This is a genomic window from Campylobacter sp. P091 (assembly GCF_002138935.1).
In the GTDB taxonomy this organism is placed as follows: Bacteria; Campylobacterota; Campylobacteria; order Campylobacterales; family Campylobacteraceae; genus Campylobacter; species Campylobacter devanensis.
On sequence record NZ_MJKZ01000005.1, the window covers coordinates 1 to 115,343 of the forward strand.

At 34.5% G+C, this 115,343-nt stretch carries 117 protein-coding genes, 2 tRNA genes, 1 other RNA gene and 1 pseudogene (1 of these 121 running past the window's edge); 49 read left to right on the forward strand and 72 right to left on the reverse strand.

The window, feature by feature from the left end; translation table 11 throughout:
* Positions 1 to 235: 235 nt before the first annotated feature.
* From CIGNP91_RS05745 to panB, 7 genes are read right to left on the reverse strand one after another with little or no spacing between them, the layout of a single operon-like run.
* The gene (locus CIGNP91_RS05745; RefSeq protein ID WP_086232481.1) at positions 236 to 832 is read right to left on the reverse strand and encodes a hypothetical protein; all 597 of its coding nucleotides are present in this window, start codon (positions 830 to 832) and stop codon (positions 236 to 238) included.
* Positions 804 to 1,673, reverse strand: a complete 870-nt coding sequence (locus CIGNP91_RS05750) for an MlaD family protein (RefSeq protein WP_086234257.1) — start codon at positions 1,671 to 1,673, stop codon at positions 804 to 806. The genes CIGNP91_RS05745 and CIGNP91_RS05750 overlap by 29 nt, the downstream gene beginning before the upstream one ends.
* Positions 1,674 to 1,676: 3 nt before the next feature.
* On the reverse strand, positions 1,677 to 2,402 hold the full coding sequence (locus tag CIGNP91_RS05755; protein WP_086226642.1) for an ABC transporter ATP-binding protein: 726 nt from the start codon (positions 2,400 to 2,402) through the stop codon (positions 1,677 to 1,679).
* The gene (locus tag CIGNP91_RS05760) at positions 2,399 to 3,466 is read right to left on the reverse strand and encodes an MlaE family ABC transporter permease (protein ID WP_086253638.1); all 1,068 of its coding nucleotides are present in this window, start codon (positions 3,464 to 3,466) and stop codon (positions 2,399 to 2,401) included. The genes CIGNP91_RS05755 and CIGNP91_RS05760 overlap by 4 nt, the downstream gene beginning before the upstream one ends.
* A gap of 28 nt (positions 3,467 to 3,494) precedes the next feature.
* Positions 3,495 to 4,523, reverse strand: coding sequence for a Holliday junction branch migration DNA helicase RuvB (gene ruvB / locus CIGNP91_RS05765; protein ID WP_086253639.1), 1,029 nt, complete (start codon positions 4,521 to 4,523; stop codon positions 3,495 to 3,497).
* Positions 4,524 to 4,532: 9 nt separating this feature from the next.
* Positions 4,533 to 4,844 carry a rhodanese-like domain-containing protein gene (locus CIGNP91_RS05770; RefSeq protein ID WP_086253640.1) on the reverse strand — a complete coding sequence of 104 codons (312 nt, stop codon included), beginning with the start codon at positions 4,842 to 4,844 and terminating at the stop codon, positions 4,533 to 4,535.
* Positions 4,828 to 5,622: a 3-methyl-2-oxobutanoate hydroxymethyltransferase gene (panB, locus tag CIGNP91_RS05775; RefSeq protein WP_086225162.1), complete on the reverse strand. Its 795-nt coding sequence runs from the start codon at positions 5,620 to 5,622 to the stop codon at positions 4,828 to 4,830. Before panB ends, CIGNP91_RS05770 begins: the two co-directional genes overlap by 17 nt.
* An 83-nt stretch (positions 5,623 to 5,705) precedes the next feature.
* On the opposite strand from panB, the gene CIGNP91_RS05780 reads away from it, so the two are divergent.
* The 5 genes from CIGNP91_RS05780 to CIGNP91_RS05800 all read left to right on the forward strand — a co-directional run bounded on the left by CIGNP91_RS05780 (position 5,706) and on the right by CIGNP91_RS05800 (position 8,906).
* Positions 5,706 to 6,122, forward strand: a complete 417-nt coding sequence (locus CIGNP91_RS05780) for a phosphorelay protein (protein ID WP_086229779.1) — start codon at positions 5,706 to 5,708, stop codon at positions 6,120 to 6,122.
* A gap of 39 nt (positions 6,123 to 6,161) precedes the next feature.
* Positions 6,162 to 6,521, forward strand: a transfer-messenger RNA (tmRNA) gene (gene ssrA / locus CIGNP91_RS05785).
* Positions 6,522 to 6,725: 204 nt separating this feature from the next.
* On the forward strand, positions 6,726 to 7,886 hold the full coding sequence (locus tag CIGNP91_RS05790; RefSeq protein ID WP_086253641.1) for a tyrosine-type recombinase/integrase: 1,161 nt from the start codon (positions 6,726 to 6,728) through the stop codon (positions 7,884 to 7,886).
* Between the two features lie 121 nt (positions 7,887 to 8,007).
* On the forward strand, positions 8,008 to 8,478 hold the full coding sequence (locus CIGNP91_RS05795; RefSeq protein WP_086253642.1) for a Panacea domain-containing protein: 471 nt from the start codon (positions 8,008 to 8,010) through the stop codon (positions 8,476 to 8,478).
* On the forward strand, positions 8,475 to 8,906 hold the full coding sequence (locus CIGNP91_RS05800; protein WP_086226673.1) for a hypothetical protein: 432 nt from the start codon (positions 8,475 to 8,477) through the stop codon (positions 8,904 to 8,906). Before CIGNP91_RS05795 ends, CIGNP91_RS05800 begins: the two co-directional genes overlap by 4 nt.
* A gap of 13 nt (positions 8,907 to 8,919) precedes the next feature.
* Here CIGNP91_RS05800 and CIGNP91_RS05805 read toward each other — a convergent pair whose 3' ends face one another.
* From CIGNP91_RS05805 to CIGNP91_RS05900, 21 genes are all read right to left on the reverse strand, one after another.
* Positions 8,920 to 9,390: a glycoside hydrolase family protein gene (locus tag CIGNP91_RS05805; protein ID WP_086253643.1), complete on the reverse strand. Its 471-nt coding sequence runs from the start codon at positions 9,388 to 9,390 to the stop codon at positions 8,920 to 8,922.
* A 10-nt stretch (positions 9,391 to 9,400) separates the two neighbouring features.
* A complete protein-coding gene (locus CIGNP91_RS05810; protein ID WP_086239249.1) occupies positions 9,401 to 9,841 on the reverse strand; it encodes a hypothetical protein in 441 nt (146 codons plus the stop codon).
* On the reverse strand, positions 9,828 to 9,968 hold the full coding sequence (locus CIGNP91_RS08535) for a hypothetical protein (protein WP_180382843.1): 141 nt from the start codon (positions 9,966 to 9,968) through the stop codon (positions 9,828 to 9,830). Before CIGNP91_RS08535 ends, CIGNP91_RS05810 begins: the two co-directional genes overlap by 14 nt.
* Positions 9,946 to 10,308 carry a hypothetical protein gene (locus tag CIGNP91_RS05815; RefSeq protein WP_086253644.1) on the reverse strand — a complete coding sequence of 121 codons (363 nt, stop codon included), beginning with the start codon at positions 10,306 to 10,308 and terminating at the stop codon, positions 9,946 to 9,948. Before CIGNP91_RS05815 ends, CIGNP91_RS08535 begins: the two co-directional genes overlap by 23 nt.
* Positions 10,305 to 12,656 carry a hypothetical protein gene (locus tag CIGNP91_RS05820; RefSeq protein WP_086253645.1) on the reverse strand — a complete coding sequence of 784 codons (2,352 nt, stop codon included), beginning with the start codon at positions 12,654 to 12,656 and terminating at the stop codon, positions 10,305 to 10,307. The genes CIGNP91_RS05815 and CIGNP91_RS05820 overlap by 4 nt, the downstream gene beginning before the upstream one ends.
* A 133-nt stretch (positions 12,657 to 12,789) precedes the next feature.
* Entirely contained in the window at positions 12,790 to 13,128 is a 339-nt protein-coding gene (locus CIGNP91_RS05825) for a DUF1353 domain-containing protein (RefSeq protein ID WP_086253646.1), read from the reverse strand.
* A gap of 432 nt (positions 13,129 to 13,560) precedes the next feature.
* Entirely contained in the window at positions 13,561 to 14,052 is a 492-nt protein-coding gene (locus CIGNP91_RS05830; protein ID WP_086253647.1) for a DUF4376 domain-containing protein, read from the reverse strand.
* Between the two features lie 11 nt (positions 14,053 to 14,063).
* Positions 14,064 to 15,632 carry a hypothetical protein gene (locus CIGNP91_RS05835; RefSeq protein WP_086253648.1) on the reverse strand — a complete coding sequence of 523 codons (1,569 nt, stop codon included), beginning with the start codon at positions 15,630 to 15,632 and terminating at the stop codon, positions 14,064 to 14,066.
* Positions 15,633 to 15,634: 2 nt separating this feature from the next.
* A complete protein-coding gene (locus tag CIGNP91_RS05840; protein ID WP_086226681.1) occupies positions 15,635 to 16,063 on the reverse strand; it encodes a hypothetical protein in 429 nt (142 codons plus the stop codon).
* The gene (locus CIGNP91_RS05845) at positions 16,063 to 16,338 is read right to left on the reverse strand and encodes a hypothetical protein (protein WP_086253649.1); all 276 of its coding nucleotides are present in this window, start codon (positions 16,336 to 16,338) and stop codon (positions 16,063 to 16,065) included. Before CIGNP91_RS05845 ends, CIGNP91_RS05840 begins: the two co-directional genes overlap by 1 nt.
* 2 nt (positions 16,339 to 16,340) lie before the next feature.
* Complete coding sequence (locus tag CIGNP91_RS05850) at positions 16,341 to 16,862, reverse strand: hypothetical protein (RefSeq protein ID WP_086253650.1); 522 nt, start codon at positions 16,860 to 16,862, stop codon at positions 16,341 to 16,343.
* The gene (locus tag CIGNP91_RS05855) at positions 16,859 to 18,010 is read right to left on the reverse strand and encodes a hypothetical protein (RefSeq protein WP_086253651.1); all 1,152 of its coding nucleotides are present in this window, start codon (positions 18,008 to 18,010) and stop codon (positions 16,859 to 16,861) included. The genes CIGNP91_RS05850 and CIGNP91_RS05855 overlap by 4 nt, the downstream gene beginning before the upstream one ends.
* Positions 18,010 to 18,648, reverse strand: a complete 639-nt coding sequence (locus CIGNP91_RS05860; RefSeq protein WP_086253652.1) for a hypothetical protein — start codon at positions 18,646 to 18,648, stop codon at positions 18,010 to 18,012. Before CIGNP91_RS05860 ends, CIGNP91_RS05855 begins: the two co-directional genes overlap by 1 nt.
* 4 nt (positions 18,649 to 18,652) lie before the next feature.
* Entirely contained in the window at positions 18,653 to 19,591 is a 939-nt protein-coding gene (locus CIGNP91_RS05865; RefSeq protein ID WP_086253653.1) for an SU10 major capsid protein, read from the reverse strand.
* A 179-nt stretch (positions 19,592 to 19,770) separates the two neighbouring features.
* On the reverse strand, positions 19,771 to 20,292 hold the full coding sequence (locus CIGNP91_RS05870) for a hypothetical protein (RefSeq protein WP_086253654.1): 522 nt from the start codon (positions 20,290 to 20,292) through the stop codon (positions 19,771 to 19,773).
* Complete coding sequence (locus CIGNP91_RS05875; protein ID WP_086253655.1) at positions 20,267 to 20,575, reverse strand: hypothetical protein; 309 nt, start codon at positions 20,573 to 20,575, stop codon at positions 20,267 to 20,269. The genes CIGNP91_RS05870 and CIGNP91_RS05875 overlap by 26 nt, the downstream gene beginning before the upstream one ends.
* Positions 20,576 to 20,794: 219 nt before the next feature.
* Complete coding sequence (locus CIGNP91_RS05880) at positions 20,795 to 24,193, reverse strand: PBECR2 nuclease fold domain-containing protein (RefSeq protein WP_086253656.1); 3,399 nt, start codon at positions 24,191 to 24,193, stop codon at positions 20,795 to 20,797.
* 53 nt (positions 24,194 to 24,246) lie between these two features.
* The gene (locus tag CIGNP91_RS05885; RefSeq protein ID WP_086253657.1) at positions 24,247 to 24,771 is read right to left on the reverse strand and encodes a hypothetical protein; all 525 of its coding nucleotides are present in this window, start codon (positions 24,769 to 24,771) and stop codon (positions 24,247 to 24,249) included.
* 332 nt (positions 24,772 to 25,103) lie between these two features.
* Positions 25,104 to 25,367 carry a hypothetical protein gene (locus tag CIGNP91_RS05890; protein WP_086253658.1) on the reverse strand — a complete coding sequence of 88 codons (264 nt, stop codon included), beginning with the start codon at positions 25,365 to 25,367 and terminating at the stop codon, positions 25,104 to 25,106.
* 14 nt (positions 25,368 to 25,381) lie between these two features.
* Complete coding sequence (locus CIGNP91_RS05895) at positions 25,382 to 27,049, reverse strand: portal protein (protein ID WP_086253659.1); 1,668 nt, start codon at positions 27,047 to 27,049, stop codon at positions 25,382 to 25,384.
* Positions 27,050 to 27,118: 69 nt separating this feature from the next.
* Positions 27,119 to 27,502, reverse strand: coding sequence for a hypothetical protein (locus CIGNP91_RS05900; RefSeq protein ID WP_086253660.1), 384 nt, complete (start codon positions 27,500 to 27,502; stop codon positions 27,119 to 27,121).
* 348 nt (positions 27,503 to 27,850) lie between these two features.
* Between CIGNP91_RS05900 and CIGNP91_RS05905 the strand changes: the two genes are divergently transcribed.
* From CIGNP91_RS05905 to CIGNP91_RS05950, 12 genes are all read left to right on the forward strand, one after another.
* Positions 27,851 to 28,225 (forward strand): hypothetical protein, encoded by a 375-nt coding sequence (locus CIGNP91_RS05905; RefSeq protein ID WP_086253661.1) that lies wholly within the window; start codon positions 27,851 to 27,853, stop codon positions 28,223 to 28,225.
* Positions 28,225 to 31,104, forward strand: coding sequence for a phage/plasmid primase, P4 family (locus CIGNP91_RS05910; RefSeq protein ID WP_086253662.1), 2,880 nt, complete (start codon positions 28,225 to 28,227; stop codon positions 31,102 to 31,104). The genes CIGNP91_RS05905 and CIGNP91_RS05910 overlap by 1 nt, the downstream gene beginning before the upstream one ends.
* A gap of 627 nt (positions 31,105 to 31,731) precedes the next feature.
* Positions 31,732 to 32,400: a hypothetical protein gene (locus CIGNP91_RS05915; RefSeq protein WP_086253663.1), complete on the forward strand. Its 669-nt coding sequence runs from the start codon at positions 31,732 to 31,734 to the stop codon at positions 32,398 to 32,400.
* A 55-nt stretch (positions 32,401 to 32,455) separates the two neighbouring features.
* On the forward strand, positions 32,456 to 32,914 hold the full coding sequence (locus CIGNP91_RS05920; RefSeq protein WP_086253712.1) for a class I SAM-dependent methyltransferase: 459 nt from the start codon (positions 32,456 to 32,458) through the stop codon (positions 32,912 to 32,914).
* A 12-nt stretch (positions 32,915 to 32,926) separates the two neighbouring features.
* Positions 32,927 to 33,406: a DUF736 family protein gene (locus CIGNP91_RS05925; protein ID WP_086253664.1), complete on the forward strand. Its 480-nt coding sequence runs from the start codon at positions 32,927 to 32,929 to the stop codon at positions 33,404 to 33,406.
* Positions 33,407 to 33,414: 8 nt separating this feature from the next.
* Entirely contained in the window at positions 33,415 to 33,588 is a 174-nt protein-coding gene (locus CIGNP91_RS08625) for a hypothetical protein (protein WP_180383224.1), read from the forward strand.
* Entirely contained in the window at positions 33,585 to 34,019 is a 435-nt protein-coding gene (locus tag CIGNP91_RS05930) for a hypothetical protein (RefSeq protein ID WP_086253665.1), read from the forward strand. Before CIGNP91_RS08625 ends, CIGNP91_RS05930 begins: the two co-directional genes overlap by 4 nt.
* A complete protein-coding gene (locus tag CIGNP91_RS05935) occupies positions 34,016 to 34,252 on the forward strand; it encodes a DUF3310 domain-containing protein (RefSeq protein ID WP_086236224.1) in 237 nt (78 codons plus the stop codon). The genes CIGNP91_RS05930 and CIGNP91_RS05935 overlap by 4 nt, the downstream gene beginning before the upstream one ends.
* Complete coding sequence (locus CIGNP91_RS05940) at positions 34,253 to 34,459, forward strand: helix-turn-helix transcriptional regulator (RefSeq protein ID WP_086236223.1); 207 nt, start codon at positions 34,253 to 34,255, stop codon at positions 34,457 to 34,459.
* Positions 34,453 to 34,581 (forward strand): hypothetical protein, encoded by a 129-nt coding sequence (locus CIGNP91_RS08835; protein ID WP_272889782.1) that lies wholly within the window; start codon positions 34,453 to 34,455, stop codon positions 34,579 to 34,581. Before CIGNP91_RS05940 ends, CIGNP91_RS08835 begins: the two co-directional genes overlap by 7 nt.
* A gap of 49 nt (positions 34,582 to 34,630) precedes the next feature.
* Complete coding sequence (locus CIGNP91_RS05945) at positions 34,631 to 35,581, forward strand: RelA/SpoT domain-containing protein (RefSeq protein ID WP_086239225.1); 951 nt, start codon at positions 34,631 to 34,633, stop codon at positions 35,579 to 35,581.
* A gap of 113 nt (positions 35,582 to 35,694) precedes the next feature.
* On the forward strand, positions 35,695 to 37,257 hold the full coding sequence (locus CIGNP91_RS05950; protein ID WP_086253666.1) for a hypothetical protein: 1,563 nt from the start codon (positions 35,695 to 35,697) through the stop codon (positions 37,255 to 37,257).
* 1,092 nt (positions 37,258 to 38,349) lie between these two features.
* On the opposite strand, the gene CIGNP91_RS05955 is transcribed toward CIGNP91_RS05950, so the two are convergent.
* From CIGNP91_RS05955 to CIGNP91_RS05975, 5 genes are all read right to left on the reverse strand, one after another.
* Positions 38,350 to 38,586, reverse strand: a complete 237-nt coding sequence (locus CIGNP91_RS05955; protein ID WP_086253667.1) for a hypothetical protein — start codon at positions 38,584 to 38,586, stop codon at positions 38,350 to 38,352.
* 108 nt (positions 38,587 to 38,694) lie between these two features.
* A complete protein-coding gene (locus CIGNP91_RS05960) occupies positions 38,695 to 38,898 on the reverse strand; it encodes a hypothetical protein (RefSeq protein ID WP_086237800.1) in 204 nt (67 codons plus the stop codon).
* A 60-nt stretch (positions 38,899 to 38,958) separates the two neighbouring features.
* Entirely contained in the window at positions 38,959 to 43,995 is a 5,037-nt protein-coding gene (locus CIGNP91_RS08630) for an LPD23 domain-containing protein (RefSeq protein WP_180383225.1), read from the reverse strand.
* Between the two features lie 62 nt (positions 43,996 to 44,057).
* Positions 44,058 to 46,352, reverse strand: coding sequence for a hypothetical protein (locus CIGNP91_RS08905; RefSeq protein ID WP_086253668.1), 2,295 nt, complete (start codon positions 46,350 to 46,352; stop codon positions 44,058 to 44,060).
* Complete coding sequence (locus tag CIGNP91_RS05975; protein WP_086253669.1) at positions 46,352 to 46,831, reverse strand: hypothetical protein; 480 nt, start codon at positions 46,829 to 46,831, stop codon at positions 46,352 to 46,354. Before CIGNP91_RS05975 ends, CIGNP91_RS08905 begins: the two co-directional genes overlap by 1 nt.
* A gap of 453 nt (positions 46,832 to 47,284) precedes the next feature.
* On the opposite strand from CIGNP91_RS05975, the gene CIGNP91_RS05980 reads away from it, so the two are divergent.
* A complete protein-coding gene (locus CIGNP91_RS05980) occupies positions 47,285 to 47,566 on the forward strand; it encodes a type I restriction-modification system subunit M N-terminal domain-containing protein (RefSeq protein WP_201790881.1) in 282 nt (93 codons plus the stop codon).
* 545 nt (positions 47,567 to 48,111) lie between these two features.
* Here CIGNP91_RS05980 and CIGNP91_RS05985 read toward each other — a convergent pair.
* From CIGNP91_RS05985 to CIGNP91_RS06060, 16 genes are all read right to left on the reverse strand, one after another.
* Positions 48,112 to 48,202 (reverse strand) — tRNA-Ser (locus CIGNP91_RS05985).
* 43 nt (positions 48,203 to 48,245) lie between these two features.
* Positions 48,246 to 48,926 (reverse strand): orotidine-5'-phosphate decarboxylase, encoded by a 681-nt coding sequence (gene pyrF / locus CIGNP91_RS05990; RefSeq protein ID WP_086235977.1) that lies wholly within the window; start codon positions 48,924 to 48,926, stop codon positions 48,246 to 48,248.
* Entirely contained in the window at positions 48,923 to 49,321 is a 399-nt protein-coding gene (nusB, locus tag CIGNP91_RS05995) for a transcription antitermination factor NusB (RefSeq protein WP_086225159.1), read from the reverse strand. The genes pyrF and nusB overlap by 4 nt, the downstream gene beginning before the upstream one ends.
* Before the next feature lies 1 nt (position 49,322).
* Positions 49,323 to 49,793: a 6,7-dimethyl-8-ribityllumazine synthase gene (gene ribH / locus CIGNP91_RS06000; RefSeq protein WP_086238977.1), complete on the reverse strand. Its 471-nt coding sequence runs from the start codon at positions 49,791 to 49,793 to the stop codon at positions 49,323 to 49,325.
* A gap of 9 nt (positions 49,794 to 49,802) precedes the next feature.
* A complete protein-coding gene (locus CIGNP91_RS06005) occupies positions 49,803 to 50,126 on the reverse strand; it encodes a DMT family transporter (RefSeq protein ID WP_179186960.1) in 324 nt (107 codons plus the stop codon).
* Positions 50,123 to 50,449, reverse strand: a complete 327-nt coding sequence (locus CIGNP91_RS06010; protein WP_086234251.1) for an SMR family transporter — start codon at positions 50,447 to 50,449, stop codon at positions 50,123 to 50,125. The genes CIGNP91_RS06005 and CIGNP91_RS06010 overlap by 4 nt, the downstream gene beginning before the upstream one ends.
* Positions 50,442 to 51,242, reverse strand: coding sequence for a 3-deoxy-8-phosphooctulonate synthase (kdsA, locus tag CIGNP91_RS06015; protein ID WP_086253670.1), 801 nt, complete (start codon positions 51,240 to 51,242; stop codon positions 50,442 to 50,444). The genes CIGNP91_RS06010 and kdsA overlap by 8 nt, the downstream gene beginning before the upstream one ends.
* Before the next feature lie 52 nt (positions 51,243 to 51,294).
* Positions 51,295 to 52,188 carry a DMT family transporter gene (locus tag CIGNP91_RS06020; protein WP_086253671.1) on the reverse strand — a complete coding sequence of 298 codons (894 nt, stop codon included), beginning with the start codon at positions 52,186 to 52,188 and terminating at the stop codon, positions 51,295 to 51,297.
* 101 nt (positions 52,189 to 52,289) lie between these two features.
* Positions 52,290 to 52,871, reverse strand: coding sequence for a UDP-N-acetylbacillosamine N-acetyltransferase (pglD, locus tag CIGNP91_RS06025; RefSeq protein WP_101244929.1), 582 nt, complete (start codon positions 52,869 to 52,871; stop codon positions 52,290 to 52,292).
* Complete coding sequence (gene pglC / locus CIGNP91_RS06030; protein WP_086226716.1) at positions 52,858 to 53,463, reverse strand: undecaprenyl phosphate N,N'-diacetylbacillosamine 1-phosphate transferase; 606 nt, start codon at positions 53,461 to 53,463, stop codon at positions 52,858 to 52,860. The genes pglD and pglC overlap by 14 nt, the downstream gene beginning before the upstream one ends.
* Positions 53,456 to 54,571 (reverse strand): N,N'-diacetylbacillosaminyl-diphospho-undecaprenol alpha-1,3-N-acetylgalactosaminyltransferase, encoded by a 1,116-nt coding sequence (gene pglA, locus CIGNP91_RS06035; protein ID WP_141081102.1) that lies wholly within the window; start codon positions 54,569 to 54,571, stop codon positions 53,456 to 53,458. Before pglA ends, pglC begins: the two co-directional genes overlap by 8 nt.
* A 3-nt stretch (positions 54,572 to 54,574) precedes the next feature.
* The gene (locus tag CIGNP91_RS06040; protein WP_086253672.1) at positions 54,575 to 56,665 is read right to left on the reverse strand and encodes an STT3 domain-containing protein; all 2,091 of its coding nucleotides are present in this window, start codon (positions 56,663 to 56,665) and stop codon (positions 54,575 to 54,577) included.
* Entirely contained in the window at positions 56,649 to 57,770 is a 1,122-nt protein-coding gene (pglJ, locus tag CIGNP91_RS06045; RefSeq protein WP_086253673.1) for an N-acetylgalactosamine-N,N'-diacetylbacillosaminyl-diphospho-undecaprenol 4-alpha-N-acetylgalactosaminyltransferase, read from the reverse strand. The genes CIGNP91_RS06040 and pglJ overlap by 17 nt, the downstream gene beginning before the upstream one ends.
* Positions 57,770 to 58,834: a glycosyltransferase gene (locus CIGNP91_RS06050; RefSeq protein ID WP_086253674.1), complete on the reverse strand. Its 1,065-nt coding sequence runs from the start codon at positions 58,832 to 58,834 to the stop codon at positions 57,770 to 57,772. The genes pglJ and CIGNP91_RS06050 overlap by 1 nt, the downstream gene beginning before the upstream one ends.
* Positions 58,831 to 59,874 carry a glycosyltransferase gene (locus CIGNP91_RS06055; protein WP_086253675.1) on the reverse strand — a complete coding sequence of 348 codons (1,044 nt, stop codon included), beginning with the start codon at positions 59,872 to 59,874 and terminating at the stop codon, positions 58,831 to 58,833. The genes CIGNP91_RS06050 and CIGNP91_RS06055 overlap by 4 nt, the downstream gene beginning before the upstream one ends.
* Positions 59,871 to 61,373: an MATE family efflux transporter gene (locus CIGNP91_RS06060; protein WP_086253676.1), complete on the reverse strand. Its 1,503-nt coding sequence runs from the start codon at positions 61,371 to 61,373 to the stop codon at positions 59,871 to 59,873. The genes CIGNP91_RS06055 and CIGNP91_RS06060 overlap by 4 nt, the downstream gene beginning before the upstream one ends.
* Before the next feature lie 271 nt (positions 61,374 to 61,644).
* Here CIGNP91_RS06060 and lysA point away from each other — a divergent pair, with 271 nt between their 5' ends.
* The 13 genes from lysA to serC all read left to right on the forward strand — a co-directional run bounded on the left by lysA (position 61,645) and on the right by serC (position 75,471).
* Complete coding sequence (gene lysA, locus CIGNP91_RS06065; protein ID WP_086253677.1) at positions 61,645 to 62,841, forward strand: diaminopimelate decarboxylase; 1,197 nt, start codon at positions 61,645 to 61,647, stop codon at positions 62,839 to 62,841.
* Positions 62,841 to 63,611 carry an HAD-IIA family hydrolase gene (locus tag CIGNP91_RS06070; RefSeq protein WP_086240326.1) on the forward strand — a complete coding sequence of 257 codons (771 nt, stop codon included), beginning with the start codon at positions 62,841 to 62,843 and terminating at the stop codon, positions 63,609 to 63,611. Before lysA ends, CIGNP91_RS06070 begins: the two co-directional genes overlap by 1 nt.
* On the forward strand, positions 63,608 to 64,687 hold the full coding sequence (gene pheA / locus CIGNP91_RS06075; RefSeq protein ID WP_086228512.1) for a prephenate dehydratase: 1,080 nt from the start codon (positions 63,608 to 63,610) through the stop codon (positions 64,685 to 64,687). The genes CIGNP91_RS06070 and pheA overlap by 4 nt, the downstream gene beginning before the upstream one ends.
* Positions 64,684 to 65,781, forward strand: coding sequence for a histidinol-phosphate transaminase (hisC, locus tag CIGNP91_RS06080; RefSeq protein WP_086253678.1), 1,098 nt, complete (start codon positions 64,684 to 64,686; stop codon positions 65,779 to 65,781). Before pheA ends, hisC begins: the two co-directional genes overlap by 4 nt.
* 6 nt (positions 65,782 to 65,787) lie before the next feature.
* On the forward strand, positions 65,788 to 67,497 hold the full coding sequence (fliF, locus tag CIGNP91_RS06085; RefSeq protein WP_086225144.1) for a flagellar basal-body MS-ring/collar protein FliF: 1,710 nt from the start codon (positions 65,788 to 65,790) through the stop codon (positions 67,495 to 67,497).
* Entirely contained in the window at positions 67,497 to 68,522 is a 1,026-nt protein-coding gene (fliG, locus tag CIGNP91_RS06090) for a flagellar motor switch protein FliG (RefSeq protein WP_086225143.1), read from the forward strand. Before fliF ends, fliG begins: the two co-directional genes overlap by 1 nt.
* Positions 68,519 to 69,334, forward strand: coding sequence for a flagellar assembly protein FliH (fliH, locus tag CIGNP91_RS06095; RefSeq protein ID WP_086235991.1), 816 nt, complete (start codon positions 68,519 to 68,521; stop codon positions 69,332 to 69,334). The genes fliG and fliH overlap by 4 nt, the downstream gene beginning before the upstream one ends.
* Before the next feature lies 1 nt (position 69,335).
* Positions 69,336 to 71,144, forward strand: coding sequence for a 1-deoxy-D-xylulose-5-phosphate synthase (gene dxs / locus CIGNP91_RS06100; protein WP_086253679.1), 1,809 nt, complete (start codon positions 69,336 to 69,338; stop codon positions 71,142 to 71,144).
* Between the two features lie 96 nt (positions 71,145 to 71,240).
* A complete protein-coding gene (locus tag CIGNP91_RS06105) occupies positions 71,241 to 71,651 on the forward strand; it encodes a Fur family transcriptional regulator (protein ID WP_086226728.1) in 411 nt (136 codons plus the stop codon).
* 84 nt (positions 71,652 to 71,735) lie between these two features.
* Positions 71,736 to 72,515: a hypothetical protein gene (locus tag CIGNP91_RS06110; protein ID WP_086235993.1), complete on the forward strand. Its 780-nt coding sequence runs from the start codon at positions 71,736 to 71,738 to the stop codon at positions 72,513 to 72,515.
* Entirely contained in the window at positions 72,515 to 73,228 is a 714-nt protein-coding gene (gene ubiE / locus CIGNP91_RS06115; protein WP_086253680.1) for a bifunctional demethylmenaquinone methyltransferase/2-methoxy-6-polyprenyl-1,4-benzoquinol methylase UbiE, read from the forward strand. The genes CIGNP91_RS06110 and ubiE overlap by 1 nt, the downstream gene beginning before the upstream one ends.
* On the forward strand, positions 73,225 to 74,385 hold the full coding sequence (gene xseA / locus CIGNP91_RS06120; protein ID WP_086225137.1) for an exodeoxyribonuclease VII large subunit: 1,161 nt from the start codon (positions 73,225 to 73,227) through the stop codon (positions 74,383 to 74,385). The genes ubiE and xseA overlap by 4 nt, the downstream gene beginning before the upstream one ends.
* A gap of 9 nt (positions 74,386 to 74,394) precedes the next feature.
* Complete coding sequence (gene serC, locus CIGNP91_RS06125; protein ID WP_086226732.1) at positions 74,395 to 75,471, forward strand: 3-phosphoserine/phosphohydroxythreonine transaminase; 1,077 nt, start codon at positions 74,395 to 74,397, stop codon at positions 75,469 to 75,471.
* A gap of 143 nt (positions 75,472 to 75,614) precedes the next feature.
* Here the strand turns inward: serC and CIGNP91_RS06130 are convergent, their stop codons facing one another.
* Entirely contained in the window at positions 75,615 to 76,211 is a 597-nt protein-coding gene (locus CIGNP91_RS06130) for a peroxiredoxin (protein WP_086225135.1), read from the reverse strand.
* A gap of 167 nt (positions 76,212 to 76,378) precedes the next feature.
* Here CIGNP91_RS06130 and accD point away from each other — a divergent pair, with 167 nt between their 5' ends.
* The 13 genes and pseudogenes from accD to CIGNP91_RS08920 all read left to right on the forward strand — a co-directional run bounded on the left by accD (position 76,379) and on the right by CIGNP91_RS08920 (position 88,521).
* Positions 76,379 to 77,251, forward strand: a complete 873-nt coding sequence (accD, locus tag CIGNP91_RS06135) for an acetyl-CoA carboxylase, carboxyltransferase subunit beta (protein WP_086225134.1) — start codon at positions 76,379 to 76,381, stop codon at positions 77,249 to 77,251.
* A complete protein-coding gene (locus CIGNP91_RS06140) occupies positions 77,251 to 77,697 on the forward strand; it encodes a 23S rRNA (pseudouridine(1915)-N(3))-methyltransferase RlmH (protein WP_086228502.1) in 447 nt (148 codons plus the stop codon). The genes accD and CIGNP91_RS06140 overlap by 1 nt, the downstream gene beginning before the upstream one ends.
* Positions 77,698 to 77,708: 11 nt before the next feature.
* A complete protein-coding gene (gene dksA / locus CIGNP91_RS06145) occupies positions 77,709 to 78,065 on the forward strand; it encodes an RNA polymerase-binding protein DksA (RefSeq protein ID WP_086232507.1) in 357 nt (118 codons plus the stop codon).
* Positions 78,066 to 78,074: 9 nt separating this feature from the next.
* Complete coding sequence (locus CIGNP91_RS06150) at positions 78,075 to 79,067, forward strand: hypothetical protein (RefSeq protein WP_086225131.1); 993 nt, start codon at positions 78,075 to 78,077, stop codon at positions 79,065 to 79,067.
* Complete coding sequence (locus CIGNP91_RS06155) at positions 79,067 to 80,005, forward strand: tRNA dihydrouridine synthase (RefSeq protein ID WP_086253681.1); 939 nt, start codon at positions 79,067 to 79,069, stop codon at positions 80,003 to 80,005. The genes CIGNP91_RS06150 and CIGNP91_RS06155 overlap by 1 nt, the downstream gene beginning before the upstream one ends.
* Positions 79,987 to 80,601, forward strand: a complete 615-nt coding sequence (gene recO / locus CIGNP91_RS06160; protein WP_086240337.1) for a recombination protein RecO — start codon at positions 79,987 to 79,989, stop codon at positions 80,599 to 80,601. Before CIGNP91_RS06155 ends, recO begins: the two co-directional genes overlap by 19 nt.
* A gap of 229 nt (positions 80,602 to 80,830) precedes the next feature.
* Entirely contained in the window at positions 80,831 to 81,349 is a 519-nt protein-coding gene (locus tag CIGNP91_RS06165) for a PAS domain-containing protein (protein ID WP_086253682.1), read from the forward strand.
* 573 nt (positions 81,350 to 81,922) lie between these two features.
* Positions 81,923 to 82,591 (forward strand): annotated as a pseudogene (locus CIGNP91_RS08910) (methyl-accepting chemotaxis protein); the annotation flags it as partial.
* 14 nt (positions 82,592 to 82,605) lie between these two features.
* The gene (gene dnaE / locus CIGNP91_RS06175; protein WP_086253683.1) at positions 82,606 to 86,586 is read left to right on the forward strand and encodes a DNA polymerase III subunit alpha; all 3,981 of its coding nucleotides are present in this window, start codon (positions 82,606 to 82,608) and stop codon (positions 86,584 to 86,586) included.
* Positions 86,587 to 86,628: 42 nt separating this feature from the next.
* Positions 86,629 to 87,531 carry a DNA adenine methylase gene (locus CIGNP91_RS06180; protein WP_086253684.1) on the forward strand — a complete coding sequence of 301 codons (903 nt, stop codon included), beginning with the start codon at positions 86,629 to 86,631 and terminating at the stop codon, positions 87,529 to 87,531.
* Position 87,532: 1 nt separating this feature from the next.
* A complete protein-coding gene (locus tag CIGNP91_RS06185) occupies positions 87,533 to 88,015 on the forward strand; it encodes a DUF7004 family protein (protein ID WP_086225124.1) in 483 nt (160 codons plus the stop codon).
* A gap of 103 nt (positions 88,016 to 88,118) precedes the next feature.
* A complete protein-coding gene (locus tag CIGNP91_RS08915; protein WP_442861881.1) occupies positions 88,119 to 88,283 on the forward strand; it encodes a DpnII family type II restriction endonuclease in 165 nt (54 codons plus the stop codon).
* A gap of 61 nt (positions 88,284 to 88,344) precedes the next feature.
* Complete coding sequence (locus CIGNP91_RS08920) at positions 88,345 to 88,521, forward strand: DpnII family type II restriction endonuclease (protein WP_369126167.1); 177 nt, start codon at positions 88,345 to 88,347, stop codon at positions 88,519 to 88,521.
* Positions 88,522 to 88,603: 82 nt separating this feature from the next.
* On the opposite strand, the gene mshL is transcribed toward CIGNP91_RS08920, so the two are convergent.
* The 22 genes from mshL to mraY all read right to left on the reverse strand — a co-directional run bounded on the left by mshL (position 88,604) and on the right by mraY (position 110,898).
* Positions 88,604 to 90,082, reverse strand: coding sequence for a pilus (MSHA type) biogenesis protein MshL (mshL, locus tag CIGNP91_RS06200; RefSeq protein ID WP_086238958.1), 1,479 nt, complete (start codon positions 90,080 to 90,082; stop codon positions 88,604 to 88,606).
* Positions 90,063 to 90,434 (reverse strand): hypothetical protein, encoded by a 372-nt coding sequence (locus CIGNP91_RS06205; protein WP_086253686.1) that lies wholly within the window; start codon positions 90,432 to 90,434, stop codon positions 90,063 to 90,065. The genes mshL and CIGNP91_RS06205 overlap by 20 nt, the downstream gene beginning before the upstream one ends.
* Entirely contained in the window at positions 90,431 to 91,003 is a 573-nt protein-coding gene (locus tag CIGNP91_RS06210) for a hypothetical protein (RefSeq protein WP_086225120.1), read from the reverse strand. The genes CIGNP91_RS06205 and CIGNP91_RS06210 overlap by 4 nt, the downstream gene beginning before the upstream one ends.
* Positions 90,993 to 92,378 (reverse strand): hypothetical protein, encoded by a 1,386-nt coding sequence (locus CIGNP91_RS06215; protein WP_086253687.1) that lies wholly within the window; start codon positions 92,376 to 92,378, stop codon positions 90,993 to 90,995. The genes CIGNP91_RS06210 and CIGNP91_RS06215 overlap by 11 nt, the downstream gene beginning before the upstream one ends.
* A 166-nt stretch (positions 92,379 to 92,544) precedes the next feature.
* Positions 92,545 to 92,934 (reverse strand): hypothetical protein, encoded by a 390-nt coding sequence (locus CIGNP91_RS06220; protein ID WP_141081104.1) that lies wholly within the window; start codon positions 92,932 to 92,934, stop codon positions 92,545 to 92,547.
* Positions 92,921 to 93,514 carry a hypothetical protein gene (locus CIGNP91_RS06225; RefSeq protein ID WP_086253688.1) on the reverse strand — a complete coding sequence of 198 codons (594 nt, stop codon included), beginning with the start codon at positions 93,512 to 93,514 and terminating at the stop codon, positions 92,921 to 92,923. The genes CIGNP91_RS06220 and CIGNP91_RS06225 overlap by 14 nt, the downstream gene beginning before the upstream one ends.
* 111 nt (positions 93,515 to 93,625) lie before the next feature.
* Entirely contained in the window at positions 93,626 to 95,143 is a 1,518-nt protein-coding gene (locus CIGNP91_RS06230; RefSeq protein WP_086253689.1) for a 2-isopropylmalate synthase, read from the reverse strand.
* 125 nt (positions 95,144 to 95,268) lie between these two features.
* Positions 95,269 to 96,000, reverse strand: coding sequence for a CDP-diacylglycerol--serine O-phosphatidyltransferase (gene pssA, locus CIGNP91_RS06235; protein ID WP_086225115.1), 732 nt, complete (start codon positions 95,998 to 96,000; stop codon positions 95,269 to 95,271).
* Positions 95,993 to 96,604: a phosphatidylserine decarboxylase gene (locus CIGNP91_RS06240; protein ID WP_086234224.1), complete on the reverse strand. Its 612-nt coding sequence runs from the start codon at positions 96,602 to 96,604 to the stop codon at positions 95,993 to 95,995. Before CIGNP91_RS06240 ends, pssA begins: the two co-directional genes overlap by 8 nt.
* A complete protein-coding gene (ftsH, locus tag CIGNP91_RS06245) occupies positions 96,597 to 98,519 on the reverse strand; it encodes an ATP-dependent zinc metalloprotease FtsH (RefSeq protein ID WP_086253690.1) in 1,923 nt (640 codons plus the stop codon). The genes CIGNP91_RS06240 and ftsH overlap by 8 nt, the downstream gene beginning before the upstream one ends.
* On the reverse strand, positions 98,519 to 99,331 hold the full coding sequence (locus tag CIGNP91_RS06250; protein ID WP_086225112.1) for a 50S ribosomal protein L11 methyltransferase: 813 nt from the start codon (positions 99,329 to 99,331) through the stop codon (positions 98,519 to 98,521). The genes ftsH and CIGNP91_RS06250 overlap by 1 nt, the downstream gene beginning before the upstream one ends.
* Positions 99,331 to 99,696: a chemotaxis response regulator CheY gene (locus CIGNP91_RS06255; RefSeq protein WP_086225111.1), complete on the reverse strand. Its 366-nt coding sequence runs from the start codon at positions 99,694 to 99,696 to the stop codon at positions 99,331 to 99,333. Before CIGNP91_RS06255 ends, CIGNP91_RS06250 begins: the two co-directional genes overlap by 1 nt.
* A 64-nt stretch (positions 99,697 to 99,760) precedes the next feature.
* Positions 99,761 to 100,471 (reverse strand): 1-(5-phosphoribosyl)-5-[(5-phosphoribosylamino)methylideneamino]imidazole-4-carboxamide isomerase, encoded by a 711-nt coding sequence (hisA, locus tag CIGNP91_RS06260; protein WP_086226750.1) that lies wholly within the window; start codon positions 100,469 to 100,471, stop codon positions 99,761 to 99,763.
* On the reverse strand, positions 100,472 to 101,083 hold the full coding sequence (hisH, locus tag CIGNP91_RS06265) for an imidazole glycerol phosphate synthase subunit HisH (protein WP_086225109.1): 612 nt from the start codon (positions 101,081 to 101,083) through the stop codon (positions 100,472 to 100,474).
* On the reverse strand, positions 101,067 to 101,972 hold the full coding sequence (locus CIGNP91_RS06270; RefSeq protein WP_086238950.1) for a PDC sensor domain-containing protein: 906 nt from the start codon (positions 101,970 to 101,972) through the stop codon (positions 101,067 to 101,069). Before CIGNP91_RS06270 ends, hisH begins: the two co-directional genes overlap by 17 nt.
* A 1-nt stretch (position 101,973) precedes the next feature.
* Positions 101,974 to 103,755 (reverse strand): UDP-N-acetylglucosamine 4,6-dehydratase (configuration-retaining), encoded by a 1,782-nt coding sequence (gene pglF, locus CIGNP91_RS06275; protein ID WP_086253691.1) that lies wholly within the window; start codon positions 103,753 to 103,755, stop codon positions 101,974 to 101,976.
* Positions 103,752 to 104,846, reverse strand: a complete 1,095-nt coding sequence (pglE, locus tag CIGNP91_RS06280; protein WP_086234221.1) for a UDP-N-acetylbacillosamine transaminase — start codon at positions 104,844 to 104,846, stop codon at positions 103,752 to 103,754. Before pglE ends, pglF begins: the two co-directional genes overlap by 4 nt.
* 83 nt (positions 104,847 to 104,929) lie before the next feature.
* Positions 104,930 to 106,009, reverse strand: a complete 1,080-nt coding sequence (locus CIGNP91_RS06285; protein ID WP_236848378.1) for a restriction endonuclease subunit S — start codon at positions 106,007 to 106,009, stop codon at positions 104,930 to 104,932.
* A gap of 59 nt (positions 106,010 to 106,068) precedes the next feature.
* Complete coding sequence (locus CIGNP91_RS06290; RefSeq protein WP_086253693.1) at positions 106,069 to 108,123, reverse strand: HsdM family class I SAM-dependent methyltransferase; 2,055 nt, start codon at positions 108,121 to 108,123, stop codon at positions 106,069 to 106,071.
* Positions 108,124 to 108,480: 357 nt separating this feature from the next.
* A tRNA-Phe gene (locus tag CIGNP91_RS06295) sits at positions 108,481 to 108,556 on the reverse strand.
* Positions 108,557 to 108,629: 73 nt separating this feature from the next.
* Complete coding sequence (murD, locus tag CIGNP91_RS06300; protein ID WP_086253694.1) at positions 108,630 to 109,829, reverse strand: UDP-N-acetylmuramoyl-L-alanine--D-glutamate ligase; 1,200 nt, start codon at positions 109,827 to 109,829, stop codon at positions 108,630 to 108,632.
* A 4-nt stretch (positions 109,830 to 109,833) separates the two neighbouring features.
* Complete coding sequence (gene mraY, locus CIGNP91_RS06305; protein WP_086253695.1) at positions 109,834 to 110,898, reverse strand: phospho-N-acetylmuramoyl-pentapeptide-transferase; 1,065 nt, start codon at positions 110,896 to 110,898, stop codon at positions 109,834 to 109,836.
* 160 nt (positions 110,899 to 111,058) lie between these two features.
* Here mraY and gpmI point away from each other — a divergent pair, with 160 nt between their 5' ends.
* The 5 genes in view from gpmI to accA are tightly spaced (at most 57 nt apart) and all read left to right on the forward strand, a layout consistent with a single transcriptional unit that may run on beyond the window.
* Positions 111,059 to 112,522, forward strand: coding sequence for a 2,3-bisphosphoglycerate-independent phosphoglycerate mutase (gpmI, locus tag CIGNP91_RS06310; RefSeq protein WP_086253696.1), 1,464 nt, complete (start codon positions 111,059 to 111,061; stop codon positions 112,520 to 112,522).
* 10 nt (positions 112,523 to 112,532) lie between these two features.
* Positions 112,533 to 113,276, forward strand: coding sequence for a 3-oxoacyl-ACP reductase FabG (gene fabG / locus CIGNP91_RS06315; RefSeq protein ID WP_086228477.1), 744 nt, complete (start codon positions 112,533 to 112,535; stop codon positions 113,274 to 113,276).
* A 57-nt stretch (positions 113,277 to 113,333) separates the two neighbouring features.
* Entirely contained in the window at positions 113,334 to 113,567 is a 234-nt protein-coding gene (acpP, locus tag CIGNP91_RS06320; protein ID WP_086225098.1) for an acyl carrier protein, read from the forward strand.
* A gap of 44 nt (positions 113,568 to 113,611) precedes the next feature.
* Positions 113,612 to 114,823 (forward strand): beta-ketoacyl-ACP synthase II, encoded by a 1,212-nt coding sequence (locus tag CIGNP91_RS06325; protein WP_086253697.1) that lies wholly within the window; start codon positions 113,612 to 113,614, stop codon positions 114,821 to 114,823.
* Positions 114,823 to 115,343, forward strand: partial view of an acetyl-CoA carboxylase carboxyl transferase subunit alpha gene (gene accA, locus CIGNP91_RS06330; protein WP_086225096.1) — the 5' portion only. The gene runs 412 nt beyond the window's last position; only the first 521 of its 933 coding nucleotides appear in the window; its start codon is at positions 114,823 to 114,825; its stop codon lies beyond the right edge, outside the window. Before CIGNP91_RS06325 ends, accA begins: the two co-directional genes overlap by 1 nt.

Here is a 115,343-nt window from a genome sequence, read left to right on the forward strand (position 1 = left end):
ATATTATAGATTTAGGCTAAGTGATTTTATAATTTTTAGAGTGGAATTTAGATTGGATTGGATGAGATATTAAAATATTATGGGGGTGTGATTAAATTTGTGGGTTTTGGGGGAGGTTAATGGGTTGACTATGGGATAAGAGTGAATTTGAGAGTTTTTGGTTTATAGATAATGTTAGGTTTTAGCATTGGATTCACCCTAGCAAGATTGGGTTGTGCTAGGGTGATCACAGCATTTATCTATACCTTAATGCTGCTTGATGAATTTGCCATAAAGCATTTTCTAGTGCCAAATTCATAGCATTCATTGCAATATTTTCACTACTCGTAGCATCATTTAAACCATCAAAACTTTTTTTAGCACTAATTATCTCATTTGATATTACTTTTCCATTTTGGCTTAGTTCTAGTGCAATCTGAATAAATGCATATCTTGGTTGAATACTCATTTCAGTAATATTTAATCCCATTTGCAAACTTGCATCACTGCTCAATTTTAAATGGCAATTGCTATTTAAATATAATACCAGTGCTTTTTTTAACATATCTTTGGGGCTAGCGATATATTTTGCATTATTCATTTTTGATACATTTATACCATCTTTTGTAATAATATCACGACTATTGTAACCATCTTGTACTTTGATATAGGCTAAATTTAGCATCAAATCAGCTCTTCTATCGCAAATTTGAGTTGCATTGCTATCGTTATTATATCCCAACTCATAATAGCTTAATTTTGGAGCATCCTTGGCTAAACATCCAGACATCAATACGCCAAAAATCACTGCTAAAATAGTGCTTTTAATCTCTACTTTTAAAGAAAAATTCATAAGGGTTATCCTCCAAATTATTTAAATTATTTTTTATTTGTTCTGCTAAATCATTTAGTTCATCTATGCTTTGCTGAACGGACTTAATAGTTGGCGCTAGCATAGTTTTAAAATCGATCTGGCCACTACTTATACGCTCATCGATATTGTTCCATGCAGTATTTATATCGCTAATACTCTTATCTAAATTAGCTGCGAGTCTATCTAGATTAGCACTCTTTAAATCTTGAGAAACAATATATAAATTATCGATAATTACATCGATTTTATCCAAATTCTTATCGCTTGCGATAACATTCATTAGCGAATTTATTTTATTGATTGAATTTAGCAATTTATCTAAATTTTCTTGCCTTAAGGCTTCATCGATTTTGCTAGCAATTTTATCTAAACTTACAGTTAAATTTGCCGTTCTTGAGCCTATTTTATCCAATAAACCCTCACCTAAGCTAATTTGAGCTCTTTCATTTTTATTAAAAATTCTAGCCGTATCGCTACCTTTAGTAATATTTATATAAGCAATTCCACTAATACCTGAGCGTTCTACAATAGCTTGACTATCAGTTTTAATAGGCAAATTATCATCTATACTAAGCCAAATCTCAATCGTTGCTGAGTGTGGATCGCTAAAATATATATCTCTTATATGCCCTACTGGCACACCTATAAATCGTACCTCGCCATCTTTTTTAATCCCATTTGGCAGCTCTTTTGTAACTATATAATAATCCCTTGTTTCCTTGCTATTATATCCTTGCATAAATAATAAAAATATTCCAATAAACCCTACAACTAAGCAAAAAAATAGTCCAGCTATAAAATATGAATTTTTATTTTCCATCTCCTACCTCATCAAAAATAGATCTTTTAGGGGATTATCTTTAAATGCTAAAGCCTGTTTTAAATCCCCTTCAAAAGCGATTTTTTTATTATCAACTATCAAAAACCTATCCAAAATATTAAATATACTATCCACATCGTGAGTCACCATTACTACAGTAATACCTAAGCTATCACGCAGCTCACATACTAGTCTATCCATTGCTCTAGCACTGATAGGATCTAGACCGGAATTTGGCTCATCTAAAAATAAAACTTTAGGACTAAGTGCTAAAGCACGAGCTAAAGCTACTCTTTTTTTCATTCCACCGCTTAACTCGCTAGGATATAGACTCATTGCGTTTGGCTTAAGACCAACTTTTATTAACCACATTTTAGCAATCTCATCAATGTCGCTTGAGTCAAATTTGCTATACTCTTTTAACATAATTGCAATATTATCTAATACGCTCATATTGCTAAAAAGTGCACCAAACTGGAACATAACACCCATTTGCAGCTTAATATTTTGTTGTTCTTCTTGTGTGGCTCTCCAGATATCAACGCCGCCAATTTTTACACTACCACTAGCTGGTTTTTTTAAAAATATCATAGTTTTAAGTAGTGTAGTTTTACCACTTCCAGATCCACCTAAAAGGCCGTAAATTTCACCGCTTTTTATATGAAAATTTGCTCCTTCATGTATTACTTTGCCACCATATGTAGTTACTATATCTTTACAAACTATCATATTTTAAGCTCTGTATAAATCACTGAAAATAACGCATCTAAAGCAATAATCCAAAATATCGCATTTACCACGCTTTTAGTAGTTAGCTCACCTACGCTACTAGTACTCCCACTAACTTCAAATCCTCTCATACACCCAATCAGCCCTATCATTGCACCAAAAAATGGCGTCTTAAGCATTCCAACAAAAAAATGCCGTAATTCTACACTCTCTTTAAATCTTTGTAAATACTCATAAAAGCTAAAATCTAAATAAATTTTACATACAATCATCTGAGCAAAAATACTAATAGCATTAGCCAAAAATACTACTAGTGGTACTGCAATTATCAGTGCCATAATCCTAGGCATAACAATAAATTTAAATGGATCAAAGCCCATTGTATTCATCGCTTCAATCTCCTCAGTTATTTTCATAACTCCAATTTGCGCTGTATAGCTAGATGCAGAGCGTCCAGCAATCACAATCGCAGCAATAAGCGGCCCAACCTCACGCAGCGTCATAATACCCATAATATCAACTACATAAATACTAGCTCCAAACTGGCTAAGCATACTTGCCCCTTGATAGGCCAACACTACTCCAATTAAAAAACTTGTAAGCCCTACAATTCCTATAGCCCCAAAACCAGCGCTAACTATATGATTAGATAATTCAGCAAACCGAATTTTAGTAGGTTTTTTAATCCCATCTAAAAGTGAAAATAAAAACTTACCCAAAAATATACAAAAATTAATAATATTTAGCCGTATATCAATAAATATTTTGCCAATTTTCTCAAGTGAATTTATACTGCTTGGTTTATAAATTTTTAGCCCTAAAATATCATTATCACGTACTAAAGCAAAGATTTTATCAAATTTATCATTTGAATTAATCAGCTTAAAATCTCCAAAATTTTTTGAGATAAAAATTGCCATCGCATAATCAATATGCTCTAAATTTTCTAAATCTAGCTTATCTATTTTTAGTTTTTTTAACTCTTTTAGTTGGGATTTTGGTGCTTTATAATCCCAAATTCCAACAAGCTTAAGAGTGGTTTTATCTAATTTAAATTTCCCCATTTTAATTGCTTTAAACTCTTAAATCAACCTACTGATCAAAAAGCCCTTTTTCAGACTCACTCATTATATGTACTGGTGGTTTTTTACCAAACATTTTATAAGTTTGATCGCTTAGAATTCTGCCTTTAGCTGTCCTTTGGATATATCCATTACTTAGTAGATACGGCTCTATAACATCCTCTATAGTCCCCTCATCTTCGCTTAATGCTGCAGCTATAGTAGAAAGCCCAAGCGCACGAGTAGAATAAGCTAAAATATTTAGATATTTTAGATCCATCTCATCAAATCCAAGCTCATTTACCCCTAAGCTATCAAGCGCTATTTTAGCTCTTTCGTGGCTAATTTTGCTCTCATCAGCAACTTCAGCAAAATCACGAATTCGCCTAAGCAACCTAAGAGCGATTCTAGGCGTCCCACGACTACGCCTTGCTATCTCTAAACTAGCCTCTTTGCTAGCCAATTTACCTAGTTTATTAGCCGCTAAAGAGATGATTTGAGCTAACTCATCAGCGTTATAAAATTGTAATCTAAATTGCATCCCAAAGCGATCACGAAGTGGAGCTGAGATCATCCCTGCTCTAGTCGTAGCGCCTATTAGCGTAAATTTAGGTATATCGATCTTAATAGTTTGAGCCGCTGGCCCACTACCTATGATAATATCCAAGCGAAAATCCTCCATAGCCGAGTAAAGCACCTCTTCAATAGCTGGGCTTAGGCGGTGAATTTCATCTATAAATAGCACATCACCTTCTTCTAAATTTGTCAAAATAGCTGCTAAATCTCCACTTTTTTCTATCATTGGCGCTGATGTTATCTTGATATTTGCGTTCATCTTAGAAGCAATTATATGAGCTAAAGTTGTCTTGCCAAGTCCTGGTGGCCCATAAAACAAGGCGTGATCTAGGCACTCACCACGCTTTTTAGCCGCTGCGATAAAAACCTCTAAATTCGCCTTAATCTTATCTTGACCAATATACTCATCAAAATTTAAAGGCCTTAAGCTCACTTCATATTCAGCATCAAAGCTAACTCTCTCAATCTCTACAATCCTATCCAAATCCTAGTCCTACAAATCAAATTTATCAAATTTCGCACCCATTTTTTCATAATAATACGCCCCGCCCCTAATCTCCTTAACTGCCTTAAATCCATGCTTTTGCAAGAGCTTTAAAGCCTCTTTAGAGCGAGTTGCCGTAGCGCACATTAGATAGAATTCATCATCTTTTTTAAAAATATTCTCTACAGAGCTTACAAATAGCGGATTTACCTTGCCACTTAAATTCGCATAAGTTATCAAATGCGACCCCTCTAAAATCCCAAATTCCAGCCACTCGCTAGGCAACCTGATATCTACTATTTTGTTATTTGGTATATTCATATTGACTACTTGGGAATTTAATATTTCTTACTTCATCAGCGTAATTTTTCATCGCTTCACGAATCAAATTCGCCCCATCCATATATCTTTTAACAAATTTAGGCCTAAACTCATCATAAAACCCAAACGCATCACTCCACACAAGCACCTGCCCATCACAGCTAGCACCAGCCCCAATCCCGATAGTAGGCACTTTAAGAGCTTTTGTTATCTCTTTGGCTAGATCACTTGGGACGCCTTCTATTAAGACCATTTTCGCCCCAGCAGACTCTAAGGCCAAAGCATCTTCAAGGATGGATTTTGCCTCTTTATCATCCTTGCCAGCGACTCTATATCCCCCTTCTTGGCGTGAGAGTTGAGGCTTTAAACCTATGTGAGCGATCACAGCGATTCCATTTTGATCTAGTAATTTTATTGTAGGCGCTATCTCTTTTGAGCCTTCTATTTTCACAGCATCACAAAGAGTATTTTTGTAAATTTTCACAGCATTTTTCAAACTAATTTCTGGCGTTATAGTAGAGCCAAAAGGCATATCCACCACCAAAAAAGCCCTTTTAGCACCCCTTTGAACGGCTCTTGCGTGATATATCATCTCATCAACACTTATCCCTAAGGTCTCATTAGCACCGCCAAAACTCATATTTAAGCTATCGCCTACTAAAATCATATCAGCATAATCATCAAAAAGCCGAGCAAACAAAGCATCATAGGCTGTTATCATAACGATTTTTTCTCTATTTTTCTTAGCGATTAAATCAGTGATTTTTATTTTTTTCACGCTTTTCCTTTAATTTTTTGAAATATTTTACTAAATTTAACCTAAATTTTGTTACAATTTGGCAAAAAATCAAAGAGTAAATGATGGGTTTATTAAAAGAGCTAGAAGCAGATTACGATCTAGACATTATCGAGGACTATTTAACACACTTTGGCGTGATGAATGGATTACTCGATAAGCTCATTGTAAATTTGGGTAGGAATGATAAATTTGATGCTAGTAGCTATGAGCTTAATAGAATTTTTCACAATATCAAAACTGCAAGCCAATACTTAGAACTAACCCCAGTAGTCAAACTAACTACGCTGGCTGAAGATATCACAGCAAAACTAAAATCTAAGCGTGGAACAGGCGCGACTGCTTCAAATGAGCTTATTGACTGGCTACTTTTAGTAGCTGATCAGATGCAAGGCTATTTAGATGATATAGAAAATGACGAGATATATTTAAGAATTCTAAATCCCAAAATCATCGCTATCCCTAATGAGATATTTAATTAAATTTTAAGACAAATTTGAGTATTATAATTGCCTTTTTATGGGGGTGACTTGGCTTCGACAGGAGTAGTGAGGTCACGGTGGCATGCAGCTTTGGGCATAGCTTAAAAAGCCTAAATAAAATTAAACGCAAACAACGTTAAATTCGCTCCTGCTTACGCTAAAGCTGCGTAAGTTCAGTTGAGCCTTGCTATTTGGCGATACTATCTAGCTAAATCAGCGAGTAATCTTAGATAGTGTAGCTTTGCTATTTGACGAGTAGTAAGGTGAAATTTAGTCTTAGCTTGGCTAGTTGTTTTGGGAAGTGAGCACGGCTGGGTGAAATTTTCACTTCTGCTAAGCATGTAGAGGCTGTGGGTTTGTTATTTTTGGACTGCGGTTCGATCCCGCACACCTCCACCATTTTTATTTTTTTATCCCTTTTTATTTATTTTCGTTTATTTTTACAAAACCCCTATTTATCGGGATTTAACACATTTTTTTATACTCTTTTTAATTAGTTTTATTTTATTTTGTTTAACTATTTTTAATAAACTTTACTTACAACTTTACTTACAATTGCTCAAAATCTACAAAATTGTAAGTAAATTTATTTTGGAGTAAAAAATGCATAAAAAGCCAATGACAGATAAAGAGCTAAAATCACTAAAGCCAACAGATAAGATATATCGCAAAAGCTGTAGCTACTGCGGATTGATGGTTAGAGTTATGCCAAGTGGAAATAAATATTTTGAATTTGAAAATAAAGCTAATAAAATACGCCTAGCTATAGGCGAGTATGGGGATATTAGCCTAAATAGGGCAAAAGAGATAGCATTTGATATGCTAAGTCGCTTAAAATCTGGCGAGAGCTTAAAAAATAGTGGCGTTACATTTGGGGATTTGGCTGATAGATTACTAGAGATTAAGAGTGCCACGCTAGCGCCAAGTAGTATAAAGCGTGATAGAATTTTGCTACAAAAGCCTAAAAAACTGCTAAATATGGATATAAGTAAGATAACAACGCTTGATATAATAGAGGCTATAAAAGAGTTTGAAAATGGCTCTGATACGCCAAAAAGGCTCTTTAACCTAATCTCTCAAGTCTATAAATCCGCTAATCACATCACAAGAAATATCACAACTGATATAAACTATAAATATACATTTAAATCAGTTAGTAAGCAAAACTACCCTACTCTAACAAAAGATAGAGATATAAAAGCTTTGATGATAGCTATAGATGAGTATAATGGATATATAGCGACTAAATACGCTCTAAAATTAGCAATTTATAGCGCAGTGCGGCCATTTAACGCTAGGTCTGCTCACTGGGATGAGATAGATTTAAAGAATAAAATTTGGACAATACCAGCTAATAAAATGAAGATGAAGCGTGAATTTGAGCTGCCATTAAGCACAAGTTTGGTAAGAATTTTAAACGAATATAAAGAGCTTCAAGGCTGGGGCGGATATCTATTTAAGAGTTTAAAAAGCGATCTAAGACCATTAAGCGAAAATACGCTAAATACCGCTTTAAGGCGTATGGGATACACTAAAGATGAGCTTGTCTCTCACGGATTTAGAGCTATGTTTAGCACATTAGCTCACGAAAATTTAGAAGCACATAAACAAAGTAGCGAAATAATAGAGCGTTGCCTAGCCCATCAAGATAAAAATAGCGTAAGAGCAGTATATAACCGCTCAAAGCAGATAGAGTATATGCGTAAAGTTATGCAGTGGTGGGGAGAGTATTTAGATAGGCTTTTATTAGATAAAAATAACTAATAAAGCCTAGGTTCAAATTTACCTAAAATTAAGCCATTTTATATTTTTTGTGCGGTTTAAGCTAATAAAAGCAAATTTAAAGCTTATTTTTGATAAATTTTAAGTATTAAGGAGAATAGAGATGACAACTATATCAGCCATAGATACCGCTAAATTAGCTTTAGCTTTATTAAAAAACAGTGATGATGAGTTTATAGAATATACAAGTAGATTAAAGCTTTTAAAGTTGCTTTATTATATTCAAGGCTACCATTTGGCTATGTTTAACGCACCTTTATTTAAGGATAAAATAGAAGCGTGGCTACACGGACCGGTTGTGCCATCGGTTTATAGATGGGCGAAAAATCTAACTGATGAAAAACTACAAGATGAAGCGATGAATGATGAGCAAATAGGTGCCCTTAATCTTCATCCACAGCAAACTGAGCTAATAAGCGAAGTATTAAAGATTTACAATAAATATTCAGCCTATGGATTAAGAGATAAAACGCACACGGAAATGCCGTGGCTTAGTGTATATGAAAAAGGTCAAAATAATGAAATCACGACTGAGAGCTTAAAAAGCTTTTTTACACCACTGGTTGAAAAATGAGAATAAAAGAGACCACTAACAAAAATTATAATACAAATTTAAAAGAGAATAACCCTAAAAACCTTGATATTAGCTTTACAAGGATTATAGATGATTGTAAATTTGGCTTACCTACTAGCTCATCATATATTTTCAAAGAGAACTTAAAGGTTCAAAAAATAGTAAGAACTCTTATGTATATAAGAGAGAACAAACCACACGAGCTTATCCACACCAAAAAAGAACAATCTATCGGTGGTTGCGAAAAGTGCGACATTGATAAATGGAGATGGAGTAATGACAAAATTAAGCATTTTTTTACCAAACAAGACTCACAAATTTTTATAATTAGAGCTGGAGATAGCAGGATATTTGGCACTATTGATAATAATTGCTTTTATATCCACGCTATAGAATACAACTTAGGCGATATATATCAGCACTCATAAAAAGCTTTTATAGTCATCCCCTAGCCCTTTCTAATCTCTTAATAAGATTATTAGCTCTCCTTGGGGTTTGCTTAGCCCATTTAGAGTTTTTGATATTCTCTATAGCCTTAGGATAATCTAAAAGCTTTAGATACTTTTGCGTATTTACAAAGCTACCAAAGCCTTTGATACCAAGCTGATAAATCATATCGTAAATTCCTATTTTTACCACTTCAGGAAGATTATCTATCCAGCTATAAACTTCATCTACACTTTTTATAAGCTTTTTAACTTTACGATTTAAAATTTGAGTAGCTACTTCTTCGCTCATTGGCTCTATAACACCATCATTTAGAGCTATTTCATCTTTAGTTAGATAGGCCACATTAAACCCATAGCCTATAGTATCCACTCCCTCTGAGCATTGATATATACTCGCTCTAAAACCTTCTTCTCTTTTAAGCTCATTTATAAGCTCATTTAATCCATCTTTACTTAAACTCATCTTACCCTCCTTAATCTCTTAGTTTTATGTTATTCTCTTGTCTTCTAGCTGCACTAGCTGCCCTGATATTTTGTAAAATAGATTGAGTATCTCTAGTGCTGTTTTTCACTTCGATTAAATCATTTTCTATCTTATCAAGCTTAGTATTTGCTAATTGCTCTAGCATTCTAATCATAGCTAATTGGTTGGTAGAGTTGCTCTCGCTTACTAAATGTTGCTTTTGCAATTCTGTTACAATAGCTTCTTTGCTAGATTTTATCTCACTTATAGCTGCATCTATCTTATCGCCTACTAGGTCTAATTGCTGTCTATTTAGTTTGCTCTCTCTTAAATCTTGAATTCTACCTTCATAGAGCGTTTTAGATGTCTTAAAAAGAAGAAACACACCAGCTGTCAAAAGAGCGATGATACCACCGCTCTCAACCATTTTTAAAACTTCATTTTCCATCATTTAACGCTTCCATTCCATAGTTTAACTCCATAATATATAGATATAGCTCCCATACCATATCACTAGCCTCTTTTTGGCTCTTAGCCCTTTTGCTAAAGTCAGGCTTACTTGGCTGATATAGGCTCATTGGTATATGAGCTTTTGGCGTTGCTTGTGGTTCTGTTATTCTCACGCTCCCACAACCGCTCATAAACAGCATTAATAGCATCAATACAGCTATTTGTATTACTTGAACGCTCCTTGACATACACTCTTTCTACCTCCTTTTTGCTTTTTAATTCACTTAGGGTCTCTAGCCCCTTAGCAAATTCGCTATTTAGCTTAGATATTTCAGCTTCCCACCTTTCATTAGCATTAATAGCCATCTTATTTATAGTGTGTTGCTCTTTTAGCTCATCTTGTAAGCTACCATTTTGCCACCATAGTAGGGCTAAGATTAGCCCCATAATACCATAGCCCCAAATCACTGCGTGGCCTCTTTTGGTACTCTAAACTTAACATTAGCTAGGTCGTGCGTCTCATAGTCATAGCTCCCACCAGCATACATTACAGTTGATACCACAGCATCATCTATTAAGATATCATACCCAGTAGCCTTTCCGTGTCCATATGGGCTTTGGATATACTGCACCTTAGCTGGGACAAAGCTACACTCAAATTCTAAATGGACAACCCCACTACCTGTGAGATACTCATTATTATACCCACCAGCAGCTGTATAGAACATCATCTTTTCAAATAGATAATTTCCACCATATTGAGGCGATATTCTCTTAGCTATTACCTTATACTCATTAGCAGCTTTATAGTCATAATCAGCTGGGATAGTATTAGCTACTTCAGTTTTTTCACTCTCATTTTTAGTTAGGATAAATGTAGCTACATTATCGCCACTAGTTACTTGAACATATTTAGGATATAGCCTAGCACCCTCAGGGTTGAAAAACTCAACATTAGTTATACCAGTACCATAGCTATCAGTATGTATTGCTATACCTTTTAGAGTGAATTTAAATGGCTTATCACCACTTACTTCTCCTATTAAGTCTAATAATTTACCTATAGTATAGTTAGGCTCATACTGTGATGGTACTATATTCCAAGCCTTAGCTAACTCTACATACTTATCACCATTTAGATTTAAGTTCATCTTATTAAAGTCTAATGATATAACCCTACTCTTATCGCCTTCATTAGCTGCTAGCTCCTCAGAGTAAAGCTCCCCAGCACTAACTACAAAGCTAGATTTAGTAATCAAATGCGTATTATTAGCATATCCTGTTCTTATCTCTAGCTTAGCTGGGGTAAAATCTTTAATAGTTATAGTTACTTCATCTTTATTTGCAGCACTACCAGCACTACACCAGCCACTACTACTGCTAAATCTAGCACCTATTCTATACGCATTAAAGGCACTAAATGCTGATGTTGCCTTTATATCCACTTCTATCTCATCTTCGCCCTTGCTCCACTCACTACTTGTAGCACTCACACCACTTAGCTCAGGGATTACTCCATCATCTTTGGCTTTATAGACTAGCTTAGCACTAGTTAGTGAGCTATCGGTATAGCTATGCATTACATATTGCTTACCATCGCTACCATAAAGCTTTAGCTCACTTAGTGTTGCATAGCTATCATTTATACACTCTTTAATCTTTATCTTAACTACTGTATCACCACTGCGTTCTTTTAGGCTATAGTCTGAGTATATAGCAAGGCTTTTTGGCAAGCTAGCCCCACTAGAGCTATAGTTTAGCATCGCAGCTACTTGAGCGTATGTAGCTCCTTGCATATTTGAGGCTAGATTTGCTACTACGCTACTTAGATTAGTGATGGTTTCATTGGAGGTTATAGCTGTTTGTAGCTCATTGGCATCTAGTGAGCCACCACCTGTAGGAATGCTAGTAATAGCCTCTTGCAATTCCTCTTTAGTAGCTAGATTAGCTAATTCTGCTTTAGTAGCTAAGCTCTCTAGCTCTGAGATATTAGCTTTAGTATTTAATTCTTCTTTGGTTGCTAGATTATTTAGCTCATCTTTTGTAGCTAGATTTGCTAATTCTGAGTTATTAGCTTTAGCCCCTAGCTCATCTTTAGTAGCAAATGTAGCCTTATCAGTAGTATATGTAGAGCTATCTAGCTTAGAATTTACTTCATCTTTAGTAGCTAGATTAGCTAAAGCCTCCTCTCTTACATATCCATCTAAATTAACACTGCTACTAGAGATTGTAGCTACCTTCTCATCTACTTCACTTTTAGTATATACTAAGGTACTTAGCTCATCTTTAGTAGTATATTGGGCTAACTCTGAGCTATTAGCCTTAGTCCCTAGCTCATCTTTAGTAGCAAATGTAGCCTTATCAGTAGTATATGTAGAACTATCTAGCTTAGCATTTACTTCATCTTTAGTAGCTAGATTAGTTAAAGCCTCATCTACTTCATCTTTGCTATATACTTCGGCTCTATCTACTTTATTAATGAGTGCTTGAGAGATTAGGGTTTGGATTTGCTGCTGGCTCATACCACTACCATTTAACTCTACTGACCCACCAGCTACAACGCCTTTTAGCATATCCTTTGTAGCGTAGTTATTCTCTAGTACATTTGTATCTAATCTTAGCATAGCCTTTAGAGCATCATCAACTACCCAAAAGGTCTCCTTAGTTTTAGTATTAAATACTTCAGCGATATATGTTTTTTCTATATCTGCGTTATGTTTATCATTTAATACCTTAATTACAGAGTTTATTAGATTTTCTTTGCTCATTTGTAAATCACGGTCATTTATGACTACTAATACTCTTTGTGTTATCATTATTACCTCCTAATTATTTTTATGTTCTTTTAACGGGGCAACAAGTCGCCCCTAAAGAACCAAACAAAATTTTCGCAATATGAAAACAACCTTAAATGGTTGTTTTGTGGCGAAAATTTGGAATGTGACCATTCTACCTATTTTTAAACACTTTAAATCTATGATACCACTTCACCCAAAAGTAAAATAGCTTAGCTTTCCATTTAGCCACACCTATATCAATCATAGCGTCATAGAAGTATCTATCAGCCATCTCATACCCATACTCACTCACATTAGCACACATATAGTCGTGTATCACCACAGCACTAAGGTATTCAGGCGAATTTGGTGGGAAAAGGCTCCAAAAAAGCCTAGGGATATTAGCCCCATTAGTTACAAAGCCTTTAGGAATATAAACCCCTTGATATGAAAAAGTATTATATACTCTGAATTTATCTTTATCTATTGGCTGGACTACTGCTCTATTCATTTAACCTCCTTTATAATTATTTAAACTGATTTTTTATACAATTAGCAAAAGGTAAAAATATGGCTGAATTAGATAAACTACTTTTGACTTCGCAGCTGAGCAAAGCCCAGCTTTGCGATGAAGGGCTACGCCCTTTCAAAACCCCTAAAGCCCCATAAATGGGGTACCCCGCTTGCGGGGCTTTAGTGCGGGGTCAAGCCGATGGGGCTTGTCGCAAAGACGGACTTCGTTCGTCTGCGAAGTCAAAATAGAAGCTAATCCTAATTAGCTGCTTAATACCTTTATTGCTAATCTTATTTATCATAGTTTGCCTAAAGATAAAACAAAAGCAAAAAGATATAAAGGATACCAAATGATACCCATCATAACTGCTTCTATCTTAATCATCAGCACCATAATATTCCTATACTTTTTAGTAACACTCACTAAGGCTTAATCCACCCACTCTATAGCTTTTATCTCATCAATGTTAGTAGCGTTATTTACAGCAGTTCTTAGCTGGTCGTGCTTAAATAATATCATCTCAGTATGAGTTGCCACAGCTACACCAAAAGCCATAAATTCTTCCTTGCTAAAGCTTACTACCTTATTATCTTTAGTAATCCAGTTTATAGCCCCAGTATCTTGCCCACTAGAGGCAGCTAGTAGAATTTGGCTTATTTTACCACTTATATTTATCTTGCTATCGCTATCTATTTGATACTCATTGCCACCATAATTTAGCGTTAAAAGCTTTGTAGCCTTAATACTTGAGAGTTCATCTAATTTATTACTTTTAGCTATTTCTAAATCATTACGACCTAAAGCTTGTAACTCGGTATCAGTTTCATTTATTTGCCAACCATTTGAGTGGTTATTATTTACAATAAACTCTATTCTTTCTTCATCAGTGTAAGGTTTTTTTAAAACTGCTTTAATTTCCATTTTTATCTCCTTTATGCAATATACCCGCAAGTTTTCCAGTTTCGGCAAGTTGCAGTATTATTTTTTTGAGTATTCATTTTAAAAGAATTAGTTGTAACATCTGTAATTGTCTCATCAGATGCCCACCATGCCTCCCATTTACCACCCATATGTGATGTGTATATACAATATTTAGTATCTTTATAAGGCTTTAACAAAGTAACAGTGTCATGGCGAATAGTTGTATTAGGTGCAAAACCACCTTGCTCACACCATTTATCACTCCAAACTCTATACCACGACCCAGTAGAAGTATTATTATATGTTTCTATAATATATGCTTTAGCTTTTTTATCTACATAATCTTTAGTGACTAAATGATTAGCTGCTGTAGGTGCTACAGTTGATATAGGAGCTTTATTATTAAAGGTTACTTGACCAGTGTTAAAGGTTACATTCCCACTGCTAGTTATAGCCCCTGTAGCAGTTACTGCACCTTTTAGCTGCGTAGCTCCATTTATGACTGTAGCTGCTAGTGTCGTAGTTCCACTTAGGGTTTTATTACCAGCAATTGTCTGATTACCAGTTAAATTAACCGTAGCATTAGCATTGGCTTTGGTGTTAAGTTGGGCTAAATTAACTGCGTGAGTATTATCTGTAGCATTTGGTACTATTATAGGACTGCTAAAAGTTTTAATTCCAGCTATAGTTTGATTGCCAGTTAGAGCCACTATAGCACCCCAATTTGCTTTGGTATTTAGTTGAGCCAAATTAACTGCGTGAGTATTTGCTGTAGCGTTTGGCACTACTACAGGGCTAGAAAAAGTTTTAACCCCAGCAACTGTTTGATTACCAGTTAAAGTTACTACGGCATTAGCATTAGCCTTAGTATTTATACTCCTAGTTAGCGTAGTATTTATCCCATCTACATAAGCCTTAGTAGCTAGCTCAGGGCTTTTTATAGCCTCTTGCTGAGTTTGCTTGTTTTTGGCTTGTTCTTTTAGCAAAGGTATCTGTCTTTTAATCTCATTTATCTGCCCCTCTAGTGTAGATATCTGCCTATTTTTAGCAGCTAGGTCTGCTTCTCTTTGAGCCTTTGAAGCTTCTAGTACTGTAGTGCTTCTACCCTCAGCCCTAGCCTGTGCTATTAAAGAATTTAGGTCTGCTATCTCTTGTTCTATAGTAGCCTTTTGTTGTTTTAGGTTTCTTAGCTCTTTTTCTTTTGGTGGTAGCTGTGCTTCCTTAGCTCTTATATCAGCTTCTATAGCTTCTACCTCTTTTAGCAAAGCCTCTTTAGCTGGGTCTAGAGGTATCTTAGCATCTACTGCATCTATCATAGCCTTTATATCAGCACTGCTATAGTGTGAGCTAGCTACTGCATTACTCTTTAGCCCATACTCTACTCTTAGCTTTTCATTGATTACAATGTATTGGTCTCCAGCGTTATCCCCATTATCATATGCGTGTATTACGCTACATATATAGTCATTTGCTGGGTCTTTAGCTTCGTACTTTCTTATTTGGGCCAGTGCCTCAGCTACTATATCATCTTTACTCTTAGCACTGCTAAGAATTAGTTTTTCAAATTTTCTAGTTCCCATATCTACTCCACTATCTCAATATTATCAAACACAGTTGCTTTACTTACTTCATCTAATATAAACTGCTTAGTCTCTTCTACTTTATCTAAAGTATTAGAGACAACCTCTTGAAGTCTCTCATTTAGCTTAGCAAAGTTATCATACTCCACACCACCTATTAAAAATCTAGATGGATTAGCACTTAATGAGCTTATTAGTGCGTTATGCACCTCTTTACCTATCCTACTAGCCTCTTGCCAGTGAGCTGCTACTGCATCTATCCTTAGTGTTAGCTCTTCAAGCTTTGCTGGTACTGATATGCTTAGATATCTTATTAGCTCATCTAGTTTATCATCACAGCAATTAGTAGTAGTTGGTTGATTTTGCGTAGGGGTTAGCCCTATACCACCACCAGCTAAGGCTGGGTCTATTATCATTACACTATTTGGCATTATTCATCCTTTCCTATAAAGCTACTTAGATACATTATCTTATTATTAGCTTTTAGATTTTCTATAGTATTAGCATCATTCTTGGCTATATCTTCTAAGACTAAGCATATCACGCCACTATTTTTTAGCACTACTAGCTCACCCTCATATCCCCAAAATATGCTACTTTTATCCTCTAAAATCGGAGGCAAGCTCACAACCCCACGACGCAGCTTCCCACCGATAATCTCGCCATTTATCTCGCCACGGCTTATATCATAACTCTTTGGTCTCATTCTCACTCCTGCTTAGTTACTATCATTACAAACTCTAGCTCATTAGCTACTGCTTTATTAAACCTTACTACACTACCATCATCGCTTAGGGTATAATCCTTACCAAAAACAGCAGTATAAACCCCATCAAAGATAATGCAAAGCTCTTTAAAGCTATTTACACTCATACCATTTAAGCTAAACTCGCTCTTAACCCCATCACCTACGCAGGCTATATACTCAGTAGTTAAGACACCTTTAGCTACATAGCTTTCATTTATTACTCCTACATTCACACCTATACCAGCATCAGCTGATACTCTTAGCTTTTGACCATTTCTTACAAATATCTTAGTGTTATACCCTTTAAACCCTTCAAGCGTTGCGTGATACAAAGTCGCCTTTAATGTGCCTAGCTCATCTAGTACTTCTATCGTAACTGCTTTTGGACTGGCTAAGGCGTTATATAGCCCTATGCTTACTACTGCATTGCTATTAAAGCTAACGGTCTTATCTCCACTAAAACTATATCCATCTAATTTCACAATACAACTCCTAATAAGTTAGCAAATTCACTATTTTTAATCATCTTATGAGCTTCTAGAGTTAATTCATCTAGCTCTTTTAGTTTAGTTGCAGCTGCTGCGTTACTAGCCTCTAGTAGTATGTTTAGCTCATCTAATCTATTTTGAGTTTGTTCTTTAATCTCTTTAGTCTCATCTTGCAAGGCTACTAGCTTTGGAATTTGGCGTTCATATCTAAGCCCTATAGCCTTAGCTGCCCCTGTAGCTATACTAAGCCCTAGTAACTCACTAGCTACCTTAGCCCTACCTAAGGCACTCTCACCACGCACAAGGTATAGCTCATCACATAGCTCATCACCTTTTAGCTCATTTATCAAATCTCTAGCTATAGTGCTACGCTCATCTAGCTCCATTTTATGGATATTAGCACTCTTAAACTCTCTAGCAAAGTAATCACTAGCCCTACCTAGCTCACTCTCCACTAGATTTAATACTTCTTCTTTTTTACTAGCTATCTCGTGTCTAGCTCTAGTAGCCTCTAGCTTTAGCTCATCAGATTTTTTAATCAAATGCTCACCAGCACTACTTAGCCTATCCTCTACTATATCAGCAAAATCTAAAATACCATACTTTAGCTCCTCAAGCTTTGCTGATATCGCCCCACTAAGCTGCCTTATCTCTTCAACCTTATGGTTATACTCAGCCCTTTTTAGTAGCTCGTCCATAGCCCTAACTAAAAACTCTTTATCAGATAATATTAGGCTTTGGATTATCTCATCAACTCTAACCCCATTACTTTGCTTTATCTGCTCTAAAGCATCAATGAGCTCAGATAGGTTCCTAGCTTTAGCTACTAGCTCTAGCTTTATCTGCTGAGCCTCTGTTTTTATCTGCTCAGTTTGAGATTTGATTTGCTGGGTTTGAGTTTTTATCTGCTCAGTCTGAGTTTTAATTTGCTCAGTTTGAGTTTTGATAGTATTAGTCTCTGTTTTTATCTGCTGGGTTTGAGTTTTGATTTGCTGGGCTGCGTCTTTATTAGCTTGTACTTCACTTTTAGCGCTTTGTATCTCACGCTTTATATTTTGGCTAAGATTATGAGTATCTAGCACGCTATCATATCTATCTAAAATCTCTTGACAAATTTGTGTAAATGCTTTTTGAATTGCCATTATCTTAACCTTTCACTCATCACTCTATCTAAATCTTTGATATCTGCTCTTTGGCTAGAAGTTACGCCATTTTGATAGTCTATAAAGTGCTGTATAAACTTCTCTACACTAAGCCCTCTAATCTTGCTATTATCACTTAGATAAAAATCCAGCTCACTCAAAAACGCTTCATCCCACGCATAATAAGCGTTTAAAGCCTTTGTTACTACATATGGCTTAGCATATCCCCACCTGCTTAAAGCTTTTTGTAAATCATTAACCTCATACCCATCATAAATGGTGGCTTGATAAGCCATCATCGCTTTTCTAGCTAAAGATATAAAATAGCTTTGATTTTGTGCTACTGCACTAACGCTAAAGCAAAATAGATATAATAAAGCTGAGTTTAAATTCTCATCATCATAGCCAAAGCTATCATCATAAATCTTAAATTTGCGTATAAAATAATACTCATCAATATGACGATACACCTCAAAAAATCTCTTATCGCACTCCACTAACTCCAGTGGCTCTATCTCATCACTGATTGTAGCAGCCGCCCTATATATCAGACTATCTATTAAATCACTACTTGCAGGCGGCGGATGATCACCCTTTAAGGCAAATTCCGCCCTTTTGATAAACTCCGCCTTTGTCATTTTTTCAAACCTTTAGATTATGTAACCACGCAAAAGCATATGGAGTACAAACCCTTAGAGTAAATTCATTGATAATCTCATATAGCTCTGCATCATCAGTTGTCTCTCTCTTTTTTTCTGCCATTGGACGCCAATTGACCTTGACTATATCATCAGGCTTAAGTGCTATAATCTCATCATCTTTTAGATATGGACTTAGCATTACTTGGATATTTGTGCCATAAGCTGTATTTCCAATGTGAGTTACATTGTTATCAATGCGTGAAGTATTTAAGCCACTTACATGAGCTTTAGAAAAGATAATATCATCTAGCCTATCTTTTTGCTTATCATTCATCATTAAAATTCTATATGGCGACCCATTTAGATAGCCTATTTTTAAAAGCTCTCTAATAGTATCCCAAGTCAGTTCCTTAAGACCAGCATTAATTTTATTAGCCGCTGTAGCAAAGCTCTTTAGCCCACCACACTTCCCAGCAACTTTAGCCCCAGGTGTATTTACTCTAGCTACTGCTGTTTGCTCACTTAATAAAATTTTCTCTAAAGTCTTTTTAAACTGGATTAAGGCTTGCTCCCTTTGAGCAGCTATTACCTTTTGACCATTAACCCTCATCGCCTCAGCTTCAGACCCAGTTACCCCAAAGGCTTGTTTTAGAATTTGGTAGTGATTTTCTAGCCTTTTACCAGTGTAATGACTTACACTACTCATAGCACCACCCTCAGCACTAGCTGTACTAGCATCACGGTAGTCTAGGCCATCAGGCAACTGATCATAAAACCACATATGCCCAGCAGCTACGCTTCCATCTCTATTGCTTGGCGCCATAGAGCTAATCGAGCTTAGAAATGGTGTCTCATTTCTACCAACTTTTAAAATCCTAGATTCATAATCAGCGATTTTACCAAACGCCTCACTACTATCTATCAAACCTGCTTTAATCATAAATAATCTCCTTAATGTATTTTTTCCCAAACAAATTGCTTGAAGGTTTATACTCCAAGCAAAACCTAAACACTCTACCGCCTTTTTGTAATTAAGATTTTAAAATAATAAATTCGTAAAAATGGGTATTAAAATTATTAGAATAAAAAAGCGCCACAAAAGTTGTAGCGCTATCAAATTTAACGGCAAATCTCACCAAGATGAGAGTAAAAATCCACCATATCAGCAGAGCTTGCCTCACCTTTATTTATCTTTTCTATAGCTTCATTAGGGTTGAAATTTTCCATTCTAGCTCTATGGCTATCCATCACATTATCGCTATTTGCTTGATGAGCAAAATATTTATACCATATAAGCTCTAGCCCTTGAGCGCTAAATAGATTAGCAGCCATAGCTGGGTCTTTTTTGTTTATCTCTTCTAGCTTATGAAGGACTTTGCCACGATCAAACCCAGGCACACTCTTTTCAGCCATAGCTATCTCATTTGAAAATCTCTCCCTAGCCGCTGCTTCATCTAGTAATCTGCGGTCTTCACTGCTAAGCTCAAGCTTTTGAGTATCGCTCTGTTTTAGTCTATCTTGATCAGGCTCTTTTGCCACCTCTTTTTGTGGCTCGCTCTGCTCTATATTTGGTGATTTCTCATCATCTAAATTTGGCTCATTATCTAAAGGCTCATCATACCAAGCTGTTTGCTGACTCATCGTTTTCTCCTTTTAAATCACTGTTTTGCTCCCCAAATTCGTTTAATACTGGCTCTTTTTTGTTTGCTGTTTTAGTAGCCTCTTTAGCGCTTTTTGGCATTGCTAGCCACTGCTCTTTAGAAAATACCTTATACTCTCTTTTGTTTTTAAGTTTTACTACAGCATCGCCTATCTCACCCATATCGATTTGACCTTTATCGCCATCAACGCTACTATATATCATCAAACCATTAGTTGCTTTACTAATGATAAACCCTAAAAGCTCATAACTATCTTTTGTCATGTTAATTTCCTTTTTATTTTAATTTCGCAGCTGAGCGAAGCCCAGCTTTGCGACCAAAGTTTGGCACTTTGGAAACGCACTAAAGCCCCATAAATGGGGTACCCCGCTTGCGGGGCTTTAGGTGGGTCAAGGGAGTGTAACTCCCTGTCGCAAAGACTAGCTTTGCTAGTCTGCGAAGTTAAAATTAATAATATAAAAATATTTTCATAAAAATAGGCACTAACTCCCACAATCAAATTTACTCTTATCACACTTATCCATCACAGCCTTAGCCTCTTTAGCACTCTTAAATCCTAGCCCCACTTGATGAGCCAACCTTCCAAACTCCCTTACATCGCTCTTAACCGCCTTTTCATCTATTACTAGTGTTTTACCCTTTGGCTCTTGTATCCCCATCGCCCTTCGCTCAGCTCTGCTTAGATTTAACCCTTGACTTTTTATCTCTTTTGGGGTAGAATTTGAACTATCGTATCTGTTGCTTAGAGTTCGGTCTAAGTCGTTTTTGGGCGTAGAAACAGGGGCGACATCAATCTTGTTGGCTGAATATTGCGAAGTCTGTAAAAGCGTTTGCGAGATAGAATTGGCGTTTGGAGATTGATATAATATCCTTCCACCTTGCTTAATTTTATTATTTAAGTTATTAATCTCTTTTATACCATTTGATATACTTATGAGATACTCTCCATTATCAAAGCTTACATTAACAAAATAATCTTTGTCTTTTAAATGTTTAGCTAAAATAATCTCGCCATTTTTATCTGTAATAATTATCTCAGGATCATCTAATACTCTTTTTATCTCTGGGATAAATTTTTGCCTACCTTGAGATACTAATTTTAATAAGCTTCCCTTTTGTAATTTTAATTCTTTATTACCTAAAGCTTTTTTAATCTCATTATTAAATTTAGGGATATATGTATCATCTAAATTTTTTAATCCAAAAGTATCTATCCACTCTTTTTGTATCTCTTTTGTGATTATATGATCTTTACCTTTTTTATCTTGAAAAGTGAGTTCAGCAAACTCAGTACTTTTTAAGTCTTGGTTTGGTATAGTCTTGTCATCGGTTTTAGCAATACTGGCGTTTGGGCGTACCCCATCACGGGTGTCCTGAGCTTTAACTGCCAATCCCGCATCAGAGTACGGGGTGCTTAAGGGGTTGGATTTAAAATTACCTTTAGTTGAATTTATCCCAATTTCATCGCTTACATTAACCACATCAGTGCTTTTTAAGTCTTTGTTTGATATAGTTTTATCGTTAGCGCTATCGGCGGTGGTGATAAAAGACGCTTCAGAGCCCACGCTGGAATCAAAATCTTTTACATCAGAATTTAAGGCACTATGTTTATTCTCGGGGGCCTTAGTGCTTAACTTAGATTCTACCGCATCAACTTCTAAAGTATATATTCTATTTTGATTTTTATCTATACTCTCTTTAAGTGTTATTAGCACTTTAGCATTATCTTTGAAATCAGCTTCATATCTATGTATTTTTAATGCTTTATCTCCATTTTTTATATCATCAGAGCTACTTTTATATATAGCATTTTTATACAATTCTTCGACACTCTCCACCGCCTCAAAATGCTCTTTAGCACTAAATCCATTATTTAAGCTCTTTTGTATTGCTTTATCACTTATCATTTTTGATATATTTGTTTTAGATACTTGGGCGATTCTGCCATCATTTTTATTGGTTATATCAATGCCAATAAGCTTATTTAATATATTTTTAACATTGTTTCTAAATTTACCATATAACTCTTTTGGCTTAGCCAAGGTCTCTTTTATCTCTTGGTTTGGCATAGCCTTGCTAATCTCCCATACTCCACTTTCAGGCTCACGCTCTAGGGTATATCCATCATTTTCTAATCTACTTTTTAATTCAGCTGTCATATCGCTATCATCGATTAATTTAAATTGCGTTTGATTGCTACTTATCTCTTTTAAAATTTCATCTTGATTTTTTGGAGTTTTAGCTTTATCGCTCTTTGTAGTGTTCTTAAGCCACTCATTACGCCCATCTTCTACGCTCTTTTGCCTATTACTAGCTACCTTGCTATCTAGATATCTCCTAGCCACGCTTATATCATCAGCTATGTAAGCATCAGCAAAGATATTGGCTAACTCATCGCTAAAGCCGTGATTTTTAAATCTCTTAACAATAGTATCACGATCAAAGCGTGTTTTATACTCCATACTCTTTTGTAGCACTCCTAGCACTCTATACCCAGCCATTCGTGGAGTTACAGGCTTATCATCATTTATTATGCGTGTTAGCTCTTTTTCACTCTCGCTTGGTGCGTAAGTTTTATTTATATATATCTCTATATCACTAGCACTAGCTTTTGGATTATCATTAGCAAATTTAGCCACGCTACTATCTATCGCAGTTGATACCTCTTGGCTCTCTTTTATCGCCTTATTTATATTATCATCATACTCTTGCCCTAAAAGCCTAGCTATATTTTCTGCGTTCTCATCAGCGCTAAAAGCCTCTTCTATATCATCACTTATCTTTTGTAGTCTCTTATCTATATCTTGGGGAGTGCCTTTTTCTAGCTCTTTAGTTGTTTCATCTTTGGCTATCTGTGCGTTTTGCTCTAGTGTGGATTTTTGACCAAATCTACTAGCTATCTTATTAAGCACAGCCCCCAGCGCCATAAATCCAGCCCCAAGAGCCACCCCAGCCCCAGCTCCCATCATCGCTGCACCTGCTACATTTTGTTCATCTTTATCTTTATAGCTTCCATACTCGCTTATAGCTCCAGCCATACCACCGATGGCTCCTAGCTGAGCTAAATCAAATGCTACATTTGCCCCCTTTTTAAAAGCAGTATTAGCTACCTTAAATCCCTTAGCTAGTCCCACAGCATTTAGTGGGTCAGTTACCATCTCTCCAGCGAAGTTAGCCACATTCCACTTATCAGGATTATTAGCCTCATACGCATCACGACTAGCCTGCAGTATCTTTTGAGCGTCCTTTATATCGTTAGCTTCCTTGCTATCTTCGCCGTATAAAAATGATTTTACCACATATTTAGTAGCGTTTGCAGTTGTAGCCATACCGATATTAAATCTATCCATAGCCGTATAACCACTATTTTCAGCCTGTTCTATTAGATTTCTAGCGTAAGTTTTTGAGTCTTTAGTATATGATCCTATCGCATTACCTAGCAAGTTATTGCTATCTATTTGATACTCTCTTTGAGTGCGTGGGGTAGTTGCTATCTTATCTAAATTCTTAGCTTCATTAATTGATTGTGTTAGCTTCATATCAGCTAAAATTTGAGCCTCTTTATCACTATCTCCCATCAGACCTGCTATAGGCGCAGCTGCCTTACTAGCTAATATATCTATACCACGAGCGATACTCCCCATGGTCTCATATCCATTAGCGTCCATTTTATCACCCAGCCTAGTGAAAAAGTCCGCCCTTCCTTGCTTCTGACTGACCAAATTCATTCTATTTAGAGCATCTTTATCCCCACTTTTTATAGCTTCATCTTTATAAGCTTTAGCTATGCTTATTATCTCATCTTGACTCTTGCCTTGATTAATTAAATTTTGTAAGCTCTCATCGCCTAAGATACTTCTAACCGTGTAAATCTCTGCCATAAATACTCCTTTAAAGCAGATAATTTACCACTATTTTTTCTAAATTTTAGCCATCAATCAATCTTTATATTTGCTATATCATCTTTACTTACTGGCTTAACTGGTATGTTGTTTATACTACCAAAAATTGGCACCCCAAACTTATAATGAGCAAATAACCCACTATTTACATTACCATTTTGTATAAAGTCTTGTAGCAGTCTAGTCAATGTATAGTTATCTAGCCTTGCTAGATTATGCGCATCTCTTGCTATTGCTGCCTTAGTATTTATACTATCTATTTCCGCCTTTGTCTTTTTCTCATCCAAATTTAGCTTTTTTACCGCCATATCATTATCAAATTTTCGCTGAGCGCTATTTTGTATATTTTGCTCTATCGCCATAGCCATCTCATTATCTTTATAAGCTCTCTCCCAGTTAGCCCTATCTTCTTGCGCTATCGCCTTAGCCCTATCATCGCTAATCTTGCTTATATTGCTTAGTGCTTGACCAATTGCCGCTAGCCCTAGCCCAGTGCCTACCCCACCATTTGTGCTAGGTGCTTGAAGAGTTCTAAGCATTCTATCATAGTATCCCATTTTTACTCCTATTTATTTTTACCTACTTTTAACGCACGAACAAGTCCGTGCTAAAGTAGCAAACACTAAAGCCCCACTTCGTGGGGTACCCCATTTTAACTTCGCACGGCAACAAGTCGCCGTTTGCGACAGGGAGTTACACTCCCTTGACCCACCTAAAGCCCCACTTTTATTTTTACCTACTTTTAGCGGCGTAGCAAAGCCACGCCTAAAGTAGCAAACACTAAAGTCCCCATAAATAGGGGTACCCCACGAAGTGGGGCTTTAGTATTTGGTTCTTTAGGGGCGACTTGTTGCCCCGCTAAAAGAACATAAAATAGGGTACCCCTATATCAAATCTCCTTAGCATAATCACTAGCCCTAAATCCAGCTGCTAGAGCATCATCAGCTTTTTTACGTCTTGCCCGCTCCTCTTCCATTAAGGCTTTATTATAGTTAAAGACGTCCCTAGCCATCTTCCCTTGAGATTTTGCCGCCTTATACTGCCCTATCCCGCCTAAGATTTCACCCCCAGCGTTTAGAAAATCCGTGGCCTTAAAATCCTTAAAGATATTTTTACCAAAATCAATCAACCCACCTAAAATATTTCCTGCCATTTTCTCTCCTTTTATTAGATTATTCCAGCGATTAACGCCTCTTTATCCGCATCACTTTGCGACCCCATATTATTAGCCATAGCCTCTCCTTTCATAGCCTGTGTAGCCATAGCTAGTTCTTGCTGCGCTTGTAGCTCTTTAAACGCTTCATCTATTAGATATACTGGCGCATTCTCTCCAAGTAACGCCACGCTCATCTCTTTTATCAGTGGCATTATCAAATTTGGATTATTTAGCCCAAGTTGCGCTAGAGTGCCTAGCAGTGTATTTATCTTACTTACTACTACATCGCTGCTTATAGTAGTGCCGAAATTCACATTTATATCAAAGTCTATATCACTACTCATTCTCTCTTCTTTACTACCAATGATATTTATAATATCCGGATTTTCAGTTATCTTGATTAGATACTCATCATCTAGATTTTTATATAGCAATTTTACATACTTTTTAGCATACTCATGTAGCATAGTAGCGGCTAAGGATTGAAACATACTTTCTACTCTTACCCCACTTGCAGCATTTATAGTCTGAAGACTTGTATTACTCCTTCTATCACTCGCACTTGTTACCCCAGTCATTATGCTATTTACTCCACTTGCTATCTCATACTCACTCTTTATCATCTCTATCTCTGTAGTTACATCATATACTGACCCAGTAGGCAGCAGCGGCGCTACTACCTTGCTTATATCCCCATCGCCACTTAGATTACACCGTATCACCTTTTTACGGGCTAACAAGTCATTAGCATTTACTATCCCGCCCTCGCTGTTTATAGCAAACTGTGGGTCTATAGCATTTTCTATCAAATCTATCTTTTGATTACGCTTTATATTATACTCTTGTTGTAGCTCCTTTACCCGCTCAGGCAGACACGAGCCATACACCCCTATATAATCATCATTTAGTAAATCATCTCTGCTCACACTTGGCATATTTTCAAAGCAATATCCATAGCAAAACGGCAACTGATTAAACCACGCCGTTCTAACCTCTATATCATTAGCATAGCTAGTTAAGTCCCAGCCACCTCTCTCCCAGTTTTTCTCATATATCTCTTTTATCAGTATTCGCCTACCAGCCTTTAGCACAGCATACTCATCATCACTTTTGTAAAATCCGCTTTTAAACTTCGCCTTGACATCATTTCTACTCTTAGCAAATTTATAGCATATATACTCCACATCATTTATATCACTAGCATATGGGTCAAATGCGATTGTATTTATAGGGATAAACTTAGTCTGTATATCCCCATCACCCCAGTACACACTCACCACCCCAAGCGGTAGATACAGAGCCGATAGCACCGCCCTACTAATGCCGATAAAGTGTTTATTCTCTCTCCATTTAGCCTTGACCGCCGCTGTTAGTGCGTCCCTTAATGCTCTATCGTGATCATCATTATAGCCAATTCTTGTTATCTCTATAGGACACCCCGAGCCTAAAAAGCTAGATTTAAATATACTATGTAGTATATCTATACTTGTCTTAGCCAGTGGGACATAGATTCTAGAGCGCTCTACTATATTTGACCTCTGAGGTGCTAAGCGTCTGCGATGCGCATCATCATATGTAGCGTTATAAACTCTTTCACAAGCTAAAAATCTATCTTTTTGATTTTCAAGTTTAGAGAATGCATCATCGATTAAAAATAGTCTATTTTTTGTCTTTTTCATAATTTAGCCTTTAAATATAAAGCTATATTATAAAAGTGTGAATTCGTGATTTTAAATGCGTGGATTTTATTATTTGATTAGGTTTTCTATCTGTTTTAAATCTTGAGTGAATTTTTCTAGTAAGGCTTTATTGCCATAATCTATATAAAGAAGTATGAAATCTACTAGCTCAGGGCTTAGAGTGTAGTTATGCTGGGTATTATCCTCTCTATCGTATCTTACTAATATCCCCCCTATCCCCCCACCAAAAAACAGCTCATCAAAGGCCTCATCATCCTTCTTTTTATCAGCTTTGGCTTTTTCAAATTTGGCTATAACTCTACTATTTAATCCATTATTACGCCAGTTATTAGCAGAATTTCTACTATATCCTAATCTCTCCGCAATATCTTCAAGACTATTTACTTTAAAAAAAGCTTTCATCTCTTTAATTAATTCTTTGTCATCTTGCATTTTTAATTCCTAATTTGATTTTATATTATAACACTAATATTTTAAAATGTAAATATATTATTTTTATTCAAAAATATATTTTTTTTTATCATTATTATATTAAATACTATTGACAATCTATTATAAATAATATATAATTATATTAATTTTCTATTTTTTGATATATTAATCACTTTAAAAAGTCGCCAATCCTTCAAATCTTGCAGGCGGCTTCTTAAAGTGATTTGCTGGTATCACTTAAGTTATTTAACATCGCAATCAAGCAGTTTTTAAATCCAGCTTTGGCACACACATCCTGTAATTTCTATTGATTTTTCTAGCTTGATTGCCCCGTTTGGAGGTTTTAGTTTGAGTGCCTTTGTTACTTTAGATGAGGCCGCCGCATTTCACGGCATCTCAAAGCTAAGCCTCCAAAAGCTTAAAAGCTCAGACAAAAGACTTGGCAGAAGTGATAGATTTAGCTGTGATGGCTTAGTGCTTTTAGATTTTAGTAATCCTCTTTATGAAAAGACCACTTACTACTACTACAAAGCCCTAGCCGTCGCAGGTAATGAGAGAGCCTTAGCTAGAGCCATCGCTCTTAATCTAGGCAAAAGCGAACATACCATCTATTCGCTTTTTCGTAGATTTAAGTTTAAAAATCAATACACGGCAACAAAGCTAATAGTTGCGCTGCAAACCTACATAGATAGCGCTAGTTTATTTGATGTGAAGGATTTATAATGCAAGATAATATCTTTGAACTACTAAGGAGCTACTCCAAAGAGCAGCTAAGAGAGCTTATGTCATCTCGTGGCATAATCTTTAAAGATTTTAAATACCACTGCCCATTTCACGGCGAAGATAAAACCCCAAGCGGTAGCATAAGCTTTAAAAATGGCTCTGCATTCTTCAACTGCTTTGCCTGTGGCACTGGTGGGGACGCTGGTAAATTTATAGAGTTATATGAGAAGCTCTCTCCAGCCAAAGCCGCTAAAGTCGCTCTAAATTTCATAGGATTTAATTACGATGAGAGCCTAAGCGATGAAGAGTTAGAAGCTAAAAAAGAAGCATTCATAAAACTCCAAAAAGAGCAAGAAGCCGCTAGAGCCAAACTAGAGCAAGAAGCCGAGCAAAAAGCCCAAATTGTGAGAGCCAAACTAAGCAAAATAGCTCCAAATTTCTTACAACAAGCCAAAAGCCTTACCGCCTTAGCTGAGCCTTTTGATATCTTTATAGCCAAGACTGATTATTTTGATTATCTCTTTGATAGATATATAGGCTTTGACCCACAAAATGATAGCGTAGCGATAATAATATCCAATGAGCAAGGCGAAGTTATAAACATCAAACACAGAACCAAATTCAAATGGGATAGTGAGGCACGGTGTTACTCAAATGAGCTAATGCCAGGCAAATGGATAGGAGCTAGTGGGGCTAGTGCCTATCCATTCCCTATCGGTTTTTACCATGAGTTTGATAGCGATATAGTAGTTATCTGCGAGGGCGAAAAGGACGCTATAAACCTATGTAGCTTAGGGGTATGCGCTTTGACTCTCGGTGGAGTAAATAACTCATGGCAAAAACACAAAGAGCTATTAAGAGACAAAATCGTCTATATCTGGTTTGACAATGATAAGGCTGGATATACAAGCGCCATAGCTAGATATAAAGAGATTGAAGCCGTAGCAAAATCTGTATATATCACCCTATTTTATAAGCTCTGCCCTGCTGCACCAGCTAAATATGATATAAGCGATTATCTAGGAGCCAATCAAGCCAAATTCACAAGCTCTGAAAGAATAATAGATAAACTCATATATAGCTCATTTAAGCTCACAAATGACCTAATAGATGAGATAAGCGAGCTATATGAGTGCGACCTAAAAGAGTTTAAAGAGCCGTTTAAGAAGGTAACCTTTAGTGATATATGTAAAGAGATAATGCAAACGGACAAAGATGGCAACTATCTAAACATTATTCCCGTTAAGGGCGAACTAGATGATAATCAAATAGATTATTTCATCAAGCTATTTAAAAGCAAAGAGCTAAAAGATATCACCGCTGAAGTTAAATCCGCAATGCTAGAAAATAGGCTTTTTGTCTCGCCACAAGCTGACAAAGACTTAGAGCAGTGGGCTAAGGTAGTTGATAAAATTTGCGATTTTCAAAAGATTTTGCGAACCAACTACCATCAAACTCATCTAGCTGATATGTGTGATAGCTTTGTAAGAACTATTCGCAAGCTAGGCTATGATATAGCCGAGTATAAGGGTCAGATATACTTTTGGAATGGCAACTTCTACTCATTTGTAGATGATAGAGAGATTTATAAGTTTTTGCTTCATCACTGGATGGGCGCTAGTGGCGTAGATAAAAAGAAGATTACAGATCGCACCGCCACAGAGCTAATAGACAATATCCGTGGCCAAGGTGTGCTAATCGATGCCAAAAGGCGTGAGCCTAGCCTTATCAACAAAAGGGTTATAAACCTTAGAAACGGCTCTATAATCATCAGCAAAAGTGGCAAGATAGTCTTTAGCCAGCATCACAACAAAAAGCTATACGCTACAAATATGCTTGACTTTGACTATAACCCACAGGCGGGGTGTCCAAAATGGGAAAAATTCTTAAGCCAAGTCATGAATGATGAAGATAGGCTTACTCTCATGGAGTTTATAGGCTACTGCTTTTTACCTAGCCATGATTATGAATCCTTTTTATTCTTATATGGCAAGAGTGGTAGCAATGGCAAGAGCGTGATTTTGGACGTTTTAAGAAACTTTTTTGGCGAGGATAATGTATCAAATCTCCAGCTTCAGCAACTTGAAGGCCACGAACTTCACGGCCTAGCTAATAAGATGCTAAATATCGGTAGTGAGATTGATAAACTAGGCGTTGATAAAGGGCAGTTTAGCAACCTAAAAGCCCTAGTATCCCCAAGAGATCAGATACAAATCAACCCTAAAAACCAGCAGCCCTACAGCCTAAAGCCGGAGGACAAACCCAAATTTGCCTTTGCTGGTAATGACAAACCAAAGAGCAATATAGATAACGCCGTATTTCGCCGTATGCTACTAATTGGCTTTGATAAAGAGATTAAAGATGATGAGAAGATTAGGGGGCTTAGTGAGCGCTTTAGCGATGAGCTAGATGGTATCTTCGCTCTAGCACTTGAGGGCCTAGAGCGCCTAGTAACTAATGGCAAATTCACCAAAGGGCAAAAGATGCTTCAATCACTAGATGAGTATAAAGATGAAGTTAATCCTACTAGAGTCTTTATCCGTGATGCTATAAAGCCAAATAAAGAGAGATTCACGCCAAATAAATATCTATATCTATTATATTGTGAATTTGCTAAAGAGCGTGGCAACAAGCCAATGAGCCAGACCAAATTCACTCAAACGCTAAAAGATGAACTCACAATGTCAAATATAGAGTTTCAAGTTATATTAAGAAAGAGTTCAGTACCTAGAATCGGTCTAGCCTCTGTTGAGCGTGGCTTTGCTGGTATTGAAATCAATATTGATTTTGATATCACTAGCGTTACTATAAATAATATGAATTTAGATATAGAGAATATGTCTGAGCCTTGCAGCTTTTTAGATGGTGATGAGCTTTAATGCTCACCATCTCTAAGCCTTTTGTTTTTCTCCATTCCAAAAGGCTTAGAGATGGTTATAAGTTTTTCTTATTCATCGTGTTATTTAAATTAATATTGTTAAATTACTTTTTAAGCTTTATAGTGATATTTTAGTAAGATTATCTGATTTTGATAATCCTACCCCCATAAAATCGAGCGGTAACACTTTGTAACACTTTGTAACACTTTAAGAAAAAAAGTGTTACCACTTCTAAGCCCCTATTTAAGGGCATTTCGTGAGCTAGGTAACAGAATAACACTTTTTTTCTATATAGCTATAGAAATATTTTTTCTCTTACTTAAAATTTTTTCTATAGCAATTATAGGAAAAAAGTGTAACTAGTAGTTTTCTTAAGCCTTTAAATGCTTATTTTACCTATATTTGCTTAAGGTAACACTTTTTGAAAATAAGTGTTACCTACCACAGAAACCTTAAGCCACCAAATACCCATAAAAAGGCACTTAGCCCAAGGTAACACTTTTTGAAAATAAGTGTTACCAAAGTGTTACCGCTAATTTTTAGCTATTTGCTTAGCCTTGCTAGTTGTTTTTTTATGTTTTTTCCTTGCAGCTAGCAAAGCTAAGCAAATAGCAGCAAAGGAGAATAATGAAACAAGCAAACGATATCGTAAATTTCTACGATGAATATGGCAATCTAGTAGGCGTTAGCAAGATTAACAAAAGAGATGAGATATTAAATGAGCCTGAAGAGCTACAGGCACTACAGGCCTCACCCCCACAAAGAATGAATGAAGAAGCTAGCATAGCTTATGAAATTTGGATTAACTCAGCTACGCTTGAAAATGACTTCACCCCTATAACAGAGCGTAAATTAGCCGAGCTACTCACTACAAAGGGTATAAGCTCTAGCTCTTCAAGGATAAATCGCTGGAAGCAAAAGTACGGCTGGAATAAGCTTTTAGAGCATAAGGTAAATTTAGCCCTTATAGAAAATAAAGAGTTAAACCGCACTATCAAGCACACAGCGCTAGGCGCGGCAGTAGAAAATACCAAAGTAGATATAGAGCGAAATACTAAGCTTTTAGGTGTAGCTTATAGCATAGCTGAGATTGAATTAACAGAGCTATATCACAAACGCCAAAATGGCTCATTAAGCAAAGATGAGTTTAAACGCTTTGAAGCTTTGTTTAAAATCGTAGCTGATAGAGATGATAGGATGAATGACCGCCTAGCTCATATCGCTACTGAGGCAGTCTCAAGTGTAGAAGTTTTTGAGAGATTAAACCAAATTTCACTAGATATAGAGACAGAGTAAAAATAAAAAAATGGAGCCAAAAAATGGTATCAAAAATTATGGGAGAGTATTAAAAATGAGTAAAGCTATTTTAGATGTTTGCTGTGGTGGTCGTATGTTTTACAAAGACAAGCAAGATGAGCGAGTGCTGTTTTGTGATAAAAGAAAGTTAGAAACTACGCTTTGCGATGGCAAAAAATTTGTAGTTAATCCTGATATGGTAGTAGATTTCAAAAATCTACCTTTTGATGATGAAAGCTTTGCGCTAGTGATTTTTGACCCACCGCATTGTTCAAGAATAAATGATAAGAGCTTTATAGTGATTAAATATGGCAAACTACCGCAAGAGTGGAGAGACGAGCTTGGTCGTGGCTTTGATGAGTGCTGGCGAGTGCTAAAAAGCGGTGGCACGCTTATATTTAAGTGGGCTGAAATTGACATAAAGCTTAATGAGATATTAAAGTGCTTTTCACAAAAGCCACTAATCACGCAAAATACAGCTAATAAGTCGCATTGGTGCGTGTTTTTTAAATAAAAAGGAGAAAATATGAAAATAGGCTACATAACACAAAAAAGCTTTACTCAAGCAGATGAGATAGTTAAATATTTATGTGGTTCAATGCAAATTCTAGGCGTGGCAAATATGTTAGAATTCACTATAAGCCCAGCAAATAGCGATAACCCAAATTCGCCAACATACTATTTAAAGCTCCCACGCCTTAAATCAAATTTGGCGAGTAACATCATTATAGGCTCACTTTGGCTACGAACTAGCCAAAGTGGCAATGAGTATATGAGTGGCTATATAGATAGCCCAATCTTTAGTGGTGGTAGGATAGAGATTATCTGCTTTAAGCCATATGCTGATGATAATCCAGCGATTTTATGGAATATAATTTGGGAGCCAGCTAAAAAACAAAAAGAGCAAACCACCCAAACGCACACGCAAGAGCCAGAGCCAGCAGAGCCAAAAACTACACTAAAAGATTTGCATAGCGGCGTAGTAGATGACTCTATCCCATTTTAGGAGAGATTATGGCCTTTATAGACGATGAATTAAGACTGATCCACGCTATAGCCTTAAATAAACAGGCTATAGAGTATATAAAAACAAATTTCCCTAAAAGCAATAAAAGGGACAAAAGGATAAAAGCACATAAAATTCTAATCAAAAGGTATAAACTAGCGCTTAAGGATTTACAGCTATGATGCCACATCAAGTACGAACCAATACTAAATTAGCCATAATCCTTAATCGATATAGAGGCGATGAATTTACTGCCCAGTGGAAAGCAAAAGCAAAAGTAGTATCTAAACACACACAAAGGATGAGAATAATGTGGGAGAGACTAAGCGAAGGTGATGCGACACTGCCACTATTTGATAACGATTATGAGCCAAAAAGCATAGCCGAGCTTTTTACCCCAGAGTTGCCACAAAGCATAGAGATAGAGCAGCCAAATTTAACTTCGCAGACGAACGAAGTCCGTCTTTGCGACCAAAGTTTGGCACTTTGGAAACGCACTAAAGCCCCACTTCGTGGGGTACCCCATAAAAATGGGCGCCCTAGCATAGAAGAGTTAAAAGTTGCCTTTTGGGCTGAAGAATTACAAGAAAGAAGTTATAGGAGAAGACAATGAATAAGATAAACCACCCACCACACTACGGCGGAGATAACCCATATGAGACCATAAAGGTCTTAGGCGCATGGCTAAGCTATGAAGAATTCAAAGGCTTTTGTAAAGGCAATGCTATCAAATACCTTAGCCGTGCTGGTAAAAAGGATGATGAGCTAGAAGACCTACAAAAAGCCAGATGGTATTGCAATAAGCTCATAGAACTACACAAATTTAGAACTTTAAAAGGCTTATAAATGAAAGAAAAATATATAACAATCAAAGAAGCCATAAAACTTCTAAATGTCAGCCGCTCAACCCTGTGGCACTGGGATAAGACTAATTATCTCAAGGCCTATCATATAGGCAAATCAGTTGTCTATAAAACTAACGATATAGATAGCCTTGCCACCAAAGCCAAACCCAAAACCCTAAACGCATATAAAAGGAGCAAAATATGGTAGCACAAAATCTAATTTTAATAGTGATGGCAGTTGCCATCTTGCTACCTTGGCTAGAAATTCTAAGAGTTGTAGCACTATTTATTTTAAGCTTTTTCTTGATAATATTATTATATGGAATTTAAAAGCTATTTTTGGTAAAATAATATCCAAAAATTTAACTAAGGTAAAAATATGAGAGTGTCAAACACTGCTGTTAGAAAAGCTGGGCTAAGCTTAAAAAACAATAGCACTACAAAAGAGGATTTGGATGTTATCTCAACTTTTAGAAGCAATCATATTCAGCTTATGAAAATGCTAGTAAAAACAATATCTAAAAAACTCCCAAAACCGCTTTTTATAGCTAGAAGGCTTAAGAGGTTAAGCTCGATACAAGCTAAACTTCAACGCTTTGAAGGTATGTGTTTAGACAGAATGCAAGATATAGGCGGTGTTAGAGCCGTTTTTAAGAACAATAACGAAGTTAAGCAGTTTGTAGAAAGTATAAAAGAGGTTTATCTTGGCAAAAGAAGTGTGCTTGAAATAGCAAAAGAAAACGACTACATAACTCGTCCTAAGGCGGATGGATACAGAAGTTATCACATAGTTTTTAAATACAACGGCAAAATAGATGAAGTAAATGGCTATCATATCGAATTGCAACTTAGGGACTTACTTCAACACTACTGGGCTACAGCAGTTGAAATTTTAGCCCTGCGAAGTAGCACAAACATTAAAGCAGGCTACGGCGATGAACATTTTAAACGCTTTTTTTGGCTATGTGCTGAGCTATTTGCTGGGGCAAAAGAACACAAATACGAGATAAGGGAACTAGACAAAAAGCACAATATACTTTTTTTATTAAAAGGCTTAAATGTTGTAGCCGATAAGTTAGAAAAAGCTGGTAATGAAGAGAGTCTTTATCTTATGGTGTTAGATGCCAAAGACGGCATATTAAAGCTAACAGCCTTTAGCAAAGGCGAACAACTCTTAGCTCAGGCAATGTATCAAAGCATGGAGACAAACGACAGCATGCAAAGCGTTTTAGTTAGCATTGATAGTATCAAAAAGCTTAAAAAAGCTTACCCTAACTACTTTCTTGATGCTAAAAATTTTATAAAAGAAGTAACAGAGAGATTAAAATGAGTGATGAAAACATAATTTTATAAGAAAATCAACAAAACAACAGCATTAATCTCAAAACGCTTACCGCTTTTATAGAAAATTTTAAGCTATATTAAAATAAAAAGGCTTAAAATATGAACCAAGAGATACTTAACTATCTTAAATTTGCTAAGGATATTAGCCCTGAAATCTTTGAAAATCCTACGCCCAAATTTCATCTAGAGATATTAGAGTTTATACTAAATGATGGTAATAAAAAGGCGTGTGCCATCTTTCGTGGTGCTGGTAAATCCACTCTACTTAATAAAATTTTTGTAGTATGTCAGCTATTCTTCCACTATGAGCCCTTTACCATGCTAGTATCATCTGATAAAGAGAAGGCTTGTAACTTCTTAAGAGATATAAAAGATATGATAATTAGCGCTAATCGCAAAGGCTATGCTATCAGCAAGGGCGAGATTTGGGCAAGTGATAGATGTGAGATAATCATAAACGCAGGTCTAAAAGACGCAGATGGCAATAGCTTAGAGAGAGCTTGCTTCATCTGTGCTATGGGCGCAGGGCAAGACCCTAGGGGATATATCTATCATCACAGAAGACCTAGCCTTATAATAGCTGATGATCTAGAGAGCAAATTAGGTCAATACGCCATAGCAAATATCAAAAATAGACAAAAGATAAAGGAGTGGTTCTTTGCTGATTTAGCCCCTACTTTACACCCTACAAAAGGCAAACTTGTAATAATAGGCACAATAATCCACGAAGATAGCCTATTAAATACCATTCTAATGGACAAAGAAGAGAACTCTAGGGGATGGCAAACTAAGCGAATACCAATTATAGAGAATAATAGATCGACTTGGCCATCTCGTTTCCCTATTGGTCTTATAGAGGCTAAAAAGGCTGAATTAGCCCAGCTAGGCTTAGAAAATGAGTTTTATCAAGAGTATATGTGTAGAGCCATCAGCCCAGAAAAGCAGCTATTTAAGCGTGAGTATCTACGATACTTTAAGCGTGTTAATTATGATCTTAGCGTTGCTCCAGTATATTACAGCGATAGCGATAGCATTAAGACTATAGAGATCACAGCCTACCCAGCCAAGAGCCTAACACTAGAAAACAACTCAGAGCTAGAGCTAAATAGATGCACCATCTACACCACCATGGATCTAGCCACCTATGATGGACATGATAAAACGGCTATTGTAACATTTGCGGTAAATGAGTATAATATCTATATAATTGATATTGAGTGCGGACATTGGACTCCATTTGAAAAGGGGTTAAAAGCTTTAGAAGTTTATTTGAAATTTCGCCCTATTAGATTTGGGATTGAGCGTGCAGGAGCGCAAAATGACTTCTTCTACACTATTGATCAAGTCCAAAAACGATCAGGCATAACTATCCCAGTAGAAAAGCTAAAACACCATAGCAACGCCAAAAATGTGCGTATATCGCAATTACATCCAGATTTTGCTAGTGGTAGAGTGATTATAAACGCAAGTTTGCAAAACGCTGGCGAGCTAGAAGCCCAACTCCTAAGCTTTGACCCGCAAACTGATAGCAAATATGATGATATCATAGACGCAGTAGCTTATATCAAAGAATTTACCCGTGGCAGATACTTTGCTAAAGATGATGAGAGTGAAGCTGATAATATATGGGATTATGACAGTTCAGATACTTCGTGGGTTTAAATTTGGCTAATCACGCCCCCACAATAGCGCCATTTTCATCACTAAAAGGCTTGAAAAAAATTGTAGATTGCGTTATAATTTCTTGTTGTCGATCGTCCATTAAGCGTTTAGCATTTTGGCTTTTTGCGATGGATTGCCCCATAGTATGAGGGGACGCTGTCGGCTTCCAATTCTGCTTGACTATGAAAAGTGGGTCTTGTAGAGTGTGGATAAATGCGCCACTTAAATCACTTCTATCTTGGTTATAAGTATTTTTCTTAAAGTGTTCCCACGCTTTTTCTACATTTACTTTTATATCGCCAATAGGTGTTTTTACATGGCTCCAAATTCTAACACCTTAACCACTCAACCACGAATAATCATCACACCCCACCACACCACTATCGAATACTACAATATCTAAAATTTTGCTAGGCATAACCCACACAACCACTCAACCACAACCACGCCCCACAATCTACCCCCCCCCATCTCACAAATTTTAACCCCCATCACACCACACCACTCAATCACCACGCCGTCTTAAATCCCTGTGCTAACTCAAATTTAGCTTAGATATCCCTAATCAAGCAAAGCAAACCTTTAAAAATTCGCAAATTTACAAAATAGCGTAATATTACACGCACGCAATCTCAATGGGGGACACGCCCCCTCTGTATGATAAGGTTATTTATGCGCTTATTTTCCCTAGTATCCGCTAATTTCATCGCCCCACTGCCTAACAAAGCTTAAGCAAAATCAAGGGGTTACAAAATACGAACTAGATACGATTAAGATATATATAAGAAATGTTTAGAATTAAAATTAAGTTTAATTTTATATTAATATTACTTTTTTATTACAAAATAATATTATATCATTATAACAGATATAAAAAAGGATTGCTAAACGCCTATTTTATGGACAAATCGCCATTTACGCTTATTTTAGTATTGAAAATTATGGTTTTCATAACTTTAAGTTTTCACCCCATCACCCCCAAATTCCACCACAAAATAATCCAACAAACCTTAAACTACTCCCCTACCGACACTATTATTTATAAACGAAAAAAACAAAGCCGCCTTAGGCTTTAGCGTTTGATAATACACTCTACCCCACTCTCTCAACACTCCCAGTAAACTTCCACCCACTAGGCGAGGTGTAATAAGCACCCCAAAAATATAAAGCTCCCTGAGCTTGTAGAGTAATATCTATATCCCACGACATATTATTACCATATGGGCTACCGGTTCTACCAGTATCTATGAGTATATGTAATGCCTTTGCATCATCATTAAAATAGCACCTTTTTTGATTATATGTAGGCCAAGTGTAGTTAGAACTCACCACACCTTTAATACGGTAAGACCCCCCCCCCACTCATCATTAAGGCACCTCGACCACTATTTAAGCATACAAAATTAGTAAAATCTTTTCTATTTACACCACATAACATCATTTTAAACCTCCTATAATATTTGTTTGTAAATTATCAAGCTGCGGCTCAACTCTAGGATTAAATTTACTAAAAAACTCAGGCGTTGCCACACTCATCGCCATAACTAGCTGATATCTCCACCCAGCTGGGTCGCTCTTAGCCCAAGTTACTAGCGTAGACCAAGGTATTCCAGTACGCTGGCTTATCTGTTTTGTTGTCATTTCTTATCCTTTTGATTAAATTCAAAGCTAATTTTAGTCCTACTAATTCATAAAAATGAGCTATTTTATATCCCTCTTTTTCATCTTCATAAGAGCCTCTAAGCTCACACCCATATCAGATGCCGCCGCCTTACACGCCATAAAGTCATTCAACGCCACCACCATAGCCCCATCATCGCCTTTTTCTTTTGCTTTTTTATATCTATTTTTAGCGTTTATTGCCGCACTTCTTAGCTCCTTTTTCTCATTTATCATTCTAAGACCCATAAATCTCCCCGCTAGCTCCCCTAGCCCCATCGGCTCATCATATGCATTTTTAGGATTATTGCCTGTAGCTATGGCTAAGCCCTGTCTGCCATATCTACCCAAGGTTATCGATGGCAAAAACTGCTTAGAAAACGCATCTAATCTAGCCGTGAGCTGTTTTATAGCTGGATCATGCTTACCCACCATATCATTCCCCCAGCTATCTCTACCACGCAAAATATCCAAAAGCCCACCAATTAATCCACCACCACCAGTGATATCATCTATACTACTAAGCCTAAATCCCGCCATCGCCCTAGCAGCGTTGAAGTATAGTCCAGACTCCCCTATTTGAACTTGATTTTTAACCCCAAAGAGATTAGGCAAGTAGTTTGAACTCGCCCAATCAGGCAATCTTGAGTTATCAGCATCTTTTTGCTCACTATCAAACCAATATGGCAAACTAGAAGCCCCACTGCCTATCAAAGCAGCTTGCAACATAGCAAATTTAGCTGGATTTTTAATAGCTGCTTTAGTTACCACTATACTAGATTTAACCGCAAAGTGAAAAAACGGCAATACCCCAGTCTTATCAAGCAGCTTAATTGTCGGATTAAAGTGTGAGCTATAATCCACATAAGCACTATTAGCATCACTAAAGGCCGCTTCATCACTCATACCCATATCTAAATTCTTCTTAAATCTAGCTAGTTTAAACCACTTATCCTCCCACGCATAAGCACTCCTAGCTACCTTGCCAGTGGCGCTATTTTTAGTTAGATAGATATTTTGCCAAGCTTTGCTTATATAGTATCCTAATGGATTTTTAGTTTTTAGCGCTTCTTTTGCTATTTCATCATTTGCCATTAGCAAATTTCTCATCTCTATATCATCGCTAGCCGTATCAAGTCCCATCGCTTCAGCTTTAGCTAGTAGCTCATTAAAGCCTTTTTTATCACTGGCTAAAAGCTTCATTAGCTTTAAATTCGCCCCCAAATCCCCATGCAAGAAAGCCAAAACCGAGTTACTAAGCACATTATACCCATGAGTTGCGGGATTTTTCACAGTTAAATTTACCTTGATATGATCTATCACATTTGTATATGGTCTAATGACATCAAAGATACTGCTCACAAGCCCAGCATTTTGTAAGTCATCATACACAGCGCTTGGCACATACTTCCCAGCTAATGCCCCATATTTTTTAACTCCACCGCCCACGCTCTCATCACTTACCTTCACATAACCATCTTTTGGCTGAACTACTGCGTATTCATCAGCTAAGCTTTTAAATAAAATAGCCTTTTGTATCTGACTGTTTTGTGAATTTAGAGTTTGAGTTACTGCGATGGCTGCGTCTTCTATCAAACCTAATTGAACTCTATCTTCATAGCTTAAATTCTCATCTCTCGCCTTTAGCTTACCTATACCAAATCCCTTAGAATATACCCCATTTTTACCATAATATTGCGAGTAGCTATATTTTATATAATTCTCTTTAGCATTCTCCCCTTTTAGCATTCCTAAGGAGATTAATTGCTCTGCTCTCTCATCTATTTTATCTCTTAGTTTTTGATATGTTGGGCGTAGTTTCCCAGCCAAATTTGGCTCTACTTCTTGCCCATCAAGCATTCTAAATAGTGCTACTCTCTCATCTATCTCTAACTTTACTAAGCTCTCATACACCTTCATAGCCTCCATTCTTGCTACTTGGTTATTGCGATGATATGCTGATTTTAGCCTACTTAAAGCCCCTATCTCATCTTGCAGGGCAAAGGCTTTTTCTAATCCCCTTTGGATTTTTGCTCCACTCTGCGAACCAATCATCCGACTTATAGATCCAACCACCTCTATCCCACTCTTAACCCCCTTAGCATATATATTTTTGTACGCCCAGTCAAAGGCTTCATCTACTCTTTTCTCCCACCTTCCTGCTATGCTGTTTGGATACTCCTTGCCATCAACTCCTTTTAAGATATTTTCTTGACTTTTATTAGCAGTTGTGGTAGAATTATTCCGTAAGCCCTTTAGGTTGTTAGTGTAATTTTCCGCATTATGCGTGAACCCTACTTGGGCTTTTCTATTACTAAAAAAGCTTATTGTAGTATCCCCTTTTTCATTTTCACCAACTAAAACACGAAATCTTGTCCCCTCATCATCGAAGCTTTCATAAACACGCTTTATTCTCTCTTTACCATTTTTATATTCTTTTATATAACTCATCTTGCCACTACGCATAAAGTCGCCTATATGTAAAAGCTCTTGCTCTGTTACATAGCCATTTTTGTCAGCTCCTAAGTGTTTTTTGATATGCTCTAAGCCATAACCATTTTTATACCCAGTTTTTGTGCGATAATCCTTTTTACCTTTTTCAAACTTTACTATATTATCAACAGCATTTAAATCAGCAGTTATATCTTTATATAATCTAGTGCTTTGTTTCCCATTTTTTAACACATTATATACCCCACGCACTTCTTTTTGCTTAGGTGTATAACTAGCACTCATATAGCTATCATATTTTACTATTCTATCATTTGGTGCTATATCTAGCGTTTTATCAGGGTGTGGCAACTGAGAGTTTGGCAAAATAGCATTTTGCCAAGTCATCTCAGGGTTAGTAAATTTATAAGCTCCGTTAGTTTTAAGATTTCTGTTAGAATAAAATGTTATAATTTCATCCTTAGCAGGAGTGCCGGTATGGTTAAATGGAGCTAGTTGCAAGCTCCTGCTATCTGTTACCAAAGTATAAGCATTGCCATTTTCTACCCACTCATAGACAAATTTATTATCTTTTAAATACGGCTCTTTATGTTTTAGCAAAAACTTTCTCATATTTTCGCCAAGCCTTGATATTTCATCATTTGTAACATATCCTAGCTTTTTAGGGTCGCTTGTGTGGCGTAAGTTTATATGGATAGCACCCTTTGTATTATTTCCACTTGCTAATTTCACATAATCATCTACATTTGCCAAGTCCCTAGAAATTGCCATAGCTTTTTTAGGGTCTTTTATCATTTCTACTATTTTTTTAGCTTCTTTATCTGCTTTTTCTAGCATTGCTTGTCTAGCTTGGACATTTCTAGCTTCTGCTTCACCTGCTAGTTTGTTATATACATTAAACTCGGCATCTTCATATATATAGTCATTTTCTAGCCCATCATATAGTTTTTTTAAGTCAGCGTCATTAGGGTATTTTTTTAGAAGTTCTTCAACTTCTGTTTTATCAGCAAAATAGCCACCACCATTAGCAAAGCGTTCAATAATTTGAATTTCGTGTTGTAGTTCGTGATATAAGACACTTTTCATCATAGTAGGCTCTAAAGCTCTACTTAATTCTATTTTCCCACCATAAGACGCACCACCATCATAATTATTAAAAACAACTTGAATATTTTTCAGCTCTGGGTATGAAGTAAAAAGCATTTTGTCATCTAAAATATCACCGACATTTACTTGTAATTTATCCTTTTGTTTTTTTAGCTCATTTATTTTATTCCCAGCTTCTATCCGTTGTTCTATATTGCCCCATCCATCTTTGATTTTTTCTAACTCGCTAATCTCTTTTTCTATTGATTTTACTTTTGTTATATGGTTACTAATAGCATTTTCTTTTAGCTCTCCACCCTTTGGATTTATCTCAAATTTCCACTTCTTATCTATATCTTTATACCAGCCAGTTTTAGCCCAAATTTGGCTCTCATCTGCTCCATTTTTTGCCATTTCCCTAGCGGTTTTTAGCTTGGCTTTATTAGCTCCTATTGCGTTCTCTCCGCCAAAAATATAGTTATAATTCTCCTTTGGCGTTCTGCCTAGGACTTTACCTACAATATCAGGTCTATCATTTAAAATCATAGGCAAATCCTTAGCTAACCTTTGGCTAACTTGTGCTAATTGTGGGGCTAATTTGGCTGAATTTTCTAGCATTTTCATAGCTCCAACTGAGCCACCAGCTCCTAACAAAAATCCCTTTACAAACGCTTCGGCCTTTTTATTTGGGTCTTGCTCGGCATTGGCATTCATCGCTCCGCCTATACCGCCACTACCTAGGTGTAATATAGCCTTTTGCATAGCCATAGTGCTAAAGCCATTCATCATTGGTTGTGTGGTTGGCTCTTGCTCGATATTTTTTCCATTCTCTTTATTTAAATTTGGATTTTTAAAATTCATAGGCTCATTAAGGTTTCTATCAGAATAGAATGTTATAATCCTTTCACGCAAAGCTAAACCACTTTTGGATCCTACCGCTGTAGTAGGGGCTTTGCCTTGTATATCACCCACCACAGCTCTAAATCTTACACCATCACTATTTTCCCACTCATATATCCTAGCTCCATTTTTATCTATGAATGGCTCTTTATGATTTTTAATATACTCTCTTATATTTTTACCTAAATTTGCTAGTTCAATATCAGTGATATAGCCTTTTTCATCTTTGCTTATCGTGTGTTTTATTATATGCTCAGCACCATAGCCTTTATTGTTTTTGTTATTAAATCCACGCTCAAATTTTATAGCACTATCTATACTATCTAAATCACGCTTTATTAGTGTAGATTTTTTACCATTATTCATTACATTATGTATTCCTCTAGCCTCTTTTTTAAAGACCTTTTCATACTCTCCAGCCTTTGCAGCCATCTGCAGCATCTCATCGCTTGAGTTATATAGAGAATTTAGGTTATCATTTTCTACCTTATTACTGCTAAATTTTTGAGTATTAATTCTCTTTATCTCATCGCCTTTTTTTACACTATCAAAGCCATTTTTCATTAGCTCATCACTCACATCAGGCATCTTACGCCCACTAGCTCTTGCCACCTCTTTAGCAAAATTATTAGGACAAATCATTATTAACTCCTTTTTTATAATGATTTTATCCCTTTAAATTCTAATTATTAGATATGAATTTTTTATACATTAGCTGGAATTAATGGCGCATATCTTTTTTTTAGCCTTGTTTGAATGATATTATCTACTAAATTTGCTAGATTTCCTTTGTCGTGGATATATGCCTTAAGCAGTGAGCGAACATAAATCAATGAGTCTTCATCTAGCCCCAAATCCGCTGGCATTATATCCCGCTCAAATCTCATCACCACACTAGAGCTCACACCTATTGCCCCATTGCCATTTGCTAGAGCCTCTTCATCGCTTTGATTTGTAGGGATTTGCGGGTCTACTGGCTCCCCACGCAGTGAGCTTAATACATCTTTGACACTATTAAATCCACCATATAAACTATTGCCGATGGAGTAGGTAGTAGTCGCTATATTTGATAAGCTAAGTAGCTGCGTTACTGTAGTCATAGAAAAGCCAAATTGTGCCGCCATAGAGCCTATAATCCCAGTCCCACTCATAGCCACACCATTGACAAACAAAACGCTTGAATTTGCTGTGCCTATGCTCACCACGCCCATACCGCTATTTACAGTCGTTACTCCCAAATTTGTGGTAATACTCATACCGCTATTTACCATTAGTCCAGTTGCTGCCCCGCCACTTGCTGCGCCACTGCTAGCAAGTGCTGTTTCAGATAGATAGCAACCACTTTGACTAGCCACAGCTTCAGCAGTCGCTGTAGATAACGCCGTAGATATGTTAGTTGCAATCGATGCTACACCCATTGCCGCACCAGCGAAACTAGCGATTTTACCACCAATCATTAACCCTTCTATACCATGTTTAGCACCAGCGTAGCTTAGCCCATAGCCTAAAGCACTTAAAAATATAGAAGATAGTGCCAATGTCCCAGCCGCAGTAGTGATACCAATAGAGGCTAAAGCACTAGCGCTAGCACTATAAAACCCAGCAGTAGTAGCCGCCGCACCAGCGCCAGTAGCTCCAGCAGTCCCAGCTGTAACAGCCGAACCAGCAGACGCAGTCTGAGCCGTACATGTCCCCCATGTAACGATAGTTACCACTATAACTACTATGATTACTACTATAGGCACTAGCTTTTCCCAAGTCTCTTTATCCTCTTCTACATGTAGTCCATAATGGCTCTGCCACTCTGTAACGAATTTAAACGCTCCACGAAGTGGCATATGAGTTGCGGGGTCAAATGTCTCTATCAAATTTAGCGTAGGGACTTCATAATAAAAGTAGTGTGTATGTTCATTATCAGAGCCAGTGGTAAATCTATGTTGCTCCCTCTTGGTGCCTTGTATCAATATCCTACCATCATCCATATACCCAGCTACTTCACCATCACCAAAGGCAATTATCCTACCAGCGTATTTACCCCAAAGATATATATCCACAAAGTCATCATCGCCATTAAGCACTAGCTCCCACTCCAATGTTTGACCTATTAATTTTGTCATCTCATCATAGGTATAAACTCTACTATCTTTTAACTCTCTATAAAATTCAGGCAAATATGCAAATATATTTATATCTTTATTATATCCAGTAATTATTTCTTCTTTGGTATGCTCATTTTGATATCCATATATCGGTGTAGCTTGTAAAGTTGTATTAAAGTTCAAATCCCTTATATCAGCTAATCTCTGCCTAGAGCCATCAAGATTTATTCTCCAGCGCTCCATATCTATACTAACATTTCTAAAAACTTTTATAGTTGATTGTGATTTATCTATTATCTTATTTCCATTCTCATCTAGTATCTCTTTAAAATTTTTAGTTTTATAAACTATATTATCCCACTCAAATCTACAACTTATCTTAGCCTTAACAGGAAACCGATATATATACTCTCTATCTTTAAATGGATTAAATACAGGATGAAGGCTATGCACCATCTCACCTTGCCCCCATTTTTTAATTAGTGATAAATCTTTATAGCCATATATGGTAGAAGTAGCGTTATCTTGACTTCTAATTATCTCGCAAGTATCGTGATATATCCCACTACTGCTTCCTGGGTCGCCTTGATACCACGCATATGGATTTTGCCCTACGAAAAATTGGTTAAGCCCCATAGCACCATCATAGCTATATGGGGCTTTTGAGCCAGATTTTATATTATACTTATATATAGAATAGACTTGCCCATATACAGGATGATTATATAGCCCATAATATCTATATCTGCCTTTTCTCATTAGCTGTATATGTAAAAGCTCTACTAGTTTTATAAAGGCGATATTACGCCACTTTATAATCTCCCAAGTCTGCCTAAAAGGGGTATTAAACTGCGTTAATGTCTTATAACCTTTTAAATATGTATTTTTTACTTTTGCCATTATTTTGTGATTCTATTTACCGCATCAAGCATGCTAGTTTGTAACTCGCCAGGGATTGCCATACCACCAGCAGCATACATGCTGACTACATTGGCTAAATTTTCAGCCTCTTTTATCCTTAAATTATCATCAAAGCTTGCCTTCTCTCTATCTACGAGTCCAGCCTTTTTAGTCTCAGTTGCTGTTTGTGCTTTCACTAATTCTGTGCGTGCTGCGTTGAACTCCTTTTCGCCTTGAGCTAATCCAGCTTGAATTTGAGTTTTTAGCAGCTCAACTGTAGCATTGACACACACCGCTGTTATGCTAATCGTCATCTCTGAATTTGTCTTTGCTAGTAGCTCTGTAGCTGTTTTGCTATCGATTTTATACTCTGCGAATTTCTCTTCTAAATATCTTTGATTAGCTTTATAGATAGAGTTATCACTCATCACTGAACCAAAAATTGTATTTATAATATCTCCAAACTCATTTATATTCATTTTATCTCCTTTTTTTTAAAATATTTTATAACCTTATTTTCTAAAAAAGAACAAATCCAAAAAGCACCGATATATTTTATGCAATACAAATTTATTTATCAAAATATAGCTTATGTAATATAAATTTATTTATGGAAATATACTTTATATAGATACAAATTTATTTATAAAATATAGTTTATGTAATATAAATTTACTTATAATTTTACTTACAAAAATCTATTTTTAATACTTTAAATATCACAAAACACGGCAAATACTATTCCGCACACCTCCACCAATTAATGTTATTTTAAGTTTTAATCAATCTTTTTTTATTCGTTTCAATTCCCTTATATTACTTATTTATGATACAATCGCACAGAAAAGGTGGTCAATATGAGTTTAAATACAATATCAAACACAGGTGTTAATATACAAGAGAAAGCAACTGTTATCTAGAATGTAGCAGATATGCTAAGAGGTCCTTTTAAACCCCATGAGTATGGTTTAGTTATTCTACCTATGACTGTAGTTAAAAGATTTAATGATTGTTTAATGCCTACTCACAATGAAGTACAAGAAACTTATCAGGATGTTAAACACCTAGCTGTTATAGATATCTTCTTAACTACAGCTTCTGGCTATCAATTCTATAATATAAGCAAATTCACATTTGATTCATTAGTAACTGACCCACAAAATATTGAAGCTAACTTTAAAGACTATTTAGCTGGATTTTCGTCTAACATTTAAGATATCCTAGCTAAAACTGAACCTAAAATATTTAATGATATATTCCCTAATATATTTAATAATGTCGCTCAAGAAAGCTATGAGCAATCACAAAAAGCATACACTTCATTATTCCAAGATGCAACAAAATATAATACTATTATGCAAGTATTAGCAGATTATGTATATACTCAGATGAGAAAATAGCTATATTATTTAGCTATGATAGTTTAGGTAGCGATCTAGATGCGGTATATTCTTAACATACTGCATCTATTTTAAATTTGCATTACCAAAAGATAGCTTTAAGCTTAGCCAGATATATTTTAGCATAAATTCAACACAAAAAGAACATAATATTCATAGAGATGATGATGGAATATCAATATAAGCTCAAAAGAGTTTAGATATTCAAATAATAAATTAAATAAAAATATATCGACTTTCAAGCCAAAATAATATAGATAATTAAAGATGAGATAAATATTAATCAAATTTGAACAATATACTTTTTATTAAATAATACTATTAAAAAAGGATTTGGATAAAGGTAAAATTTCTTTAAGTGGCGGACAGAGAGGGATTTGAACCCTCGAAGCCCGATTAAGACTTGCACCCTTAGCAGGGGTGTGGTTTCAGCCGCTCACCCATCTGTCCTAAAAAGAGCTGAAATTATACAAGCTTTTTACTTAAAAACCGCTTAAATATGCTCTAAAATCCTTTGAGTAATCTCTTTTGGACTATTTGCTTTATATATAGGCCTGCCAACTACTATAAAATCAGCTTGATTTTGCACCGCAGTAGCTATATCAGCTACCCTTTTTTGATCTGCATTATCCTCACCAAACGGCCTAATACCTGGCGTTAAGGTTAAAAACTCTCTACTAGTAGCCTCTTTAATAGCTAAACTTTCATATACTGAACAGACCATTCCATCTAGACCGCTTGTGTATGCCATCTGCGACATATTTACTACGCTTTTTTTAATACTAGAGTTATACACGGCTTTAAATTCACTCTCATCAAAGCTAGTAAGAGCTGACACTGCCAATACTAGTGGCCTACTAGGCAAAGCATTTAATCTATCCATTACTGTTTTCATGGCTACTGCTCCAGCACTAGCGTGAATATTTATCATATCAGCACCAACTCTAGATACCACCTCGCAAGCATCTGCCATAGTGTTTGGTATATCATAAATTTTAAGGTCTAAAAAGATCTTAAAATCACTAATGCTTTTTAACTCTTCTATAAATTTTGCTCCATCACGCAAATAGGCTCTAAGTCCAACCTTTAGCCATAAATCAAGCCCTTTAAGCTCTCTAGCTAGTGCTAGACACTCATCTTTTTGCGCCATATCTAATGCGATACAAAGCTTCACTTTTTATCCTTTGCTATAGCGTCTAAAACACCATTTATAAGCTTGATAGAAGATTCACTGGCTAATTCATTAGCTAGCATCACAGCCTCATTAATCGCAATAGCTGAGTCTATATCACTATATCTCATCTCATAGGCTCCAAGTCGTAGAATTTGTCTTTCTACGCTACCTATCTCGCCTATTTTCCACTTGCCAAGATAGTTATCTAGCTGTTCATCAATGCTAGATAAATTTTCTAAAATACCATTATATAAGCTAATTGTAAAGCTCTTTTGGTCGTTTCTTATCTTTTTTTCTTCTAAGAACTCATCGCTAAAATGCTCCATCTCGCTACCCATCTCCTTAGCATAGAGTAGGCTTACTACGCACTGTCTTACTTGATGTCTAGTAGCCATTTTATCCCTTTAAATTTTCATACAAACTAAGCAACTCAATAACTCCAGCCATTGCTTCAAAGCCTTTATTTCCAGCTTTTGAGCCGGCTCTTTCTATGGCTTGTTCTAGATTATCAACTGTTAATACGCCAAATGTTACTGGCTTATCGTATTTTAGCGTTATATTTGCTACGCCTTTAGTAGTTTCTGCGCTTACATAATCAAAATGCGGAGTAGAACCACGAATTACAGCTCCTACGCATACTACAGCGTCGAATTTGCCACTTTCTAGAGCTTTTTGGAGTGCCATTGGTATCTCAAATGCACCAGGAACTAAGATTAAAGATAGATTTTCTTCTTTACCGCCATGGCGTAAAAACGCATCTTTTGCACCTTCTACAAGCCTATCAGTTATAATATGATTAAATCTAGCGTTGATTATAGCTATTTTTTCACTGCCTTTTAGGGCTAAATTGCCTTCTATTATATTCATTTTAACTCCTTATATTAATTTTAACATTATTACACTAAAAACTATCAAAAATAGATAAACTGCCTTTTTGATACCTATCTTTTCTTTATTAAATATTACTCCAACTCCAACAGCTCCAACAGCTCCAATCCCAGTCCAAACTGAGTAGGCTACTGACATTGGCAATATATTCATCGCAAAGCCAAGCAGACTTAAAGATATTCCAAAAGTTACTACTACAAGCATAAAAAGTGCAATCTTTTTGATATTTTGACTTTTTGCCATTTGATTTAAAAATACGACACCTAAAACCTCACAAACTCCAGCACCAAAGAGCGCAGCTGTATATATCACGCTTCACTCCTTTTAAGCCCTAAAACGCCGATAATAATAAGCAAAATAAATAAAATTCTAAGGAAACTAATGCTTTGATTATTAAAATAGTTTGTAACTATCTCAGCGCCCACGATGAAAATTGTCCCAAATCCAATAAACATTGTATAAGCTATACTTGCGCTAAGATATTTAAAGCTCATCATAAATGCCCAAAAACTACAACAAGCAAGCAAAGCAGTAATCACCCATTCAAATGGTGTATTAGCATACTTTAAGCCATAAGCCCAGCCAGCCTCAACACTAGCTCCACTAATCACCCAAAAAAATCCTTTATTATTCACCTAAGGCGTCCTTGATTTTTTTGATCTGTTCTAAATTTGCTTTAAGGGCTTCAAGATTTAGCATATTTGGCCCATCGCACATAGCCTCACATGGATTAATATGCGTTTCATAGAAAAATCCATCCACACCCACAGCAGCTGCTGCTCTAGCTAGATATGGGACAAATCTGCTATCGCCACCACTTGTAGAGCCATTAGCGCTTGGCATTTGAACGCTATGAGTAGCATCGAAAACAACAGGTGCAAACTCTCTCATAATAGGCAAACTTCTCATATCCACTACTAAATTTCCATAACCAAATGTAGAGCCTCTCTCGCATAAAAATACCCCATTATCTCTAGCAACTTCATAGCCAAATTCACTTACCCCACGAGTCTCTAAGACCTTTTTAACACTATGTTTCATCGCATCAGGGCTTAGGAATTGACCCTTTTTGATATTTACCATAGCTTTGGTTTTGGCTGCTGCTACTAGCAAATCTGTCTGGCGACATAAAAATGCTGGTATCTGCAGGGCATCTGCCACTTGCGCTGCGGGCTGAGCTTGATAACTTTCGTGGATATCGGTTAAGATTTTAAAGCCAAATTCGCTCTTAACTTCATCTAAAATTTTTAAACCCTCATCAAGTCCTGGGCCTCTAAAGCTACTAATACTTGTGCGATTAGCCTTGTCAAAACTAGATTTAAAATAAAAATCTATCCAATCTAAATTTGCAAACTCTCTAAGCTTACTAGCAACCTTAAATACCAAATCTCTACTTTCTATTACGCAAGGTCCTGCTATTAATATCATTTTTACACCTTAAATTTCATTTTAGCTATGATTATACCCAAATATTGCTAAATTACCGCTCACGAGCAACTAAAATTCCAGCACCAATAATCATTACAATACCTAAAAATGCCCAAGCATCAGGCAGGGCATCACCCAAAATTAACCCAAAAATCATACTAAAGATTACATCGCTATAGCCTACAGCTGCTACAACTCCTGCTTTTTTACTTGCTGCATAAGCTTTGGTTAGATAAATTTGAAATCCAGTAGCTAATAATCCCATAATAACTATCATAACCCAACCATTTAAGCTAGGCATCACAAATGGACTAATCAAAAAATCCAAATTTGGCCTATAATAAAAGCTCCCAACAATCATAGATAAAAGCGGCATAGCACTCCCACATAGCATAAATGATAATACAATAGCACGAGTATCATAGTGCTTTCTAAGCCCTCTAATACTAGTATAAGCAAGAGCCGCACCAATTCCACTAAGTAGGCCTATATATTCATCTTTGCTTACGCCAAGAGTTGGTTCAATAACAAATAAAATTCCAATAAATCCAATAAAAATCGCAAACCAGCCTAGATAGCTAAGTCTCTCTTTGAAAATAAAAGCAGCCAAAAGTGCTGTAAAAATTGGACTAGTCTTAGAAAATGTAAAGGCTGTTGCAAGGTCTATATGAGCAATATTGTAAAAAAATGCATACAGCCCAATTGTCCCAATAATTCCACGAAAAGCAAGTAGCCAAAACTTGCCACCAGCTTGATGAAGTGGCCTTTTATAAATCATCCAAATTATTAGCCCAAGTCCTATGATATTGCGAAAAAATACAATCTCAATAGAACTTAGCTCGCTGCTTAAAATTTTAGATAATGCTCCAGTCCCAGCAAAAAGCAAAGAGGCAATAAGCATATAATAAATACCCAAATGGCGAATTAAAAATCTGTTATATCTCATTTTTATTTTATATCCAGTTTTACTTTAAATTTTTAAAATAAAATATTAGTTAAATTTCATTGAATTTAAGATAAATATCACAATCAATCATCAAACCCAATTTACTTTCGTACCTTACATGGATTACCATAAGCTATACTACCACTATCTATATCAGATACCACCACGCTACCAGCTCCAATAGTTATATCTGATTTGATTTTAATCCCTTGAATAATACTCGAACCAATCCCTATCCAAGTACGCTCACCAATATTTACACCGCCTGCTAAAGCCACACCAGGGCAAATATGCGCAAAATTGCCGATTATGCAATCGTGTTCTACTATAGCACCACTATTTATGATAACACCATCTCCAATTATACTATTAGCATTAATAATAGCCCTAGGCATTACCACGCTTCCAGTGCCAATTTTTACACTAGTGCTAATAATCGCACTTGGGTGGATGAGTGTAGCTAACTCAAATCCACTTTCAACTACAAGCCTTTGAAGTCGCTCCCTAGCTATAGTATTACCAATAGCTATGATTATAGGATATTTTGGCAATTTAGGGCTAAATTTCACTCCGTTTACATCATCTAAAAATATTAAATCATTATAACCATTTATACGAGCTATATCAGCTACAACTTTAGCGTGACCACCATTTCCATAGATATACAAACTAGTTATTGCCACTAAATTTCTCCGTAGTTACCATACCATCTTTATTTATTCCATCTTTTTTTATCACCTTTTTAATAGTTAAAAAAGCAATTTTAATATCTAAATTTAGACTTAGATTATCAGCATAATATGTATCAAATTCAAATTTTTGCTTCCAGCTAATAGCATTTCTACCATTTACCTGCGCAAGGCCTGTAATTCCTGGACGGACATTATGGCGACGACTCTGTTCTTTAGAATATAGTGGCAAATACTCAACTAACAATGGTCGTGGCCCAATAAAACTCATATCGCCTTTTAAAACATTAAAAAGCTGCGGAAGCTCATCTATACTAAGTGCTCTAATCCTCTTTCCAAATTCTCCAAGTCGAACCTCATCGCTAAGCAAATTACCATTTTCATCACGAGCATCACTCATAGAGCGAAATTTATAAATTTTAAAAATTTTAGCATTTTTACCGGGTCGTGCTTGGGTAAATATTACAGGTGTCCCAAGATGTTTTTTAATCGCAAAATATGCCCACGCCATCACTGGTGCAGTTAAGATTATTAAAATTAACGCCCCTAAAATATCAAAAATCCGCTTAAAAAAATATCTATACACTCGCAATTTCCTTATAAAACTCAATATATTTTGCCGTAATTATCGGCTGGTTATAGTGTTTTAGTACAGTATTTCTAGCATTTTGCCCCATCTTTGTAGCTTCTTTTTCATCATCGAGCAACTTAGATATTTTTATAGCTAAATCATTAGCATCTCTAGCTTTACAAATTAAACCATGCAAACCATCAGTTATTGCTTCCTTGCAGCCATCGCAGTCGCTTACAACTGATGGTTTTGCCATACTCATTGCCTCTAATACCGTACGTGGAAAACCCTCTTTATAACTTGGTAAAGTAAAAAGATAGCACGATGAAAGCATATTGGCTACCTTATCACTCCAGCCTATATGACGCACATATGGTGAGCGTAAAAAATCCTCATCTAGACTAGATGTATTACCTAAATCACTTGAACCTACAAATACAAACTCACAATCTTTACGCCCGCTTAAGATCTTAGCTGCTTCATAAAATTCCATCACCCCTTTATCTTTTAACGCTCTAGCTATCATTAAAACGATTTTCTTATCACTTTTAAAATCATATGGCGTTACTTTTTGTGGGTCAAATTCACTTGCATCTACTCCTACACTTTTAATTCGTTTTATCTTGTTTTTTTGGATTAAGTGGCGGCTTAACATATAATTAGGATCTGAATCATTGACAAAAATCGTAGCCCTTGATAGTCTAAATGTGATAAAATATAGCCCTTCAATAGCTACTCTTATAAGCCTACTTTTTAGAGTATTGGATATATAAAAGCTACCTAAGCCCTCTACTAAATTTATCACGCATTTTACGCCTGCTTGCTTAGCTGCAAGTGTCCCAAATACATTTGATTTATGTGCTGATGTTTGGAGTATATCTAAATTTAATCCACCTAAAAGTCTAGCTAAATTTGCTGTATCTTTAAAAACTTTAAGAGGATTTAAACTAGCCTTATCAATATCATAATGCACTAGTCTAAACTCAGCACCAATAAGACTGCTATACTCTCCCTTTGGCGCAATAGCAATCACTTCATGCCCAAGAGCCTTTAATGCTCTCATTATTGGCAAACGAAAGTGATAAATACTCATATCTGAATGAGATAAAAACCCTATTACCACGCTCTACCTTTTAAGTTTATATACTTTAGCTGCTGGTTCTAAAATAACAGGCTCAAATGATGTATCAGCGTAATTTTCTAGCACAAAAAGCTGAACATAGCTACTATTAAACATCTCCCTATCCATTATAACAAATCGCCCATAATCAACCATATAAATCAGATATATATCAGCTAAATTATCTATATTATGAATAGTTTTATTTAGCTTCATATTTTCATCATATTTAGTTTCAATATAACTATTTACCCTAAATTTCTGCCCACCTAGCTCAATATGCGTAGCATCATTTGAGATAATTATACCATTATCTAAAGCAATTCCATTTTGGGTTTGAGCAAAATTGGTCGCAATAACAAAAAATGGTTCAGCCCACTCCTTGCCATTTAGTAGATCAAGACGACTAAATTTAGCTACAACTGGGAAAATCCCCATCATTCTATCAGGTAAGAAATAATATATATCACGACTCTTTAGAGGCGGACTAAAAGTCTCTTTTTTAATATCACTTAAAAATTCTCCAAGCTCGATATAGTTATAATCTTTTAAAATTTGCTCTAAATTCTTACCGCCAAAGTTTTGCGTATAGCCTTTTTCAGTATATTCAACCTCTAATCGTGCCATATTAGCAGAATTTAATGGTGGCATAGTTAAAGCATAACTAACTGCATAGTTTTCTCTACCTAAATGTTTACCCCCATCAATTAATGTTTTTGTATCGCTATAATATCTAATCGCATAACCATAATCCCACCATGCCAAGGTATAATCATCTCTTTTTGCAATCTTGCCAAGCTTATCTAAAACATTCACTTCAGTTTTAAATAGTACGCTTGATGGTTTGTAATAATATATATGAACAATAGATGGAATCAACGCTACTACTGTAATAATAAAAGCTATTAAATTTATCTTTGCTATTTTGGCTCTTTTGAGTAAATAATATAATAAATATCCAAATCCCATCGCCACAATCGGTACAGCATAAATTGTAAATCTTAGCCCACCTTTAAGTGCTAAAAAACCAAGACCAATCATTGGAATAGCTACTAAAAATATTCTAAATTTAAAACATAGCAAAACATAACCAATTACACCAGCAATAAACACACTCCAATGTCCGCTAATACGCTGAGTAAATAGATCTAAATCAATTCGCCCAGATTCCATAATTGTTTGATTAACATTATAAAAATAAAATGATACTGAACTACTATCACCAAGACTTCTAAATAGATAAAATTTAGCCTGAAACCATATCGGATTTAATCCACCAAATATAACAAATAGCGCCAAAACAGATACAAAAAGCCCAATCATAACCCTAACGCTAAGTAAATTTGCCCTAAAATAAATCAAGCCAAAAAGCGCTATAATTAGCCCCAATCTAACTGCATAAGGCGCAGCAGTAATAGCTAAAATCATAAATAAAATCGCTTGATAATTCTTTAAATTTCTACGTTCTAAAACTACAGTATAAATAGCATAAAATAGCGTTATAGCCACGCATAGTGTATAGCTAGATGGATACCACCAATTATATGCCAACATTGAAAGCGAGATAATTAAAAAAGATATCAAATCACCTTTCAAATGTAGTCTGATTATTCCCCAAATAGCAAAAAGTGGTAAAACAATTACCAACATATCAGTATCATAATATCCAGCCATTGTGCGATTGTAGTAGCTATTTGCGATTGATGCAAGGAGACTAGCAACGAAAAATTCTTTAACATGGCCAAATTCTTTGCCTATTAAAATCATTGGCACAACAATAAGCGAGGCTAAAAATATGCTTAAATAGACCATAATAGTCTCTAAGCTAAATGGCAAAACCTTACAAAGCAAAAATGTCAATGTAGAAAGCGGAGTACCATAGTAGCTAAGATCGTTTGGCTGGTGAAATCCAGCTATCATATCTCTAGCGCCTTCAGCATAAGCATATCCATCATTTGTGCTAATCATCAGCTGATTATTCCAAATAAAATCGCTATAACCTCCAGCCCACAATACCCACTCCATACGGCATAACAAAGCAAAAAGGTAGGCAATAATTATAAATATTGAAATTTGATATCTATTTAGAAGCTGCATATATCTCCTCTAATTCATTTATAAGATTTTTAGCTATTATTTTTTTGTCAAATTCTTTAGCTCTTATGATAGCGTTTTTTTCATAATATTTTACAAAGTTTGGCTCATCAATAGCTCTTTGCATAGCTTTTTGTGTAGCATCTTGATCGCCTACAGGAACCAAATAACCCCACTCATTCTCCCCTATTAGCTCTTTTGCTCCACTTTTATGCTCACTTGTAATTACTAGCTTGCCGCACGCCAAAGCCTCAATTAAAGCATTTGAAAATCCCTCAAAAAGACTCACAAATACAAATGCATAACATTTTGATATATATTTATATGGATTATTATCAAAGCCAAGCAAAAAAACTCTATCTTCTAAATTTAGCTCTTTTATTAGATTTTCAAGTCTAGAGCGCAAAATTCCATCACCTAAGATTATTAAAGATTTATCACAATTTTTAAGTCTAGCATAGGCTCTAATTAAAAGTTCATGATTTTTACCGCTATCAAGCCGCCCAACACTTAAGAAAAATTCACCCTTAAATTCTATAGGTTCACTAGATTTACGAGCAATATCATCAAGATCAAGTGCGTTATATAGCACTCTCATTTTACGCTCATCAATGCCAAAATTATCCCGCAAATCGGCCAAATTACCAAGACTATTTGGATAGATAAAATCACCTTTTGGATATAGCCATTTAAGTAAAAATTTACTAATCCTAGACTTTAGTGTATCATTAGCATACAGTACCGATGGTGTTGAACACTCATTTAACACTAATGGGCGTTTATCTCCTAAAATCCTAGCTAAAGCTGCAACATAACAAGGGCGATTCATCCATACAAAATGCAAATCCACACCAAGTGCTAGGCAAAGTCGCTTATATTTTAATGCCAAAAATGGCAATTTTGCAAATTTAATCAGTCCATTTTCAAAAGGCTTAGAATTCTCCAAATAATATATTTTAACATCATGTGGGATTGGGTAGGCGATGCGATCATTCATTAAAATGAGATAAATCTCATAACGCCCTACTAGCTCACTAAGCAGATTTGACACCACACGCTCAGCTCCACCGCCAGCCATTGAATATATAAATACTGCTAATTTTTTCATTATTTTCCTTTTAATTTACCGATTAATTCACTCCATTGGGAAATAATATTTTGTGGAGTAAATTTAGTTAAATTTATATTTTTTACCAAATTTTCTTTTAAATTTGGATCGCTTAGAACTTCACTTATGCATTCACTTAGCGCCTTAGGGCTAAAATCTTTAGCAATTAAAGCATCCTTTCTATGAGATAAAATCTCCATAGCTCCAGCTGTGGGTGTAGATATTCTAGCAACTTTATAAGCTGCAGCTTCATTTAACACATTACCAAAAGCTTCACTAAGGCTAGGCAAAACCAAAATCTCAGCCCTTTGATAGAGAGTCTCAACGCTCTTAATATGACCTAAAAATTCAATATTTAAATTTAAATTTTTAGCTAAATTTTCTAAATTTTGTCTTTGAGACCCCTCACCTGCAATAGCGATTTTATAATCTTTTAACAAATTTTTATCTACAAGAGCTAAAGCGTTTAGATATAGCTCATAGCCTTTTACTGCTTCAAGCCTACCAACACTTAAAATAAGTTTATCTTTTTTAGCTAAATTAACACCTAAATTTGATGAAATTTTAGCTAAGTTTTCAATCATAAATAGCGGATTATATATTATTTCACAATGCTTAACAAAACTATAATAATCTTTATCTCTTTTACTTAAAACCACTAATGCATCGCAAAATCTATAACTAAAATTTCTAATTTTTCGCCAAATTTGCGAACTTAGCAAATCATAACTCACATGTTCAGTAGCTATAATTTTTTTTCCCATAAATGCTGTGGCAATTAGCACATTTATATTAGTTTGATCCATAAAAGTGATTATAATATCAGGTTTTGCACTCTTTATATAGGATCTAATTTTTAAAAATTTACTAAATTTACTTAACCAGCCTTTTTGATTATAAATATCTAAATGAGTAAGCTTACCACTAATTTTATAGTGGTTTTGATTCTCTTCAAAGTAGATGGTCTCAATCTCATAATTTTTACTTAATTCACGGCTTAAAAGCTCTACTACACGCTCAGCTCCACCATTTCTAAGTGCAGAAATTACTAACATAATTTTCATTTTAATACTCTATTTATAAGATTTAACCACTCTTGAGTGATATTTTGAGGCATAAAACTAGCTCTATTTTTATAGCCATTTTGAACAATTTTAGCTCTTAAATTCTCATCTTGTATAGCCAAGTTTAGCTTTTTAGCTAAACTTTGTGGGGTAAAATCGCTACTTATTAGCCCATTTTTACCATCTTCTATTAATTCGCATGCGCCAACTGTAGGTGTAGCAATTCTAGCAACCTTATAAAAGCACGCCTCAATTAATACATTTCCTAACCCTTCGCTTCTTGAGCTTGAAACTATAATTTTAGCTCGCTTATAATAGCTTGATATATCGCTTACGCTTCCTTTGAATTTAACTCTATCGCTTTTAAACTCACTTTTAAATTTTTCAAACTCACTTCCATCTCCACAAATCTCCACACTAAAATCTCCAATATTGCAAAATTTAAGTGAATTTAAAAATATATCGCACCCTTTTACACTCTCAAGTCTACCAACAAAAATTATTAAATTTTCTTTTTTACTTTCATCAAAATCAGCACCAACCTCTCCAAAAAATGGATTATGAATCACCGCACGATTTTTGACATATTTATAATATTCATAATCGTTTTTGCTTAAAAGTGATAAAGCATCACAAAATGGATATAGTAATCTTTTAGCCACTCTCCACTTTAGAGATAAAAAGCTATGCTCGCTATGTTCTGATATTATTAGCCTCTGTTTTAAGCCTAAATTTGCCATTAAACATAATAAATTTGTACTATCCATAAAGCTAATTATAAGATCAAACTCACCACTTTTAAAAATCTTACGCAATACAAAAATCTTGCTAATTACTCTTTTGAGATTACCTAAAATACCGCTATTTTGTAAGCTTAGGCTTACTACACGCACTTGCTCATCAATCTCATAAAATGGCGCCTTGCTATCAAATTTAAAAATAGTTATTTCATGCTTAGAACTTAAATTATTTGCTAAAATACTTAGCACCCGTTCTGCTCCACCAAATCCAAGCGTAGAAATCACAAATCCAATCTTCAAAAACGCCCCCTAATTTTAGCTATAAATATCGCCCTTTGTGCCAAATTAAATATCATAACAAACCCTACTAAATAACCAAGCCCGCTCATCAAAGTACAACAGAGTAAAAACTCCAGCCAATTAGTTACACTTAACATATTTGAAATAGGATAAATTATTCCAGTAATTAAAGCAAAAACAGCAAGACATTTTATATAGATTGGATAAAATGTACTTAGTTTTAACCCCAAATTTGCCCCAGCATTTGCAATATCAAACAGACTAATCTTAAGCGCAATTCCAATGGTTATTACAATTACTATCTCTTTGAGTCCAAACTCAAAAAAACTAAGCCCAATAAGCTGTATACAAAATACGCAAACAGCCATAAATAGCGTTACAAGTGCTGGTTTTTTAAGTTTATCAGTGATCAAATTTATGCTAATTAATGGACGTGAACTAGCAAAAATAATAGATGGTACAAGCGAAATTAAAACTAGCTCATAAATAAATTCAATCTCCTCTTTGCTCTTAAATGGCAGCCAAAGTGTATAAAACTCATCAGCTAAAATCCCAAAAGTCGCAATCAATGGAAGCGAGACAAAGCTTACACTCTTAATAGCCAAAATAACCTCATCTTTAAGAGGCTTAGCGCCTGCATGCAAGGCAACCAGCCGTGGATTCCACGCTACTGCAGTAGTAACTACAAAACTCTCAATAATCATAGTAACTGAGCGAGAAAGCGCTAGTATCCCCATACTAAATGCACTAATAAAAATATTAACCAAAAGCAAGCTAGCACCACTAATAAGCACTTGACTAAGCATATTTAAGCTATTAAAAAGCCCGCTTCTAGCTAAAACATAGACAAATTTTGTTCTAAAAAGCTTGGAATTAAAGTGTAAATTTAGCCCAAATTTATGATTTAAAAATAGAGCACTAAAAAATACAAAAATTGATGATATTAAAGCTGCAATTGCTGTGTAGTAAATCATAGCCTCAAACGCCCAAAATAACCCTAACACGCACCCAGCATAAATAGCAGTGGATATAGCATTGCGAATAGAGATTAAATACATCTGGTTTTTAATAAATGCATGCACGCTAAAAAGTGCATTAAATAGCCCAATACTAAAGTTGATAAAATATATTGCCATTGTAGCTCTTACATCGCTTAAAAGGGCTTGTGATATATTTATTATTGATTGAATTTTAATCAAAAACACAAACGAAACTAGCGCAACGATAAGACTAAAAATCAGATTAGCTACAATCACTGAACTATAAAATTTGCTAGCCCTAGCAAAATTGCCTTTATGATAGCTAGAGGCAATAAATCTACTAGCTACAGAGTTAATCACAAGTGTTAAGATAAATCCATAATTTACCAGCGAATTAGCAAGTGCTAAAAATCCATAAGCTTCATCGCCTAAAACACGCAAAATATATGGAGTAAGAAAAAAATTAATAGCTGTTTGTAGAGCAAAAACAATAATAGTTGTAAGCAAATTTAGATACATAACGGGCTATTTTTCCTTGAATATTTAGATAGATTTAGGTTGAATTCTAACTAAATTTAAATAATTCTTTGCTTTAATCAAAAATTATTAAAGTTAATAAATCTAAATTTAATATAAAAAATGTTAAATTTAGCACAAAAAATTTAAAAAACAAGCCCATATTTTGCCTAACTTTAAAAATAAATTTTGCAAATTTTTACTAAAATTTAGTCTTAAATTTAAGCCAAATTTGGGTAGCATTACGAATTCTAAAATTATCAAGGACAGTCTTATGGATTATTTGGAACTAGCTCATAAGTATCAAACACCGCTTTATGTGTATGATTTTGATCATATTACTACTCAATATGAGAGATTAAAAAAGGAATTTAATGCTAGAAAGTCACTTATTTGCTACGCTGTTAAAGCCAATTCAAATTTGAGCCTTTTAAAGCATATTGCTACTCTTGGTGGCGGGTTTGATTGTGTGAGTATAGGCGAAGTAAAAAGAGCCCTACTAGCAGGCGCTAGTAACTATAAGATAATTTATAGCGGAGTTGGCAAGAGCGATGAAGAGATTAAAGAGGCTTTAAATTTAGATATTTTAATGATAAATTTAGAGAGCTTTGCTGAGATGCAAAGAGTTGAATTAATAGCCAAAGAGTCAGGTAAAAAGGCTAGAATCTCAGTTAGAGTTAATCCAAATGTAGATCCAAAAACTCATCCATATATCTCTACAGGATTACATGAAAATAAATTTGGTGTTAGTATAAATGAAGCTAGGAAAATTTATCTACATGCTCATAGAAGTGATAATCTAGATCCAGTTGGTATTCACTGCCATATTGGAAGTCAGCTAAGTGATATTAGCCCAATTATTGAAGCAGCAAATATTACTAGCGATCTATTAAGAGAGTTAAGAGCAGCTGATATAAATATTAAATTCTTTGATATAGGTGGCGGTATTGGCATTAGATATAGTGATGAAAATGAGCCAAATTTATATGAATATGCTCAAGGAATTTTAGCAGCACTAAAGGGTCAAGATGCAACCATAATATGCGAACCAGGTAGATTTATAGTAGGAAATAGCGGAGAATTACTCACTCAAGTGTTATATGAAAAAACTAATGGTGATAAGCGTTTTGTAATTGTCGATGCGGCTATGAATGATCTTATTCGTCCAAGTTTATATGAGGCTTATCATGAGATAATAGCATTAAAAGATGGAGATAAAACTAATTGTGATGTAGTAGGTCCAATTTGTGAAAGTGGGGATTTTTTAGGTAAAAATATAGAGTTGCCAAAGCTAGAACATGGTGATATATTAATAATTAAATCAGCTGGGGCATATGGATATTCAATGTCTAGTAACTACAATACAAGAGGCAGAGCTGCACAAGTCGCTATTGAAGGCGGCAAAGATCGCTTAATAGGCAAAAGGGAGAGCTTTGAAGATATGATACAAAATGAGAGAGAGTTTATATAATGTATTTTATCGATGTTCAAGGAACCTTAATAAGCGATAGCGATAAAAGTCCAATTAATGGCGCTTGTGAACTACTTAAGAAATTAAATCAAAAACAAATTCCATATGTAGTTATAACAAATAATACAAAAATTAAAAGTGATGAGTTTTTACAAACGCTAAGAGATAAGGGTTTGGCAATAAAAGATGGTGCTTATTTAGATCCATTTTGTGTATTAAATAAAACTATTTCACCTTGCCCTGTGGCGCTTTTTGGAGCTAATGAGTTTATTTCTACTATGCAAAATATAGGCTACACACAAGATTTTAGCAATCCAAAAGCAGTTTTAATAGCTAGCTGGGATAAATTTAGCTTTGATGACTTTGCTACTATCAACGAACTTGCCCTAAAAGGGATAAAAATTATAGCTATGCATGAGACTAGTATCTACAAAAAAAATGGTAGATTATATCCAGGAGTTGGCGCTATTGCTAATATGATTAGTTACGCTACTGGAGTGCAATTTAGCAGTATTGGCAAGCCAAGCTTAGGATTTTATACAGCTGCGCTTGAGCTTTTAAAATTGCAAAATCCTAAGGCTGAATTTAAAGATATAACAATAATTAGCGATGACGCAACTGGCGATCTTTATGGAGCTAAAGAGTTGAATATGAGTACGGCTTTGGTTTTAAGTGGTAAAATAGATAAAAGTAGTGCCGCAAATTTAAATAGAGATAAAATTGATAATATATATGATGATGTGAGTAAAATTTGGGAGATTTTAAAATGAGCATTGATGAGTTAAGAGTTGGCATCGATAAGATTGATAATGAGATTTTAGGCCTACTTAATCAGCGTATGGAATTTGTCAAAAAAATTGGCGAATTAAAAGTTGGTTCAAATGCTCCAATTTACCGCCCAGAACGTGAAAGAGCAATACTAGAAAGATTAAAATCATTACCTAATAACACTCTAAGCAGCAAAGCTATCGAGGCGATATATTTAGAAATTTTTGCTGTTAGTCGTAATCTAGAACTACCACAAAAAGTAGCATTTTTAGGCCCAGTTGGGACCTATACACATCAAGCAGCTGAGAGTAGATTTGGGGCAATGAGCAGCTATACGCCAATCAGTTCTATAGAGGGTGTTTTTAGGGAACTTAACAATGGTGAGGCTAAATATGGAGTTGTACCAATTGAAAATAATACAGAAGGTGCTGTTGGGATTACCCTTGATTGCTTAAGAAAATATGAAAATGTAAAAATCGTAGCTGAAATTTATATGGATATTCACCATAGTTTTGTTAGTTTAAATGAGAATTTAAGCGATATAAAAAAGATATATTCTCATCCGCAAGGCTATAATCAGTGTCATAAATTTCTAGATGATCATAATTTAAATTCAATAGAGTTTATACCAACTAAATCAACTGCTCAAGCTGCCTATTTAGCCTCACAAGATCCTAGTTCAGCAGCAATCTGCTCTAAAATAGCCGCACATATAAACAAAGTGCCAATAATGTTTGAAAAAATCGAAGATAATATGGCAAATAGAACAAGATTTTTTGTACTAAGTGATTTTAAAAATATCAAAAGTAGCTGCAATAAAACCAGCATCCTAGCACTCACTGCTCACCGTCCAGGCGGCCTTGTAGAGCTGCTTAATATGTTTAAAGAAGGTGGAATAAATTTAACCAAGCTTGAGAGTAGACCAATCAAACAAAAAGATTTTAAAACGGTATTTTATATAGATTTTGAGGGGCATATCGATGATGAAAATGTCGAAGCAGTGCTAAAAAATGCTAGCCAAAACGGACATGAGATCACCTGGCTGGGTAGCTACTTAAACCAAGAAGGACAAGAATGAATTTCAATTCACAAATATCAAATTTACCAATATATGAAGCTGGCAAGCCAATCGAGCTTGTTATTAGAGAGTTTGGCATTGAGCCACAAAATGTAGTAAAACTAGCTAGTAATGAAAATCCACTAGGCTGTTCATCGCTTGCACTTGAAGCTATGAAAGAGTCAATCAAATGTGCAAATTTATATCCAGATGATAGCTATTATGAACTTAAAGAGTCTTTGGCAAATTTATATCATATAAGTAGTAAAAATATTGTAATTGGTAGTGGTAGCGACCAAGTAATAGAGTTTATCATGCACGCAAAGCTTAATCCAAATACAGCAATGCTAAGTGCAGGTATAACTTTTGCAATGTATGAAATTTATGCTAAACATATTGGGGCTAAAATTTATAAAACCTCAAGTGCTACACACAACCTAAATCAACTAAAAGAGCAATATTTAGCACACAAAGATGAGATAAAGGTTATATTTTTATGTCTACCAAATAACCCACTTGGTGAATGTTTAGATGCTAATGATGTATATGAGTTTATATCTAGCGTTGATAGTGATACCATTGTAGTAATTGATGGAGCATATATGGAGTTTGCTAAATTTAAAGATAGCAAAAAAGCTATAAATCCAAGTGATATAGTAAAACTAAATAACTCTATATATCTTGGTACATTTTCTAAAGCTTATGGATTAGGTGGAATGAGAGTTGGCTATGGTATTGCAAATGATCAAATAATTACTGCCATTAGCAAGCTTAGAGCGCCATTTAATATTACAACTCCTAGTCTAGCAGCAGCCATTGCAGCTATTAAAGATCAAGCCTTTATAACGCAAACTTTAGAAAATAATTTTAAAGAAATGGAAATTTTTGAAAAATTTGCTACTGAGAATGGGATTGAATTTATTCCAAGTTATACAAATTTTATTACTTTTAAATTTGATACTAGTAGAGACTCAACTCAAATTTGTGATAATCTACTAAGACAAGGTATAATTTTGCGTAATCTAAAAAGCTATGGATTAAATGCAATACGCATAACAATAGGTACCAGTAAACAAAATATAAAAGTTTTAGAAACTCTTAAAAAGGAAATTTAATAGATTATGGATTTTAAAGCTCTTTTTCAACAAATTAGTCAAGTCGTTCAAAATCTAACCAAAAAGCAAAAAATTGTAGTTATTAGCTCTGTTGTTTTGGTTATTGGATTTTTGGTGTTTTTGACTCTATTTAGCAGTAGTAATAAAAACCCAGAGGCTGAATATGAAGGCTATAGCGTATTATTTCGCAATGTTGATCCTGCTATATCTTCTCAAATTATCAATGAATTAGAGGCTCAAGGCGTAAAATATAAACTAGCTGATGAAGGTACGATTTTAGTTCCTACAAGTGATGTCTATCGCCAAAGAATAGCCGTAGCTAGCCTTGGCATAATGGGTGATAATAAAAAGGGTTTTGAAATTTACGATACACAAGATTTTGGAGCAACCGAAAACGAACAAAGAGTTAAATTCCAACGTGCAATTCAAGGCGAGCTATCTAAAACCATCGAAAGTCTAGAGCCAATTGATAAGGCTAGTGTGTATATAGCTTTTCCTAAAGATAGCGTATTTACCGAGCGTCAAGTCCCACCAACAGCTTCAGTTGTAGTAAAAATTAAAGATGGCGCTAAGTTAAATCGTAGACAGATTGATGGAATTAAAAGAATCGTAGCTGGTTCAGTTCCAAATTTAAAACTAGAAGATGTAAAAATAGTAACACAAGATGGCGTAGCACTTGGCGATGATGAGATTGCATTAGAGAATGAATTAGTAGCTGCACAAATTAAATATAGAAGCCAATTTGAAGATTCATATGAGAGAAAAATCATTGATATGATTGGCAAATTTATTGGCGGAAAAGATAAAGTAACGGCTAAAGTTAGCATTGAATTTGATTTTTCAACCAAAGATAGCATAAATGAAATTTATGACCCAAATTCAGTTATTAGAAGTGAGCAAAATATAGAAGAAAAAAGGGAAGGAAAAGAGCCAAAAGATGTTGGTGGAGTTCCAGGTGCTGTAAGCAATATCGGCCCAGTTCAAGGTTTAGAAGATAATAAACCAACCGAGCTATACTCCAAAAATGTCGCCAATACCAACTATGAAATTTCAAAACAAACAATAAAAGTAAAAGATCAATACGCCACGATAAAAAGAGTAACCGCAGCCGTAGTCGTAGATGGAAAGTATGAATTCCAAACACTTGAAGATGGCTCACAAGCTCAGACTCCAACCTATATTCCATTAAATCAAGATGAATTAAACTCAATAAAAAGTCTAGTCCAGCAAGCAATCGGATATAATGCTGATAGGGGCGATGAAGTTACAGTAAGTAATTTTGAATTTAGACAAACTGGTAAAATTGCACAGGTAACAGGCTTCCAAAAAGTTGTAGATACATATTTTAAACCAATTGTACCGGTATTAAAATATCTAATAGTTTTAATAATTTTATATGTATTTTATAAACAAGTTATTACTCCATTTCTTAATAAAATGCTTGAAGAGTCTAAAGACGAAGGTCTTGAGCCGCTCTCACATGAATCTACTATCCAAGAAGAAGCCGAGGATACATTGGAGAAATTCAAAGCTGCTAGAAAACGGGTTGAAGATGAACTTGGAATTGGTGAGAATTTTGATGAAAATGAGCTTAAATACGAAGTTATGCTAGAAAAACTCAAACTCATTGCCACTGAAAGAAGCGATGAGATCGCTACATTGTTGCAAAATATGCTTAAAAATGATACTGGATTTAACTCCAATAAGGAATTCTAATGAAGCTAAACGAAGAACAAAAGGCAGTATATGAAGATTTGAGCATGGCTGAAAAAATAGCCATCTTGCTTATTCAGCTAGGTGAAGATGTTACTACGATGCTTTTTGCGCATATGGATATAGATATTATCACTGAAATCTCAAAATATATTGCCACTGCCAAAACTATCGATAAATCAATAGCAGCTGCAGTGCTAGAAGAATTTTATGTAGTTAGTCAGTCTAACCAATATTTACAAAGTGGCGGTATCGAATATGCTAAAGAGATTTTATTTAGAACATTTGGTCCAGAAATCGCTCAAAAAATTATGGATAAACTCCAAAAATCACTCGAAACCACCAAATCTTTTGGCTATCTTGGCCAGGTGCGACCTCAGCAGTTAGCTGACTTTATCGTCAAAGAACACCCACAAACCATCGCTCTAATCGTAGCCCATATGGATTCATCAAGTGCTGCTGAAACCCTAGTTTATCTACCAGATGATATTAGAAGCGAAGTTGTAATGCGTATGGCAAACCTAGGCGATATTAGCCCATCTGTTGTCAAACGTGTTTCAACCGTACTTGAATCCAAGCTTGATAGCCTTACAAGCTATAAAGTTGAAGTTGGTGGACCAAGAGCTGTTGCAGAAGTTCTTAACCGTCTTGGTCAAAAAGCAAGCAAATCTACAATCGAAATTATTGAGAAAAATGATCCGGCTCTTGCTACAATCATTAAAGATCTTATGTTTACATTTGATGATATTAGCTCTCTTGATAACAATGCTATTAGAGAAATTCTCAAAGTTGTGGATAAAAAGGTACTTATGGTTGGTTTAAAAGGCAGCGGCGAAGAGTTAAAACGCAAATTCCTAGCCAATATGAGTCAAAGGGCAAGTGAAGCATTTATCGAAGAGATGCAATTTATTGGTGCTGTACGTGTAAAAGAGGTTGAAGAGGCGCAAAGAAAAGTTGTAGAACTAGTTCAAAAACTAGCTGAAGATGGAGTATTCCAAGTCGGCGTAAGCGAAGAGATGATAGAATGATAGCAAGTAGTGTAATACATAAAAACAACGAAGAGCATATAGTCGAGCCATATAGATTTAAGGTTTTAGCGCTCCAATCAAATGAATCGCCAAAAGAGCAACCAGTCAAGGAGCCAATCCAAGATACAAATAGCGATGCAAGAGATAATTTTGAGTCAAATACACAAAATGCTGAATCAAGCTCAACTCCAGCTCAAGAGTCGTCAAATTTAATAGAATCAACATTTATTGAAGAGCTTTTAAAGCGAACTGATGATCTAAGCGGTAATATCGTTAAGCTTCAAATGCAGATTGAACATCAAGAGAATGAATTTAAAATTCGCCTAGAAAATGAGACTCAAAGAGCCAAAGAAGAAGGGTTGAGAGAAGGACACGAACAGGCTAAAGCTGAGTATGATACAGCTTTAAATGAAATTAGCAAAAAGTATTCAAGTTCCATTGATAAGCTCGATGAGCAAACTGCTAAACTTGAAGCTTTACTAGCAACTAGTCAAAGTGAAATCGCAGCAACTGCTATTGAGATTGCTAAAGAAGTAGTCTTAAAAGAGATAAAAGACAGCTCAGCTCAGATTGCCTTAAATATCGCTAAGAGCTTAATTGATGAACTAAACCAAGCTACAACAATTGAGATAAAAGCCAATCCAAAAGATTATGAGTTTATAAAATCAAATTTAGCTCTAAAATCTAATATAAAACTTAGCAGTGATGAGGCTGTATCAGCTGGTGGTGTAATCGTTCTAAGCGATATAGGCAATATCGATGGCAGCATAATGGCTAGATTTGAGAAAATTAAAAAAATATTAAGCGAATAAAATGGATATAAAATCTCTAAAGCTAGGCGAACTAGAATCTCTAGCCTGTGATATCAGGGAACGAATTTTAAGTGTAGTTAGCACCAATGGCGGACATTTAAGCTCAAATTTAGGAGTTGTAGAGCTTAGTATTGCGATGCACTATGTATTTAATCCCCCAAATGATCCATTTATATTTGATGTTAGCCACCAAAGCTACACTCATAAGCTCTTAAGCGGGCGTTGGAATGAGTTTGATAGTTTGCGTAAATTTGGTGGAATTAGTGGATATACTAAACCTAGCGAGAGTGAATATGATTATTTTATAGCTGGACATAGTTCTACATCTATTAGTCTTGCAGTAGGCGCTGCTAAGGCTATTAAGCTTAAAAACGAAGATAGATTACCCGTAGCTCTAATCGGCGATGGGGCATTAAGTGCTGGTATGGCGTATGAGGCTTTAAATGAGCTAGGCGATCTTAAATATCCATGTGTTATTATCTTAAATGATAATGAGATGAGTATCTCAAAACCGATTGGCGCTATGAGCAAATACCTATCACAGATGATGGCGGGGCCATTTTATCAAAAATTTAAAAGCAAAATTAATCAACTTTTAGAGCTTATGCCAGACTCAGCTGCTTATATGGCTAAAAGATTAGAAGAAGGCATTAGACTTATTACTCCTGGAATGTTTTTTGAAGAGCTTGGATTAGAATATATAGGCCCAGTAGATGGGCATAATATCAAGGATTTAATCTCAGCTTTTAGCGTAGCAAAAAATATGAAAAAACCAGTTATAGTCCATGCCCAAACGATAAAAGGCAAAGGTTATGAAATTGCCGAAGGCCCAAAAGAGAAGTGGCATGGAGTAAGCCCATTTAATCCGCAAAATGGTATAGCACTACAAAAATCTAGTCAAAAAAATGCTACTGAAATTTTTAGCAGTTTACTTTTAGAACTTGCTAGTAAATATGATAATATAGTAGGCGTAACAGCTGCTATGCCTAGTGGAACTGGAATTGGGGCTTTGATTGAGAAATTTCCAGATAGATTTTGGGATACTGCAATTGCAGAACAGCATGCAGTTACATCTATGGCAGCAATGGCAAAAGAAGGCTTTAAACCCTATATTGCAATATATTCAACATTTATGCAAAGAGCCTATGATCAAGTCATTCATGATTGTGCTATTTTAAATTTACCTGTAGTCTTGTGCATGGATAGAGCTGGCATAGTAGGAGAAGATGGTGAGACGCATCAAGGAGCTTTTGATATTAGCTTTTTAAACGCTATACCAAATTTTACTCTTGCAGCACCTAGAGATGAATTAATGTTTAAAGAGATTATGGAATTTTCTTATAGTTTTAATTCGCCACTTGCTATTAGATATCCTAGGGGAAATTTTGGGCTTAGTGATGAGTTTAAACCAGTTAAAGTAGAGCTTGGAAAATCCCAAATTTTATCGCAAAATAATGAAAATGTCGCATTTATTGGATACGGTAATGCGGTGGCTAAAGCATACAAGGTAGCTAAATTTTTAGATATTAATCCTACAATTATAGATCTTATCTTTATAAAACCACTTGATAAAGAGCTGCTTTTAAACCTTGCTAAAGAGCATAAAAAATGGTATATTTTTAGCGATAGTGCTAAGCGTGGTGGGGTTGGCGAGATTTTATCTGGATTTTTACAAGAGAATAATATTAAAGATGTAAGTATTGTAAGCTTTGAGTATGAAGATAAGTTTATAACGCATGGATCTATAAATTTAGTAGAAAATAGCTTAAACATCAGTATTGAAGAGATTGCTAAAAAAATCATACTTTAAACAAGATAGGCTAATAGATAAAAAATATTAATTAATAAAGTTGAATTTAAATATTTTTTGGATAAAATATACCCATTTAATTAAGAGGAAAAAAGTATGGATTACATGGAGCTTTTAAAACAAGCCAAACTTAAAGCCACTCCACAAAGACTGTGTGTGTTAAAAATACTAAGCAATCACACGCATCCAACTATAGATGAGCTTTATGAACAAATTAAAAGCGAATACCCATCTATATCACTTGCAACAGTATATAAAAATCTAAGCACCCTTATAAATGAAAATTTAGTAATTGAGGTTAATAGCCCAAACCAAAAAGCAAAATATGATATTTACGAGCAACCACACATTCATTTAGTATGTAGCAATTGTGGCAACATTACAGATATTAGCGCCAATGATGCGCAGATGATCTCATATCAAACCCATCTAGAACAAAAGATAGGTAACTTAATAAATAGATTAAATATCGTTGCAAATGTCTCAAATTGTTCAAAGTGTTGCTAAATTTAAAGCCCTAAATACGGGGTTTTAAAGCTATATTTTAGTAGTTTTAGTGTAAAATTCTTCACTTTTATTCAAGGAAAAATTTTGCAAAATATCAACTATTTAGAAATCACATCCAAACTCCCAAAAATAGGCAACAAAATGCTATATTTTGGTATCGATATTAGTGCTTATGATGGAGTTAGATTGCTAATTTTGCAAAAGCTCTTTTTAATTGATGGGCTTAGAAAACTCTACCAAAAAGATAAAAATAGTGCGATTTTAGCTATAATTGGAAAGCATTTAATAGAAATAAACTGCCTAATTAATAGCTTTGATTTTATATTTGATAAACTTGTTGTTGCTAAATTTAGCAAACTTCTAGATCAAATTTTACCGCTATTTGAACATTTAGGCCAAATTTTAAAAGGACAAAATAATTCTGAATTAAAAGATATTTTAACTCAAATTCAGATATATTTTGAGAATGGGTTTCAATCATTATGCTTTGAATTGGAGATTTTTTTATACGATACACACTCATTTTACTGCATTAAAGAGTGGAAAATTTCTTCATCATCAGCATATGCAATCCGCAAAAGTATAGTAAATTTACGCCAAGAAATTAAAGCCAAAACCGCCTTAAATTCAAACACTCTAAGCGAACTTTTTGTGCTTGTTAATGCATTTTATCAAATTTTTGGATTAACTAAATTTGAGCAAAAACTCTCAAAAATCACAAATTTAGTCTATAAATTCAAAAAATCCAACCAAAAAGATAGCAAATCAATAAATAAAGAGTTAAATAAAAAGCTAAAAAAATTCGATAAAAAGCTAGCTAAAATCTCAAAAAAACTAAAACCATACTATCAAAAGGAAATCTAGTGCAAAACCAAGAAAAAATCATAGATATGTTTAATGAAATTGCGCCCACTTATGATAAAGCTAATAAAATATTAAGCTTTGGAATCGACGCTTCTTGGAGAAGCTCAGCCTGTGATCAAGTTTTAAAAAATTTTAACTCCTCGCTAAATATTGCAGATGTCGCTTGCGGCACTGGAGATATGATTCAAGCATGGATTAATAGTGCCAAAAAAGCAAATTTAAAAATTGAAAAAATTACCGGAATTGACCCAAGTAAGCAGATGTTAAAAGTAGCCAAAAAAAAGCTCCCAAATTGTGAATTTAAAGAGGCAAAAGCTGATAATACAGAATTAAACCCAAATACCCAAGATATAGTTAGTATAAGTTATGGTATTAGAAATGTTGTAGCTAGAACTCAGGCTTTACATGAGTTTAATAGGGTTTTAAAAATTGGCGGATATTTAGTTGTTTTAGAATTTACCAAAAGAGATAAAAGTGGCCCAATAGCAAAGATTAGGGATTTTTATCTACACAATATTTTGCCTGCAATCGGTGGATTTATAAGCAAAAATAAAGAGGCTTATGAGTATCTACCTAGAAGCATTGAAGGTTTTTTAGACTCAAATGAGTTTTGTCGTGAACTTGAAAGAAGTGGTTTTGAGATGGTGATAGTTAAAGGGTTTAGTATGAATATTAGCACTATGTTTATTGCTAAAAAGGTTAAAAATATATGACAGTAAGCGATCTAAATGAGTCGGCTAAGGCGTTATTAGAGTCGCACTTTAGCGTAGTTGAAGTTGAAGGCGAGATAAGTCGCTTAACAAAACATAGTAGTGGCCACTGGTACTTTACGCTCAAAGATGAGAAATCTGCCATCAGCGTAGCTATGTATAAATTTACTAATCAAAATATAAAATTTGAAATAAAAGATGGAATGAAAGTTACGCTAATTGGTAAGCTTTCAATCTATAGCCCAAATGGTAGCTATCAGTTCATCGCTAGTCGCATTATTCCAATTGGTGTAGGTGAGCTTGAGCTTGCATTTAATCAGCTCAAAGAGCGTCTAGCTCTTGCTGGTTTATTTAATAGAGCAGATAAAAAACCACTACCAAAATATCCAAACAAAGTAGGAATCATTACAAGTGCTAGCTCTGCAGCATTTGCTGATATGTGTAAGGTTATTAGTGATAGGTATGTTTTGCCTAAGTTTTATCTATTTAATTCCTTAGTTCAAGGAAATAGCGCTCCAGCAAATTTAATTAAGATGTTAAAGCTTGCTGATTCTATGGAGTTAGATGTAATTGTCATTGCTAGAGGCGGCGGGTCTAAAGAGGATTTGTGGTGTTTTAATGATGAAGGCTTGGCTTATGCAATTTATGAAGCAAAGACGCCTATTATCTCAGCTATAGGGCATGAGATTGATTATAGTATTAGTGATTTTGTAGCTGATCACAGATCGCTTACACCCACTGCTGCGATGGTTGATCTCTTGCCTGATAGTAATGAACTTCATCAAAAACTTGATATTTTTCAAAATACTCTTGAAGCGATTATATCATCTAAATTCAACAAATGTGAAAGCTATTTAAATTTAGCCAAAGCACAGATAAAATCTAAAGCAATAGAGCAAAAAATCAACTTAGCTACTCTTACTTTAGATAGTTTTAAGTCAAATTTAGATAACTTTTTACATAAAAAATTTAATTTAGCTCAATCAAAAATTGATAAATTTGAGTTAGTTTTTAAAAGACAAGAGTATTTTTACAAGGTAACAAAAAATATGGCACATATTATAAAAGATTCACAAATCATCTCATTATCTGAGCTAAAAAGCGGCGATGAGATTACTATTAGTTCACAAAATTTATGCAAACAAGCAATAATAAAATAAGGGGATAAAATGAGTAGAGTTTTAAATTTTAGTGCTGGTCCAAGTGCGATTCCATTAGCAGTTTTAGAGCGTGCACAGGCTGAATTTACTAATTATCACGGTCTTGGCTTTAGTATTATGGAGGTTAGCCATCGTGGTAAGGTATTTGAAGAGTTACACAATAACGCCATTGCTAAACTAAAAAGTTTTTATAATATCGGCGATGATTATGCGGTGCTATTTTTACAAGGTGGTGCGACTTTGCAATTTGCTCAAATTCCGATGAATATTTACACTGGTGGCGTGGCTGAATATGTAAATACCGGCGTTTGGACACAAAAAGCAATCAAAGAAGCCAAAATCCAAAATATCAATTACAAGGTAATAGCAAGTAGCGAAGATACTAAATTTGATCACATTCCAAATTTTAATTTTAGTGATGATGCTGATTATGGTTATATCTGCTCAAATAACACGATTTACGGCACACAATACGCTACACTTCCAAGCCCAAAATGTCCGCTAGTAGTAGATAGCAGTTCTGATCTTTTAAGCCGTGAAATTGATTTTAAAGCACATAATATCGGATTATTCTATGGTGGAGCACAAAAAAATGCCGGCCCAGCTGGTATAACTATTGTTATAGTTAAAAAAGATTTAGCCGCAAGAGTTAAAGATAGCGTTCCTACTCCGCTTCGTTATACAACGCAAATAGAGGCTAATTCACTAGCTAATACACCTCCAACATTTGGAATTTATATGTTTGATTTGGTTCTTGATTGGATCAAAGATCAAGGTGGTTTAAATGCTATAAATGCTGTAAATGAACAAAAAGCAGCTGCTTTATATGAACTTATAGATAATTCAGATTTTTACAAAGCATTTGCAAAACCAGGTTCAAGAAGTTTAATGAATGTTAGTTTTGCTACTCCAAGTGCTGAACTTGATGGAGCTTTTGTTAAATTAGCCGAACAAAATGGAATGATAGGATTAAAAGGTCATAGAATCTTAGGTGGTTTAAGAGCTTCTATATATAATGCTGTAACACAACAAAGCGTACAAACTCTATGTGAATTTATGAAGGAATTCCAAAGAACACATGGATAATTTTTAAGCCTTTTAGGTAGTTAAACTCTATTTAAAGGGCTTTTAAATTTTATATTAAATACAAAATATCCGATTGTAAAAATTAGACATAAAAAAAGGCTACGACCCTTGCGAGTCGCAGCCAAATTAATTAAAAGGTAGAATTATAGTTTGTCGCCATCAGTTGATAGGTAGCTTGCTACACCTTCAGTTGTAGGTTTCATACCTTTATCACCTTTGTTCCAGCCAGCTGGACAAACTTCACCATGCTCATTTGTAAATAGCATTGTATCAACCATTCTTACCATTTCATCGATATTTCTACCAAGTGGTAAATCGTTTATTACTGCGTGGCGAACTGTACCATCTTTATCTAGTAGGAAGCTACCTCTTAGAGCTACTGCTTCATCAAATAGTACATCAAATCCTCTTGCCCACTCTTTTTTAAGGTCAGCTACTAGAGGGAATTGTACTCTACCGATACCGCCTTGTTTAATATCTGTTTCTCTCCATGCAAAGTGGCAGTATTCATTATCTGTGCTAACGCCGATAACTTCAATACCTCTATCTTTAAATTCTTTATATCTTTTGTCAAAAGCGATGATTTCGCTTGGGCAAACAAATGTAAAATCTTTTGGATAGAAAAATACTACTGCACCTTTTGGTCCAATGTTTTTATATAGATCAAAATTTTCTTCAATTTGACCATTGCCTAGAACTGCTACGCCACTTAGTTGTGGTGCTTTATTAGTAACTATCATACTAAATCTCCTTAATAATTTTTATGAATTGCGAAATTGTATCTATGTAAATTTAACTATAATTAAACGCAGATAAAACAATCTATAAAATCAATTTAAAAGTAATAAAAATATGAATTTAAAGAAAAATTTGCTATAATCGCCCAATTTTTTATTAAAGGAAAAAAATGCTAGGTGATTTTTTTTCAAAAATACGCAAAAAACAATCTCACCCAAGTGAAGCTCCAAGTCACTGGGTAAAGTGCAGCAGTTGTAGCTCTTTAATGTATTTTAAAGAAGTTGAAGCATGCTATAATGTTTGTCCAAAATGTGGATATCATATGAGACTTAGCGCTCAAAAAAGAATAGAATTAATTAGCGATGTTGGAAGTTTTGTTGAATTTGATGCAAATTTAAGACCAATAGATCCATTAAATTTCGTAGATAAAAAATCATATAAAAAGAGAATTGAAGAAGGTCAAAGTAAAAATGGCAAAACAAGCTCAGTAATCTCAGGAGAAGCTACAATTGATGGCCAACCAGTTCAGCTTGTGGTTTTTGATTTTAGCTTTATGGGTGGTAGCCTAAGCTCAGTTGAAGGTGAAAAAATCACTCGTGCAGTTCGCAGAGCAATAGAAAAAAGAAATCCACTTATTATAGTAAGTGCAAGCGGTGGCGCAAGAATGCAAGAGAGTACATTTAGTCTTATGCAAATGAGCAAAACTAGTGCTGCACTCAAACTTTTAAGCGATAATAGATTGCCATATATCTCAGTTCTTACTGACCCTACTATGGGTGGAGTTTCAGCCTCATTTGCTTGGCTAGGTGATTTAATCATTGCTGAGCCAAAAGCTTTAATAGGTTTTGCAGGCCAAAGAGTTATTGAACAAACTATTAAAGCAAGCCTACCTGAAGGTTTTCAAAGAGCTGAGTTCTTACTAGAGCATGGATTAATAGATGCTATAGTCCCAAGAGATGAGCATAAAAAATATCTTAGTGATATGATAAGATTTTTTATGAAAAATGATAATTTTTATAGCCCAATTAATGAGGCTATTTAGTGCAAATTCTAGTCCATTGTCTTCAAAAGCTTGATGATGATAAAGATATAAAAGATTATATCAAGATGAGTAGCAAATGGGCTAATATTAAAGAGATTAATAAATTTAGCCCACAAATTGCTAAAGCTCAAATTCAAGGCCAAGCCGCATCGCATAGAGCATATGAAGAGGCATATAAGCCTTGTTTAAATGGTTTTTGCATCGGACTTGATGAGCGTGGTGAAATGCTTGATAGCTTTGAGTTTGCAAAGCTTCTTAAAGATAGAAATCAAATTTCATTTTTTATTGGCGGGGCTTATGGTTTAGGTGATAATTTACGGGGAGAGATGGATAAGTTAGTGAGTTTATCACGGCTAACATTTGCGCATAAAATAGCTAAACTCGTACTATATGAGCAGATTTTTCGCGCTCTTTGCATTAATGCAAACCACCCCTATCATAAATAAAAAGGAGTTATATGACAACAAGCCAACTAGAGTATTTTAAAGAGTTGCTTTTAGAGAGAAAAGAGCAAATTCAAAGAAATATCAATGATGCAGCTAGTGAGATTGATGGACTTAGACAAAGTGGTGCTACTGATGAGCTTGACTTTGCTAGCATTAGTGCTGATGAAGAACTAGAACACTCAATCTCAGCTAAACAACAACAAGAGTTACATGAAATTGATCAATCATTAAAAAAAATTGAATCTGGAATTTATGGTATTTGCGATATGTGCGAAGATGATATTGATATAGAACGCCTAAAAGTAAAACCACACGCACGCTACTGCATTACGTGTCGTGAAATTGCTGAAAAAACAATAATAAAATAAGGGTAAAAGATGAAAACTAGACGATTTTTCTTATATTCTGTTATCTATATTGGGCTTGTTTGGCTGGTCACTTTTTCGTTTGCTGACCAAAATTATGCTATAAATATTCTTAGCTATACACTTGAATTACCAGTAGCTACATGGCTTGTGGTGCCACTTTGTATCTTTGCGATTTTAGCACTTTTGCATATGAGCTACTATGGGTTTAAAATCTACCTAGAAGGTAGAGCAATGAAAAGTGATGCTCAAATTTATAATGTTTTAGCTAAGGAAATTTACCTTGGACTAGAGTCAAATAAAGATTTTAAAACCGATCTTTTTGCAGCTTCAAGTGAGGTTACAAAATCGCTTTCTCCATGGCTAAATTTAGGCAAACCAGTTCTTCATAACGATGATTTAAGAGCCGCCTATGAGCTTTACAATGATGTAAAAACTGGAAAAGTATGTGAGTTAAAAAGATTTAAGCTTTTAAAAACTAATCCACTCTATATCCAAAATGAAAAAAACAAAATTCAAGCTGACTATAAATACGCTATTACCATCTTATCTAGCAATGATGCAAACGAAGAATTAAGAGCTTTTGCTTCAAATGCACTCGTAGAAAATGGTTCGTTTTTAGAACTATCTAAATTCAATCCAATCTACACAAATAACGATGTATTAACACTGGTAAATAGATACTCTAAAGACAAATTTGAAATTAGTACAAATGATATGTTTGGAATTATTAATAAAGTTAAATTTACCTCAGATGAATATATTAAAATTGCTAAAATTCTTAAAACAAAAGTTGAGCCAGATCTGCTTATATCTATGTTTGAGCATCTTAGAAATGATGAAGGGGCTGCATTTGAAGCATATTTATATCTACTTTATGACTTCCAAATGATAGAAAAACTTAGAGAAGCGATAATGAGCGGTAATGCTAAATTTGAGCGTATTGAGACCTTACTCTTTTTAAGAGATCATGGTAAAATCGCTAGAGCGGATCTATTTTATTAATGATTGATTTTAGCTCAAAACCGTTATTTTTAGCCCCTTTAGCGGGCTTTTCTGATCTACCACTTCGCAGCCTAGCTAAGCGTTTTGGCTGCGATTGTACAGTTAGTGAAATGATTAGCTCAAATGCTCTTGTATATGAACATGATAAGACCTTAGCAATGCTAGAAAAATCTCCACTAGAAACGCCATATATAGTTCAGCTAGCAGGTAGCAACACAGACGTAATCGCTAGAGCAGTAGAGATTTTAAATGAATTTGATGGGGTTGATGGGATTGATTTAAACTGTGGTTGTCCAGTGCCAAAAGTAATAAAACAAAATGCCGGTTCAGCCTTATTAAATGAACCAAAATTGCTATGTAATATCATTGAAACCATTAAAACTAAATCAAATAAACGCTATACTTCGGTTAAAATTCGTCTAGGATTTAACACCAAAATGGCACACCTAATAGCTCAAGATTTAGCTAACGCTGGGGCTGATTTTATCTGTGTGCATGGACGAACTAGAGCTGGTGGATATAGCGCACCAGTTGATTATGAAGCCATCGCTAAAATAAAATCAAATACAACAATTCCAGTTATTGCCAATGGCGACATTAATCTAAATAACTATCAAAATGTATTAAAAACTACTGGTTGTGATGGACTGATGATTGGCAGAGCTAGTATTGGTTCTCCATGGATATTTAAAGAGATTAAAGAAAATCAAAGTATAAATCCAGATGAAAAAAGACAAGTAATTAAAGAACATTTTGAACTAATGCTTAATACTTATGGTAATCATGCTATAGGGATTTTTCGCAAACATTTACACGAATACTCCAAAGGTCTTAATGGGGCTAGCGAATTTAGATCTAGCGTTAATCAAATACACTCTCCAGAGCAGATGAGAGAGCAGATTGAACAATTTTTTGACCCATGCAGGGCTATATCTTAAAGGTTCAAAAAGTAAGAGATGAAGACTGTATTGTCACAATTCTCTCACCACACAAACAGATCAAATGTTATAGGTTTTATGGCGCTCGTCACCCTATTATCACTCAAGGATTTAAACTTGATTTTGAATTAGTTGAAAGTAAAAGCTTTTTGCCGCATCTTCGCTCGACTATGCATCTAGGATTTAGCTGGTTAATCGAGCGTGAACGACTTTTAGTTTGGCAAAATTTTATGCGGCTAATGGCTGATCATTTACGTGATGTACAAGAGAGTGATGAGTTTTATTTTGAAATACTTGAAATGTGTGCTAAGAAATTTCACCGCCAAAACCCTATTAGAGTCGTACTTGAATCCTATGCAATGATTTTAAAATTTGAGGGGCGATTGCATATTGATACTAGTTGTTTTATCTGCGATGGCAAAATTAATAAACAAGTCGGACTTGGTAGAGCATTTTTACTTGCCCATCCTGAATGCATAGGCAAAAATCCATTAAACTATGATAGCGTGATCAAATTTCTTTCTACTGCTTCAACTGCTCACTTAAACGATACACAAATCAAAGAGTTATATTTTATTCTTTTAGAGGGGTTTTAATTTTTTGTTTATATGGATTGCTTTATCTTCTAAAACATATCAAGAAAATAATAATAAAATAAATCAAAAGTATTAAAGTAAATATTTTAATAAGTATTTATTTTGCAAATTATTATTACGGCAATATAATATAATCTAAAACTAAAAAGCACTATTTTACACTAAATATATTAGAATTTAATATATTTTTTTATAAAATTTGTAGTTTAGAAAATTGCGGGAGAGCAAAATGAGTACTAATCTACTAAATAATCAGCAAAAAGAGATTGGCGATGAAGCTTTCATTACTACAAAGACAGATTTAAAAGGCTACATTACTTATGCTAATAGCTATTTTTTAAATATCGTAAATGTCAAAAATTCAGATATCATAGGCAAAAATCACAATATAGTTCGCCATCCCGATATGCCAAAGTATGTATTTAAGCTACTTTGGGATAGGATAAAAAATAAACAAAAGATATTTGCTTTTGTTAAAAATATAACCTTTGATGGTGGATATTACTGGGTATTTGCCAATGTTACAAGCTCTCTTGATGAAAGTGGCAATATCATAGGCTACTACTCAGTGCGACGCAAAGCCAATCCACAAGCCGTGGAGAAAATCATCCCAATATACCAAAAAATGTTAGAATTAGAAAAATTCAGCGGAATCGAAGCTAGCCAAAAATATATAGCCGATTTATTAGCTACACACAACACTACATACGACCGCTTTGTCAATGAACTACAAAGAACAAAAGGATAGTAAATGGGTATATTTAGCAAAAAAAGTAAATTTGATGATATTGTTTATAATGAGATAGTAGCAGTAGTATGTGGCGCATCAAAAGGCAAATTAGAAGCTAGGATTACAAATATTGATAATGATTCTAGATTAGTAACGATAGCTAAGTATATCAATGACCTTTTAGATCAAGTAGAAGCCCTACAAAGAGAGACTCAAAGTAGCATTTTAGCAGCCAGAAGTGGCAAAGAGTATCGAAATATCTATGTTGAGGGATTTAAAGGGATTTTTAGAAATAACGCAGAATCTCTAAGCGAAGGCGTAACCGGTGTTTTAGAGGGGCAAAAAGGAAAAATCAGAGGAATTTTAAGCCAAAAATTTACCGAACTTGGCAATGGCACAAATGGAATGGATAGCGTTCAAAGAGATCTAATCGCAAGTGTAAGTGATTTAGCTAAGGTAGTAAATTCTAGTCAGCAAACTGCCGCTATTGCCGCCCAGAGCATAAGCAAAGTCGAAGAGCTAAGTTCAAATTTTCATATAATAACATCAAATACTAACCAAACTACTCAAAATATATATCAAAGAGCAACCGATATTAGTAGTGTAGTAAATTTAATTAAAGATATAGCTGACCAAACTAATCTTCTTGCTCTAAATGCCGCCATTGAAGCTGCTCGTGCAGGTGAGCATGGTAGAGGATTTGCAGTTGTTGCTGATGAAGTTAGAAAATTAGCAGAAAATACAACTAGGGCTACTGCTGATATTGAAAGTACCGTAACAATGCTAAGTCAAGACGCCGATGAATTAAACCGCTCAACTGATATGATAAATCAAGTGGCCCAAACCGCTTTAGATAACACAGATAAATTAAAAGAGGCTCTAGAAAATTTTAGTACTGACGCAGCTACTACAGCTAAAGTCTCAGAATTAACGCAAAATAAAACTATTGGAATTTTAACCAAAATTGATCTTATTTTAGCCAAAACCACAGCTTATAATAACGCATTAAATGAGCTAAAATTTACTCCAGAGCAAAAAGCGCATATAGATGAGTTATTGCATGATTGTGAGAGTAATTTTGCTAAATTCAGCCCAGAACAAACTGCTAAAATCAAAGAGGCTTTAGAGTTGATAATTAAAGTTTTAAGAGATGAAAATAGACAAGATATCGATAAACTTGTTGATAAATTTAATACCATAGAACAAAATAGTAGTTTTATCTTTAAAAGCATAGATAGCGTAGTATCAAATAAAAATTAATTTAGGATTTATATATGAGTTTGGATTTTACCCATCTGCATTTACATACTGAGTATTCGCTTTTAGATGGAGCTAATAAGATTAAAACTTTAGCTAAAAGACTAAAAGAGATGAATATAAAATCTTGTGCTATTACTGATCATGGAAATATGTTTGGAGCAATTGAGTTTTATAAAGGGATGAGAGCTGAGGGGATAAAGCCAATTATAGGTCTTGAGGCCTACATTCATAATAGTGATGATATAAGCTCTAAAGAGAGTAGATATAGATTTCATCTATGCTTATTTGCCAAAAATGAGATAGGATATCAAAATTTAATGTATCTTAGCTCAATGAGCTATATCAAGGGCTATTACTACTATCCAAGAATCAATAAAAAGCTATTAAGAGAGCATAGTGAGGGGCTAGTTTGTAGCTCGGCTTGTTTGGCTGGAGAGGTGAATTTTCATCTAAATTTAAGTGAGAGAAATATCAAAAGGGGCGCAGGCGGATATGAAGCAGCTAAGGCCGCAGCGCTAGAGTATAAAGATATATTTGGGGATGATTTTTATCTTGAGATTATGCGTCATGGGATATTTGACCAGCAGCGAATCGATAGCGATATTATCAGATTGTCTAAAGAGACTGGTATTAAATTAATCGCCACAAATGACGCTCACTACACAACCAAAGATAACGCCATAGCACAAAAAATCTTTGTTTATATCTCAGCCAATAAAAATTTCGATGAGAGTGTTAAAGAGCAGGTTTTAAGCGAATTTTATGCTAAATCCCCAGAGCAGATGAGCGAGATTTTCGCTGATATCCCAGAAGTGGTATCTAATACCCAAGAGATAGTAAATAAGTGTAATTTAGAGATTAAATTAGGCAACGCCACTCCGCCAAATTTCAAATTCACCCAAGAATATGCCAAAGCAAGGGATCTAGCCTTGCCAAATCCAGATTTAGAGTATGATTTGGATAATGATAGCCTTTTGTTTGAATATGAGTGTAAAGAGGGGCTTAAAAAGCGTTTAGAGTTTATCGATCCTAGCAAACATCAAATTTACAAAGATAGACTAGACTTAGAGATAAACACCATTAAAAATATGAAATTTCCAGGCTATATGCTTATCGTAGCTGACTTTATCAACGAAGCCAAAAAGCGTGGTATCCCAGTAGGCCCTGGGCGTGGCTCGGCTGCTGGAAGCTTGGTAGCTTACGCCCTTCGTATAACTGACCTTGATCCGATCCCATATAACTTGCTATTTGAGAGATTTTTAAATCCTGAGCGTATAAGTATGCCTGATATTGATGTGGATTTTTGTCAAAATCGCAGAGGCGAAGTTATTGATTATGTGATTGAAAAGTATGGCCAGTATAATGTCGCTCAAGTAGCTACATTTAGTAAGCTCTTAGCCAAAGGCGTTATAAGAGATGTCGCTAGGGTTATGGGTATGCCATACGCTGATGCTGATGCGATGGCAAAGCTAATTCCTGATGAGCATAGCTTAAAAGGCTACACAAATAAAAATGGTGAATTTGAGCCTGGAGCCTTTGAAAAAGAGCCAAAAATCGCTGAATTGATAGAGAGTAATGAGCTAGCTAGAAGCGTGTGGCAATATGCTTGCGAGCTTGAAGGTTTAAATAGAAATCCCGGTATGCACGCTGCTGGTATAGTAATTAGCAATGAAGAACTATGGAAAAAGGCACCACTATGGCGACAAAGCAACGCCGAAGATGGTCACTATGTCACGCAATATACTAAGGATTATTTAGAAGATGTAGATCTGATCAAATTTGACTTTTTAGGGCTTAAAACGCTAACTGTGATTGATGATGCGATTAAGCTTATTAAAGCTAGATTTAATCAAGACATTTTATGGGAAAAGATCGATTTTAACGACCCTAAAACCTACCAAACTATACAAAGTGGCAACACTCTTGGAATTTTTCAGATAGAATCTAGCGGAATGCAAAAATTGGCCGCCAAATTAAGGCCCGATTGCTTCGAAGATATAATCGCTATGATCGCACTCTATCGCCCAGGGCCACTAAATTCAGGTATGGTGGATGACTTCATAGATATTAAACATGGTAAAAAGAGTGTAGAATACGCTTTTGATGCCTTGCGACCGATATTGGAGCCGACTTATGGAGTTATAGTCTATCAAGAACAAGTCATGCAAGTAGTCCAAACTGTGGGTGGATTTAGCCTTGGTGGAGCAGATTTAGTCCGTAGGGCAATGAGTAAGAAAAAAGAAGATGAGATGCTAAGACTCAAAACTCAGTATCTAGATGGCGCTTCTCAAAATGGCTTTGATAGGGATAAGGCTGATGCGCTCTTTGAGCTGATTATGAAATTTGCCGAATATGGATTTAACAAATCCCACTCCGCAGCTTATGCTCTTATCACCTTTCAAACAGCATATTTAAAGACATATTATCCGGCTGAATTTATGGCTGCTCTTTTAAGTAGTGAAGAGAATAACGCCGATAAAATCACCAAATATATAGAAGAGATCCGCCGTTTAGATATAGAGCTACTCCCGCCTAGCGTTAGTAAAAGTAGTAGTGAATTTAGCGTTATTAGCAAGGATGGTAAGGATGCTATCATCTATGGACTGGGCGCTATCAAAGGCGTTGGTGGATCTGCGATTGAAGATATCATAAATATCAAAAAAGATGGCCTAAATAGCTTAGAAGATCTAGTGTCTAAAAGCGATTGTACCGCAGTAAATAAGCGAGTTTATGAATCACTCATAAAATCAGGCGCCTTGGATGAATTTGGCTACACTAGAAAAACTTTGATGCAAAATCTTGAGTATATCACAGACCAATCCAAAAAGAGCTCCGATATCAAAAGAGAGGCGCAATTCTCACTATTTGGCGATGATGAGAGTATGAGTAAAATGGTGCTTAATCTAAGCTTAGCCCCAGATGAATTCACCCAAAGAGAGCTTTTAAGCTTCGAACAAGAGTATCTAGGCGTATATATCAGCGGACATCCATTAGATGAGTTTAAAAGTAGCATTGAAGCTATTTCACATACGAATTCAACGCAGTTTGACACTATCGAAGATGGCAATGAGATTATCGTAATAGGCAAGATAGAAGATATTTCAATCAAGCTGACAAAATCTGGCAATAAAATGGGTATCATAACCATCCTTGATATGTATGGAAGTATGGAAGCTACTGTATTTTCTCATATACAAAAGATAGAATCAATGCCAAAAGATGAGCTAAATAAACCACTTGTATTTAAGATGCTTTTTAATAGAGACGACCAACAAGTCAAGCTAAAAGTAAATGAAATTTACACTCTTGAAGAGGCCGAGAATACTAAAATCACACTAAAATCCAACAAAATCACCGCCGAAGAGATAGAAGAGAATAAAGAGTATTTTGGCGCCATCAAGCACTCTACAATCCTAGATATCTTAAAAAGTGCTAAAAACGGCGAACATCTCATCATTGCTAAACTAAATGATATCAGCATCAAAGACACAAAATCAGGCAATAAAATGGCGGTATTAAGCGTAACTGACAAAAGCTCAAATGCCGATATGTTTGCCTTTGATGTGGCTTGTACTCAAGCTAGTGAGATAATCAACACAGATAGATTATATGCACTCAAAGTCACACCACCAAGGGATACAAACTCAAAAATGATAGTCAATCAAATCATCGACATAGACGAGGCAAAAAATGGCGATATAACCCTTAGAAACGCACCTAAAAAAAGAGCCATAAATACAGAAGCCACTACCGAACAACCTAGCTCAAATATCGTTGGAAAATTAGAAATTGAGCTAAAATTAAGCGCTTTAAACAAAAATAAAATCAATCAAATTTACCAACTTGCACACAGACACAACGCTATAATCGGAGCCAAAAAGAGCTTGATCTTAAGAGTTTTAGATGAGAACAAAACGCAAATTATGCAGTTTGTAACTGAATTTAGCGTAACTGATGATTTTGAAAGTGAGCTAAATACGCTTTTAGTTGGATAAATATATTAAATTACTAAGTTATAATTTTGAAAGAATATTGAAATGAACAAAAAATTATCTAAACCATTTTTAAAATGGGCTGGTGGAAAAGGGCAGCTTTTAAATAAATTTAAAGAGTTATATCCACAAGAATTAATAAATGGAGAAATTAAAATATATATTGAGCCATTTGTCGGTGGTGGTGCTGTTCTTTTTGATATTTTACAAAACTATCAAATTGAAAAAGCATATATAAATGATATTAACAAAGAGCTTATTAACTGCTATCGTTGTATTAAGGCAGATCTTAAAGAAGTAATAAAACAATTAGATATATTAGAAAAAGAATATTTGACAAGCGAGGATAGAACTAATTATTTTTATAAAGTTAGAGATAGATACAATGAAATTCATTTAAACGAACACTATGACTTTGAAAAATGTGCTGATTTTATATTTTTAAACAAAACTTGTTTTAATGGACTTTATAGGGTTAATAAAGATGGAAAATTCAATGTACCACACGGCAAATATAAAAATCCACTAATTTGCGATAAAGAAAATTTAAGGTTGTGTTCTACTCTATTACAAAAAGTTGAAATAAGTTTTGGTAGTTATGAACAAGTCTTAGAAAAAGCAGATAATAACACATTTGTATATTTTGACCCACCATATAGACCACTTATGGAAAAGAATTCATTTGTGAGTTATGATAAATCTGGATTTGATGATAATGATCAAATAAAACTTGCAGAGAATTATAAATTTTTAGATAATAAAAAATCTCTGTTGATGCTTTCAAATTCTGACCCTAAAAATACAAACGAAGAAGACAATTTCTTTGATGATATATATAAAGGTTTTGAAATTGAGAGGGTTTTTGCAAAAAGAATGATAAACTCTTCAGCAAGTAAGCGTGGCGATATAACTGAAATTGTTATAATGAACTACAAAAGGAGAAGATAGAATGAATATTTTAAAAAGATTTATTGATAATTCTATAGTATATTATGATCGTGGTAAATTTGACGACTATTGTGTGTATCTAAAAGAAAAAGATTTATCTGCAAAAGCTCCCAGAGATATTGAATATTTTCAATATTTCATTGATTTAGCTAAAATTTATGGTAATAGTAAAATATATAATGATTTTTGTTTGATATATGATAAAACAACTGATGTTGTTAACAATGCAATACTTAACCTAATAACTGAAATAAGTATTTCGTATGGAGAAAATTCCTTGTGGGTTGATAAATGGTTTACCGTGATATATCTAGGAATGGTGGCTGAAGAAAGAAAAGCTAATGCAATACTAAAGAAAAAAATTAAACGATTAGGGTTTCATCAAATTATGATGGAAAATCTATCAGCCTATGAAGCTGCAAATTTTAGCAGAGGAAAACGTGCTGTAATATTGTTACAAGAATGTCAAAAAAGAGGTTTTTAATATGAAAAGAAATTTTAATGAATGGTTTGCAAATTTTACTGATAGTATAGCAACTTACTAATATTACACAGACTTTTAGCATTGTTTATAAAATATTGATAAAATCAAAGTTGAGTTGAATATTATGAGCTCTTTAATAGGTTCAAAAAATATGGAATATGACTTTGATTTATTATTTAATAAATACCCTGAAATAAGAAAATGTTTACCTCTACTTATTGCTGTAAGAGAAAAAGAAATCAAAGTAATAGATAATGGAAAAAATTAAAATATCATTTTACTAATATTGACGATATTGAATTGTTAGAAAAACTGGTTTATCTGACCTAATTTCAAATCTAGGTAAAGTTGCTAAAAGATTTGATTATGTAGTTAAAACCAATAATTGCATTTATGCTTTTGAAACAAACTTTTATTCAAGCAATGGCTCTAAACTAAACGAAACTACTAGAAGTTATAAAATGCTAGCTGAAGTTTCTAAAAGTTTTCTTGAATCTTTGGTTTGAATATACGATAAAAACACTAAATTATTCTTAAGCTTATTAACTTTTTTGCATTTATAAAATCACTAAAATATTAAACAAAACACTATTTATTAAATATTTCTACTCCATCAAATCCAAGTTCATTTGGTAAAATCGGGCCGTTAATTATAGTTGGAGTGATAATAAAGATTAATTCACTAGTTTTGCTAGTTTGTCGGTCGCTTTTAAATAGATACCCAAGCAAAGGAATATCACCCAAAATTGGAACTTTATTAATCTCGTTACCTAGGCTTTTAGCGATTAAACCACCTAAAATTATACTATCACCACTAGAAATTTCTACCACAGTAGATAACTTTTTTTGCATAGTATCTGGAGCGATTACACGAGGTTGTGTCTGCTTAGCATCATCAGCTGAATATTTAAAGCTGCTTAAGCTAGGATTTATACGCAGCATTATGCGATTCTCATCGCTAATTTCAGGTAGGAGGTTTAGTAAAATTCCTATAAATACAGAGTGCTGTTTATAAGTAGTTTTAGTAATCTCACTAGTATCATTATTAGTAATATCTTCAGCAATTCTATAATTGATATTATCACCTACTGAGATTAGGGCTTGTTGGTTATTCATTGCCATTATTTTAGGACTTGAGATTATTTGACTTTTCCCATTAGTATTTAAAAAATTTAATACACCATCAAGGCTCAGACGCAAATCTCCGCCAATGATAAATCCGCCAGAGATATTCTTTAGGCTATGGGCTGGATTTTGAGTAGTGCCTTTATTAAAAATTAGGCGTGATGAAGTACCATCGCTTAAATAACTTTTAAAACCAAGCTCAAATTTACTCCAATCAACACCTTTTGTATAGCTATTATCTAACTCAACAGAGATTATTTTTACATCGATTAAAACCTGCTTTTTAAGTCGGTTTGAGAGCAAATTTAGATAGTTTTGTACTCTTTGTAGTTGATTTGCAGTACCAGTGATATGAATTAGCCCAGCTGCTGGATTAATGATTGGGGCTGGAGCAATAAATGAATCATTATGGCTATTTAATACTAATTTTAGCTCATTAGCAAGATCTTGCCAAAAATCAAATTTTTCTGTAGTTTTTATTATATTATCTTGATTATTTTCATCATTTTGACTACTATTTTGATAATCCTCGCCAATCTCTATTGGAGCTGAATCTACAGAAGCTTTAATAATTGCTTGACCTTGTCTAGCTGAGATAATATAATCCATTTTAAAGGTTTTAGTTTGTATATATGACAAACTTAACATTTTGTCATTAAACTCATAACTAAGATCATTTGACTCAGCTACTAAGCGTATAATTTCATCAAGACTAAGGCGTGAAATATTTATTAAATTTGTTGGGGTTTTTAATGCATTAGTGGCATTTGAATCGCTTAAAGCAATGCTAAATTTGCAAATATTTGCAAGCTGAGCTAAAATTTCATATGATGTTATATTTGGGCTTAGACTCATATCTAATTTCTTATTTTTACACTCATTTGCATTTAGATTTATAGTTAATGCAGCTAGACTTAATATTTTAAAAAACTTTAATATCATTATTTACCTCTGAGATTGAAAGCCTAATTTTATTATTATTATGCAGTATTATTACAGTTTGATTTTCTATCTCTAAAATGCAAATCTCTTGACAACTTTGACCTAGTTCATACCAATTAGAGTTGATTTTGGCTCTATTTTCTATTATAGCCTCTAATTTTAAAGTGCTAGAATTAAAGTCTGTTTGAACATTTTGAGTGATGTAAAATGGCGATTTTACTTGGTTTATATCACTTAAATTTGCCCTTAATGGGCTTTTATTGTATAAATCTAATATATATTTGTATTTAGTACCTAAATCTTGAGAAAATAGCAAAGTAGTCATGGTTAAAAACAAACAAAGCAATCTCATTTTACACTCTGCAAACTTAGTCTAATTTGACTACTATATGGCTCAAATCTAGCCTCTTTAATATCTATAAAGCCCCCTTTAAGCTCATCTATAAAAGCTAGTGTTTGAGTAAAAGTCGAACTAAAAGATAGATTATAATCATATAAAATAGCACTATTTTCTTTTATATTATTTGGCAAAATTTGAGAAATCTTTATATTATGTTCTTTTGCCTTATCCCCAATAAAGCTTAAAATCTCACTACTAGAACTAAATTTATCCAAGATTGCGACTAGATTTTTAGTGTGAGATTGGATAAAGATATTCTCAGCTTTTAAATTTTCTAGTTCAATTTTACTATCTTGTAATCTTTTTGTTGCTAGCTCTAAGCGATTTTGAATTTGCTGCGGAGAATTCATACTGATATAGTTATTTAACTGTAATTCATAATTAGCTAAAGCGCTTTGATAGAGTCTATCAAAATAGTCCCAGCTAAGATAAAGTAGATAAAACATAATCAAAAATCCACCCATAAATATCATATGTTGTTCTCTTTGGCTGCGTGATTCTAACAAGGATTTAAAATCCATTTTCTTGTTCTATCGTAAGGTTTGATTCAAAAATATTTTGATTACTGATGAGTTGGCCAATGTGAGTTTTAGCGCTAAAAGAGTTTATAAAATTATTAATATTTTGAGTATCTTGTGAGATGATTGCAATGTTGATTTGATTATTTTTTAATTCTATATTCCTTGCTTGAAGCGAATATTTATCCATCAAATTTGCGATATTTGCTAAAATTATAGCTAAATTTTGGTTATTAAATTTACTTGCAATAATATCGATTGTAGCTAAGTTTTTATTTATATTATTTTTTATATTTTGAATTTGTATGGTTATACTTTTAATCTCATTATTTAGTGCTATTAGACTACTATTTAAACTACTCACACTTGAGTTTTGCAAAGTCAAATTTGCTCCAAGTTTTGTAGATTTAGCCTCTATATTAAAAGTTAATATTAGCATATAAATCGGATAAATCAATCCCAAAATCGCTCCAGCAGCAATACTAATAAATAGCTTACCATCAGCTCTTTTATATAGCGGTTTAGGTTTATTAAATAGTGTAAAATTTAGCAGCTGTCCTTTATGTATTAGTTCCTTAGCATATATTGCCATCATTAAATTAAGCGGTGCTGGACTTTTAAAATTATCTAAAAACTCAAACCCTCTAACCTCTTGCCCAAGCTTATTAGATAAAGCAGTATTAAGACCTATAATATCTCCTATAAATGAACTAAGATATATCCTATCTGGTATGATTTTATCGATATTTGCAATACTTTGGATAGTTTGAACAGTTATATTTAATAACTCAGTAAATTTATTGCTATTTTGATCTATAATCTTAGCCGTGCATTCAATTTTGCAATTCCTAGCTATCTTAGGCAAAGTATCGCATATAATTCCATGATGCATAACATATCGCCCATTACGATAAAAGCATAAATAACTCTCATCATTATCATAAAATATAAAACAATCTATGCTAGATTTATCAAGTAAATTAGAGCTATAAAATCCACACATTAACAAAGGAGATGGAATAATTATATTAATATTTTTTAAGATATTAATCGCTTGAGTATCTAATTCCTTCAAAGCTAATTCAATATCGATGATATAAAGCATATAACCACCATCACTATCATCAAAATAGCTAATCTTATACTCTTTTTGCGGATTTAAAAGCAGCTCATCGTATGCAAATTTGATAATCTTTATACCTAGATTCTCTTTCTCATCAGTATAATATTTTAGAGTTGTTAAAGCTTTAGCTGGTATAAAACAAATACTAAATTCATTATTTTTTATTTTATATTTTACTTTCGGATTAAAGTGATTTGAGTAGTCATAAATTACATTTTTATATAAATCAACGCAGACCAAGCTACTCTTTTTCAACTTTTTACCTTAAAATATATAAAATATGTTAAATTCGGTATTTTTTTAAATATTATAAAAATAAAATTATGAATTTATACTTTGATTATATCTATTTTTGCTTTAAATAAATTTAAATTGAGATAATTTTTATTATAATATTTAATCACTAAATAATATAAATTTATTAAAATTCAATACTCTCTACTACTGGAATACTATCTACTGTAAGATTTTGCTTGGTTCTGTGATGTTTTTTGATAATGGCTGGTTCTTGCACTCGCTCAAATCCGGTAACCAAAACAGCAAAATAGTCAAATTTAGCACCATTTAATCTAGCATATACTAAATCACCGACATTGCAAGGCTTAGAGCTAAATCCTTGAGCTGATATGAGCTTACCATTGCTAGTATCAGTAGATTCAATAGTATAAACATAACCGCTATTAACTTTACTAATTGAAGTTACAATGCCTTTTATATAGCTGTTTTTAGCAATTTCCGTGTGATTCTTAGCAGCTGTACATCCAGCTACTAAGAATAGTAATATAAATAAGGATAGACTACGCAGTAACATTAATAGCATTACCGCTAAGCTCCATAATGGCTTGATTGATTCTATCTAGAGTTTTATTCATTGTTTGCTCAGAGATATCTGGCAAGGCTTGACCCCACATAGCTTCAGCTTGAGCGAAGCCATTTTTGACCCCTTCTAAACCGCTTCTTAGCTTCTCAGCATCGCCACCGGCTCCATTTATGACAAAGTCGGCTATACGATTTGCAGTATTATCAATACCAAAATATCCACTATCGCTTATTAGGTTGCTTGCCTCTTGTGGGCTTAGGTCGCCAATTGGCTTACCGCTATAACCAGTAATATCTATATTTTGATTTAGTAAATCTTTTAATTCTTTAGTAAAATTATTTGCACTATTATCTTGATTATTAAACCCAAAGCTAAGACTCATAAAGCCAACTTGCATATTAAAATTACCATTTGATAATTCAAAGCTTTGTTGCATAAACTGCATATGATAACCTCTTGTTAGCTCACTTGCGTCAATCTTGCTTGCAGCTTCTTTAATTCTTTCAATGCTATCTTTCGAATTTGGATTAATGCTTAAAAAATCTAAGCTATTTGTGCCATTTATTTGCATATTTTCTCCTTATAGATATCGGATTTTTTAGTTAAATATGTTGTATTTTAGTAAGCAAATTTATTTTTTGAGTGAATTTGGCTAAAAGAGTAGCCAAATTCAAATTTAAACCTATTTTTTCATACTTAAATAACTATTTAAAGCACTTACATAGGCTTTAGCACTTGCCATCATAGTATCTATATCTAAACCATGACCTATAAATGGAGGCTCACTAGAACCAAAGGCCACCTTTACAGTAACCTTAGCAAGAGCATCTTTGCCTTGAGATACGGCTGAAACTTTATAATCTTTTAGCTCTCCAGCAACCTTGCTTATTCTATCAATTACCTTAAATATCGCATCAGCCGTACCATTGCCAAGAGCTGCATCACTAATAATCTCACCATTAAATTTGATACTAATAGCTGCACTTGAATGACCTGAGTTACATGAGCTAGTGCTTAAAGTTTCGATTGTATAAATCTCAGGTATTTTGATAATCTCATCACTTACAAGTGCTCTAATATCATCATCAAAAATCTCTTTTTTCTTATCACAAAGTAATTTAAATTTGCTAAACGCTTCATTTACCTCTTCATCATTTAGATCAAAACCTAAATTTACTAGCTTATCTTTAAAGGCATGACGACCGCTATGCTTACCTAAAACTAGAGCATTTTTCTCTGCTCCTATATCTTCAGCTTTGATTATTTCATATGTTTGAGCGCATTTTAACACACCATCTTGATGAATACCACTCTCGTGAGCAAAGGCATTTTTACCTACAATTGCTTTATTTGGTTGTGGTTCTATACCTGTAATACTAGCTACTAAACGACTTGTAGCATATATCTCTTTAGTAACGATATCAGCATATAATCCACTAAATTCATCGCTTCTTGTTTTGATCGCCATAACGATCTCTTCTAAAGCTGCATTACCAGCTCTTTCACCCAAACCATTAATAGTACATTCTACCTGTCTTGCTCCAGCCTTAATACTTGCTAGAGTATTTGCTACTGCGAGTCCAAGGTCATTGTGATTATGTACTGATATAATAGCTCTATCTCCAATGTACTCACTCATAATTCTAACCATATCAGCTATCTCATATGGCAATCTAAAACCTACAGTATCAGGCAAATTTAAAGTCTTAGCACCAGCATTTACCACTGCATCACATATCTCTTTTAAAAATGATATATCGCTTCTACCAGCATCTTCACAGCTAAACTCAACATCATCTACAAAACTTTTAGCATATTGTACTGCTTCAACTGCTCTTTTGATAACCTCATCAGGCTTCATCTTAAGCTTGTGTTCCATATGAATTGGACTAGTAGCGATGAAGGTGTGAATTCTTCTATTTTTTGCTGGAGCGATTGCATCGGCTGCTGCTTTTATATCACGCTCAAGAGCTCTTGAAAGACTAGCAACTTTAATGGATTCTACTTGTTTGGCTATTTGATTAATCGCATCAAAATCTCCAGGACTAGCAGCAGCAAATCCAGCCTCCATAACATCAACACCAAGGCGTTCTAATTGAAGAGCAATTTGAATTTTCTCTTCAGTATTCATAGAGGCACCAGGGCTTTGCTCACCATCTCTTAATGTTGTATCAAAAATTATAATTTTATTTTTATCCATTTTATTATCCTTAAATTTAATATATTTTATAGTATGCTATGCATAGAGTTATTAAAAGGAGCTACAGAGCAGATTAAGGAGAGAAAGTTTATAGATAAATATATAAATTTTTTTACTATTTGCTATCATTTTTGTTCCTTTATCTTGATATTTTTGGCAAAAAATCTCGCCCAAACAGCACGAATTATACCATATGTAGTATAAATAGAAATCAAAGCAGTAGCTGATTCTAAAGGATATAAATATAAAAGTGAAAATAGTATTACAAGCATTACGAGAGCTTTAATATAATTAGCACGACTAAAATCAACCTTTTTAAAGCTTGGATAGCGTACATTTGAGACCATAAGTATCGAAAGTGCCGCCATTAAAATGATAAATACCCATTCAAAACCAATTAAAATTTCATATTTATTATAAATTCCAATCCAAAATCCAGCGACTATAGCAGCTGTAGGAATCGGCAATCCAATAAACATATTTGGTTCATTTTCATTAGTTGTAACATTAAATCTAGCTAGTCTAATAGCCCCAAAAACTACAAACATAGCCGTAATAAGTGAACCAAATCTACCAAATTCGCTTCCGATACTAAAATAAAATAACATAGCTGGAGCTACACCAAAAGCAACTAAATCAGCCAAACTATCAAATTCAACACCAAATTTAGATGTGGTTTTGGTTAATCTTGCTACTCTACCATCTAGCCCATCAAGCACAAGAGAGATTACAAGATAAAAAATAGCCTTTCCAAATTCGCCATTAGCACTAGCTAAAATACTGATAATACCAGTAAATGCACTACCTGCTGTAAATAAATTTGGAAGTATATATATTAATTTATTATTACTATTCATCTATATAACCTATAATATTACAAGCTTTTACTTTATCACCTTTAGTAAGAGATATTCTCGTATTTAAAGGCATCAAAATAGAGATTTTACCATCTTTAATAAAGCCTATTCTACGACCAGATTTAACATAATTTATACTTTCTAAATAAATCTTAGAAGTAAGTGCTGAAGTGCTAATACGAAGTATAATATCTTGATTTTTAGATATTATGGTAGCTCGGTTATTTAATAAATTTGAGTTTGAATCGCTGCTATGTAAATTTAGACCATTACGCCTTTTAATATCAGATATCTCCATATCACAAGTAGCACGCAAAACACCACAGTCAATGATTCTTGAGCGAATTAAAATTTCACTATAACCACGGCCATTATAATTGCATTTTTTAATATCTTCTACAACTCCATCAATAGGAGATAATATAGCTTTAGAATCTTCACTTTGCGGTAGTCTTTCAGGGTTTCTATAAACCCACAAAGTAGCTAAAAGTAAGATAGTAAAAAAACTAAACCAAAAATCAAAAATCCAAGATAGTATTAAAAGCACCACTGAAATAGTGATGCATTTATATCCATATCTGCTTATGATTCCTAGATTATTCATCTACTTGATTCTCTTTTGCTTTTTTAATGTCTGAATTCTCATCTTCAACATCTATTAAGCGTGTAGGCAAACCATTTGCTTCTTCAAATTCTTTAATAATCGCCCTAACTTTATCGCCCTCTATAGTCTCTTCTTCATATAAAGATTCTACCATTTTTTCTATCGCACCACGATAAAGCTCAAGCGTAGCAAGAACTGCTTCATATCTCTCATTTAAAAAGCTCTTTACAAACTCATCAAGTTTTTGTGCCATATCATCGCTATAATCTTTTAGAGTTTGGCCTCCATTTAAAAATACATTGCGTTGTTTTTCTAATACCATAAGGCCAGCTACATCAGTCATTCCATACATTGATACCATTGCTTTTATAATATCAGTAGCGCGTTCAAGATCGTTACTTGCACCTGTACTAATCTCTTTGATAAAGACCTGTTCAGCAGCTCTACCGCCTAGCAATACATCAACCTTAGCAATCAACTCATGTTTTTGCATTAAAAATTTATTCTCTTCTGGGGCGTTAAGCGTATAACCTAAAGCTGCAATACCACGCGGTATTACCGATACTTTTGTAACCTTATCAGCCCCTTTTGTAGTTTCAGCTATTAAAGCGTGTCCGCACTCATGATATGTAACTATCTTTTTCTCTTTTGGATTTATACGGCGAGATTTTTTCTCTAAACCTGCAATTGCTCTCTCAACTGCTTCAACTAGATCTTTTTGATCAATTTTAGTTTTATTAGAACGGCCAGCCAAAAGAGCAGCTTCATTAATGATATTAGCCAAATCTGCTCCAGCCAAACCAGCAGTTAAGCGACCTATCTCATCCATATTTACATCATTTGAAAGCTTGACTTCTTTGCTATGTACTTTTAATATATCAACACGCCCTTTAAAATCAGGTTTATCAACTAAAACTTGGCGGTCAAATCTACCTGGTCTTAAAAGTGCCGCATCTAAAACCTCTGGGCGGTTGGTTGCTGCTAGAACTATTACAGGACTTTTATCGCTATCAAATCCATCCATTTCAGCTAAAAGCTGATTTAGAGTCTGCTCTCTTTCATCATTGCCACCCATCATAGAACCAGCCGCCCTACTCTTGCCAATAGCATCAATTTCATCTATAAATACGATAGCAGGTGCTTCTTTCTTAGCATTTTCAAATAGATCTCTAACACGACTTGCGCCCACACCTACAAACATCTCTATAAAACTTGATCCAGAAACTGAGAAAAATGGAACCTCGGCCTCACCAGCAACAGCCTTGGCAAGTAATGTTTTACCAGTGCCTGGAGGGCCTACTAATAGCACACCTTTTGGAATTTTAGCACCTAAGCGAATATAGCGTTCAGGATTTTTAAGGAAATCTACGATCTCTTTTACCTCCTCTTTAGCCTCTTCTACGCCAGCTACATCATCAAATTTAACTTTTGGCTTTTCGCTATTAATTAACTTTTTACTACTTCCCATACCAAGGATTCCGCTACCCATATTTTTTTGCATTCTACTGGCTAAAAACATCCAAATTGCAAAGAAAATAAATACAGGAATAACCCATGAAAATAGCATATCGCTTAGCCAATTACTCTCACTATATGCTCCATAGCTGATGTTATTCTCTTCTAAAAGTGGAACTAAAGTTTGATCATTAGCAACTTTTTTTACTACATATGCTTGACCATTTCCACTAGCTTTTATCGTAGTTTGTCCGATTACAACCTCATTTATCTGCTTTGATTTAATTAGGGATTTTAGCTCTGAGTAGCTGATATTTTTTGAATTCGTACCAGATATTCCCATCTCATCAGGGCTCATACTACGAAAAATCAGCACCATCACCACAGCAAAAATCGCAAACATTAAAATAGGATTTTTATTAAAAAAACTATTATTATTTGGTTGATTTTTATTTTCCATTATTTTCCTTGATTTTTAAATACAAAACTCTCCCACTCATTTTGAGTTAAATTCTCTATCAACTCAAATTCGCTAAAAGCGTTTATAATTCTATTTTTATATTTTGTAAGAATTCCAGATAAAATTATTATGCCACCGACTTTTATCTTAGATTTTAGGTCATTTGCAAGAAATAGTATAACATCAGCAATGATATTTGCTACTACAATATCATAAGACTCATTACTATTAGTTATAGAACCAGTCCAAATTTTATCTATAGCTATATTGTTTTTTTGCGCATTTTCAAGACTGCTTTGAACGGCTAGTTCATCAGTATCACAAGCGCTTACATTTAGCCCTAACTTTGCCATAGCAATACTTAAAATACCACTACCGCAACCAACATCTAGAGCATTTTTATATCCTTTAGAATATTTTGAAATTAGCTTTAGACATGAATTTGTACTCTCGTGATGACCAGAGCCAAAAGCTAATGCTGGATCGATAATAATATCTATTAGCCCATCTTTTGGAGTTTCCCAACTTGGCCTAATATAAAACTCACCGGCTTCAACCGGAGCTATGCCTTTTTTATATTCATTAATCCAGTCTATATTATCTTTGATTTGTAAATCAGTAGTTATTTTGCAGCCCAAGCGACTAGCAAACTCTTCAAGTCCCCACTTGGTATCTTCCAAGCTCTGCTCATCCCTAATGATAAAGCCACTATCGATCTCTTCTATACAGGTAAATCCAAATTCAAAAACAAGATCTTTTAATGGCTCAATTTGCTGGGATGTAACTTTTAATTCGTAATATTTATCTTTCATTATCCAAGAACGTCTTCAAGTTTCTCTTTAAGAACCTGCGGCGTAAAAGGCTTAACAATATAGTTATTCACTCCAGCTTTTAATGCTGTAATAACCTCAGCCTTACCACCCTCTGTGGTTACCATTATAATAGGCATATTTTCATACTTAGACTCAGCCCTAACCTTTTTAACTAGCTCTAAACCATTCATTTCAGGCATATTCCAGTCAGTAATTAACACGCCTACATCTGGATTTTGGCAAAGTATATCCCAAGCCTCTACACCATGCTCAGCCTGCAATACTTCGTTATGTCCAAGCCTTTCTAGTGTATTTTTTATAATTCTTCTCATAGTAGAGCTATCATCAACAACCAATAACTTCACTAACTATCCTTTCTCAACTTTAGACGATATTTTATCTAAAATTACTTTTAAAATACTTTAACAGTTAAAAATTGTTATTAAAAATATCATTAAGTGCTATTTTTCCTTCATAATAAGCTTTGCCAATTATAACCCCAGATATTCCATTAGTTTTGCTTGCAGTCTCTAAATCGGCTAAACTTGCCACACCACCACTTGCAATCGTATCAATACCACTAGCTTGTGCAATGCTTGATGTAAATTCTAAATTTAACCCACACAGCATACCATCTTTGCTAATATCTGTGGCAATTATCGCTTCAACTCCAGCATCTGCATATAGCTTAGCAAGATCAGTAGCTCTTATCTGACTTACCTCAGCCCATCCTTCTACTGCTACAAACCCATCTTTAGCATCTATTCCTACAACTATTCTGTATTTTTTAGCCATCTCTTTTACAAACTCAGGATTTTTAAGTGCAACAGAACCCAAAATCAACCTACTAACTCCTGAGTTTAAATAGCTTTTTATACGCTCTTCATTACGGACTCCGCCGCCAATTTGTATATTTAAATTTGTAGCATTTACAATTTTTTCTATAGTTTTTAAATTTACAGCATCTCCTGCAAATGCTCCATCTAAATCTACAATATGCAACCACTTAGCCCCAGCATCGCTAAATCTCTTAGCTAGCTCCCACGGCTCATTTGAGTAAATTTTAGCACTATCCATAAGACCTTTAGATAGCCTAACTGCCTTGCCATCTTTTAAGTCTATTGCCATATATTTTTCCATCTATATCTCCATAAAATTTTTAATTATTCTTAGTCCGCTCTCATGTGATTTTTCAGGATGAGGCTGAAATCCATAGACATTTTCATACTCAACAGCACTGACAAAATCATACCCATACTCAGTATAAGCCAAAGCAAATTTACTATCACAAACAGCATGATATGAATGAACAAAATACAAATAAGCACTCTTGCCAAGACCATCTACAATCTTGCTTTGTTTAGTAAATTTAGCCATATTCCAGCCCATATGCGGCACTTTAAGAGGCTTATCAAATTTAGATTCATCAAATTTAATAATACTCCCATCAATCACTCCAAGACCACTATGCTCACCAAATTCATAGCTCTTTTTAAACAAAAGTTGCATCCCAAGACAGATCCCAAGAAACGGCTTACCACTAGCTATAAACTCTAAAATTGCATTATCTAAATTTGTATCTCTTAATCTTTGTATCGCCTTACCAAAAGCACCTACACCAGGCAAAAGCAACTTATCATAGCTTTTTAATCTATCTGCGTCGCTTACTAATTCACTCTTAGCACCGACAAACTCAAGAGCATTTTGAACGCTTCTTATATTTCCAGCACCATAATCAATAATCCCTATCAATACTACCCCTTTTTAAAACAAATAAATAGCAACTCAAAGCAACCATCAAAAGCCCTACCCCACCGATAAGATAGATAGCGTATAATATCTGACTTGGATCAGTAATTGCAAATTTAAATACCAACATAAGAGATTCAATAGCTAAAGCTATAATAATACTCCCTATAAATCTTACCATTGTTCTACTGCCGCCATTTTGATGGTGATTTGGCCGACCTAAAACCTCAGCTTCAAATATCGCCTTAACAAGATCAAATATTGCAAGTGCTAAAGTAAGCACAATAGTGGATTCAAAAACCTCACTAATATTAATCTCATTAAAGCTTTTTAATACAAAGCTCTTTATACCATAAACAAATAAAACCAATGAGATCGCAAAAAGAGCAATAGAAAAAACAGAATATATAAGCTTTGTAAATTTGCCAAATATTCCATCTACAGAACTAGGACTAATCATAGCCAAAAGCTCTTTTAACCCAATATCCACACATGCTATATAAAGCAACTCTTTTTTATCATTACATATAGGCATTGAAGCTGTAACACAAAGGCGATTAGTAAGGCTTGATGGATATGGATCTGTTAGCACGCATCGCTTCTCACGAACACATCTATAATAATACGCCTTATTACTTCTATTCATTCCTTTACCAGATATATTTTTAGAATCTAGACTTATGGTATTATCTAGTTGAATTCCATTTTTATCCAATATATAAAACGCATCAAAGCTATCAACCTCATGTGCGATCTTATCAAAACCATCATTAATGCTTTGAACATTTACACCAGGGAGATTATTTGGTATATTTCTATCTAAAAGATGGCATAAATAGGCTCTAGCCTTATAGCGTATCTCGCTAAATTCTTCAATCTCTTTAAAAATCACATTAATTCCTATTTTTATTATGATGAAACTCAGGCACGATAAGTTTTAATCTTTGTTCAACTTCTGCGTCGTTTTGACTTTGTAATAGATCAGAAATTTGACTATTTAATAGATCGATATCATATGGTTGGCTTTTGGTTACAAAGATACTTTCAAATTTAGTTGCTACATCATTTGGATCAATCAAAAGCTCTTCATACAGCTTCTCACCCGGACGCAAACCTACAAATTTGATTCCAAGATGCTCTTTATTGCTTAATCTTAGCATTCTTTTAGCCATATCAGCGATACGAACTGGCTCACCCATATTAAGCACAAAAAGCTCACCGCCACTTGCAATGCTAGCTGCTTGAAGCACTAATTGACACGCCTCGCTAACAAGCATAAAATATCTAGTGATATCTGGGTGAGTTACGCTTAGTGGCTCATTGGCTGCGATTTGGGCTTTAAATTTAGGTATCACACTACCGCTACTACCAAGCACATTGCCAAATCTCACCGCCGCAATCTCAGTAGAGCTGGTATTTGAATTTAACGCATATAATTCACAAACCCTTTTAGTAGCTCCCATGATATTTGTCGGCCTTACAGCTTTATCAGTTGAGATTAGCACTACCTTTTTAGTTTCATATTTTTTGGCTAAATCTATAACATTTTTAGTTCCCATTATATTATTTTGCACAGCAATTAATGGATTAAACTCACATAATGGAACATGCTTATATGCAGCTGCGTGAATCACTATATCTGGGCGAAATTTAGAAAATACAAAATCAAATTCATTAATATGAGTGATATTTAACATAACTAAGCGATTACGCTCATCAGCGTTTGTGGCTTCATTAATCTGATATAGATTATACTCGCTATGTTCTACCATTATTAACTCTTTAGCACCAAATTTCAAGCACTGCTTACATATCTCGCTACCGATTGTCCCACCAGCGCCAGTAACCATCACTACCTTACCACCTATAAATGACTCAACAGCTGCACTATCTAGGTCTTTTGGTTTTCTAGCTAGTAAATCTTCTATGCTAATATCTGTAATTCCCTCATTTTTTTGCCCAATTAAAGAAAATATTTTAATATCTTTAAATCCTAAAGTATCTAGCTCATCATATAGTTCTTTAAGCTCATTTGGCATAAGTTTTAGAGCTATTATAGCGCTTTTTACGCCATCTTCTATATAGCTTTTTAGCTCATCTTTATGACCTACTTGATAGCCATCGCAGTATGTGCCTACTAGATCTTTTCTACCATCTACTATACCTACGGCGTAATAGTTTGCATATCCACTTTTGAGTCCTTTTAGGATTTGTAGAGTTTTAGAAGTAGAACCTATAATAACGCAAGGTTTGCCATTTTTAGCCTTTTTAAAGTCCATTAAAGCTCGTTTTGAAATTCTTAAGCTACCTACCATAATAGCCGAAATAAGCGCATCTATAATTATAACACTTCTTGGAAAAGGAGCAAAGATCTCCTCATAAGATAAAAATATTCCAAAAAATATTCCCGCACAAAGCAGACAAGCTAGCGTAATCTTTCTAGATTCATTTAATCCAAAAAATCTCCACGGCACTCTATAAATTTGAAAAGCCCATAGCATAGCAATCTTGATAACAATCAAAATTACTCCACTATATATCATACCAGGAATAAATATCTCAGGTATATCCCCACTAAATCTAAGTAAAAAAGCAAAATATATACTAAATGCAAATATCAAAGTATCGCATAGTAAAAAAAATGCTATTCTACGCCTCTTAGTCGCTCTAATCACAGCGCACTCCTAACGATATTAGCAACTTTTTCTACTAATTCATCACTCATATCAGCACCACTTGGAAGACACATTCCCCTACTAAAATAATCCTCACTCGTGCCATCTACAACGCATTTAGCACCTTTAAATACTGGTTGAAGATGCATTGGCTTCCATAGTGGTCTACTTTCTATATCGTGTTTATTTAGTGCTTCTATAACTTTTAAATGCTTATTTTTCTCTTTAAATAAAAGCGTAGTAAGCCATCTATTACCACGAGAATTTGGAATTTCAGGCATAAACTCAGCCACATCTTTGAGTAAATTTGAATAGATATCAAATATCTGCCTTTTTCTCTCTACTCTGCTTTGCAAGACCTCCATCTGCCCCACTCCAATAGCACCCAAAACATTACTAAGCCTATAATTATACCCATAATCTAAATGCTCATAGTGCAGCAATGGCTCTCTTGCTTGTGTGCTATAATATCTAGCTTTATTAGCTAAGTTTTTATCATGGCTAACTAACATACCGCCACCACCTGTGGTTATGATCTTATTTCCATTAAAACTATAAACTCCAATATCACCAATGCTTCCAAGTGCTTTGCCTTTATAAAATCCACCCAAAGCCTCAGCCGCATCTTCTATAATAGCTATATTATTTTCAGTGCAAATTTCTACTATCTCATCCATCTTTGCTGCTTGGCCATATAAGTGGGTTATAATTAGTGCTTTTGGCTTTTTATCGCTTTTATTTATTGCATCTTTTAAGAGTTTTGGGCTAAGATTCCAACTCTCATCACAATCTATGAATATAGGCTCACACCTTTCATACATTATAGGATTTACACTAGCAGCAAATGTAAAAGATGAGGCCAAAACAGCATCGCCATCGCTTATTTTTAAAACTCTAAGCGCTAAATGCAATCCAGCAGTTGCTGAGCTAAGAGCTACTGCATTTGGTGATTTAGTATAATCTTTTATACTATTTTCAAACCTATCTACAAACTCTCCAAGTGGTGCTATATAATTACTTTTAAATGCTTCATTGACATACTTTAACTCATTACCGCCCATATATGGTGCGCTTAAAAAAACTCTAGCCATTATATTCCTCTATTAATTAATGGCCATATTTTATCAAAGTTAGAATAAACTTAGAATTAATAACGCTAAAAAGTTAAATTTATTCATTGATTTGAGCTTACTATGCTTTTTGTAGCTTTAATTTTGTTATCAGTGTATAAAACTACATCTTTTATTACTAGCTTCTTAATCGCTTTGATAAAATTATTCATAAATTCAAAATCAATATCACCGTTATTAGTAGGCAAATAAATTTTTTCTTTTTTTACCCTCTCCCAAGTTGCTTTAAAATCATAAGAAAATTTTTGCTTAATTGTTTTATGTATAGCAGTTGTAGCATAAAATAAAATTTCGTTATTGCTCTCAATATTCGCCCATTTAATCAAATATGCGTCCCATAAAACGCCTGTTTTTTGAGGTTGCGGATACACATCGCCAGTCGCAACTGCACCATTTTGAACTATACATATTGACATTTCAGTAAAATCAAATATATCGCTACTACCATAAAACATAATTCCATTATCGCCATGTTTTGCATTAACTAGCGGTAAATTATATTTTTCGGTTTTTTCGCTGTTTGTATCACTTCTTTTATCAAATTTAGCATTTTTTAAATTTACTTTTTTAAAATAATCTGCAATTCTAAATTCGCCCCAATTATAATTTTCAAATTTAGAAAGAGCGGATAATTCAGCGGCGGTTAATTCGTAATCTTTTAGTGACGCGGCGGCAAGATACGCCTCTAGCTCTGCTACTCGCTCCGCCTCTAGCTCTGCTACGAAGCTCTCCATAAATTCAAAATCAATATCACCATCTTTATTTATTGGGAGTTGGATTTTATCATCTTTAATTTTAGCCCACGAACACATATTATCATAACCAAATTTAGTTTTTAAATGTTTAAATAAACTTGCCAAAAATAGCCCTTGTTTGTGTGTTGTTTTAAATTTGGGTTTTAAAGAAAATACTCTTGCATGTGTAACCATTTTATATTCAAATTGTCTAAAAAACACAAATCCAAACATATCAATCGTTATTGTGTTAGCTTCGAAAATTCTAGCTTCTATATCGCTTTTGCCTAAAATTCCATTATTAGTTTCTCCGGCAGTTACGACAAAATAACCTTTGTCATTTATATGGGATTTTTGAATATCAAAATTTCCATTTGAGCTGTCAAACAAATCACCAATTCTAAATTCACCCCACTCAATGCTACTTATTTTTTGATTAAGTGGGGATATTACTTTCCCAGATTATCTTTTTGATTTTTGATTATTTGACTTACTTCCCACGCTAGATAGTCGCTTACAGTCTTTTTAAAATCCTCTAAAGTTGGCCTAGTATCAATCGGTGCTGATTGATTCCAGTCTGAGCCGCTAGTAGGGTCTATCACGCCTTCGAAATAGTCATTTGAACTAAGCAAATTTAGATAATTTTTGCCATAATGCACTAGATCGACAACCTCAGCATACCTGGCCTTAGCATTACCAATATCTCGTAGATTTAGGCTAGATTTGGCCTTTTTGCGGTTTGCTCTTGCGTAGCCATCATCGCTAAAATCTATAAATTTAACCACATGTTTAGCATTATGAGCCTCACCTACTTTAAAGACATAAATATTAGTTTGAACACTAGATTTACCGATAAATAGGTCAATTGGCATTTTAATACTAGCTATTAAAGTGTTAGATTTTAGAATTTCTTTATTGATAGCTTGGGCTTTGCCACTTCCGGCTGAACTTTGGATAATTATAGCTGCATAGCCGTTGTCCATCATCGATAGGGCTTTTTGGACAAATATCATTCCATTACCCTCAGCTGAATATGGAGGATTTAGAATAAATGCAGTAGCTTTGAATTTACCCTGCTTTGTGCCATAGGCATAATCTCCATCAAAATCTCTAAGGCTATCTTTATTTAAAATATTTGAGCTACCATCGCCCATTAAGATCATATTTAACACAGCAAGCATATAAATATTTGGCAAAATTTCTAAGCCCATTAGCTGTTCAGCTTTTATTGTGGCGATTTTTTGCTTTTGAGAGTCTGGGGATTGAATTTGATTTTTAGCATCTTCTATCATTTCGTTCATCGCAGCAATCAAAAGTCCAGCCGAACCAGTAGCAAAGTCCCAAACAAAGCTATCTTTATTTACTCTAGCGAGTTTAACTAAGAGTGTTGCGACATATGGCGGAGTCAAAACAACATCATTTAACTGATCTTGAGTAAAGCCTAGCCAAGCATACATTTCATTGAATAATTTACCGGTAAAATCGATATTTAACTCACTTTTATAATACTCGCCTAAATCATCTACGATTTTGCAAAATACACGCTTGAGTTGGCTCTCGCCGTTTATTGGCTTATTTAAATTTTCAGCTGTTAGAGTGTTAGCTAGCGTGCGAATTATTAGCCCTTGTTTATCTTCTGGGATTGATTTTTCTTTGAGAAAATTTTTGACTTTGCTTAAAATTTTATCGCCATCTCTCTCTCCGTTTTCTTCAGATGATATTAGCTTATCTTTTGTAAGTGGTGCAACCTTACCGCCCTCAACACCTAAAGTAGCGATAATCGTTGCTACGACAAGATAGACTCTATCATTTTCGCTTAAGCCTTTTTCATCTCTATAAATATCATTATTTAACTTAGTTAAAACTATAGAAATTTCTTCATCTTTTTTGGTTTTTATCGCTTCTAGCTCTTGAGGGGTTAGATTTAGCTCTTTTAGCTTTTGAGTAAATTTGATAAAATTATCATCTTTTAAAAATGATAAATCGCTATATTCACCTACTTTTATAGCTTTAGCTAAGTTGGCTTTGCTTACATAATATACGCCAATTTTTATCTCAAGTTTGTCGCTTAATGTATCTTTAAAGCCAGTAACGCCAATAGCAATAATCTCATCATAGTCAGTATGGTGTAAAATAGCATTAGCATAATGCACAGCACCATTAACCGCATATTCGTTAATATTCTTGAAATTTGGCTCATTTTTAGTATTTTTGTTATCGATTTGACCATCTTTATCAAGCTTAATTAGCTTATCTTTATAGCCTTTGTATTCAATTAAAACTGGATAATATTTTAGACTTTTTGGGTCTTGCTTTAGCAGCTTAGCATCTGGGCGATTACCACCTGCACCGCCATTTTTAGAATAGTATAAATTTAATGCGTTATCAATTTGACTATTTAAAGATTCTTGTTCGAGTTTATAATCTAATTTATAGCTTTTTAACTGGGAATTAATGTAATCTGCAACATTTGGTTCTACTGATTGAACTTTGGATTTAGCCATTTTAGTTCCTGAAATTATGATAATTTAAAAGCTGTAATTATATATTAAATTTACTAAAATAACAACATTTATCTTTAATCATTAAAAATTCAATCAACTCATTATTCTTTTTTAATTTTTTATTGAATTTTTTATATTTATTCTTAGCTTTTTTAAATGTTTTGATAGCTATTTTCTATTCATATTTTCATATTTTGCATAATTTATTATATCCATATGATATCCCTTAATAATCCTTGATTTGAGCGATATTTGTAGAATTTTCTTTAACGAGCATAATTTTCTTAATTAATCACTTAGCGGCTTTAGAAGAGATAAAAAATTAAATATGATATAAAAATGTAAATTGAATAAAAATGGTGGTTAGAGGCAGAATTGAACTGCCGACACGCAGATTTTCAGTCTGCTGCTCTACCGACTGAGCTATCCAACCACCTTAAAAATGAGTTGTAATTATACCTTTTTAAAACTTAAATATAGATAAAATTCTACTCAAATTTAAGAATTTATATAATTTTTGCTATAAATTCTTTAAATTTATCTCCACGATGCGCATATGAACTAAACTGATCTAAACTAGCACACGCTGGGCTAAGCAAAGCCACATCGTCTATATTCATCTCTTTATCTATCAAATTTACAGCATTATAAAGCTCTTTAGCATTAAATACTTTAGCACCAAATTTATAGCTCATCTTTTCTATATCATCGCAATTTGAGCCAATAGCATAGATTGTAGCGCCTTGCTTAGCAGCTGTAGCGACTACTTTTTCTATACTCACACCCTTATCATCGCCACCTAATATAATATGAATCTTAGACCCCTCATATCTGGCTAAGGCTTGAAGAGTTGCGTCTATATTTGTAGCTTTAGTATCATTGACCCATAATCTACCTTTGGCGTCCTTTAACTCTTCAAGCTTGTGAGGCTCAATGATAAATTTATTAAGCAGATCAATGCTACAACGACTAAATATTATGCTCTCAATACAAAGCGCCATAATCGCATCCATCAAAAATGGAACCCTAAAATCAATCCTACCAATATCTATACTAAATTTATTAGCTAAATCAATCTCATCATCATACCCTATAATCTTAGCGTGAGATTTGATCTTTTCATAGCATTTTGGCACTATAGCCACGCTACCTTCTTTCATCATTGATAGCGGTTTCAGCTTGGCATTTTCATACTCTTTAGCACTTCCATGCCAGCTTATATGATCATCGCTAATAGGCAGTAACGCATATATATCAGGTGTTGCAAATTTCGTATAATGCATAGTAAAAGAGCTAGTCTCTAAAATCCAAATTTTAGCCCCTTTACCTACTAAATCACCAAGTGGAATACCCACATTGCCACCCATTATAGCACCACGATCTTTTAATAGATGCTCAGTCATTTTAGTCGTTGTAGTCTTGCCATTTGTGCCACTAATCCAGATACTTTTTGGGGTGGAATTTCTAAAATAATCATACTCGCTTATGAGATTTTTAGCCAATTTTATCAGCTTATGAGATGGCGGAAATCCAGGACTTGGAATCTCTAGTTCACTAATATTTGGATCAAATTTATCCACAGGCAATAGAGCATTTCCATACTCATCGCTACTAGCTACTTTAAATTTATCATCATAGATATTCCAGCCGCCGCTTTTGGCGATAGATTTTGTTGTATTAGCATATCCAAATAGAGATTTTACCATATTTTTACCTTAATTTTAAAGCTATCAAAGCAATTAAATTTGCCACCAAAGCTATCATCCAAAACCGCACAATAATCTTATTTTCGCTCCACCCCTTCATCTCGAAATGGTGATGTAAAGGTGCCATTAAAAATATACGCTTTTTTCTAATCTTAAAGCTACCAACTTGCAAAATTACAGAGAGCGTCTCAACCACAAATACAAACCCGATTATTATAAGCAAAATCTCATTTTTTGTAACAATCCCCATATATCCGATAAATGCACCGATACTAAGGCTACCACTATCACCCATAAAAACCTCAGCCGGATAGCAATTAAACCATAAAAACCCAAAAAGCGCCCCAATAACAGCAGTAACTAAGATTACAATTTCGCCTAAATTTACCACCTTAGGTAGCAATAAATAAGAGCTATAAACTGCATTTCCCATCAAATAAGCAAATATTCCAAGACTAACTAATCCAAAAATAGAAGGCACACTAGCAAGTCCATCTAATCCATCTGTTAAATTTACTGCATTAGATGCTGAAGTAAATACCAAAACCCAAAATAACATTGCAAAAATAGATATATCTAAAATCGCATGCTTATAAAATGGAAAATAAAATAAAGAATCAAGTCCGCTAAAAAAATATAAAAGCACAGCAGCTATCACACCAAGCACAATTTGAAAAACAAATTTAACCCTAGCGTGCAAACCAGCGTGATTTTGGCGACCAACTATCTTGCTATAATCATCATAAAAACCAAGCAGACAAAATCCACCCAAAACAAAAAGCCCAATAAGCACAAAAGCATTGCTTAAATTTGCACTCAAAAGCGTGGCCACTACAGCACAAATAACAAAAACAACACCGCCCATTGTCGGAGTTTTACCTTTTTGCTGATGAGATTGCGGAGCTAGCTCATATATAGGCTGATTAGCATTTTTAATCCTTGCCCAAGCTATAAATTTAGGCATAAAAAATAGAGTCAAAACAAAAGCTAAAAAAAAGCTAATCCCAGCACGAACGCTAATATAACTAAAAAAATTAAATTCAAAAATTTCATAAATATAATAAAACACCAGAAATCCTAAGACGATAACTAAAAAATTTAAGATAAAATTATATAAATTTTTTGATAATATTTGGATAAATCTAGTTAAAAATTTAAAAAAATTATAATTATTTATAAATCAATGTTAAAATTGTGCCTAAAATATGCTTAAATAAGGACATAACCAAATGAGCAAAAAATCTATACTGGTAATCACTGATGGAATTGGATATAATCCAAGCAATGAATTTAATGCATTTAATGCTGCTAAAAAGCCAACATATGAGTGGTTAGAAGCAAATGCTGCTAAAAATTTATTAAAAACTAGCGGTCTAGCTGTGGGCTTGCCTGATGGGCAAATGGGCAATAGCGAAGTTGGCCATATGACTATTGGCAGTGGAAGAATCCTATATCAAAATTTAGTTAAGATTGACAAAGCAATAGAATCAGACAAATTAAAAGATAATCCAGAATTAAAAGAGCTACTAAATAAAGTAAATAGAGTTCATGTTATTGGTCTTTATAGCGATGGTGGCGTACACTCACATATAAATCATTTTGATGCTATATGTCAAATTTGTATCGCAAATAAAAAAGAGGTTTATGCTCACCCTATAACTGATGGCCGTGATGTCAATCCAAAAACTGGATTAAATTTCATAAAATCTCTTCAAGACAAATTTACAGTTGCCTCAATCAGCGGTAGATTTTATGCTATGGATAGGGATAAAAGATGGGATAGAGTAGAAACTGCTTATAAAATCATAGCTCAAAATGAAAATTTACAAACAATAACTCCAACCCAATATATGGAAAATTCATATCAAAAAGAGATATTTGATGAGTTTATAGAACCAGCTAGTTTTATAGATTTTGGTGGAATTAAAAAAGATGATGGAATAATCTTTATCAACTTTAGAAATGATAGAGCAAGGGAGATTTGCGCTGCTTTGGCTAGTGATGATTTTACTGAGTTTAATCGTCAAACTTACTGCAAAAATCTAATTACAATGACAAGCTATGATGATAAATTTAGCTTTCCTATAATGTTTAAAAATGATGATATTAAAGATACATTAGCTGATGTTATAGCAAAAAATGGATTAAGACAACTCCACACTGCCGAGACTGAAAAATATGCTCATGTAACATTCTTTTTTAATGGTGGCAAAGAGGATCTTGTAGAGAATGAAACAAGAGTATTAATACCAAGTCCAAAAGTTAAAACATATGATGAACAGCCAGCTATGAGTGCATATGAAGTAACTGATGCGGTGATAAAAGGCATAGAAAATGGGATTGAATTTATAGTAGTAAATTATGCAAATGGTGATATGGTCGGTCACACTGGAAACTATGACGCAGCTATAAAAGCAGTTGAAGCAGTAGATGAATGCTTAGGTAAAGTGATTGCAAAAGCTAAAGAGTATGGCTACTCATATATGCAAATTAGCGATCATGGAAACTGCGAAGCAATGCAAAGTAGCGATGGCGAACTACTAACTAATCATACAACATTTGATGTATTTAACTATGTAGTAGCTGATGGTATAAACTCGATAGAATACGGCGGGTTAAGCAATGTAGCTCCAACAATACTAAAATTAATGGATTTAGAAATTCCAGAAGTTATGGATAAACCACTATTTTAAAGGATAATAAATGAAATTTAGCGGAAAAAATGTTTTAGTTACTGGTGCAAGCCGTGGAATTGGTGCTGAAATTTGTAAAGTTTTAGCTAGTTTTGGACTTAAAGTTTGGATAAATTATAGATCAAATCCTAAGCTTGCAGATGATTTAAAAGCTCAAATAGAAGCTGGTGGCGGAAGTGCTGCTGTTGTTAAATTTGATGCAACAAATGAAGAAGATTTTATAGCAGCTATAAATCTAATTATTCAAAGCGATGGAGAGTTAAGCTATCTAGTAAATAATGCGGGGATTACAAATGATAAACTAGCTTTAAGAATGAGTGTAGATGACTTTGATAGCGTTATTGATGCAAATTTAAAAAGCGCATTTATTGGTTGTAAAGAAGCACTTAAAGTAATGAGCAAAAAACGCTTTGGTTCAGTTGTAAATGTAGCTTCAATAGTTGGTGAAATGGGTAATGCAGGCCAAACCAACTACTCAGCTAGCAAAGGCGGCATGATAGCAATGAGTAAAAGTTTTGCCAAAGAAGGTGCTAGTAGAAATATCAGATTTAATAGCGTAACTCCAGGATTTATAGCTACAGATATGACCGATGCTCTAAGTGATGAAATTAAAGCACACTACTCAGCAAATATTCCATTAAAAAGATTTGGAGAAGCTAAAGAAGTAGCCACAGCAATAGCGTTCTTGCTAAGCGATTATGCAAGCTACATCACAGGCGATACCCTTAAAATCAATGGTGGCCTATATATGTAGAAAACTTTAAGCCAAATTATAGTAAGATTACACTCATTTTTATTTTAGGAGAAAATTATGGCAATATTTGACGAAGTTAGAGATGTTGTTGTAGAACAACTAAGTGTTGCAGCTGACGCAGTAAAAATGGAGTCAAAAATAATTGAAGATCTAGGTGCTGATTCACTAGATGTTGTTGAGCTTGTTATGGCTTTAGAAGAAAAATTTGATGTAGAAATCCCAGATAGCGAAGCAGAAAAACTAATTAGCATCGCAGATGTTGTAAATTATGTTGAAGGTCTAAAAAAATAATTAAAATATTAAGTGATTAAATTTAAATTTTAGGAGAAGTAGCATTGAAAAGAGTGGTAGTAACTGGTTTAGGCATGATAACTGCGCTAGGTCTTGATAAAGATGTATCTTTTAAAAATATTTGCGATGGCAAAACAGGTGTAAAAAAGATAACCCTATTTGATGCTACTGATTTTCCAGTACAAATAGCTGCTCAAATAGATGATTTTGATCCAGCTACTATAATGGAAGCAAAAGAGATAAAAAAGGTAGATAGATTTATCCAATTAGGCTTAAAAGCCGCTAAAGACGCTATGGATGATGCTAATTTTAAAGATTTTGATCCAGGTGAATTTGGCGTTAGCTCAGCTGCTGGCATCGGTGGCCTACCTAATATAGAAAAGAATTCTAATATATGCTTAGAAAAAGGGCCTAGAAAAATATCTCCGTTTTTTATCCCTTCTGCACTTGTAAATATGCTTGGTGGATTAGTAAGCATAGCTCATAATCTAAAAGGCCCAAATTTATCTAGCGTAACAGCATGTGCTGCATCTACTCACGCTATATGCGAAGCAGCTAAAAGCATAATGATAGGCGAGACAAAGGCTATGCTAGTAATTGGTGCTGAATCTGCTATCTGTCCTGTAGGTATCGGCGGATTTGCTGCGATGAAAGCACTATCTACAAGAAACGACGATCCAGCAGCTGCATCAAGACCATTTGATGCAAATAGAGATGGCTTTGTAATGGGAGAAGGTGCTGGTGCATTAGTGCTAGAAGAGTATGAAAGTGCAATAGCTAGAGGCGCAAAAATCTATGCTGAAGTAGCAGGATTTGGAGAAAGCGGTGATGCTCATCATATCACAAGCCCAAGTCAAGATGGCCCACAAAGAGCTATGAGTAAAGCCCTATCAATGGCTGGAGATATCAAAATTGATTATATCAATGCTCACGGCACATCAACATCAGCAAACGATGCCAATGAAACTGCTGCTATCAAAGCTGTATTTGGCGATAATATCCCAGCTATTAGCTCTACTAAGGGTCAAACAGGTCACTGTCTTGGTGCAGCTGGCGCTATTGAAGCCGTTATTTCTATTATGGCAATGGATCAAGGCATTATCCCACCAACAATTAATCAAACAGACAGAGCGCCTGAGTGCGACTTGGATTATACCCCAAATTCAGCTAGAAATTGCGAACTAAATGCTATAATGAGCAACTCATTTGGCTTTGGTGGAACTAATGGCTCAGTCATATTCAAAAGGCTAAAATAATGGCTAGCTATCTTGATTTTGAAAAAGGTATTCAACAAATTGATGAAGATATCGCCAATGCTAAAATTAAAGGCGATGAGCATGCTATTGAGATCCTAAGCAAAAATTTAGAAAAAGAGATAGCAAAAACATATAAAAATTTAAATGAATTCCAAAGATTAAATTTAGCTAGGCATCCAGATCGCCCTTATGCGCTTGATTATATCAGAGCTCTTCTAACTGATAGCTATGAAATTCACGGTGATAGAACTTACGCTGATGATCCATCAATTGTCTGTTATAGCGGTTACATAGGCAATAAAAAGGTAATTGTCATAGCCGAACAAAAAGGCCGTGGAACAAAATATAAAATTATGAGAAACTTTGGTATGCCTCATCCTGAAGGCTATAGAAAAGCCCTTCGTGTAGCTAGACTAGCTGAGAAATTTGAAATTCCAGTTATATTTTTCATAGATACTCCAGGCGCATATCCAGGAGTAGGCGCTGAAGAGCGTGGTCAAAGCGAGGCAATTGCTAGAAA

Coding starts and splice junctions, on each gene's coding strand:
- CIGNP91_RS05745 (WP_086232481.1), bottom strand. CDS start 832: ATGAATTTTTCTTTAAAAGTAGAGATTAAAAGCACTATTTTAGCAGTG.
- CIGNP91_RS05750 (WP_086234257.1), bottom strand. CDS start 1,673: ATGGAAAATAAAAATTCATATTTTATAGCTGGACTATTTTTTTGCTTA.
- CIGNP91_RS05755 (WP_086226642.1), bottom strand. CDS start 2,402: ATGATAGTTTGTAAAGATATAGTAACTACATATGGTGGCAAAGTAATA.
- CIGNP91_RS05760 (WP_086253638.1), bottom strand. CDS start 3,466: ATGGGGAAATTTAAATTAGATAAAACCACTCTTAAGCTTGTTGGAATT.
- CIGNP91_RS05770 (WP_086253640.1), bottom strand. CDS start 4,844: ATGAATATACCAAATAACAAAATAGTAGATATCAGGTTGCCTAGCGAG.
- CIGNP91_RS05780 (WP_086229779.1), top strand. CDS start 5,706: ATGGGTTTATTAAAAGAGCTAGAAGCAGATTACGATCTAGACATTATC.
- CIGNP91_RS05790 (WP_086253641.1), top strand. CDS start 6,726: ATGCATAAAAAGCCAATGACAGATAAAGAGCTAAAATCACTAAAGCCA.
- CIGNP91_RS05795 (WP_086253642.1), top strand. CDS start 8,008: ATGACAACTATATCAGCCATAGATACCGCTAAATTAGCTTTAGCTTTA.
- CIGNP91_RS05800 (WP_086226673.1), top strand. CDS start 8,475: ATGAGAATAAAAGAGACCACTAACAAAAATTATAATACAAATTTAAAA.
- CIGNP91_RS05805 (WP_086253643.1), bottom strand. CDS start 9,390: ATGAGTTTAAGTAAAGATGGATTAAATGAGCTTATAAATGAGCTTAAA.
- CIGNP91_RS05810 (WP_086239249.1), bottom strand. CDS start 9,841: ATGATGGAAAATGAAGTTTTAAAAATGGTTGAGAGCGGTGGTATCATC.
- CIGNP91_RS08535 (WP_180382843.1), bottom strand. CDS start 9,968: ATGAGCCTATATCAGCCAAGTAAGCCTGACTTTAGCAAAAGGGCTAAG.
- CIGNP91_RS05820 (WP_086253645.1), bottom strand. CDS start 12,656: ATGATAACACAAAGAGTATTAGTAGTCATAAATGACCGTGATTTACAA.
- CIGNP91_RS05825 (WP_086253646.1), bottom strand. CDS start 13,128: ATGAATAGAGCAGTAGTCCAGCCAATAGATAAAGATAAATTCAGAGTA.
- CIGNP91_RS05830 (WP_086253647.1), bottom strand. CDS start 14,052: ATGGAAATTAAAGCAGTTTTAAAAAAACCTTACACTGATGAAGAAAGA.
- CIGNP91_RS05835 (WP_086253648.1), bottom strand. CDS start 15,632: ATGGGAACTAGAAAATTTGAAAAACTAATTCTTAGCAGTGCTAAGAGT.
- CIGNP91_RS05840 (WP_086226681.1), bottom strand. CDS start 16,063: ATGCCAAATAGTGTAATGATAATAGACCCAGCCTTAGCTGGTGGTGGT.
- CIGNP91_RS05845 (WP_086253649.1), bottom strand. CDS start 16,338: ATGAGACCAAAGAGTTATGATATAAGCCGTGGCGAGATAAATGGCGAG.
- CIGNP91_RS05855 (WP_086253651.1), bottom strand. CDS start 18,010: ATGGCAATTCAAAAAGCATTTACACAAATTTGTCAAGAGATTTTAGAT.
- CIGNP91_RS05860 (WP_086253652.1), bottom strand. CDS start 18,648: ATGACAAAGGCGGAGTTTATCAAAAGGGCGGAATTTGCCTTAAAGGGT.
- CIGNP91_RS05865 (WP_086253653.1), bottom strand. CDS start 19,591: ATGATTAAAGCAGGTTTGATAGATAGTAGTGAGGCGTTTGGTAAAATC.
- CIGNP91_RS05870 (WP_086253654.1), bottom strand. CDS start 20,292: ATGAGTCAGCAAACAGCTTGGTATGATGAGCCTTTAGATAATGAGCCA.
- CIGNP91_RS05875 (WP_086253655.1), bottom strand. CDS start 20,575: ATGACAAAAGATAGTTATGAGCTTTTAGGGTTTATCATTAGTAAAGCA.
- CIGNP91_RS05880 (WP_086253656.1), bottom strand. CDS start 24,193: ATGGCAGAGATTTACACGGTTAGAAGTATCTTAGGCGATGAGAGCTTA.
- CIGNP91_RS05885 (WP_086253657.1), bottom strand. CDS start 24,771: ATGGGATACTATGATAGAATGCTTAGAACTCTTCAAGCACCTAGCACA.
- CIGNP91_RS05890 (WP_086253658.1), bottom strand. CDS start 25,367: ATGGCAGGAAATATTTTAGGTGGGTTGATTGATTTTGGTAAAAATATC.
- CIGNP91_RS05895 (WP_086253659.1), bottom strand. CDS start 27,049: ATGAAAAAGACAAAAAATAGACTATTTTTAATCGATGATGCATTCTCT.
- CIGNP91_RS05900 (WP_086253660.1), bottom strand. CDS start 27,502: ATGCAAGATGACAAAGAATTAATTAAAGAGATGAAAGCTTTTTTTAAA.
- CIGNP91_RS05910 (WP_086253662.1), top strand. CDS start 28,225: ATGCAAGATAATATCTTTGAACTACTAAGGAGCTACTCCAAAGAGCAG.
- CIGNP91_RS05915 (WP_086253663.1), top strand. CDS start 31,732: ATGAAACAAGCAAACGATATCGTAAATTTCTACGATGAATATGGCAAT.
- CIGNP91_RS05920 (WP_086253712.1), top strand. CDS start 32,456: ATGAGTAAAGCTATTTTAGATGTTTGCTGTGGTGGTCGTATGTTTTAC.
- CIGNP91_RS05925 (WP_086253664.1), top strand. CDS start 32,927: ATGAAAATAGGCTACATAACACAAAAAAGCTTTACTCAAGCAGATGAG.
- CIGNP91_RS08625 (WP_180383224.1), top strand. CDS start 33,415: ATGGCCTTTATAGACGATGAATTAAGACTGATCCACGCTATAGCCTTA.
- CIGNP91_RS05930 (WP_086253665.1), top strand. CDS start 33,585: ATGATGCCACATCAAGTACGAACCAATACTAAATTAGCCATAATCCTT.
- CIGNP91_RS05935 (WP_086236224.1), top strand. CDS start 34,016: ATGAATAAGATAAACCACCCACCACACTACGGCGGAGATAACCCATAT.
- CIGNP91_RS05940 (WP_086236223.1), top strand. CDS start 34,253: ATGAAAGAAAAATATATAACAATCAAAGAAGCCATAAAACTTCTAAAT.
- CIGNP91_RS08835 (WP_272889782.1), top strand. CDS start 34,453: ATGGTAGCACAAAATCTAATTTTAATAGTGATGGCAGTTGCCATCTTG.
- CIGNP91_RS05945 (WP_086239225.1), top strand. CDS start 34,631: ATGAGAGTGTCAAACACTGCTGTTAGAAAAGCTGGGCTAAGCTTAAAA.
- CIGNP91_RS05950 (WP_086253666.1), top strand. CDS start 35,695: ATGAACCAAGAGATACTTAACTATCTTAAATTTGCTAAGGATATTAGC.
- CIGNP91_RS05960 (WP_086237800.1), bottom strand. CDS start 38,898: ATGACAACAAAACAGATAAGCCAGCGTACTGGAATACCTTGGTCTACG.
- CIGNP91_RS08630 (WP_180383225.1), bottom strand. CDS start 43,995: ATGATTTGTCCTAATAATTTTGCTAAAGAGGTGGCAAGAGCTAGTGGG.
- CIGNP91_RS08905 (WP_086253668.1), bottom strand. CDS start 46,352: ATGGCAAAAGTAAAAAATACATATTTAAAAGGTTATAAGACATTAACG.
- CIGNP91_RS05975 (WP_086253669.1), bottom strand. CDS start 46,831: ATGAATATAAATGAGTTTGGAGATATTATAAATACAATTTTTGGTTCA.
- CIGNP91_RS05980 (WP_201790881.1), top strand. CDS start 47,285: ATGCTAAGAGGTCCTTTTAAACCCCATGAGTATGGTTTAGTTATTCTA.
- nusB (WP_086225159.1), bottom strand. CDS start 49,321: ATGGCTACTAGACATCAAGTAAGACAGTGCGTAGTAAGCCTACTCTAT.
- ribH (WP_086238977.1), bottom strand. CDS start 49,793: ATGAATATAATAGAAGGCAATTTAGCCCTAAAAGGCAGTGAAAAAATA.
- kdsA (WP_086253670.1), bottom strand. CDS start 51,242: ATGATATTAATAGCAGGACCTTGCGTAATAGAAAGTAGAGATTTGGTA.
- CIGNP91_RS06020 (WP_086253671.1), bottom strand. CDS start 52,188: ATGAGATATAACAGATTTTTAATTCGCCATTTGGGTATTTATTATATG.
- CIGNP91_RS06040 (WP_086253672.1), bottom strand. CDS start 56,665: ATGCAGCTTCTAAATAGATATCAAATTTCAATATTTATAATTATTGCC.
- pglJ (WP_086253673.1), bottom strand. CDS start 57,770: ATGAAAAAATTAGCAGTATTTATATATTCAATGGCTGGCGGTGGAGCT.
- CIGNP91_RS06050 (WP_086253674.1), bottom strand. CDS start 58,834: ATGAAAATTATGTTAGTAATTTCTGCACTTAGAAATGGTGGAGCTGAG.
- CIGNP91_RS06060 (WP_086253676.1), bottom strand. CDS start 61,373: ATGTATCTAAATTTGCTTACAACTATTATTGTTTTTGCTCTACAAACA.
- lysA (WP_086253677.1), top strand. CDS start 61,645: ATGGATTATTTGGAACTAGCTCATAAGTATCAAACACCGCTTTATGTG.
- CIGNP91_RS06070 (WP_086240326.1), top strand. CDS start 62,841: ATGTATTTTATCGATGTTCAAGGAACCTTAATAAGCGATAGCGATAAA.
- pheA (WP_086228512.1), top strand. CDS start 63,608: ATGAGCATTGATGAGTTAAGAGTTGGCATCGATAAGATTGATAATGAG.
- hisC (WP_086253678.1), top strand. CDS start 64,684: ATGAATTTCAATTCACAAATATCAAATTTACCAATATATGAAGCTGGC.
- fliF (WP_086225144.1), top strand. CDS start 65,788: ATGGATTTTAAAGCTCTTTTTCAACAAATTAGTCAAGTCGTTCAAAAT.
- fliG (WP_086225143.1), top strand. CDS start 67,497: ATGAAGCTAAACGAAGAACAAAAGGCAGTATATGAAGATTTGAGCATG.
- fliH (WP_086235991.1), top strand. CDS start 68,519: ATGATAGCAAGTAGTGTAATACATAAAAACAACGAAGAGCATATAGTC.
- dxs (WP_086253679.1), top strand. CDS start 69,336: ATGGATATAAAATCTCTAAAGCTAGGCGAACTAGAATCTCTAGCCTGT.
- CIGNP91_RS06105 (WP_086226728.1), top strand. CDS start 71,241: ATGGATTACATGGAGCTTTTAAAACAAGCCAAACTTAAAGCCACTCCA.
- xseA (WP_086225137.1), top strand. CDS start 73,225: ATGACAGTAAGCGATCTAAATGAGTCGGCTAAGGCGTTATTAGAGTCG.
- serC (WP_086226732.1), top strand. CDS start 74,395: ATGAGTAGAGTTTTAAATTTTAGTGCTGGTCCAAGTGCGATTCCATTA.
- CIGNP91_RS06130 (WP_086225135.1), bottom strand. CDS start 76,211: ATGATAGTTACTAATAAAGCACCACAACTAAGTGGCGTAGCAGTTCTA.
- accD (WP_086225134.1), top strand. CDS start 76,379: ATGCTAGGTGATTTTTTTTCAAAAATACGCAAAAAACAATCTCACCCA.
- dksA (WP_086232507.1), top strand. CDS start 77,709: ATGACAACAAGCCAACTAGAGTATTTTAAAGAGTTGCTTTTAGAGAGA.
- CIGNP91_RS06150 (WP_086225131.1), top strand. CDS start 78,075: ATGAAAACTAGACGATTTTTCTTATATTCTGTTATCTATATTGGGCTT.
- CIGNP91_RS06155 (WP_086253681.1), top strand. CDS start 79,067: ATGATTGATTTTAGCTCAAAACCGTTATTTTTAGCCCCTTTAGCGGGC.
- recO (WP_086240337.1), top strand. CDS start 79,987: ATGCAGGGCTATATCTTAAAGGTTCAAAAAGTAAGAGATGAAGACTGT.
- CIGNP91_RS06165 (WP_086253682.1), top strand. CDS start 80,831: ATGAGTACTAATCTACTAAATAATCAGCAAAAAGAGATTGGCGATGAA.
- dnaE (WP_086253683.1), top strand. CDS start 82,606: ATGAGTTTGGATTTTACCCATCTGCATTTACATACTGAGTATTCGCTT.
- CIGNP91_RS06180 (WP_086253684.1), top strand. CDS start 86,629: ATGAACAAAAAATTATCTAAACCATTTTTAAAATGGGCTGGTGGAAAA.
- CIGNP91_RS06185 (WP_086225124.1), top strand. CDS start 87,533: ATGAATATTTTAAAAAGATTTATTGATAATTCTATAGTATATTATGAT.
- mshL (WP_086238958.1), bottom strand. CDS start 90,082: ATGATATTAAAGTTTTTTAAAATATTAAGTCTAGCTGCATTAACTATA.
- CIGNP91_RS06205 (WP_086253686.1), bottom strand. CDS start 90,434: ATGAGATTGCTTTGTTTGTTTTTAACCATGACTACTTTGCTATTTTCT.
- CIGNP91_RS06210 (WP_086225120.1), bottom strand. CDS start 91,003: ATGGATTTTAAATCCTTGTTAGAATCACGCAGCCAAAGAGAACAACAT.
- CIGNP91_RS06220 (WP_141081104.1), bottom strand. CDS start 92,934: ATGTTACTGCGTAGTCTATCCTTATTTATATTACTATTCTTAGTAGCT.
- CIGNP91_RS06225 (WP_086253688.1), bottom strand. CDS start 93,514: ATGCAAATAAATGGCACAAATAGCTTAGATTTTTTAAGCATTAATCCA.
- CIGNP91_RS06230 (WP_086253689.1), bottom strand. CDS start 95,143: ATGGATAAAAATAAAATTATAATTTTTGATACAACATTAAGAGATGGT.
- pssA (WP_086225115.1), bottom strand. CDS start 96,000: ATGAATAGTAATAATAAATTAATATATATACTTCCAAATTTATTTACA.
- CIGNP91_RS06240 (WP_086234224.1), bottom strand. CDS start 96,604: ATGAATAATCTAGGAATCATAAGCAGATATGGATATAAATGCATCACT.
- ftsH (WP_086253690.1), bottom strand. CDS start 98,519: ATGGAAAATAAAAATCAACCAAATAATAATAGTTTTTTTAATAAAAAT.
- CIGNP91_RS06250 (WP_086225112.1), bottom strand. CDS start 99,331: ATGAAAGATAAATATTACGAATTAAAAGTTACATCCCAGCAAATTGAG.
- hisA (WP_086226750.1), bottom strand. CDS start 100,471: ATGGAAAAATATATGGCAATAGACTTAAAAGATGGCAAGGCAGTTAGG.
- pglE (WP_086234221.1), bottom strand. CDS start 104,846: ATGGCTAGAGTTTTTTTAAGCGCACCATATATGGGCGGTAATGAGTTA.
- CIGNP91_RS06290 (WP_086253693.1), bottom strand. CDS start 108,123: ATGGCTAAATCCAAAGTTCAATCAGTAGAACCAAATGTTGCAGATTAC.
- murD (WP_086253694.1), bottom strand. CDS start 109,829: ATGGTAAAATCTCTATTTGGATATGCTAATACAACAAAATCTATCGCC.
- gpmI (WP_086253696.1), top strand. CDS start 111,059: ATGAGCAAAAAATCTATACTGGTAATCACTGATGGAATTGGATATAAT.
- fabG (WP_086228477.1), top strand. CDS start 112,533: ATGAAATTTAGCGGAAAAAATGTTTTAGTTACTGGTGCAAGCCGTGGA.
- acpP (WP_086225098.1), top strand. CDS start 113,334: ATGGCAATATTTGACGAAGTTAGAGATGTTGTTGTAGAACAACTAAGT.